The following is a 113,041-nucleotide window of genomic DNA, read 5'->3' on the forward strand; positions in this document are numbered from 1 at the left end:
CGAAAGCTTTCAGCCCTGCCCGGAAGAGGACGCTGGTCGACGAGATGCGGGCGGATTGGCAGGTGTCGATCCGCCGGGCCTGTGCGGTGATCCGGTTCGATCCCAGAACCTACCGCTACAAGTCTCGTCGACCCGGACAGGCCGCGCTGGAACAGCGGATCAGGGAGATTTGCCAGACCCGCATCCGGTTCGGATACCGGCGTGTGCATGTGCTGCTGAAGCGCGAGGGCTGGGAGATCAATGCGAAGAAGACTTACCGCATTTACAAGGAGTTGGGCATGCAGCTCAGGAACAAAACGCCGAAGCGGCGGGTGAAGGCGAAGCTTCGGGAAGACCGAGCAGAAGCCGTCGGACCGAACGATGTCTGGGCGATGGACTTCGTGCACGACCAACTGGCAACGGGCCGGAAGATCCGTGTTTTGACAGTTGTCGATACCTTCTCGCGCTTCGTGCCAGTGCTCGATCCACGGTTCAGCTACCGCGGCGAAGACGTCGTCGCGACCCTTGATCGCGTCTGCCGGCGGACCGGCTATCCGACCACGATCCGGGTCGACCAGGGCAGCGAGTTCATCTCCCGCGACATGGACCTCTGGGCCTATCAGTGCGGCGTTACACTCGATTTCTCGCGGCCCGGCAAGCCGACCGACAACGCCTTCATCGAGGCCTTCAACGGCAGGTTTCGGGCGGAATGCCTGAACGCTCACTGGTTCATGAACCTTGAAGATGCGGCCGAAAAGTTGGAGGCTTGGCGTAGAGACTACAATGAAGAACGACCGCACAGTGCCATCGGGCACAAGGTCCCGGCGGACCTGATGAAATCAGCGCACGACACCAGCCCGTGCATTTGATTGAAGGGCGGAAACTCTGACAACGGCCGAGGGCGCGTTGGGTAGCACATCAAGTTGGCGCAGACTCTACATTACGGTGAGGGATTTCGCGGGGAGCAGGTCAAGGGGACGATCAAGCCGGCCGATCGCCTGCCGGGGGGCGGCGGGTTCGACGTCAAGCGCCTGCCGGCGCGGGACGGTGATCAGGGCCGGGAAGCCATCGCTCTGGTGCGTCTGCTTGACGGCTCGCACGAATTGTTTTCGCTGATGGCGGTGAACGTCCTGCGCCATCTCGAACACCTCGGTGGTTTCACCCCCCGCGCCACGCTGGACGCCTTTTTCGTGCGCGTCCGCGAATGGCAGGAGTTCATGGCCAATCAACGCAGAAAACCGCTGTCGACCGAGGGGCAGGCCGGGCTGATGGGCGAGTTGGTCATGCTCGAAGCGCTGATCGGCCACGCCGGCTCGGCGCTGGTGGCACTGGACAGCTGGCAGGGGCCGCTGAAGGCCGCGCAGGACTTTCACGTCGACAGCGGCGCCATCGAGGTGAAGAGCACCGCCAAGGCTCAGGGGTTCATCGCGCGGATCAACTCCATCGATCAGCTGGATTCCGAGCGCTGGCCGATGTTCCTCTGCGCCATGCGGTTCACCGAGAACGAGGCCGGCGAGACCCTGACCCAATGCGTCAACCGGCTGCGGGAAACGATGGAAGGCTCCGGTGTCCGCAAGCAGTTCGACGCGCTGCTTCTGCTGTCGCGGTACCTCGACGAACATGCCGACCGCTATACCCGCAAGCTTCTGGCCGGCGACATGCTGTGCTTTCCGGTCACCGACAGCTTTCCCTGCCTGAGGCGTGCGACACTGCCCGGGCAGATCCGCAATGCGCAATACGACCTCGACATCGAAGGCCTCGATGACGAGCCGATATCCATGGACGCCATGTTTCAGCATCTGGGGGAGACCGCCGATGAACCTGTCTGAGTTTCATTCCGAATTCCGCAACCACGTTCAGGGCGTGATGGCCGAGAGAGCCAGCAACCCCGATGAGGCCTTTCCGCTCGAGGAACTGGTGTTTGCCGAGCTTGTCATGGACGACGTCAGTGCCGCGGGCATCTCGGAATCCCCCGAGGTCTGTCACTTCGAGGGGACGATCCGCAACGCGAAGCTGCGGATCTCGGGATACGGCATCTCGGCCGACGATACCCGGATCGATCTGTTTCTCACCCACTATCTGGGCACCGATCACCTCACCCAGTTGCGGGACTCGGATGTCGCCGCAGTAGCCAGGGCCGCGGTGCAGTTCGCCGCCAATGCCGGTACCGGCAAACTGTCCGGGCGGCTCGATCCCACCAGCCCGGTGATGGAGCTTGTCCAGACGCTGGAACTGCGCTGGAGCGATCTGGACCAACTGCGCGTCATCGTTCTGACCGACGGTCAGACCAAATCCAAGCACTTCACCCCGCGCGAGGTCGAGGGACGGCTCATCCAGGTCGAGGCGATGGACATGGAGCGCCTGTTCCGCCACACCACCGGAAAGCCGCGGGACGAGATCGCGATCAGCTTCGAACAGGCCATCGGACGCCCCTTGCCCTGCGTGCATGTGGCCGACCCCGAGGCAGACTACGACTATGCCCTGACCGCGATCCCCGGAGAAGTCCTGCGGGCGCTCTACGAGCGCTACAACACCACACTGCTCGAAGCCAACGTCCGCTCCTTCCTCGGGACTCGCAAGAAGGTGAACGCCGGCATCGCCAAGTCGCTTCAGCAGGAGCCTGGCCATTTCCTGGCCTACAACAACGGTTTGGTCATGGTCTGCGATCAGGCCGAGCTGAGCCGGGCGCAGGATGGCCAGGTCGGGATTTCCCTTCTGAAGGGCCTGCAGATCGTCAACGGTGGCCAGACCACATCGTCGATCTATTTTGCCAGCCGTGACAACAAGGCGCTCGATCTCTCGCGGGTGATGATCCCGGCCAAGATCGTGATCCTGCGGGACGGCAAGGACGAGGGGCGCGAGACGTTGATCTCGCGGATCTCGCAGTTCGCCAACAGCCAGACCGCCGTCAAGACATCGGATCTGTCGGCCAACCGGCCGTTCCATATCCAGCTGGAAAAGCTGGCGAACGACACATGGTGCCCGGACGGGACCGGTCGCTGGTTCTACGAACGTGCAGCAGGCGCCTATGCGGTGGCGATGCTGCGGGAAGGCCGCACGCCGGCACAGAAGAAGCGGCTGCAACTGCAGATACCCACGCGGCGCAAGCTGACCAAGAACGACATCGCGAAATACCACGAAAGTTGGCGCGGCCTGCCGGCGCAGGTGGCTCTGGGCGGAGAGAAGAACTTTGCCGCCTTCATGTCCGCTCTGGACGAGACGCCGGAGATCGTTCCGGCGACGCTCGACGTCGGCTGGTACAAGGAGATGATCGCCAAGGTCATCCTGTTCAAGGCCATCGAAAAGCAGATCAAGACCAAGGACGCCAAGGCGATCTTCAAGCAGGGCTACGTGAACATCGCCGCCTATACGATTGCCATCGTCGCAGACAGGCTCGGCGACCGGCTGGACCTGATGCAGGTCTGGCAGCGGCAGGACACCTCCGGCCCGTTGTCGCGGCTGCTCTGGGATTGGGCCTGCGTGGTCAACAAGGTCTTCACGAAGGTCGGGGCAGGGGCGCAGTTCTCGGAAGTCGCCAAGCGACCGGCGACCTGGGCCGCGGTACAGGCGGCAAAGTACCCAGAGGTCGAGGGCGTGATCCCCGAACTCAGGGCTCCGGTCTCGGCCTGAGGTGCCGAGGGCTCCGACAAACCCGACGGCAGGCCTCCAGCGACGATCAAAGGAAAACAAATGCCATTCAAGGAAATCACCGACTGCGTCCAACGGCTCGAAATGCTGGAGGAAGCCGCAGGCATTGAAATCGGCGGGCTGATGGTGACCGTCGGTGAAGACCCGGACGACGGGGAATACCGTATCAGCATTCTGGGAGAGATCACCGCGCCGGGCGGCGGCCGCATCGACAGCGACGTCGAGATCAACTTCAACTGCTACAATGCCAACCGCCAGGTCTGCGGCACGACCACGGCATACCTCCTCGCAGAGAGCTTCATGGGGCTCGAGACGCTGGACGAAACGATCTATTCAAAGGGCGTCCCGGTCGAGATGAAGATCATCCCGAAGGTGATCCGCTAGGAAACTGTTTCGGCTAGCGGCAGGTCAAAGCCTGCAGACATGCAGATCGCCTGGGCAACGGCCACCACCGACGGGGGGGGGGCACCGCCCCCCGCCTAAGCCTTCTTCCTCAGCACCAGAAAGGTCATCATCCCGAAGGGCGGCAGTGGCTGGATGTCCTCGATCTCCAGCGACGGTTCCTTCAAAACCGTCTCAAGCTCGAAATCCGAGTGCCAGCCGAGCACGTTGGCGAAGGGCGCAGAGATGCGCTCGATGAAGGCCAGGACGCCCTCCTTGCGCACGAAGTGGTTGGTAATCACCACCCGCCCGCCGGGCTTCAGCACCCGGGCGATTTCCGACATCACCCGCTCGGGCTCGGGCACCACCGACAGCACATGCATCGCGGCGACCGTGTCAAAGCTGTTGTCCGGGAAATCCAGCATCCGGGCGTCCATCTGGCGCAGCGCGGCGACCTGGGACAGGTTCAGCTCGGTCACGCGCTTGCGTGCCTTGGCCAGCATGTCGTGGCTGAAATCGATGCCGGTGACCTGCAGCTCGGACTTGTAGTGCTGCAACGACAGACCGGTGCCGACACCGACCTCGAGCACGCGGCCCTCGAGGCCGTTCATGAAGCCAACGGCCCGGCGTCGGCCGGCGGTTGTCACCACGCCGAAGGTTCTGTCATAGACCGGCGCCCAGCGGGCATAGGAGGATTGAACAGCTTCGATTTCCACGAATTACCGCTTTCTAAAATTACCACGTGTATCCAAAATGAACCACCAGATCACCATGGCGATATAGGCCAGGCAGACGGCCACCAGGGTGATCCAGGGAAAGGCCATCCCGGCACCGCCGATGATGGCAAACCCCAGCAGAAAGAACTTCACGTTGCCGCGCGAGATGCGGACCCGTTTGAAAGACCCGGTCGGAATGCGGCTGATCATCGCGAGGCCGACCAGGACCATGTGAATGCAGATCACGATGTCGGGCACCAGCGGCGCATTGGCAAAGGCAAAGGACGCCGACATCGGCAAGAGCACCAGCAGCGCGCCGGCCGGTGAGGGGACGCCGACGAAATGGTCCTTGGCCGCCACCGGGGGCGCATCGATGGTGGGCTTGTTCTCGACGTTGAACCGCGCCAGCCGCAAGACGCAGCAGACCGTGTAGATCAGCACCGAAATCCAGGCAAAGCCGCGCATGTCCTGCAGCGCCCAGAAATAGATCACCAAGGGCGCGGCGACGCCGAAATTGACGAAATCCGCCAGCGAGTCCAGCTCCGCACCCATGCGGCTGTCACTGCTCAGCAGGCGGGCGATCTTGCCGTCGAGGCCGTCGAGAACGCAGGCCGCCACGATCAGCTGCACCGCCAGCACGTAGTTGCCCTCGACCCCGAAGCGGATCGCCGACACCCCGGCGCAGATCGCCGCAACGGTCAGCATGTTGGGGATCAGCTGGATCAGCTCGAACGAGGTGTTGGGCTTGTCGCTGCGTTCAGGCATTCGTGTCCTGCGGGGTCGGAGCGGGCTGGCGCGCGGTCAGCTCGGCAATCACGGTTTCGCCGGCAACCATGGTCTGGCCGATGTCGACCATCGGTTCCACGCCCTCGGGCAGGTAGACATCGAGCCGCGAGCCGAAGCGGATCAGGCCGAAGCGTTCGCCGGCCTGCAGCTGCGCACCGGGCTTGACGAAACAGACGATGCGCCGCGCCACGAGGCCGGCGATCTGCACCACGGCCACTTCGCGGCCGTCGGCCATGCGCAGGCAGAGGCTGTTGCGTTCGTTGTCGACGCTGGCCTTGTCGAGCGAGGCGTTGAAGAACTTGCCGGGGCGATAGGACACGGCGGCAATCTCGCCGGCGACCGGGCTGCGGTTCACGTGGCAGTTGAAGACGTTCATGAAAACGCTGACCCGGGTCAGCGGCACATCGGCCATGCCCAGCTCGGCGGGCGGCACGGCAGGCTCGATCAGCGACACGACACCGTCGGCGGGACTGACGACAAGCCCCGGCCTGGCCGGTGTCACACGCTCGGGATCGCGGAAAAAGTAGTAACACCAGACGGTCAACCCGACACCGATCCATCCGAGGATGTCCGACACGAGGAACAGCACGACGGTCACCGCGGCAAAGATTGCCACGAATTTCCTGCCCTCGGGGTGCATCGGCTTGATGAAGGTTTCAAGCATGTTCATTGCATATGTCCTTCGCGGCAGCTCACGTCCCTGTCATAGGGCGCTCGGCGGCGCGTGCAAGCAGGTTTCAGGGCGGGGCCGGCCGGCGGGTGGAAAATTGCCGTGACGGGGGTCGCCCCGCGCGCCCTGGCCTGCCCGCCGGTTTTGCAGCCTTCACCGCACTGCCGGCGCTCTCTGCGACCTGCTCCGGTCGGCCGGGCGGGGCAGCGCCGTGTTAGCCGCGCTCCAGCCGTTCGACACAGAGCACCGTGGGCAGGTGGCGGGCGATCTCGTCCCAGCTTTCGCCTTCGTCGCGGCTGGCAAAGACCGAGCCGGAGTTGGTGCCGAAATAGACCCCCGCCGGGGTGGCGCTGTCGGTGGTCATCGACTGGCGCAGCACGGTGAAGAAGCAGTTGCTGTCCGGCAGCCCGGCCTGTTTCTTCTGCCAGCTCTCGCCGCCGTCGGTGGATTTCCACACCGCCGCCGAGGCGTCGGGCGGGTAGCGGCCCTGGCTGTCACCGTTGAGCGGCAGCACCCAGATCATCCGGCCGTCGCGCGGATGCACGGCGATGGGAAAGCCGAACTTCGACGGCAGCCCTTCGCTGACCTCGTGCCAGCTGCGCCCGCCATCCTCGGAGCGGAAGACGCCGTGGTGGTTCTGCTGATAGAGCAGGTCGCCGCCCTCGGAGGCGCGCACCATGTTGTGCACGCAGAGCCCGGTCTCGTCGCCGCTGCCGGCGGCCGGGTGATCGGACTGCGGGGCCGGCCCGTCGAGGTTGCTGCGCCGGTTGCGCCGCTCCCAGCTTGCGCCGCCATCCTCGCTGGCAAAGACCCCGGCGGCAGAGATGCCGAGCCAGAGCTTGGACGTGTCCTCGGGATCGGTGAGGATGGTGTGCAGCGTCAGCCCGGCGGCGCCGGGTTCCCACCCTTCGGCAGAGGGATGATCGTTGAGCGCCGGCAGCTTCTCCCAGCTTTCGCCGCCATCCTCGCTGGCAAAGAGCGTCGCGGGCTTGGCCCCGGCGTAGAGCCTGTCGCCGTTCGGCCGGATCGACCAGAGCGCCTCGATCTCGCCGGAAAAGGGCGCCGGCGGGCTGGGCTCCATGCCGAACAGCCTGGCGGTCTCGGGGTCGTTGCGCAGCCACTCGTCGAGCTGGCCATCGGCCAGCTTGCTCAGCTGCCAACTGGCGCCGTGATCGGACGAACGCCAGACACCGGCGCCGAACCATTCGTTGCCACCGGCGGCCCAGATCACGCCGCTGTCGGGATCGGCGACCATGTGGTTGATCGGCCAGCCGTGGCAGTAGGGGCCCGAGAGCGACCAGCTTTCGCGGTCCTCGGCGCCGTCCAGCAGGAAGGCGCCCTTGGTGGTTCCGACAAGAAGGGTATTGCGCGGCATGGGGCACCTCCGGGCCTGTGGGTCGCATGCTGCGACGATAGCACCGGCAGGCTCAGGCTCCGAAGGGTTTTTGCGCCGCGAGGCTCACTCTGCGCGGGTAAAGGCCAGCCGGGTCTCGCTCCGCCAGGGCTCGCCGGGGCGCAGCAGCGCCTGCGCCGCCCAGCTCTGGTTCGGCGCATCGGGCCAGGCCTGCGGTTCCAGCGCGATACCGGCATGCGGGCCATAGGGATCACCGCGCAGTCCCTTGGTCTTTGACGCGCCGAGAAAGGCCCCGTCATAGACCTGCAGCCCCGGTTCCGTGGTCTCCAGCGTCATCCGCAGGCCGCCGGCCTCGAGCGTGGCGGCGGGCGCCAGAGCGGTGCGGGATGGCGCGCGGCAGAAGTTGTGATCGACCGGGTCGGCGACCGGCCTCGCCCGGCGGAAATCGAACGGCGTGTCGGCCACCGGGGCAGGGGAGCCTGTGGGGATCTGGCGGTCGTCCACCGGCAGATAGGTCTCGGCATTGACGCAGAGCTTGTGGTCCGAGATGTCGGGCGCGCCGGTCAGGTTGTAATAGGCATGGCTCGCCAGATTGCAGTAGGTCAGCGCCTCGCTGCGCCCGGTCAGCAGGATCGTCAGGGTCGAGCCGCGGGTGCTGTAGCGGCAGCGGAGGTCGATATGACCGGGAAAGCCCATGTCGCCGTCTTTCAGCGTCAGCCCGAGGGTCACGTGGTCGTCGCCGGCCTCGAGCACCTGCCAGCTGCGCGCCGAGGTACCGGCGCGCCCGCCATGCAGGCTCTGGACGCCGTTCTCGTTGCGGTCGATCTGGTGGGTCTTGCCGTCCAGAACGAAGCGCCCGTCGGCGATGCGGTTGGCAACCCGGCCGACGATCGCGCCCAGATAGCCGGGGTTGTCGAAATAGGCCTCGGGCTCGGCATAACCCAGCACCACCGGCGCCGCATGGCCGCCCAGCCGCAATTCCTGCAGCGCCGCGCCGAAAGTCAGGATGCGCGCGGTCAGCCCGCCGGCACCGATCCTGATGCTCTGAAAAATCTTGCCGTCCGGTGCGATCCCGAGATCGGTGATGTTGCGCCGTGCCATCTTCCGCCCCCCCATTTGCCGCGCAGCAAAGGCCACGCGGGCTGACACGTCAAGGGCTGGCGAGGGTCATTTCGTCAGGATCAGCTTGCCGGCCTTGGTGATCCGCAGGGTATAGACCTTGCCGTCAAGCACGATGCGGGCGGTGGCCTGATCGCCCACCAGCAGGCGGGCGTCATAGAGCGGACCGCCGCTTTCGGTGACCGGCGGCACGCTGGCCTGCCGCAGATCGGCGGGGCGGGTGAAGGCGTTCATCTTGCGGCCTCCCCTTGCGGGTGGGCTGCGCCGTGGCAGGCGGGTGAGCGGGTATCATACGGCATGTGCTTCTCCGAGTGTTTCAGGAAAAACCGGGCTGTCCCGCTCCGGGATGGCTGGGTGTTGCCGGTAAGTTGACTGAAACACTCGGGTATGTCAAGCGGGCCCTGCGCGCGATTTCCGGACCTCGGCCGGCGCCTCGTCCTCGGCCGAGAGCTGCGCCAGGATCGGACAGTCGGGACGGTCGTCGCCGGCGCAGGTCTTGACCAGGTCAGACAGGGTCTCTCGCATCCGGGTGAGGTCCTCGATCTTGCGGTCGATCTCGGTCAGATGCTCGCGCGCGATGCGGCGCACATCGGCCGAGGCGCGGTCGGTATCGGCCCAGAGCGCCAAGAGCGCCCGGCAATCCTCGATCGAGAACCCGAGGCCCCGCGCACGGCCAAGAAAAACCAGCTTGTGCACGTCGCTTTCGCGAAAGGCCCGGTAGCCATTGGTGTCGCGCAGTGGTGTCACCAGGCCGATGTCTTCGTAATAACGGATCGTCTTGGCTGGCAGTTCGGCCCGATTCGCTACTTCTCCGATATTCATGCCAATGCCTCCTTTTGCGCGGGTGTCTTGGTGGAATTTGCGGGCGCTGCCGGCCGGCGCCGCCCGGCCCAGCGCAGCCGCAAAGCGTTCGACAGCACGAAGAGGCTCGACAGCGCCATGGCGCCTGCGGCCAGCGGCGGCGAGAGCATCGGCCCGCCAAAGATCGCCAGCGCACCAGCGGCGACCGGGATCAGCAGCACGTTGTAGCCGAAGGCCCAGGCCAGGTTCTGGCGGATGTTGCGCAGGGTCAGCCGCGAGATGTCGAGCGCATCCGACACGGTGCGCAGATCGCCCGACATCAGCACCACGTCCGCCGCCTCGATCGCCACGTCGGTGCCCGATCCGATCGCAATGCCCACCTCGGCATGGGCCAGCGCCGGGGCATCGTTGATGCCGTCGCCGACAAAGGCCACCGGGCCTTCGAGCTCGGTGAGCGCCGCCACCTTGCCGTCGGGCAACACGCCTGCCTTGACCACGTCGATGCCCAGCTCACGCGCGATGGCGCGGGCGGTGGGTTCGGCGTCGCCGGTGATCATCGCCACCTTCAGCCCCATCTCGTGCAGCCTGGCCAGAGCCTCCGGCGTGCCCTCCTTGATCGGGTCCGAAATCGCCAGCACCGCCTCGGCCCGGCCATCGACGGCGAGGTAGATCGCGGTCTTGCCGGCCTCGGACAGCGCCTGCGCCCCGGACTCCAGCGCGCTGATGTCAACGCCTTCGCCGCGCAGGTAGCTGGCCGAGCCGATGCGCAGGGCCTGGCCCTCGACCGTGGCGGTCAACCCCTTGCCGGTCTCGGTGCCAAAGCCCTCGGCCTCTGGCAGGTCGAGACCGCGCGCCTGCGCTGCCGCGACCACGGCACGGCCCAGCGGATGCTCGGATTGCGCCTCGGCGGCGGCCGCCAGCCGCAGCAAGGCATCCTCGTCGCCCGTGGTGACGATATCGGTCAGCTCGGGCTGGCCGCGGGTCAGCGTTCCGGTCTTGTCAAAGGCCACGGTGCGCACCGAGTGCAGGCTCTGCAGCGCGTCGCCCTTGCGGAACAGCACGCCCATCTCGGCGGCGCGGCCGGTGCCCACCATGATCGAGGTCGGCGTGGCCAGCCCCATGGCGCAGGGGCAGGCGATGATCAGCACCGAGACCCCGGCGACCAGCGCATAGGCGGGCGAGGGGCCGAAGACCAGCCAGGCCAGCGCCGTCAGCGCTGCCACCACCATGACCACCGGCACGAACCAGCGGGTCACGGTGTTCACCAGATCCTGCACCGGCAAGCGCGCGGACTGCGCCGCTTCGACCATGCCGATGATCTGCGCCAGCACGGTGTCGCCGCCCACCGCCGTGGCGCGGAACACCAGCGCACCGGTGCCGTTGACCGTGCCGCCGACCACATCGTCGCCCTTGGACTTGGACACCGGTACAGGCTCGCCCGTGACCATGCTCTCGTCGACGAAGGACTGGCCGGAGACCACGCGGCCATCCACCGCGATCCGCCCGCCGGGGCGGACATGCACGCGGGTGCCGCGGGTGATCTCCGACAAAAGGACTTCGATGACCCCGCCATCGCGCTCGACCAGCGCGGTATCCGGCGCCAGGGTCATCAGCCGGCGGATCGCCGCGCCGGTGCGGCCGCGGGCGCGGGCCTCGAGCATGCGGCCGAGCAGGATCAGGGTGACGATCACCGCCGCCGCTTCGAAATAGACCGCACGGGCCTCGGCCGGCAGGGCCGAGGGCACAAAGAGCGCCAGCGAGGAATAGAGGAAGGCTGCCGTGACGCCGAGTGCCACCAGCGCATTCATGTCGGGCGCGCGGCGGATCAACCCGCGGTAGCCTGCCAGCATGATCTCGCGTCCGGGCAGGGCCAGCACCAGCGCGGTCAGCAGGAATTGCAGGCTCCAGCTGGCGGTCTGGCCGATGCTGGCGTTGATCGCGTGATGCAGCGGCGGGTTGAGGTGGCCACCCATTTCCAGCACGAAGACCGGCAGGGTCAGCCCGCCCGCCAGCCACAGCCGCTTGCGCTGCGCCTCGGCCTCGCGTGCCTTGTGGTCGTCCTGGTCCTCGGTGCCGCCGGTGCGCAGTCGGGCGTCCTTGCCGGTGCTGCGCACCGCCTCGATCAGCGCCTGGGGGTCGCGCAGGCGGGTTTCGACCTGAGCGCTCTGATCGGCCAGGTTGACGCGGGCGGCGGTGACGCCGGGCACGCTGGCCAGCGCGCGTTCCACGCCGGCCACGCAGGAGGCGCAGGACATGCCCTCGATCTCGAGCCTGACCTTGTGGCCGCGCGGGCCGTAGCCGGCCTTGTCCAAGGCTGCCAGGGCCGCCGCGACGGCCTCTGGCGTCTTGGCATCGGCGCGGGCGCTCTGGTCGGCCAGGTTGACGCTGATCGCGTCAAGCCCCGGCACGCCCGAGAGCGCGGTGTCGATGCGGGCGGCGCAGGAGCCGCAGTTCATGTTGTCGATCTCGACCGTGAAGGTCCGGGGGCTGTGCTGTGTCATGCCCCTCAGATAGGGCTTCCAGTCACGGGAAGGTCAAGCGCCCTTCTGAATTATTTTCAGGCGGCCGGGGTCAGGCCACCAGCCCGCCGTCGCTGTCTTCGCCGGCCTCTTCGAGCAGCCGCTCGAAATCGGGCACCTTGACCTGACGCTTGCCGGACAGCTCGATCACCCCGTCGCGCTTGAGCGAGGACATCTGCCGGCTTACCGTCTCGAGCGTCAGACCGAGGTAATCGGCCATCGCTTCTCGGGTCAGGGGCAGCTCGAAGCTCATGCCGCTGGTGGTGCCGGCCAGCCGCAGGGAAGCGTCGCGCCGGCCGATGATCGACAGCAGCGAGGCGATCTTCTCGCGCGCGGTCTTGCGGCCCAGCACCAGCATCCATTCGCGCGCGGCGTCGAGCTCGTCGAGCGTCATCTCGAGCAGCCGGTGGGCAATATGCGGCGTGCGGGTCATCAGCTCTTCGAACGGTTTCTTGCGGAAACAGCACATCACCAGGTCGGTGGTTGCCATGACGTTGTAGGCGGCAGTTTCGCGCCCCGGGCGGCCGACGAAATCGCTGGGCAGCAAGAGGCCTACCATCTGGGTGCGGCCATCTTCCATGGTCTGGGTCAGCGTGGCGATGCCGGTGACCACAGAACCCACGAATTCCATCCTGTCGCCGGACCAGACGATGGTCTGGCCGGCCTCGTAGCTGCGATAGTACTTGATGTCCTCGAGCAGGCTGAGCTCGTCGCTGTCGCAGCGCGCGCAGACCGCCCGGTGACGGATCGGGCAATCGCCACATTGCAGCGACAGGTCGGGGTAGGTCTTATTCAGCATCGAGGTTTTGGTATCCGGGTTGATCTGGGTCAAGGAGCGCGGCGAGAACCACGGCTAACGCTAGGCCCATGGTTACGAAAACACAACTTGCCGCGCTGGGGCTTTTTGACGCGAAAGTGCCGCGCTACACATCCTACCCCACGGCTCCGCAATTTTCCGCCGAGGTGGGGCCGGATCACTTCTCTCGCTGGCTGGCGGCGGTGCCGCCGGGCGGCGAGGTCTCGCTTTATGTGCATGTGCCGTTCTGCCGGCGGCTCTGCTGGTTCTGCGCCTGCCGGACCCAGGGCACCCAGAGCGATGCCCCGGTGCGCGCCTATCTCGAGACGCTGCTGACCGAGCTGCGGCTGATCAAGGCCGCGCTGCCCGAGGGGCTGCGCCTGTCGCGGCTGCACTGGGGCGGCGGCACGCCGACGTTGCTGGCACCCGACATGATGGCGGAGCTGGCGCAGGCGATCTTCGAAGTGGCACCGATGAGCCCGCAGGGCGAGTTCTCGGTCGAGATCGATCCGAACGAGATCGACGCCGCCCGGCTTGACGTGCTGGTGGCCATGGGGATGACCCGGGCCTCGATCGGGGTGCAGGATTTCGACCCGGCGGTGCAGGAGACCATCGGCCGCCGGCAGAGCTTCGAGCTGACCCGCGATGTCTGCGAGATGCTGCGGGCGCGGGGGGTGGCCAGCCTGAACGCCGATATCCTCTACGGCTTGCCGCACCAGACCAGGGAGCGGATCGCCGATTCCGTCCAGAAGCTGCTGTCGCTCTCGCCCGACCGAGTGGCGCTCTACGGCTATGCCCATGTGCCCTGGATGGCGCGGCGGCAGGCGTTGATTCCGGAAGAGGCATTGCCCTCGCCTGAGGCACGGCTCGATCTGTTCGAGACCGCGCGGCGGCTGTTTCTCGCGGATGGCTACGACGAGATCGGCATCGACCATTTCGCCGCCCCCCACGACGGTCTGGCCGAGGCGGCCCGGGCCGGGCGGCTGCGGCGGAACTTCCAGGGCTATACCGACGACACCGCTGAGGTGCTGATCGGGGTCGGGGCCTCGTCGATCTCGCGCTTTCCGCAGGGCTACGCGCAGAATGCGCCGAGCACCGGGCGGCATACGGCGGCGATCCGCGAGGGGCGGTTCTCGACCGCGCGCGGACATGTCTTCGACGCCGAGGACCGGTTGCGTGGGCGGATGATCGAGGCGCTGATGTGCGATTTCCGCATCGACGCCGGCGAAATGGCGGAGCGCTTTGGCCTCGACCGCGCAGGCTTTGACAGGCTGGTGGCGCCGCTGGTCGCGCGCTTCGGCACGCTGGTGCAGGTGACCGAGGCCGGGCTTTTCGTGCCGGAGGAGGCGCGGCCGCTGACGCGGATGATGGCGCGCGCGCTCGACAGCTATGATCTGAGCCTTGCGGGGCATTCCGCAGCGGTGTGACCGGCGGGGCGCTGCGCGCGCAGGTCGGATTGCGTTCGGGCCACGCAGGCCTTGGGGGCGAGGGCCCCCAAACCCCCGGGGCGGTATTGTGGAGGGCGCCGCGAGGTTTCGGCGTCGATTGGGGGCTCTGCCCCCAAACCCCCGAGGGTATTTGTGAACAGAAGAAGCAGGGGGGAGGCGCTGTCGCCGGAGTGCTGTGTGTCAGGCCACGGCGGCGAGGAGGGTGCGGGCGTAGTCGGTTTTCGGAGCGTTGAAGATCTGGTCGGCGGGGCCGGCTTCGATCACGTCGCCCTGTTTCATCACCATCACATGGTGCGACATGGCGCGGACGACCTTGAGGTCGTGGCTGATGAAGAGATAGGCGAGGCCGTATTTGCGCTGCAGCGCGCGCAAGAGCTCGACGATCTGCACCTGCACCGTCATGTCCAGCGCCGAGGTCGGCTCGTCCAGCACCACCAGCTTGGGGCGCAGGATCATCGCGCGGGCGATGGCGATGCGTTGGCGCTGGCCGCCGGAAAACTCGTGCGGGTAGCGGTCCATCATCTTCGAGTCGAGGCCCACTTCCTTCATCACCTCGGCAACCTTGTCACGCTTGGGTCGGCTGTCGCCGCGGTCGCCGTGCACGCCGAGGCCCTCGGCGATGATCTCGGCGCAGGACATCCGCGGGCTGAGCGAGCCGTAGGGGTCCTGGAAGACGATCTGCATCTCGGCGCGCAGGCGGCGCAGGCTGCGGGTGTTGTAGTGCCGCAGGTCCTGGCCGTCGAAGGTGATCCGGCCTTCGGAGGAGATCAGCCGCATCATCGCCAGCGCCAGGGTGGTCTTGCCCGAGCCGCTTTCGCCGACGATGCCCAGGGTTTCGCCGGCGCGGACGGCAAAGCTGGCGCTGTTGACCGCCTTGACGTGGCCGACGGTGCGTTTCAGGAGGCCCTTCTGGATCGGGAACCAGATGCGCAGGTTCTCGGCCTCGGCCACCACAGGGGCGCCGGTGGCCACGGGATCGGGCTGGCCGGTGCTTTCGGCCGCCAGCAGCATCTGGGTATAGGGGTGGCGGGGATTGGCGAAGATGTCCTCGGTGCGACCGGTCTCGACGATCTCGCCGTTCTTCATCACGCAGACCCGGTCGGCGATGCGGCGCACGATGCCGAGGTCGTGGGTGATGAACAGCAGGCTGAGGTTCTCGGCCTCCTTCAGTTCGGCCAGCAGCTCGAGGATCTGCGCCTGGATGGTGACGTCGAGCGCGGTCGTGGGCTCGTCGGCGATCAGCAGGTCGGGGCCGTTGGCCAGCGCCATGGCGATCATCACGCGCTGGCGCTGTCCGCCGGAGAGCTGGTGCGGATATGCCGACAGCCGCTCTTCCGGGTCGCGGATGCCCACCTTGTTCAACAGGTCGATGATCCGCTGCCGGGCCTCGGCGCCGGTGACGTTCTGGTGCAGCTCCATCGACTCGCGCAGCTGTTTTTCCAGCGTGTGCAGCGGGTTGAGCGAGGTCATCGGCTCCTGGAAGATGAAGGAGATGTCGTTGCCGCGGATCTGGCGCAGGGTCTTGTCGCTGGCACCGACCATTTCGCGGCCATCATAGGTGACCGAGCCGTCGACCTCGGCCGAGCCGCCCAGCAGCGACACGGTCGAGAGCGCGGTGACCGATTTGCCGGAGCCCGACTCGCCCACCAGCGCCACCGTCTCGCCGCGCTCGACGTCGAAGGAGACGCCCTTGACCGCCGGGATGCTCTGGCCGTCCTGGCGGAAGGCGACCTTGAGATTTCTGACCTTGAGAAGCGCCGTCATTGGAAGGTTTTCCTTGGGTCGAAGGCATCCCGCACGCCCTCGAAGATGAAGACCAGAAGCGAGAGCATGAAGGCAAAGACAAAGAAGGCGGTAAAGCCCAGCCAGGGGGCCTGCAGGTTCTGCTTGGCCTGCAGGGTCAGCTCGCCCAGCGAGGGCGACGAGGAGGGCAGGCCGAAGCCGAGAAAGTCGAGCCCGGCCAGCTGGCTGATCGTGCCGGTCACCAGGAAGGGCAGGAAGGTGACGGTGGCGACCATGGCATTGGGCAGCATGTGGCGGAACATGATGGTGCGGTTCGGGACACCAAGCGCCTTGGCGGCGCGGACGTATTCGAGGTTGCGCGCGCGCAGGAACTCGGCCCGCACCACGCCCACCAGCGCCGTCCAGCCAAACAGCACCATGAGGAAGACCAGCAGCCAGAAACTGCGGCCGAGGATCGCGAAGAGGATGATGATCACGTAAAGGCTGGGGGTGGCGCCCCAGATTTCGATCACCCGCTGGAAGATGAGATCCAGCCAACCGCCGAAATAGCCCTGCAGCGCACCGGCAAAGATGCCGATCACCGAGGCCAGGGTGGTGACGATCAGGGTGAACAGGATCGACAGGCGGAAGCCGTAGATGATCCGCGCCAGCACATCGCGCTTGGTGTCGTCGGTGCCGAGCCAGTTCTGCTCGTTGGGCGGCAGCGGCGCGGCGCCGGGGCGGTCGACCGGCGTGTCATAGGCATAGGGAATCGGCGGCCAGATCATCCAGCCCTCTACGAAATCGCCCTCTAGCGCCTCGCCGGCCTCGACCCTCTCGATCAGGCCCTCGGGATCATCCCAGCAGGTTTCGAGCCCGCCGGTGGTGATCAGGCATTTGACCTCGATGTCGCGGTAGATCGCTTCGGTCTTGAAGTCGCCGCCAAAGGCGGTCTCGGGGTAGAAGTTGAACACCGGGGTGTAGAACTCGCCCCTGTACTTGACGAGGATCGGTTTGTCGTTGGCCACGAACTCGGCAAAGAGCGTGACGGTAAAGACCACGAGGAAGATGATCAACGACCAGAGCGCCCGGCGGTTGGCCTTGAAGTTGCGCCAGCGGCGCTGGTTGATGGGAGAGAGCGCCATGGGTCAGCCCTCCCGCTTTTCGAAGTCGATGCGCGGATCGACAAAGACATACATCAGGTCCGACAGGATGCCGACCAGAAGGCCCAGCAGGCCGAAGACGAAGAGCGTGCCGAAGATCACCGGGTAGTCGCGGGCCACCGCCGCCTCGAAGCCCAGCCGGCCCAGACCGTCGAGCGAGAAGATCGTCTCGATGATGATCGAGCCGCCGAAGAAGACGCCGATGAAGACCGCCGGGAAGCCGGCGATCACGATCAGCATGGCGTTGCGGAAGATATGGCCATAGAGCACCCGTCGTTCCGACAGGCCCTTGGCGCGGGCGGTCATCACGTATTGCTTCTTGATCTCGTCCATGAAGCTGTTCTTGGTCAGAAGGGTCAGCGTCGCAAAGGCCGAAATCGTCGAGGCCAGCACCGGCAGGGTGATGTGCCAGAAATAGTCGCCGATCTTGCCCAGCAGGCTGAGGTTTTCGAAGTTCTCGGAGGTCAGGCCCCTGAGCGGGAAGATCTGCCAGTAGGAGCCGCCGGCAAAGAGCACCAGCAGCAGGATGGCAAAGAGAAACCCGGGGATCGCATAGGCCACGATGATGATGCCGGAGGTCCAGGTGTCGAAGGTCGAGCCGTCCTTGACCGCCTTGCGGATGCCCAAGGGGATCGAGACCGCATAGGCAATCAGCGTCGACCAGAGGCCCAGCGTGATCGACACCGGCAGCTTCTCCATCACCAGTTCCAGCACCCCGATCGAGCGGAAGTAGCTCTCGCCGAAGTCGAGCCGCAGGTAGTTGCCCATCATCATCAGGAAGCGTTCGCCGACGCCGATGTCTTCCTTGACGCAGGCCGGGTCGTCGAGATCGGGCTCGCCGGTGAAGCTGTCCTCGCAGACGATGCGGGAAAAGCCGAAATCCACCTCGAGCTGCTCGATGAACTCCTTGTCGAGCCCGCGGGCGCCTACATAGTCACTGTCGGAGCCGAAGGTCTCTTCACCCACGTCCTCGCCGCCGCCGGAGAAGCCGCCAAAGACGTCGCCCTCGCCCTGGATCTGGGCGAGCATCTGTTCCACCGGGCCGCCCGGCACGAATTGCACCAGGGCGAAGTTGATGATCATGATCCCCAGCAGGGTGGGGATCACAAGCAGGAGTCTGCGAAGGATATAGGCGCCCATGGGTTACTTCAGCGCGCCGGCGGCTTTCAGAGCCTCGTATTTCTCTTGGTTGAACCACCAGAAATCCAGCACCCCCAGCGCATAGGGGGGCAGCGGGTCGGGCCGTTCGAACATGTCGTAATAGGCCACCCAGTATTCCGGCACGAACCCGTCATGCACCACGATCCGCTCGTAGCGCAGCGCCCGGTCGAGCGCCTTGAGCGCGGTGATCTCGTCCTCGCGGTTGGTGGTGTCGAGCGCCGCGTCGATCAGCGCATCCACCACCGGGCTGCGCAGGGCGGCGCCGTTGTAGGACGACACCTCGGCGCTTTCCGAGCCGAACAGCTGATTGAGCCCGGTGCCGGCGACCGAGAAAGTCAGGTAGCGGGTGTGGATCAGGTCGTAGTCCTTGTCGAGGAAGCGCTGCTGGCCCTGAGCGCTGTCGATCGCCTCGGCGTTGACCTCGATGCCCCAGCTGCGCAGGGTCTGGGCATAGGTCTCGATCACCGCCTTGCGGGTGTCATCCCAGCTCGACAGCACGAGGAAGTCAAAGCTGAGCGGCTTGCCCTCGGCGTCGACCATCTTGCCCTGATCGTTGACGCTGTAGCCTTCGTCGGCCAGCAGCTTCAGCGCGGCGCGCTGGTTGCGGCGGTCGCTCGGGTCGCGCGGGTTCGAGGTATGCGGCATCACCACTTCCTCGGTCAGCATCTCCGGCGGCACCACGTCGCCCAGCGACTTGAGCAGTTCCAGCTCGGCGCCTTCCGGCACGCCGGTGGCCTCCCACTCCTGACCCTCGACAAAGCTCTTGCGCTGGGTGGTCAGGCCGAACTGCAGAGAGTCGCGGACCCATTCGAAGTTGAACGCCAGCGACAGCGCGTGGCGGACGTTACGGTTGTCGAGCGGCGGGCGCAAGGTGTTGAAGATGATGCCCGAGTTGTTGGGCGCGGTGCCGTCGGGGATCTCCTCGCGCTTCACGTGGCCCTTCTGCAGCGCCGGAAAGTCGTAACCGGTGGCCCAGCGCTTGGTCGAGCCTTCGGAGCGGAAGGTGTAGATACCGGCCTTGAAAGCCTCGAACTCGGCGGCGTCATCGGCGAAGTACTCGAACCGGACCCGGTCGAAGTTGTGCCGGCCGACGTTGGCCGGGTGGTCCCAGCCCCAGTAGTTCGGGTTGCGTTCATAGACGACGTAGCGGTTGAACTCGTAATCGCCGACCTGGTAGGGGCCCGAGGCCATCGGCGAGGCCACAGAGGGCTCGTCAAGCCGCTCGCCGGTTTCCTTGTACCAATCCTCGGAAAAGATCGGCGTGCCGCCGACCTGCGAAATCAGCGACCGGCGCGAGATCTCGTCGGCAAAGGTGTAGCGGATGGTCAGATCGTCGATCACCTCGACCCCGGTGATCCGTTCCTTCACCGCGCGGGCATAGGAGCGGATGCCCTGGTCGAGGAACAGGTTGTGGGTAAAGGCCGCGTCACGCGCATGCACCGGCTGACCGTTGCGAAAGGTGACGTCGTCGCGCATGTGAAACACGCACCAGGTCTTGTTCTTGGGGTATTCGACCTCGCGGGCGATCAGGCAATAGGCATCGGTGATCGAATCCGCCGGCAACCCGCCGCCCCATGGCATCTCGGCGAACATTGCCTCGGCGACGATGCCCGAGTTGCTCTCGGAATTGCCGCGCCAGGCCCAGCGGTTGAAGCCGTCGAAGGTGCCGCGGGTGCCCAGCGAGATCTGCCCGCCCTTGGGGGCGTTCGGGTTGACGTAGTCCCAGTGCTTGTAATCGGCCGGGTACTTCAGGTCGCCGTAGAAGGAATACCCATGGCTGACGACAATCTCTTCGCCCTCGGCGGTCTGGGCGATCACCCGCGCCGGCGGCAGCGCGGCGCCAAGCGCCGTCGCGCCGAACATGCCAAGCGCGGCACGGCGTGAGAATTCGAACCCGGTGCGGGGCAGGTATCTTTCGTCGGTCATTCAGTCGCTCCTATCGGCCTGGGGACGCGCGGCGCGCAAGCTTGTGGCGTCTTTGGCTCTGTACGCTAGAGCGGTGCGGCGGGATCAATCAAGTCGATATTCCGTGATATCCGGTGAGAAGCCGCCGAAACCCGAAGGCACATGGAAAAACCGCCGCTCCCGGGGGAACGGCGGTGCAATTTCTCCTGTCGCGTCAGCGCGATCAGCCGTCGATGCTGTCGAGCCAGGCAATCAGGTTGGCGCGGTCTTCGGCGTCTTTCAGACCCGAGAACGACATCTTGGTGCCGGGGGCATAGCCCTTGGGGTTCTCGAGGAAGGCCTGCAGGTTTTCCGGGCTCCAGACGTCGGCCACGGCGACCAGGGCACCGGAATAGCCGAAACCGGGAACCGAGCCGACTTCGCGGCCGACAACACCGTAGAGGTGCGGGCCGGTGCCGTTGACGCCGTCCTCGACCTTGTGGCAGGCGCGGCATTTGCCCCAGACGCGTTCGCCCTTGGCCGGATCGGCTGCGGCCAGAAGCTCTTCGAACGGCACGGCTGCCTCGGTCTCGCCGCCTTCGGCTTCGCCGGTGTCGATGACATAGGCCTGCTCTTCGCTGCCATGGCCGCCACCGGTGTGATAGATCTCTTCAGCCGCCCATTTGCCGAGCAGGAAGATCAGGAAAGCGCCGCAGAAGCCCCCCAGAATCTTGGTCGAGGTCATTGTATCCATAACACGCGAGTCCCTTAGCTTGGTCTTGTTCGGGGTCTTACGGCTTCCCCTCCGCGGAGGCAAGGTATAGAAACCGCGACGAAACGCCCGGGCCGGGCCAGAAGACGGAAAAATTTCATGACAGGACGCATTGCATTTCAGGGCGAGCCCGGAGCCTACAGTCACGAGGCCTGCCGCGACGCCCGGCCCGAGATGGAGCCGATGCCCTGTGGCAGCTTCGAGGATGTGATTTCCGCGGTCACCTCGGGCGAGGCCGATCTTGCGATGCTGCCGGTCGAGAACACCACCTATGGACGGGTGGCAGACATTCACCGCCTGCTGCCGCAAAGCGGTCTGCGGATCGTCGGCGAGGCCTTCGTGCGGGTGCATGTCAGCCTGATGGCGCATCACGGCGTCCAGATCGAGGATATCGAGACGGTGCGCGCCCACATGGTTCTGCTGCCGCAATGCGCCGACTTCCTCAAGACCTACGGCATCCGGGGCGAGGCCGCCGCCGACAGCGCCGGCGCCGCCGCCGAACTGGCCGAGAGCGGTGACCGGCGCTCGGGCGTGCTGGCCTCGGACCTCGCGGCCGAGATCCACGGGCTGCACATCCTTGCCCGGCACATCGAGGATCACGCCCACAACACCACGCGCTTTCTGCTGATGGGCCGCGAGCCCGACATGCGCCGGCGCGGCGATCACGGCATGCTGACGACCTTTGTCTTTCAGGTGCGCAACATCCCGGCGGCGCTTTACAAGGCAATGGGGGGCTTTGCCACCAACGGTGTCAACATGACCAAGCTCGAGAGCTATATGGTGGGGGGATCCTTCACCGCCACGCAGTTCTACGCCGATATCGAGGGCCATCCCGACGATCCGGCGGTGCAGCGGGCGCTGGAAGAGCTGGATTATTTCACCGACATGCTGGAAATCCTCGGCACCTATCCCCGCGACCCGCGTCGCGATTGAGCAAGCCGCGGATTGTCGGGCCTCGGTGCGGCGGTGCGCCGTATGTAAGGGGCCGCGGTGCGGCGATCCAACCTCGGTTCTGCAGCGATTTATCCAAGCCAAGTCCGGAAGAGATCAGATCGGCGCGCCCACGTCAGCCAAATCGCCGCGCCGGTGGGCGGCCCGTCATGCCGGAGGCATGCCTTTGACATGACGCGCGGCGGCTTGCAGCCGCTGTTAGCGCGGGGGAGGCGGGGTTTTGGGGTTTTCACCTTTCCGGAGGTGGGCGGTGGGTTGGAAACCCACCCTACGGTGACTTGCCCGTGTATTGGTGAGCTTGGTGCCGGAGGCATGCCTTCGGCATGACGCGCGGCGGCTTGCAGCCGCTGCCATTGCGCGCTGGGACAATGGATAAACGTCAGATCAACAGCCCCGCAGCCCCTTCGTGGCGCAGCAGCCAGACCTTGGTCTCGACGCCGCCCTTGGCGGAGAACCCGCCAAGACCCTTGGCGCCGAGGATGCGGTGGCAGGGGATCAGCACCGGGATCGGGTTGGCACCGCAGGCCTGGCCGATGGCCTGGGCCGGGGCCTTCAACTCGCGCGCCAGGTCACCATAGGTCCGGGTCGCGCCGAACGGGATCTCTTGCATTGCCGCACAGGTGCGGCGGGTGAGATCGGAGCCCTGCGGCGCAAAGGGCAGGTCGAAGACCTCGCAGCGTCCGGCGAAATAGGCGGTCAGCTGTCGTTCGGCCTCGACAAGCAGGGGATCGTCGTCCATGTCGCCGGCCCGCCAGTGCAGGGCGGTGATCGCGCCGTCCTGCGCTTCGAGGGTCACCGGCCCAAGCGGTGTTGTCAGGCTGCGTTCCGGCATGCGCCCAGACTGGCCCATGCGCACCATGGGCTCAATCCGGTTTCTCGCAGATCAGGCGGTTAAAAGCTTGTCCTGGGTCCGGGTCGCGAAATCCTCGGCCGAGTGACGCTCGTGCAGCTGCAGCGCCGGGTCGCCACCGGTGCGGTTGACCATGCGGCCGCGCTGCACTGCGGGACGCTCGGCAATGCGCTTGGCCCAGGCCATCACGTGGGTGTAGCTCTCGACGTCGAGGAATTCGGCGGCATTGTAGAGCCGGCCCAGCACCAGCTGGCCGTACCAGGCCCAGATCGCCATGTCGGCGATGGTGTATTCACCGGCGGCCATCCAGTCGTTCTGCGCCAGATGCCGGTCGAGCACGTCGAGCTGGCGCTTGCTCTCCATGGCGTAACGGTTGATCGGATATTCGAACTTCTCCGGCGCGTAATTGTAGAAATGGCCGAAGCCGCCGCCGAGGAAAGGCGCGCTGCCCATCTGCCAGAACAGCCAGGACAGCAGCTCGGCGCGATGCTCGGACGCGCCCTGGAAGGCATTGCCGAACGTCTCGGACAGATGCAGCATGATCGCGGCGGATTCGAAGACCCGCACCGGCGTCTCGCCGGAGCGGTCCATTAGCGCGGGGATCTTGGAGTTCGGGTTGACCTCGACAAAGCCCGAACCGAACTGATCGCCATTGCCGATGCGGATCAACCAGGCGTCGTAGTCTGCGGCATGGCCGGCGGCCAGCAGCTCTTCGAACATCACCGTGACCTTCACCCCGTTGGGCGTGCCCTGGGAATAGAGCTGGAAGGGATGCTTGCCGACCGGCAGCTCCTTGTCATGGGTCGGGCCGGCGATGGGGCGGTTGGTCGAGGCGAACTCTCCGCCGTTCTCCTTGTCCCAGGTCCAGACTTTGGGGGGCGTGTAGCTGTCGGTCATCACGGGTGTCCTTGCATTGCGATCTGAAGCTGATCTAGGGCGGCCGGCGCGATCGCCCAAGGTCTGCACAGGGGGTGTGCGTTTTTGGGGGGGCTTGCCCCCGGCGGTGGTGAGGGGGGCGGGTCCGTCTTTTTTTGTGAATATTGAGGGCTGCGCCCGCAGTTTTTTTGGAAGAAGGGGGGCTTTGCCCCCCGGGGCCTGTGGCCCCGCCCCCCAAGGGTATTTGTGAACAGAAGAAGCAGGGGGGCGGGGCTTTGGGGCTCAGGCCAGCGCGGCGTCGCAGCGGGCGCAGGTGCCGGGGTGGGTGTGGGTGCCGACGTCCGGCAGGATCTTCCAGCAGCGCTGGCATTTTTCGCCATCGGCTTTTTCGAAGACCACGCCGACGCCGTCGATCTCTGGCAGGCGGAAGGCCTCGGCCGGTTGCGGATCGCCGGTCAGCGACATGCCGGAGGTGATGCAGATGTCGTCGAAGTTGATCGACTTCAGCGCCGCCAGCATCTCCTTGTCGCGCACATGCACCACCGGCGCGGCCTCGAGCGAGGCGCCGATCACCTTGTCGGTGCGCTGGATTTCCAGCGCCGCGGTGACCACGCGGCGGGCCTGGCGCACCTTGACCCATTTCGCCGCCAGCGGCTCGTCGAGCCAGTCGGCAGGCGTCTCGGGGATGTCGGTCAGATGGACCGAGCTGTCCTCGCCGGGGAAGCGTTCGAGCCAGACCTCTTCCATGGTGAAGACCAGCACCGGCGCCAGCCAGGTGGTCAGCCGGTGGAACAGGATGTCCATCACCGTGCGCGCGGCGCGGCGGCGTTGGGTGTCGCCGTCGCAATAGAGCGCGTCCTTGCGGATGTCGAAGTAAAAGGCCGAGAGCTCGACCGTGGCGAAGTTGAAGAGCTGCTGGAAGACGCCCTGAAAATCGAAGGCCGCATAGCCCTTGCGCACCACGTGATCGAGTTCCGCCAGGCGGTGCAGGATGTAGCGCTCGAGTTCGGGCATGTCAGAGGGCGCGACCCGGTCGCTTTCCTCGAAATGCGACAGCGCGCCCAGCATGAAGCGCATGGTGTTGCGCAGCCGGCGATAGCCGTCGGCCACGCCCTTGAGGATCTCCGGCCCGATCCGCTGGTCGGCGGTGTAATCGGTCTGCGCCACCCAGAGCCGCAGGATGTCGGCGCCGTATTGCTTGACCACCTGGTCGGGCGCGATGGTGTTGCCGAGCGATTTGGACATCTTGTTGCCCTTCTCGTCCAGCGTGAAGCCATGGGTCACCACGTTGCGATAGGGCGCGCGGCCCTTGGTGCCGCAGGCCTGCAGCATCGAGGAGTGGAACCAGCCGCGGTGCTGGTCGGTGCCTTCCATGTAGACATCGGCGATGCCGTCCTCGGTGCCATCCTCGCGGTCGCGCAGCACGAAGGCATGGGTCGAGCCTGAATCGAACCAGACGTCGAGGATGTCGAAGACCTGATCCCAGTCGTCGGGGTTGTGATCATCGCCGAGGAAGCGCGCCTTGGCGCCGTCCTTGTACCAGGCATCGGCGCCCTCGGCCTCGAAGGCCTCGAGGATGCGGGCATTGACCGCCGCGTCGCGCAGCAGGAAGTCGGGATCGGTGGGCAGGGCGCCCTTCTTGGTGAAGCAGGTCAGCGGCACGCCCCAGGCGCGCTGGCGCGACAGCACCCAGTCGGGCCGGTCCTCGATCATCGAATAGAGCCGGTTGCGCCCGGTCTTGGGCGTCCAGTTCACCAGCTGGTCGATCGAGGTCAGGGCGCGCTGGCGGATGGTCTTGCCGTATTGATCCTGACCGTCGCCGACCTCGCGGTCGATGGCAGCGAACCATTGCGGCGTGTTGCGGAAGATCACCGGTGCCTTGGAGCGCCAGGAATGCGGGTAGGAGTGCTTGATCTTGCCGCGCGCCAGCAACCCGCCAACCTCGACCAGCTTGTCGATGATCTTCTTGTTGGCGTCGCCTTCGCCGCCCTTGCGATTGAGGATGTAGCTGCCGCCAAAGAACGGCAGGTCGGCGCGGAAGGACCCGTCGTCGAGCACGTTGTAGGTGATGACGCGGTCGAGCATGTTGAGGTCACGGTAGAGCTCGTATTCCTCCATCCCGTGGCTCGGGGCGCAATGCACGAAGCCGGTGCCCTCGGTGTCGGTGACGAAATCGGCAGCGCGGAAATCGCGCGGCTCGTCCCATTCGCCGTTGCTGCCCTCGGCGCCGGCCAGCGGGTGCAGCAGGGTGAGACCGGCCAGCAGATCGGCGCTGACGGTGCGGACCCGGGTGTACTGGTCCTCGTTCAGGCGGGCGCGCTTGAAGACATCGGCGGCCAGGTTGTCGGCCAGCAGGAAGCGGTCGCCTTGCGCGGCCCAGCAGTCCTCGGGCGCGCCGGTGACCTCGTAGAGCCCGTAGCTGATGTCGCGGCCAAAGACGACGGCCTTGTTCGAGGGCAGGGTCCAGGGCGTGGTGGTCCAGATCACCACATGCGCGCCGATCAGGTCATGGGCGACCTGTTCCTCGGCGGCCATGATGTCCTGGCCTTCCTCGATCTCGGTCTCTTCGCCGGCCAGCGTCAGGTCGGGGAACTCGACGTTGGAGACGCGGAACTTGACCCAGACGGTAAAGCTCTCCTTGTCGTGGTATTCGACCTCGGCCTCGGCCAGGGCGGTCTGTTCGACGGGCGACCACATCACCGGCTTGGAGCCCTGGTAGAGCGTGCCGTTCATCAGGAACTTCTGGAATTCCTCGGCAATCACCCGCTCGGCGTGGAAATCCATTGTCAGGTACGGCTGCGGCCAGTTGCCGGTCACGCCCAGGCGCTTGAACTCTTCGCGCTGCACGTCGACCCAGCCCTCGGCGAAGCGACGGCATTCCTGGCGAAAGTCGATGACATCGACCTCATCCTTGTTCTTGCCCTTCTTGCGGTATTGCTCCTCGATCTTCCACTCGATGGGAAGACCGTGACAATCCCAGCCGGGGATGTAGCGCGCGTCGAAGCCCATCATCTGGTGCGAGCGGACGATCATGTCCTTGATCGTCTTGTTCAACGCGTGGCCGATGTGCAGGTGGCCGTTGGCATAGGGCGGGCCATCATGCAGGGTAAAGGGCTTGCGATCACCCGCGCGTTCGCGCAACCGGTCGTAGATGCCGATCCGCTCCCAGCGCTCGAGCCATTCGGGTTCGCGCTTGGGCAGGCCGGCGCGCATCGGGAAATCGGTCTTGGGCAGGTTCAGAGTGTCTTTGTACTCAGGCGTATCGGCGCACATGAAGGGCGTCCTTGTCACTTTATTCGGATGTGAGGGGTGAGGCGGCGCGGCAGTCCATACGCCTTGTCCCGGCGGCTCGTCTGATCAGAGCGCCGGGCATGTAATTCGAATGATGATCGCGAAATGTGCCATCTTGAAGCTGCTTATAGGCGCGCGGGAAACGGGCGTCCAGAGGGCGCAGGCCGGGCGGATCGGGCCATGCCGGGCGGGATGTCGGAGAGGGCAGGGCAAAAAGAAAGGCCGGCCTCGGTGGTGCAACTCCCCCAGGGTCATTGCGCCATCCAGGCCGGCCCGCTCTTGAACACGCATCCCGAAGGACGCGGTGATTAGGTCATGAGTCCGAAGACCCGCAAAAAAGGTTCTTCTAAACGCTCCCCCCAGAATATCGCGGCAGGCACAGGCATAAAACGCCCGAATCCCGGCAGGGCCTAGTTAATCTTCGTAAATTTTTGCTGGATTTCGTGAGTTACCTAGGGTCAAATTTCACGATGCGTGAAACTTTGGCGGAAATCTGGGGCGCAATCGGCTGGGAACGCAAGATCATCGTGTTCTTCGGCGGCGTTCTGGTGCTGACGATCACCGGGCCTTTTGGCACCTATGACCATCTAACTCTCTATCAGCGTTTGATTTTCTGGGTCGTGACCTTTACCGGCGTGGGCTTCTTCATGCATGTGCTGCAGACCACCGCGCTGACGACCGAGAGATTGGGGCGCCTGCCGCCGTCGTTGCGGCTCGGGCTGGGGGCGGCGCTGGCGGGGCTGCCGGGGGCGGCTTTGGTGATCTTTGCCTATGAAGTGTTCCATCCCGAGACGGCGCTGGATCAGGATTTGCCGCGCATCTGGCTCTTGGTGACTTTGGTCGGCTGGCTGGTGGGCCTTGTCGAGTTCATCGCCTGGCGCCAGGACAGCGACGAGGCTTTGCCGGTCACGCAGCGCACCGCCTTTCACAAGCGGCTGCCGCCGGAGTTGGGTGACGACATCATCTCGATCTCGATGCAGGACCATTATGCCGAGGTGACCACGACGCTGGGCACGCATCTGGTGCTGATCCGCCTGTCTGACGCCATTGCCGAGCTCAAGGGCGCGTCGGGGTTGCAGGTGCATCGCTCGCATTATGTCATGAAGGCGCATCTGCAGCGGATGCACCGCGATGGATCTCGCCTGCGGGTCACCCTGAGCGACGGGCGCGACATCCCCGTCAGCGCCAAACATGCCGAGGCGGTGCGAGACGCCCTTCGGGCGCGGCGCGACGTGATCACAAGTGGCACCGACAGGCCGCTGACCGGCTGAGTGGGTGCGCCTTGTGAGGCCAAGCCGTCCGGAACCGCCCGCGTTCACCGGGGAATCACTGTTGTGATCACAAAACACCCGGCCTGCCACCAAAGTCGCAATTTTCCCGCTAAAGATGAGCGTAAATAGCATCGCTCCCGACGCTCTTGCAAAAATGTCGCAGGCCCGGCGCAAGATTGTTAGCGTCCCAAATCTGCCGGCACGGCGAAAATTTACTGGCGCGCCGGGAAAGCCCGCAAAAAGCAACCGTCTGACGTAACGGCATTTTTACCCTCGCATCGACATAAATTTACAGATTGACAGCGGGCTCTGTCGATTTCTTTACAGAAAAAGCCTTGAGCATGAGTGACCAGCATCAAATTCGCGCAATCCTCTGTAAACTTGCCTCGACGTTGATCATCGGGGTGCATGGAGGAGCCATGTTGTGCCCCGACAAAGCGAAAAGAGGGGGAGCACATGCCCAACGACCATTCTGCACGACAGTACCATGTCGACGCTGCCAAGTACCAAGAGATGTACGCCGCTTCGATTGCCGATCCGGAAGGCTTCTGGGCCGAGCAGGGCAAGCGCATCGACTGGATCAAGCCCTATTCCCAGATCAAGGACGTGAGCTTTGTCCCCGGCGACATCCACATCAAATGGTACCACGACGGCACGCTGAACGTCTCGGCCAACTGCGTCGATCGCCACCTCGAGACCCGCGGCGACCAGACCGCGATCATCTGGGAGCCGGACGATCCGCAGGAAGAGGCGCAGCACATCAGCTATCGCGAACTCCATGCCAACGTCTGCAAGATGGCCAATGTGCTCAGCGATCTGGGCGTGACCAAGGGCGACCGGGTGGTGATCTATCTGCCGATGATCCCCGAGGCGGCCTATGCCATGCTGGCCTGTGCCCGCATCGGCGCGATCCACTCCATCGTCTTTGCCGGCTTCTCGCCCGACGCGCTGGCCGCGCGGGTCAACGGCTGTGACGCCAAGGTCGTGATCACCGCCGACGAAGCCCCCCGCGGCGGCCGCAAGACAGCGCTGAAATCCAACGCCGACAAGGCGCTGCTGCACTGCAAGGAAACGGTCAAATGCCTTGTGGTCAAGCGCACCGGTGGCCAGACCACCTGGACCGACCGCGATGTCGATTACAAGGCGCTCGCCAAAGACGCCGCCGAGACCTTCGACCCGGTCGAGGTCAATGCCGAGGATCCGCTGTTCATCCTCTACACCTCCGGCTCCACCGGCCAGCCCAAGGGCGTCGTGCATTGCTCTGGCGGCTACCTGGTCTATGCGGCGATGACGCACGAGATCACCTTCGACTACCACGACGGCGACATCTACTGGTGCACCGCTGACGTCGGCTGGGTCACCGGTCACAGCTACATCGTCTATGGTCCGCTGGCCAATGGCGGCACCACGCTGATGTTCGAAGGCGTGCCGACCTGGCCCGATGCCAGCCGCTTCTGGCAGGTCTGCGAAAAGCACAAGGTCAATCAGTTCTACACCGCGCCCACCGCCATCCGCGCGCTGATGGGGCAGGGGCCGGAGTTCGTGGAGAAATGCGACCTGTCCTCGCTGCGCCTTCTGGGCACCGTGGGCGAGCCGATCAACCCCGAGGCCTGGAACTGGTACAACGACGTCGTCGGCAAGGGCAAATGCCCGATCGTCGACACCTGGTGGCAGACCGAGACCGGCGGTCACATGATGACCCCGCTGCCCGGCGCGCACGAGCTGAAACCCGGCGCGGCGCAACAGCCGTTCTTCGGTATCAAGCCGATGGTGCTCGATCCCACCACCGGTGAAGAGATCAAGGGCAACGGCGTCGAGGGCGTGCTTGTCATCGCCGACAGCTGGCCGGGCCAGATGCGCACCGTCTGGGGCGATCACGAGCGGTTCGAGAAGACCTATTTCTCGGACTACAAGGGCTACTACTTCTCGGGCGACGGCTGCCGCCGCGACGCGGATGGCGATTACTGGATCACCGGTCGCGTCGACGACGTGATCAACGTCTCGGGCCACCGCATGGGCACGGCCGAGGTCGAAAGCGCGCTGGTGGCACATGCCAAGGTGGCAGAGGCCGCGGTGGTGGGCTATCCGCACGCGATCAAGGGGCAGGGCATCTATTGCTACGTCACCCTGATGAACGGTGTCGAGCCGACCGACGAGCTGCGCAAGGAGCTGCGCACCTGGGTCCGCACCGAGATCGGGCCGATTGCCAGCCCGGACCTGATCCAGTGGGCGCCGGGCCTGCCCAAGACCCGCTCCGGCAAGATCATGCGCCGCATCCTGCGCAAGATCGCCGAGAACGACTATGGCGCGCTGGGCGATACCTCGACGCTGGCCGATCCCTCGGTGGTCGATGACCTGATCGACAACCGGATGAACCGGGACTGATGGTCGTGGAAGCTTCTGTCCAGACCCGCCCCGCCGTTCTGATCCTTCTCGGCCCTCCGGGCGCCGGGAAGGGCACCCAGGCCCGCATGCTCGAAGAGAAGTTCGGGCTGGTGCAACTGTCGACCGGCGACCTGCTGCGCGCTGCCGTGGCCGCCGGCACCGAGGCCGGCCGCCAGGCCAAGGCGGTGATGGAGGCCGGCGAGCTGGTCTCCGACGAGATCGTGATCGCCATCCTGCGCGACCGGTTGGCCGCAGAGGACACCGCCCGCGGCGTCATCCTCGACGGCTTTCCGCGCACCACGGTGCAGGCCCAGGCGCTGGATCGGCTGCTCGAGGAGAGCGGCCAGGAGATCAACGCCGCGATCTCGCTCGAGGTCGAGGATGCCGCCATGGTGACGCGGATCTCCGGGCGCTACACCTGCGGCACTTGCGGCGAGGGCTACCACGACAGCTTCAAGCAGCCGGCCGAGGCCGGGGTCTGCGACAAGTGCGGCAGCACCGGGTTCAAGCGGCGCGCCGATGACAACGCCGAAACGGTAGCGTCGCGGCTCGAGGCCTACCACGCGCAGACCGCGCCGCTGATCGCCTATTACGACAGTCACGGCGTGCTCAAACGCGTCGATGCCATGGGCGAGATCGGCGCCATCGCCGCATCGCTCGAAGAGATTGTCGCCGGGGTCCGCTAGGACCCGGGCGTCAGACCGACCCAACGCACAACCTGCGTCGGATCACCGCGGGAGGCCCCCTGGCCGCCCGCGCACAGGGGAAGTGTGTCCGCGCCATGGTGGCCGGACGCTTTGGAGAGAGAGGGGAGAACCGACATGTCGGACAACTCTGAAAACAATGGCTACTGGGAGGCGAACATTCGCCTTGTCACCATCTGCCTGATCATCTGGGCCGTCGTGTCCTTCGGGTTCGGCATCCTGCTGCGTCCGATGCTCAGCGGCATCGCCGTCGGCGGCACTGACCTGGGCTTCTGGTTTGCCCAGCAGGGGTCGATCATCGTCTTTCTGGCGCTGATCTTCTTCTACGCCTGGCGGATGAACAAGCTCGACCGCGAACACGGCGTCGACGAGCAATAAGGAACGGGACCAATGGATCAGTTTACCATCAACCTGCTGTTTGTCGGCGCGTCCTTCGCGCTCTACATCGGCATCGCGGTCTGGGCCCGGGCGGGCTCGACCTCTGAATTCTATGCCGCCGGCCGGGGCGTGAACCCCGTCGTCAACGGCATGGCCACCGCGGCCGACTGGATGTCGGCGGCGTCGTTCATCTCGATGGCCGGCCTCATCGCCTTTGTCGGCTATGACAACTCGTCCTTCCTGATGGGCTGGACCGGCGGCTACGTGCTGCTGGCGCTGCTGCTTGCCCCCTATCTGCGCAAGTTCGGCAAATACACCGTCTCCGAGTTCATCGGCGACCGGTTCTACAGCCCCACCGCACGGCTTGTCGCCGTGATCTGCCTGATCGTCGCCTCGGTGACCTATGTGATCGGCCAGATGACCGGTGTCGGCGTGGCCTTTGGCCGCTTCCTCGAAGTGTCGAACACCACCGGTCTGCTGATCGGCGCCGTGGTGGTCTTTGCCTATGCGGTCTTTGGCGGCATGAAGGGCGTGACCTACACCCAGGTGGCGCAATACTGCGTGCTGATCATGGCCTATACCATTCCGGCCGTGTTCATCTCGCTGCAACTGACCGGCAACCCGATCCCGGGTCTGGGCCTCTTCGGCGATCACACCGCCTCCGGCGAGCCGCTGCTGCAGAAGCTCGACCAGATCGTCCGCGAACTGGGCTTTTCCGAGTATACCGCCCACAACGGCGACACCTTCAACATGGTGCTCTTCACCCTGTCGCTGATGATCGGCACCGCCGGCCTGCCGCACGTGATCATGCGGTTCTTTACTGTGCCGAAAGTGTCCGACGCCCGCTGGTCCGCCGGCTGGTCGCTGGTCTTCATTGCGCTGCTCTACCTGACGGCACCTGCCGTGGGCGCCATGGCGCGGCTCAACATCACCGAACAGTTCTGGCCCAACGGCACGGACGGTGCGGCGGTGTCGGTCGAGACCATCGAGTCCGATCCTGCCTATGCCTGGATGGGCACATGGCAGAAGACCGGTCTGCTGGGCTGGGAAGACAAGAACGGCGACGGCATGATCCAGTACTACAACGACGCCGATGCAGCGATGCAGGAAAAGGCGGCAGCGAATGGCTGGACCGGCAACGAGCTGACCAAGTTCGACCGTGACATCCTGGTGCTGGCCAACCCCGAAATCGCGAACCTGCCGTCGTGGGTGATCGGTCTGGTGGCGGCGGGCGGCCTTGCGGCGGCACTCTCGACCGCGGCGGGCCTGCTGCTGGCAATCTCCTCGGCGGTCAGCCATGACCTGCTGAAAGGCCAGTTGACGCCCAACATGTCCGAGAAGAACGAGCTGATGTCGGCACGGATCGCCATGGCGGTTGCCATCGCGGTGGCCACCTACCTGGGCCTCAACCCTCCGGGCTTTGCGGCGCAGACCGTGGCTCTGGCCTTCGGCCTCGCGGCGGCGTCGATCTTCCCGGCGCTGATGATGGGCATCTTCTCGAAGCGGGTGAACAACGTGGGCGCGGTTGCGGGCATGCTGGTCGGCCTGATCGCAACGCTGATCTACATCTTCCTGCACAAGGGCTGGTTCTTCATCCCCGACACCAACAGTTTCACCGATGCCAACCCGCTGCTTGGTACGGTCAAGTCGACCTCCTTCGGCGCGATCGGCGCGATCCTGAACTTTGCCACGGCGATCGTCGTGTCCAAGATGACGGCCGCCCCGCCCAAGCACATCCAGGAGCTGGTCGAAAGCGTGCGCGTGCCGCGTGGTGCCGGCGCCGCGGTGGAAGGCCACTGAGATTGTCCGGCCCGGTCCCTTGCGGGGGTCCGGGCCAGACACAGGCGGCGCGCCTCGGTTTCCCGGGCGCGCCGCTTTCATTTCATGCTAGCCTTGATCCAGAGCAAGGCAGGGCCGCCGGAATTGCCCCATGCCGGACAGACAGAACAACCAGAGGCGCACATGGCCCCCGACCTGACCAGCACGCTGGCCTTCCTGCAATCGGTACACCCCTATGACGCCATGGCGCCCGAGCGTCTGGCGCGGGTGGCCGAGCGGGTCACTCCGGTGACCTTTGCCCCCGGCGCGCCGATCTATGCGCTGGGCGAGGCGCTGGCCGGGCTCTACCTGATCGTCTCGGGCGCGGTGACGATCTCGGACGCCAATGGCGTCCAGGTCTCGGCGCTGGGTCCGCGGAATTCCTTTGGCGAGCGCGGCCTTCTGCGCGACCGCCACGCCGTCACCTCGGCCAATGCCAAGAGCGCGGTCGAGGCGCTGATCCTGCCGGTGGCGCTCTTCGAAGAGCTCTTGCGCGAGGACCGCGCCTTTGCCCGCTACTTCGACCGCGCCCGGCCGCGCCGCGCCGCTGCGCTGGACCTGGCCGAGATGCGGGTGGGCGACCTGATGGCGGCCGATCCGCTGACCTGCCCGCCGACGACCACCGTGCAGGAGGCCGCCGCCATGCTGCGCGCCGCCAAGGTCAGCTCGATCGGCGTGGTCGAGAGCGGCCGGCTGCGCGGCATCCTGACGACCCGCGATTTCACCACCCGCGTGCTGGCCGAGGGCCTGCCGGGATCGACCCCGGTGAGCCAGGTGATGACCCCCGATCCGGCGGTGCTGAGCGTCAACGATCTGGGGTCCGACGTGCTGCACCTGATGCTCGAGCGCAAGATCGGCCATGTGCCGGTGACCGAGGGCGGCACCTTTCGCGGCATCATCACCCAGACCGACCTGACCCGGCAACAGGCCATCGGCTCGGCCGTGGTGGTCAGCGACATCGCCTTTGCCGACAGCGTCGAGGACCTTGGCGGCTTTACCCGGCTGATCCCGCAGGTGCTGGCGCAGCTGGTGGCCACCGGCAAGCCGCATGACGTGGTGACGCGGCTGATCACCGATATCGCCGACGCCGTGACCCGCCGCCTGCTCAAGATGGCCGAGGCGCAGCTGGGCCCGCCGCCGGTGCCCTACCTCTGGCTGGCCTGCGGCTCGCAGGGGCGGCGCGAACAGACCGGCGTCAGCGATCAGGACAATTGCCTCTTCCTGCACGACAGTGCGACGCCGGCGCATGACACCTATTTCGCGGCGCTGGCCAATTTCGTCTGCGACGGGCTCGATGCCTGCGGCTACTACTATTGCCCGGGCGACATGATGGCCTCGAACCCGCGCTGGCGGCAGCCGGTGGCGCGCTGGCGCAGCTATTTCGAAGGCTGGATCGCCACCCCCGACCCGATGGCGCAGATGCTGGCCTCGGTGATGTTCGACCTGCGGCCCATCGCCGGCGATCATGGCCTCTTCGCCGACCTGCAGCGCCACACGCTGGAGCTGGCGGCCGGCAATTCGATCTTTGTCAGCCACATGGTGGCCAATTCGCTGAAACATGTGCCGCCGCTCAGCCTGCTGCGCGGCTTTGCCACCATCCGCTCTGGCGAGCACAAGGACACCATCGATCTCAAGCACAATGGCGTGGTGCCGGTGGTCGACCTGGCGCGGGTCTATGCCCTGCGCGGCAGGCTTGCCCCGGCCAACACCCGCGCGCGGCTGCTGGCGGCCAAGGAGGCCGAGGTGATCTCGGCCACCGGCGCGCGCGACCTGATCGATGCCTATGACCTGATTGCGCAGACCCGGCTTGAACATCAGGCGCACCAGATCAAACATGGCAGCGCGCCCGACAACTTCATGGCCCCCTCGAGCCTGTCGGATTTCGAACGCGGCCACCTGCGCGATGCCTTTGTCGTCGTGCGCACCATGCAATCCGCCATCGGCCACGGCCGCGGCACCCTGGGATGACACCACATGTTCTATGAACTTCTTGCCACGATGTTCGCCGGGTTCGCCGGCGGCGGCCTGCTCTACCTCCTCAGCCGGATGACCAAGGGGCGCATTCCGCGATCCTGGACGGTGGGCGCGGCGGCGGTGGCGATGATCGGCTTTTCGGTCTGGAACGAATACAACTGGTTCCCCCGCAGCCAGGCGCAACTGCCCGAGGGCGTCGTGGTGGTGGCCGCAAGCGAGAGCCGCGACTGGTACCGGCCCTGGACCTATGCGCTGCCGGTGGTGCCGCGCTTTGCCGCGCTCGACACCAATTCGATCCAGCGCAACCAAGAGGTGCCGCAGCAGCGCATCGCCGATCTCTACCTGATGGAGCGCTGGCGCAGCGCCGTGGGCGTCAAGATCGCCGTCGATTGCGCCCGCCCGGCGCAGGCTCGGCTCGACCAGGTGAGCTATGCCGACAGCGGCGCCATGGTCAGCGACCGCTGGGAGGACATGAGCGCCGAGGACCCGCTGATCCAGGCGGCCTGCAGCTAGCGCAAAAGGGGGAGGGGGAGATGACAGAGGCAAGCGAGGGCGCGCGCATCCTGCTGGTGGAGGACGAGCAGAACATCGCATTGGCGCTGAAGTTCCTGATCGAGAAGATGGGCCACAAGGTGACCCATATCGACGACGGCCACCGCGCACTGAGCGAGGTGGTGGGCCTGGCCCCCGATCTGGTGCTGCTCGACGTGACTTTGCCGGGCGCTTCCGGCTACGAGGTCTGCCAGCACATCCGCGCCAGCCGGGCGCTCGATGCCACAAGGGTGCTGATCCTGACCGCGCGGGGCGCCGATATCGAGCGGCGCAAGGCGCTGGCGCTGGGGGCCGACGGCTTCATGTCGAAACCTTTCGAGATGTCGGAACTGCAGGCCCAGGTCTCGGCGCTGCTGGCCAGCCCGCGGGAGGCGTGATGCCCGACCTCGCCCGGATGAGCCTGCGGTTGCGGGTGTTTCTGTTCTTTGCCCTGCTGGCGCTGGCCAGCCTCGGGCTGATCGCCGGCGGGCTCTGGCTGGGCTATGCCCGCGCCACGCCGCGCCCCGATCCGGCGGGCTACGTGCTGGGCGGGGCCGCGGCGGGCTTTGCCGTACTGGGGCTGGTCACCTGGATCTGGCGGCTGTTCGACGAGAACCTGGCCCGGCCGATGCAGGCGCTGGCGGCGCAGATGCGGGTGCTGGCCCATGCCGAGGAGGCGCAGCTGCCGGCGCCGGAGACCGCGCGTCACCTGGGCGACCTGGCCCCCGCCGCCCAGGCCATCGCCGAGCGGCTCTCGGCCACCCGCAGCGATCTCGCCCTGGCCATCGAGCGCGAAACCACGCGGCTGGCCGAGGAAAAGGCGCGCCTGGCGGCGCTGCTGGCGGATGTGAACGCCGGCATCCTGCTCTGTTCGGCCGAGCACACCGTCGTCTTCTACAACACCGTGGCCCGCGATCTGCTGCAGGACAGCAATGCGCCGCGGCTCGACCAGCCGGTGACCGCCTGCCTGCGCGAGGGCCCGTTGCTTGACGCCTACGAACGGCTCAGCCAGGTCGGCGCGAGGCGGCGGGAGACGCAGTTCCTTGCCGCCACGCCGGATGGTCGGGCGATGTTCACCGCCACCATGCGGCTGGTCGACCATGGCGCGGCGCGCACAGGCGGCTATGCGCTGACCCTGCGCGACGTCACCGCCGACATCCGCCTGCATGCCGAGCGCGAGACGCTGTTGTCAGAGATGATCGAGGACATGCGCCGCAAGGCGGCCAACCTCGACACCCTGAGCCGGTTGCGCAGCGCCGGCGGCGACCCGGTGGAACAGGCCTTCCAGCAGGAGACCCGCGATCTGGCGCAGGCGGTCGACACCTTCGGCACGCGCTACAACGAGATCACCGAGGGCTGGTGGCCGCGCGCCGAGATCGCCGCGCGCGACCTGATGGACAGCCTGAGGGCGCGGCTGCGCGGCGACGGGGTGCGCTTCGGCGCCGAACATGTGCCGCTGGCGGTGCTCTGCGACGGGTTCATGATCGTCAGCCTCGCGGCGCATCTGGCCGGCAGGTTGGCGGCGCGCTCTGGTGACGAAGTGGCCGTGGCGCTGGGCACCGGGGCCGGGCCGGACGAGGCGCTCTTGACGCTGGAGACGTCCGGCGCGCCGGTGCCGCTTTCAGAGCTGGAGGCCTGGCTGGCCGATCCGCTCGATGCCGCGCAGCCGGAACTGACCGGCCGGCTGGTGCTGGCGCGACACGCCAGCGATGTCTGGCCCGAGCCCGCAGGCACGGGCCGGGCGCGGCTCTGCCTGCCGCTGCCCCGGGTCGAGGAGACCGGCGATCCCTTGCTGCGCGGCGCGGTCTACGATTTCTCGCTCTTCGAGAAATCCCGTGTGGCACCGCTGGCCGACACGGCGCTGGGCGATCTGACCTATGTGGTCTTCGACACCGAGACCACCGGGCTTCTGCCCAGCCACGGCGACGAGATCGTGCAGATCGCGGCGCTGCGCGTGGTGGGCGGGCGGCTTCTGACCGAGGAACAGCTCGACACCCTGGTCGATCCCGGCCGGCCGATCCCCGAGAGCTCGACCAAGGTGCATGGCATCACCGGCGAAATGGTCGAGGGCGCCCCCGATATCGCCGTGGCCGGCCGCAGGCTGCATGATTTTTCCAAGGGCGCGGTGCTGGTGGCGCATAACGCGCCCTTCGACATCGCGTTCTTTCACAAGCACGCCGACGATATCGGCCGCGACTTTGACAACCCGGTGCTGGACACCGTGCTGCTGTCGGCGGTGCTCTTCGGCATTACCGAGGATCACACGCTCGACGCGCTCTGCGCCCGTCTCGGCGTCACCATCCCCGAGGCCGACCGTCATACCGCCATGGGCGATACCCTGGCCACGGCGCGGGTTTTCGTGAAGATGCTGGAGATGCTGACGGCGCAGGGCTTTGACAGCTTCGGCCAGGTGCATGCCGAGATGAAGAAGCAGATGCGGCTGTATCGGCGGTGATCCGGCGGGGCGCTGATGCGCGCAGGTTGGTTTGCGTTCACGCCACGCAGGCGCTGGGGGCTCTGCCCCCAGACCCCCGAGGGTATTTTCGAACAGAAGAAGTGCTGGGGTGGTGAGACGCTGGCGGCGGTGAGCGCAGTGGTCGCCCGGGATGGGGAGCAACAGGGGCGGGCCTTGTGAGGTCCGCCCCGTGGTGTGGGCATCGCAGATGGCGGGTCAGGCGGCCCTGGCTTCGAGGGCGAAGCGTTTGTAGAAGCTCTGGGTCTTGTCGGCCATCTCGCGCAGCAGGTCGGGGCAGGCAAAGCGGGCGCCATGGGCGGCAGCCAGCTGGTCGCAGCGTTCGGCGGCGTACGGCGTGCCGATCATGTCGAGCCAGCTGAACGGACCGCCGGACCAGGGCGCGAAGCCCCAGCCGAGGATGGCGCCGACGTCGCCTTCGCGGATGTCCTCGAGCACGCCTTCCTCGAGCGCGCGCACCGCTTCAAGCACCTGGGCAAAGAGCAGGCGGTGCTGGACCTCGATCAGGTCGGGCTGGTCCTCGGCCTGCGGGTATTGCGCCTTGACCGCGTCCGACAGGCCCTGCCGCTTGCCGGCGTTGTCATAGTCGTAGAAGCCCTTGCCGGCCTTGCGGCCGAGACGGCCCTCACCCTCCATCCAGAAGATGATCTCGTCGACATCACCGTCGGGATAGCTATCACCCATCGCCGCCTTGGTGGCACGGGCGATCTTGGCGCCGAGGTCGATCGAGGTCTCGTCCACCAATTGCAGCGGGCCGAGCGGCATGCCGACCATCTTGGCGGCATTCTCGACCAGTGCCGGCGAGACGCCTTCCTTCACCATGCGCATGCCCTCGTTGATGTAGGGGATGATGCAACGGTTGGCGTAGAAGAAGCGGGCGTCGTTGACCACGATGGGGGTCTTGCGGATCTGGCGGACGTAATCCAGCGCCTTGGCGACGGCGCGATCGCCAGTCTCGCGGCCCTTGATGATCTCGACCAGCATCATCTTCTCGACCGGCGAGAAGAAGTGGATGCCGATGAACTGTTCCGGCCGCTTGCTGGCCTTGGCCAACTGGCTGATCGGCAGGGTCGAGGTGTTCGAGGCAAAGATGCAGTCCTCGCCGATGACGGCTTCGACTTGGGCCGTGACCTCGGCCTTGATCTTGGGGTCCTCGAAGACCGCCTCGATGATCAGGTCGCAGCCTTCCAGTGCGGCATAGTCAGTTGTCGCGGTGATCAGCGACAGGGCAGCCTGTTTCTTCTCTTCGGTGGCCTTCTTGCGCTTGATGCCCTTGTCCATGTAGTCGGCGGTATAGGATTTGCCGCGGTCCGCGGCCTCCTGCTTCTGGTCGATCAGCACCACTTCGATGCCGGCCATGGCCGAGACCAGGGTGATGCCGGCGCCCATCATGCCGGCGCCGAGCACGCCCACTTTCCTGACCCGCTGGTCGGGGGCCTCTGGGCGGTTGGCGCCTTTTTCCAGCGCCTGCTTGTTGATGAAGAGCGACCGGATCATCGCCGCCGACGAGGGGTTCATCAGCACGTTGGTGAACCAGCGCGCCTCGACCTTGAGCGCGGTGTCAAAGGGCACCAGCGCGCCTTCATAGACCGCCGAGAGCAGCGCCTTGGCCGCCGGGTAGACGCCCTTGGTCTTGCCGTTGACCATGGCAGAGGCGCCGACGAAGGTCATGAATCCGGCCGGGTGATAGGGCGCGCCGCCGGGGATCTTGTAGCCTTTTTCATCCCAGGGTTTGACGAACTTCGGCTCTGACAGCACCCAGTCGCGGGCCGCGGCGACCGGATCGTCCACCACCTCGTCGATCAGGCCGGCCATCTTGGCTTTCTTGGGGTCGCTGAGCTTGCCCTCCAGCAGGAAGGGCGAGGCCGCCATGGCGCCCATCTTGCGCACCAGCCGGGTGGTGCCGCCGGCGCCGGGGAAGATGCCCACCATGATCTCGGGCAGGCCGATCTTGGCCTTGGGATTGTCGGCGGCAAAGACCCGGTGGCAGGCCAGCGGGATCTCCAGGCCGATGCCCAGCGCGGTGCCGGGCAGGGCGGCGGCGATGGGTTTGCCGCCCTTGTTCTTGTCGTCCATGCCGCCGCGCTCGATCTTGCGCAGGATGGCGTGCATCTGCATCGTGCCCTCGAAGAGCCCGCGCGCCGGATCGTCGCCGGCGCTCTCCTTCATCTTGGCAATCACGTTGAGATCCATCCCGCCGGCGAAATCCGGCTTGGCCGAGGTGATGACCACGCCCTTGACGGCATCATCGGCGAGCGCCGCGTCGATATGGCGGTCGAGCTCGGCCAGCCCTTCGAGCGACAGCACGTTCATGCTTTTCTCGGGCACGTCCCATTCGATGAGGGCGACGCCATCCTCGCCGGTGCGCATGGTAAATTCGGTCATCGGGATCTCCAGGTTTCAGGTCTGCTTGTGGTCCGGGGGCGTCGGGCGGAAACGCCGGCCTTCGATGGTGGCTTTGCCCAGGGACCAGTTGATATGCCCCAGCGAGGATCGGATTTCGCCGATCCGCCAGCCTGCATCGTCGCGACGCAGGACAAACTGGGTGTGAAAGGGATCCACGGCGAGCCCGCCGTGGCCAAGGAGCAGGGTCACCACCGTGACCTCGCACCGATCCTCCGACAGAGCCTCCAGGGCCACGACATTGCGGTCGATGTCGGTCACCCGGTGCACCTGCAGCGCCGAGACATAAAGCGCAAAGTCACGCTCCAGCGCCGCGGCGGTGGTCAGGGAATAGGGCGGGCCATCGCGACGCTCGATCCTGACCGGCAGCCGGAAGAGGCTGCGGTACAGCTCGAAGTCACCGCCGACCAGCGCCTTCGAGAGATCCCGCGACAGCCTGGCAAAGGCGGTCTCGGCACGCTCGGCACGCTGCGGCTGACAGTGCTTTGGCACGCCCGTCTGTCCGGAGTTGGGGCCAGCGGAATGTCGCGGGACATCGGCGCTGGCCGCCTGGGTCATGAGATTGTCAGGCACGGCGATCACCTCCGGCGGGGCATCAGGGCAGGACTCCAGTGTGCACTGAAATCCTTGCCGAGATGTTGCCACATTCGAGACAATGCCATGCACGTCGCTCAGACCCGCTCGATGATCGTTGCCGCGCCCATGCCGGACGCGATGCAGAGCGTGGCAAGGCCGGTGCCCTTGCCGCTGCGCTCCAGCTCGTCGAGCAGTGTGCCGATGATGATCGCGCCGGTGGCCCCCAGCGGGTGGCCCATGGCAATCGAGCCGCCGTTGACGTTGACCTTGTCATGATCGACGTCGAAGGCCTGCATGAAGCGCAGCACCACGCTTGCAAAGGCCTCGTTGACCTCGAACAGGTCGATGTCGGAAATGCTCATGCCGCTGTCTGCGAGGATTTTCTCGGTCACCGGCACCGGGCCGGTCAGCATGATCGTCGGATCGGTGCCGATCTTGGCGGTGGCGCGAATGCGGGCGCGGGGTTTCAGACCATGCGCCTCGCCGAATGCCTTGTTGCCGATCAGCACGGCGGCGGCGCCATCGACGATGCCAGAGGAGTTGCCGGCGTGGTGGATGTGGTTGATCCGCTCGAGATGCGGGTATTTCATCAGTGCCACGGCGTCAAAGCCCGGCATGGTCTCGCCCATGTCCTTGAAGGCCGGCTTGAGCCCGCCAAGGCTCTGCATGTCGGTGCCGGGGCGCATGTATTCGTCGCGGTCGAGGATCGGCAGACCATTGACGTCACGCACGGTGACGATCGACTTGTCGAACCGCTTGTCCTCCCAGGCGGTGGCAGCGCGCTTCTGGCTTTCCACGGCCAGCTGGTCGGCGTCATCGCGGGAAAAGCCGTATTCGGTGGCGATGATATCGGCCGAGATGCCCTGCGGCACGAAGTAGCTCTCCATTGCGAGGCTCGGATCGACGGCGATGGCCGCGCCATCGCTGCCCATCGGCACGCGGCCCATCATCTCGACCCCGCCGGCGATATAGGCCTGACCGGCGCCGCCGCGCACCTGGTTGGCGGCGAGGTTCACCGCCTCCATGCCCGAGGCGCAGAAGCGGTTGATCGAGAGGCCGGGAATGCGCTCGTCGAGATCCGAGGCCAGAACGGCCGACCGGGCCAGGCAGCCGCCCTGTTCGCCCACTTGCGTGACATTGCCCCAGATTACGTCCTCGACGGCATGGCCTTCGAGATTGTTGCGCTCCATGACGGCGTTCAGAATCTGCGCCGAGAGCCGCAGGCTGGTGACCTCGTGCAGGGAGCCGTCCTTGCGGCCCTTGCCGCGCGGACTGCGCAGGGCGTCGTAGATATAGGCGTCGGTCATCGTGTCCTCCTCAGGTGGCCCGGTCGGCTGGCGAGCCGGGCATCAGGTCGTAGGGGTGTTTCCACCCCGGTGTCTCGGAAATCCGGGTGAGCCAGGCGTCGATATGGGGCCAGTCGGCCCGCTCGAAGCCAAAGGGCTCGGGGTAGAAGAGATAGCCGCAGCAGCTCAGATCGGCATTGGTGACGCCGTCACCGACAATCCAGTCGCGGCCTTCGAGATGGCTGTTCAGCACGGCATAGGCGGCGTTGAGCCGGCCCTGCATGAAGCCGATCACCTGGGCCGGGCGCTTGTCCTCGGGCAGGAAGTTCATCAGGAACCGCAGCGGGCCGTTCTGGCCGGACATCTTGTGATTGTCCCAAAGCACCCAGCGCAGCACCTCGCGCCTTTCCTCCGGCGTGGTGCCGCCGAACTTGCCGGTCTTTTCGGTGACATAACTCTGGATCACCCCGGACTGGCTGAGCCGCGTATCGCCATCGACCAGCACCGGCACCTCGCCCATGGCATTTACCTGCTCGCGGTATTCCGGCGTCCGGGCCGCGCCGTTGAAGAAATCGACATAGACCGGCTCCCAGTCGAGACCGGAGAATTCCAGCGCGATGGCGGCCTTGTAGGCATTGCCGGATTCGCCGAAGCAGTAGAGTTTCATCGTCATGCAATCGTTCCTGATCTGATCGCCCCTGGCTGGCGGAGCACTGGCGAATTTTTCAAAGAGAAGAAGCAGGGGGGCGGTAACCCGCTGTTAACGTTCATGCGCGAGACTTGACCTCGCGGTACAGGCTGGCGAGCCGATGACCGCAAGAGGAGAAGCCCTGTCGCCCCGCCTGTGGTCCGTCTTCTGGCAAGGCCGGGTGACGGGGTGGACCAACCTTTCGTGTTTCTTCTCTTTCCAAATACGCCCTTCTGCGCCCGGTCCGCACCCGCGTGACATCTGACGCCGAGGCGCAAACCGGTGTCACCAGGCCTCCCCCTCATCGCTTCCGCGCATCCAGGTCCGAGTTGAAGAGCCGCAGCCTGTGGGTCAGCGCCTCGTCGTCGGTGATGCTGTCGAAATGCTCGAAGACAAAGGACAGCGCCTCGCCTTCGTCGAGACCGGCGGCATCGGCAAAGCGGCGCAGCCGGCGGTAGCCGTCTTCGGTCATCGCCGCGTTGAACCGGCGGGTGAGGCGAAAGCGTTTGGGCATCGGGCGGTCCTTGCGTCTGAGGGGTAGGGTGGGGGTTTCCCCCCACCGTATTTTCAGAAGTTCTCGGCCGCCAGTCCCATCACCGGCTCCGCGCCGCTCTCGATCCGCGCCAGGTGCGCCTTGGTCATCGGCAGCTGCCGCGCCATGTAGTAGCGCCCGGTGGCCAGCTTGGTCTCGTGGAAGGTCGGGTCCGCCGTGCCCGAGGCCAGCGCCGTCAGCGAGGCCTTGGCCATCCGCGCCCACATCAGCCCGAGGCAGACCTGGCCGAAGAGGTGCATGAAATCGTACGACCCCGCCAGCGCCGCATTGGGGTTCTTCATGCCCTGCTGCATGAAGAACATGCCGGCCGACTGCAGGTCCTTGGAGGCCGATTTCAGCGGTTCGATGAACTCGGCCATGCCCTCGACCTCGGCGTTCTCCTTGCAGAAGCTCTTGACCAGATCGAAGAAGCCCATGACGTGCTTGCCGCCGTCCTGCGCCAGCTTGCGGCCGACCAGGTCGAGCGCCTGAACGCCGTTGGCGCCTTCGTAGATCATCGCGATCCGGGCGTCGCGGGCAAACTGCGACATGCCCCATTCCTCGATGTAGCCGTGGCCGCCATAGACCTGCTGCGCCGCCACGGTGCTCTCGAAACCCTTGTCGGTCAGGAAGCCCTTGATCACCGGCGTCAGCAGCGAGATCAGCCCCTCGGCCTGCGGATCCTGGTTGCGGTGCGCCCGGTCGATCAGGTTGGCACCCCAGAGGCCGAAGGCCCGCGCGCCTTCGACAAAGCTCTTCTGGTCCAGCAGGTTGCGGCGGATGTCCGGGTGCACGATCAGCGGATCGGCCGGGCCGTCGGGGTTTTCCGCCCCGGTCACCGCGCGGCCCTGCAGCCGGTCGCGGGCATATTCCAGCGCGTTGTCATAGGCCATCGCGGCCTGGCCCAGGCCCTGCAGGCCCACGGCGATGCGCGCTTCGTTCATCATGGTGAACATCGCCCGCATGCCCTTGTGCTCGGTCCCGAGCAGCCAGCCTTTCGCCCCGTCGTAGTTCATCACGCAGGTCGAATTACCGTGGATGCCCATCTTCTCTTCGATCTTGCCGACCGAGACGGCGTTGCGGTCGCCGAGGCTGCCGTCTTCGTTCACCAGGAACTTCGGCACGATGAAGAGCGAGACACCCTTGATCCCCTCCGGCCCGCCGGGGATTTTCGCCAGAACCAGGTGGATCACGTTGTCCGACAGGTCATGATCGCCTGCCGAAATGAAGATCTTCTGCCCGGTGATCGCATAGGAGCCGTCGTCCTGCGGCTCTGCCTTGGTCCGCATGAGCCCGAGATCGGTGCCGCAATGCGGCTCGGTCAGGTTCATGGTGCCGGTCCAGTCGCAGGTCACCATCTTCGGCAGATACATTGCCTTCTGTTCATCCGTGCCATGGGCATGGATGGCGGAATAGGCACCATGGGTCAGACCGGGATACATCTGGAACGCCATGTTTGCAGCGGTCAGCATTTCGCCCACCGCGGTCTGCACCAGGTATGGCAGCCCCTGCCCACCATACTCCGGATCACAGTCAAGCGCAGTCCAGCCACCTTCCCGCAGCTGATCGAAGGCCTGTTTGAACCCCGTCGGCGTCCGCACAACGCCGTTCTCCAGAACACAGCCCTCGGTATCGCCCACCGCATTGAGCGGCGCGATCACGTCGCGGGCGATCTTGCCGGCCTCTTCCAGCACCGCGCTGGTGAAATCGGCGTCCAGCTCGTCATAGCCGGGCACATCCTGCGACGGCGCGTTCAGCACCTCGTGCAGAATGAATTGCAGATCCTTGGTAGGCGGTGAGTAGCTGGGCATCTGGGTCTCCCTGGGGGTGTAACGTGACCGCTATTCTGCGGCCTTCTTGTGGGCGGACATCGAGGCGATCATCTTTTCGCCCCACTTCAACTGGTCCTTGAGGTCCTTGATGTTGGCGTCCAGTTCGGCACGCTGCTTTTCAAGATCGTCAAGCCGCTTGCTGGCGAGCTCGTAGGTCTTGCGCAGCTGGGTCTGCTGCTGGTCGCCGATATCGTAGAGATCGAGCAGCTGGCGGATTTCCTCCAGCGAGAAGCCGAACCTCTTGCCGCGCAGGATGAGCTTGAGCCGGGCCCGGTCGCGACGCGAGAAAAGGCGTTTCTGCCCTTCGCGCTTCGGAAACAGGAGTTCCTTGGCTTCATAGAAGCGCAGGGTTCTCGGTGTGACCTCGAATTCATCGCACATCTCGCGGATTGTCATTGTCTGTTCAGTCATGGATAGCACCTGTTGATCACTGTTGACCTAGGTGCAGTTGCAAATCGCACCTTCTGCCTACAATGGGAAAATCGGGTGACGTAACTCAAACGCTACGTCAGTCTAAAGGTGACGTAAGATCACTGCGCGTCACCTTGGGTCAGCGCAACTTTCTAATCGCTTTGAGACGGGGTCGGCGCCGCGGTGGCATCCTCTCCCAGGGTCTCGGCGGTCTCTTTGCGCAGGTCTCCGAGCTCGCGCATGGCTGCGTCGAGCTGCTCTTTCTGTTCGGCCAGAGCCGCCATCTGGCGGTCGGCCATCTCGAGGAAGACGCGCATCTGCGCCTTGGTGCCCTCGTGATCGTAGATCATCAGCCACTGGCGGCATTCCTCCAGCGAAAAGCCGAAGCGCCGCCCGCGCATGATGAGTTCCATCCGCGCCAGTTCGCGCGGGCCGTAGTAACGGGAACGGCCGTCGCGCTCTGGCGAAAGCAGTTCGATATACTCGTAATAACGCAAGGTTCGAGGCGTGACGTCGAACTTCGCACACATCTCCTTGAAGCTGAGCCTTGTCTCGCTCATGCCGCATTCCCCCGGTTGTCTGCTGCCTGCCTCACTCGAAACTCCGCCCCCCAAGGCGGCTCCGTTCCGGGCCACGGGCCATCTGGCGCCAGATTAGGCACAAAGACGGGGCGGTGCAATGACCGCTCGTCGCTTGCAACCCGTGCGCCGGGCTGCGCATAAATCGATGACAGTTGGAGGACAGGCCATGGCGACCGACAAGACATCCTTTGCCCAGCAGTTCATGGGTTCGATCCCGCATTCCCGAGAGCTTGGCATGGAGATCACCGAGGTCGGCGACGGCCGGGCCGAGATCACCATGGCCTATGACACCCGCTTCATCGGCGATCCCAAGACCGGGGTGATCCACGGCGGCGCGGTCTCGGCGCTGATGGACACCTGTGGCGGGGCGGCGGTGATGAGCCACCCCAAGGTGCCCGGCGCCACCGCCACCATCGACCTGCGGATCGACTACATGCGCGCCGCCACCCCCGGCCAGACCATCACCGCGCGGGCGGAGTGCTATCACGTCACCCGTTCGGTGGCCTTTGTCCGCGCCACCGCCTTCGACGAGGATTTCGACCGCCCGGTCGCCACCGCCTCCGGCGCCTTTACCGTCGCCAAGAGCTGAACCCGAGGTCCCCCATGTCACAGAACCGCCGTGAACCCCTGCAACAGGTCAAGCACCGCCGCGACGCGGTGCTGCGCGCGCTGGCCGGGGGCATTCCCTATGCCCAGTACCTCGGCATCACCTTCGACCGGCGCGGCGACGAGCTGACGGCGGTGCTGGCCTATGACGACAAGCTGATCGGCAACCCGATGCTGCCGGCTCTGCATGGTGGGGTGACGGCGGCCTTTCTCGAGGTGACGGCGATTGTCGGCCTGTCCTGGTCCTATATCTGGGAAGACATGGAAAGCGGCGTGCTGCCGCTGGAAGAGGTCGAGGCCGGCGCCCTGCCGCGGCTGCCCAAGACCATCGATTTCACCGTCGACTACCTGCGCTCGGGCCTGCCGCGCGACAGCTATGCCCGGGCCAAGGTCACCCGGTCGGGGCGGCGTTATGCCAGCGTCCATGCCGAGGCCTGGCAGGACAACCGCGACCGGCCGCATGCCCAGGCCGCGGGGCATTTCCTGATGCCGACCCGTGGCTGAGACCGCCCCTCTGACCCACGCAAGGGTCCTGAAGATCTCGCTGCCGATCATGCTGGCGGCGGTGACGACGCCGCTGATCGGCGTGGTCGACACCGGCGTCGTCGGCCAGATCCCCGAGGCCGAGCCGATTGCCGCCGTCGGTGTCGGCGCGATCATCCTGTCGGCGGTCTACTGGATCTTCGGCTTTCTGCGCATGGGCACCACCGGGCTGACCGCCCAGGCCGCAGGGCAGGGCAACAGCGCCGAGGTGGCGGCGCTGCTCACCCGCTCTCTGATGGTGGGGCTGGCCGGCGGGGTGATGTTCATCCTGCTGCAGCCCTTGCTCTATCCGGCGGCCTTTGCCGTCTCGCCGGCCTCGCCCGAGGTCGAGGGCATGGCTCGCGACTACATGCAGATCCGCATCTGGTCGGCGCCCGCCGCCATCGCGATCTACGGCATCTCCGGCTGGCTGATCGCGCAGGAGAGGTCGCGCGCGCTGCTGGGCCTGCAGCTCTGGATGAACGGCGCCAACATGGGGCTCGACGTGCTCTTCGTGCTGGGCTTTGGCTGGGGCGTCAGCGGCGTCGCGCTGGCCAGTTTCATCGCCGAATGGAGCGGGCTGGCCATGGGTCTCTGGATGTGCCGCGCGGCGTTCCGCCACCCGTCCTGGCGTGACTGGGCAAGGGTCTTCGACCGGGTGCGGCTCAAGCGGATGGCGGCGGTCAATGCCGACATCATGATCCGCTCGGCGCTGCTGCAGGCGATCTTCGTCAGCTTCCTGCTGTTCGGCGGCCGCTTCGGTGACGAGACCCTGGCGGCCAACCAGGTGCTGCTGCAGTTCCTCTACGTGACCGGTTATGCGCTCGACGGTTTCGCCTTTGCCGCCGAGGCGCTGGTGGGCCAGGCCTTTGGCGCCGGCGCCGTCGACCGGTTGCGGCGCAGCGCGATGCTGACGACGCTCTGGGCCACGATCACCGCCTGCGTGCTGTCGCTGCTGTTCTGGCTCTTCGGGCCGGCGTTCATCGACATCCTGACCAAGGCGCCGGAGGTGCGGGTGTTGGCGCGCGACTTCCTGCCCTGGATGATCGCGGCGCCGGTGATGCAGATCGGCTTGACCATGCTCGACGGCATCTTCATCGGCGCCACCCGGTCCGCCGACATGCGCAACATGATGGTGCTGGCGGTGATCTGCTATCTCGCGGCGGTCTGGCTGCTGACGCCGCTTCTGGCCAACCACGGTCTCTGGCTGGCGCTGCACGTGTCCTTTGCCGCGCGGGGTCTGAGCCTGCTGGCGCGGTATCCGGCGCTGGAGAGGGCCGCGCGGGCGGAGGCAAAGGCGCTGGGGGTGGTGTGAGGCTTGGCGCGAGCCGCGCAGTGCCGGCGCGCTGTCGGGAATGGGAATGGCCCGACGCGCTGAAAGCCGCAAGCCAGAAAGCACAAGCCGCGCATTGCCGGCGCGCGCGGTGGCGATCCATCCGAGGGTCAAGGGCACTTTATCCCTGCCACTCCCGCATGCAGAACGAGCGAGGCGCCCAGACCAGACAAATCGCCAGCGCGTTGGGGGCGCGCCGGCGATGCGCGGCGGCCTTGCGGCCTTGATTCCGCGCTGTGGAGCCATGAAGACTACTACCGCCCAATAGTCTCCCGAATAACCCGCTCCAGCTTCTCCAGCAGCTTCTGATTGTCGAACCGCTCTTCCGCCACTTCCCGCGCCTCGCGCGCCATCGCGGCCCGGTTCTCGGCCGTCATCGCCGCCCGGATCGCCCCGGCAAACCCGGCCTCGTCATGCTCGTCGACCAGCCAGCCGGTGCGGCCTTCGTCCACCGCCTCGGGGATCCCCGCATGCCGGGTCGAGACCGTCAGGCAACCACAGGCCATCGCCTCCTGGATCGCGGTTGGCAGTCCCTCGGTATTGCCATTCGCCGCGGTGATCGAATGCTGCAGGAAAAACTCGGTCGTCGCCAGTTTCTCGCGCACGAAGTCATGCGGCTGCGCCCCGTGGAAGGTCACCTTGTCCTCCGCCCCGGCCTCCGCGACGAGCGCCTGCGCAGGCGCGAGAAGCGGCCCGTCGCCGATCACGTCGAGATGCGCGCCCTCGAGCTCCTCGCTCGCCGCCAGAAACGCCCGCAGGGTCACCAGCGGCGCCTTCTTCTCGACCATCCGACCCACCGCGAGGCAGGACAGCGCCCGCTTCTCGGACGGCTGAAACAGCCGCACATTCACCCCCGACGGGATCACATGCGCATTCGGATGGGTCACGCCGCGCGCGGCGAGGTTGTCGAGCAGGAACTGCGAGACCGAGAACACCCCGGCCAACCGCGGCATCATCTTCGCATAGGCGGCGGGGATATTGCCCTGGTTCAGCGCCTTGGACGCATCGGTGCCGCGGAAGTAGCTGAAACAGGGAATGCCCATCTCGTTGGCAAGCGGCGCCACGGCCAAGGCCTGTGTGCCGAACTCGGCCAGGATCACCTCGATCCGCTGCTCTTCGAGAAAGGCCTTCAGCTCGCGCTTGGCGCGCCCGAAGGGCAGCCGCCCGGTGCCATGCTTCAGCCGGTTCACCCCCATGGCAAAGGGCATAAGCAGTTGGTCCCCGAGCCCGGTCTCGCGCCCGCGACGGTAGAAGTAAGCCACGTCATAGGGGTTTTCGCCGTGATAGCGCCCGCAGACCACCGCCGCAGCGCCGCCGAAGATATGCTGGATATGGCGGTTGATGAAGGTCTCGCCGGGCAGGTGATATTCACCGGTCACGATGCAGGTGCGCATGGGGCGGGGCCTTTCCTTGGTTCGGCGCCTGCCTAGCAGCGGGCCGTTTTTGCCGCAAGCGCGGCGTCACGCGGCAAAGAAGGTGCCGACGACATAGGCAATGCTCGCCGCCGTGCCGCCGATCAGCAGCGTCTCGCCGCCAGAGGCCCACCACTTCGCCAGCGACCAATGGCTCTTGGCCGCGCCGATGCCGAAGAAGATGCCGAAGGTCAGCACCGCCGAGAGCGCAAAGGCCTGCGGCAGGGCGAAGATGAAGGGCAACAGCGGGATCATCCCGGCCACGAGAAAGGCGGCAAAGGTCACGAGGGCGGCGCGCAGCGGGTGCGGCTCGATCGCGCCGACGCCGTATTCGCCCTCCATCATCATCGCGATCCAGCGCTCGCGGTTGCGGCTGATCTCCTCGGTCGCGGCCTCGAGCGTGGCACCGCTCAGCCCCTTGGCGCGCAAGATTTCCTTCAACTCGAGCCGCTCGCCCTCGGGAAAGCGGCGCAGGTGATCCTCTTCGACCTGTCGCAGCCGGCGGGCATTGTCGAGTTCGGCCTTGGTGCCCGAGTAGTTTCCCGCCGCCATGGAAAACCCGTCGGCCAGCACATTGGCCAGCCCCAGCGCCACGATGACAAAGGGCGAAAGCCCGGCACCGGCGACGCCGGCGACGATGGCAAAGGTGGTGACCGAGCCGTCGATGCCGCCGTAGATTGCATCGCGCAGATGGCCGGCGGCGGGCGGGGCGCTCAGCCGCGCGGCGATGTCGGTCTGGCTGTGGCCGTGGTCGGTCATGCCTCAGCGCTCGGACTTGAAGAGCCCGGTCAGGGCGCTCTGCACGATGCCGCGCACCGAGGGGGGCTTGCGCAGGAAGGGCACAGGTCGACAGACATCCATCGCCGCCACGCCGACCCGCGCGGTCAGGGCGCCATTGACCATGCCCTCGCCAAACCGCCGCGACAGCTTGCCCAAGAGCGAGCCGCCGAGGATCGGCTCGAGCATGTCGTCGCCCACCGCCACCGCGCCGGTGGCCACGATATGCGCCATCACCGCTTTGGTCAGCCGCCAGCTGCCCAGCGTGCCCGAGCGGCCGCCGTAGATTTCGGCGATGCGGCGGATCATTCGCAGGTTGGCGGTCAGCGCGGTCACCACGTCGGCCAGCGCCAGGGGCACCACTGCCGTTACCGTCGCCACCTGCCGCGCCGCCGCCTCGACCTCTCGCCGCGCGGCGGCGTCGAGCGGCGACAGCAGGTCGAGCTCGACCTCGGCCAGCATGGCGTCGGCGTCAAAGGCATCCTCCATCCCGTCGCGCAGCTTGTCGCGGCCCCAGCGGGTGTCCTCGCGCCCGGCGTAGAAGCTCAGAAGCTCGGCGGCCACGGCGCGCGCGGCCTTGAGATCGCCATCGGCCAGCGCCGCATCGGCCCTGAGCCGCAGCTTGTCGATCCGCCGCAGCCGGCCGAAGGCTGCGATTTCCTTGAGCGAGATCAGCACCATGACCAGCAGCAGCGCGCCGATCAGCGCGGTCACCGCATAGCCCAGCAACGGCTGCCGTTCGATCAGCCCCCAGGCGAAATCCCAGGCCGCGACCGAGATCGCCGCGCCGATCACCGCGCCCAGCAGGCCCCAGAACCAGCGTGCCAGCCGCGACGGCCGCCGGGCCGCCAGCACCGCCGCGGTCTGCATCGCCTGGCCCTTGGGGGTGGGCGCGCCCAGTTCCGGCACCGGCGGTGCCTCTGCGGGGGAAGGGGTCTCCTCGTCAAGCTCGATCAGGACCGGGCCTTTGCTCATTTCTCGGCCTCCCAAGCATAACGCACATCCGGCAGACGCTCCTGGTTGGTGGCGCCGTCAGTACGGTTGATCTCGGTAAAACCTTCGCGTTCATAGAACTTCTGCGCCCCGGTATTCAGCTGAAAGGTCCAGAGTTCCAACCGCTTGCAGGCCGACTTGGCATCGTTCAGCAGCGCCACGCCAACGCCGTGGCCCCGTTCCGGCGCGGCGACAAAGAGCGACTCGATCTCTTCGCCATTGCGGGCGATGAAGCCCATGATGCGCCCGTCCTCGCCCTCGGCCACCCGCACCCAGCCTTTGTCGATCATGTTGCCGCAATGGGCCACGTCCTGCGCGCCGGTGTGCAGGTTGGGCTTCCACGGCGGGGTGTCCATCGCCTCGGTCAGGATCGCGGCGAGCTTGCCGGCGTCGGTGGAACGGGCGTTTCTGATGTAATGGGTCACAGCTTGTCTCCGATCAGGAATTGCGCGGCCCGGTCAAGCCGGATGTGCGGCGGGCCATCGCCCGGCTTGAGAGTCAGTGGCGCCGGCGCAAAGCGCATCGCCTGGAAATCACCGTCGAGCCAGCGCTCGGCGCCTTCGCGGGCAGGGCCGAGCAGGGCGCCCGGGTCCTCGGGCAATTCGCCCGGATAGAACGCCGCCTGCTTGCCGGTGTCGAGCAGCGCGCCGCGCACGCAATCGAGGCTGCGACCCTTGTGGTCGAGCGTCTGTTCGGTGGTGGCGCGCAGGGCGGCAATCGACATGGCGGCGGTCTGCGCGCCGGCAAAACGCGCCCGGTCGCGCGCCTCGCGGGTCAGCGCCTCCATGATCGCGGTCAGCCGCGGATGCTGGGTGTGGTGCAGATGGTCGGCCTTGGTGGCGGCAAAGAGGATCTTCTCGACCCGCTTGCCCATCAGCAGCCGGGTGAGGAAATCGTTGCGCCCGGGGCGAAAGGCCGAAAGGATATCGGCCATCGCATGGCGCATGTCCTCGACCGCCTGCGGCCCCTTGTGGATTGCGCCCAGGGCATCGACCAGCACCACCTGCCGGTCGATCCTGGCAAAATGGTCGCGAAAGAACGGCTTCACCACCTCGCGCTTGTAGGCCTCGTAGCGCCGCTCCATCTCGCGCCAGAGCGCCTTGCGCGGGGTCTCGTCCGGCTGGCGCAGCGGCGCAAAGGTCAGCACCGGCGCACCGGCCAGATCGCCCGGCAGCAGGAACCGCCCCGGTGTGCAGTCGTAGTATCCCGCATCGCGCGCGGCGTTGAGATAGCTGGTGAACCGCGCCGCCAGCTCCTTGGCGATGGGCTCGTCGGCGGGAAGCGCACCATCGGTGTTCTCGGAAAGCGCAAGGAAATCAGCTGCTTCGGCGCGACCCTTGATCCGCTGGATGACCTCGTCGGACCATTCGGCGTAGGACTTGTCCAAGAGCGCCAGGTCGAGCAGCCATTCGCCGGGGTAGTCGACGATGTCGAGGTGAATGACCTTGGGCCCCTGCAGCCCCGACAAGAGCCCGCCGGGCTGCACCTTGAGTGACAGCCGCAATTCGCTGACCGCCCGCGTGCTGTCGGGCCAATGCGGGCTGCGCGAGGTCAGCGCGCCCAAGTGCGCCTCGTAGTCGAAGCGCGGCACGGTATTGTCGGGCTGCGGCTGCAGATAGGCGGTGAGCAGGCGGCCTTCGGCGGCGGCCACCAGTCCTGGCATCCGGCCGCGGTCCATCAGGTTGGCCACCAGCGAGGTGATGAACACCGTCTTGCCGGATCGCGCCAGCCCGGTCACCCCAAGCCGGATCACCGGTTCGAAAAACGCACCGCTGACCGTATCGGTCACCGCTTCGACGCTGCGCAACACACCATCGGCCAAGGAATTGATGACCAAACCTGCCCCCTCGTTCTGACTGTTCAAGAGGATAGGCCTCGCAGCCCCGCTTATCCAGTGGCGCGAAGGGGATTGTTTCAGCGCCCCCCTCGGGGTAGACGCGCGTCCATGCCGAGATACGCGCTGAAAGTGGAATATGACGGGGCCGGGTTTGTCGGCTGGCAACGCCAGGCCGACCAGCCCTCAGTGCAGGGTGCGATCGAGGCCGCACTGGCCCGGCTGGAGCCGCGCGAGCACACCATCGCCGCTGCCGGTCGCACCGATGCCGGCGTGCATGCCCGCGGCCAGGTGGCGCATTGCGACATGGCCAGAGACTGGGACCCTTTCCGCCTGTCCGAGGCGCTGAACCATCATCTCAAACCTGCCCGTGTCGCGATCCGCGACTGCGCGCTGGTGGCTGACGACTGGCACGCCCGTTTCTCTGCACTGGAACGGCGTTACCTCTTCCGCCTGCTGTCGCGCCGCGCGCCCTGCACGATGGAGGCGGGGCAGGTCTGGCGGGTCAACAGCCCGCTCGATCTGGACGCCATGCGGGCAGGGGCCGCGCATCTGGTGGGCCACCACGATTTCACCACCTTCCGCTCGTCGATCTGTCAGGCGGCCTCGCCGGTCAAGACGCTCGACCGCCTCGACATTACCCGGGTCGAGACCGACGCCGGCCCGGAATACCAGTTCCGCCTCGCCGCGCGCTCCTTCCTGCACAACCAGGTCCGCAGTTTTGTCGGCACGCTGGAACGGGTGGGCTCCGGTGCCTGGCCGCCGGAGCAGGTCAAGGCCGCGCTCGAGGCCCGCAACCGCGCCGCCTGCGGCCCGGTCTGCCCGCCGCAGGGGCTCTACCTGATGTCGGTGGGCTACCCGCAGGACCCCTTTGCGCAATGACCGCTTGCGCCGGCCCGGCTTCCGCCCTAGACCACGCGCATGACACAGACACCCCGGATCCGACGAGACTTCTGATCTCCTTCTGCCCGTGCCCCCGGCACGCGGCCCCGGCCTGCCTGTTCCATAACCCCATCAAAACCTTGACTTGACCGCGTGCCCTTGGCACCAATCGGCCTTCTTGCAAAGGATGACGCCATGATCCCTCCTGTCCTGCCAACCTACAACCGGGCAAAACTGCACTTCACCAAGGGCGAAGGCAGCTGGCTGACCGAAGAGGACGGGCGCCGATTTCTCGATCTGGGCAGCGGCATTGCCGTCAACGTCATGGGCCATGCCCATCCGGCCCTGGTGGCGGCGCTGACCGAACAGGCCCAGGCGCTCTGGCATGTCTCCAACCTCTACGAGATCCCGCAGCAGGAGGCGCTGGCCGAGAAGCTGGTCGGGGCCACGTTTGCCGACACGGTGTTCTTCACCAACTCCGGCACCGAATGCGCCGAACTGGCGATCAAGATGGCCCGGCGCTACCACCACGGCACCGGCCATCCGGAAAAGACCGGCTTCCTCGCCTTCGAGGGCTGTTTCCACGGCCGCTCCACCGCCGCTATCGCGGCCTCGGGAAACGAAAAGATGACCGCCGGCTTCGGCCCGCTGATGCCGGGCTTCACCCAGCTTCCGTGGGAGGATCTCGACGCCGTCAAGGCGGCGATTACCGAGACCACCGGCGCCATCCTGATCGAGCCCATTCAGGGCGAAGGCGGCATCCGCCCGGCCTCCGACGCCTTCCTGCAAGGCCTCCGCGCGCTCTGCGACGACCACGGCCTGCTGCTGATCTTCGACGAGGTGCAATGCGGCATGGGCCGCACCGGCCGGCTTTTCGCCCATGAATGGTCCGGCGTCACCCCCGACATCATGATGGTGGCCAAGGGCATCGGCGGCGGCTTCCCCCTGGGCGCGGTGCTGGCGACCGAGGCCGCGGCCGCGCCAATGACCGCCGGCAGCCACGGCTCGACCTACGGTGGCAACCCTCTGGCCTGCGCGGTGGGCTGCGCGGTGATGGATCACGTCAGCACACCTGCCTTCCTCGAGGGCGTCAACCGCAAGGCCGGCCTGCTGCGCCAGAAACTCGAAGGCCTGGTGGCCAACCACCCGACGGTCTTCGAGGGCGTCCGCGGCCAGGGCCTGATGCTCGGCCTGAAATGTCGCGTGGCCCCCGGCGATCTGGTCACCGCAGGCTACGCGGCCGAGGTCATCACCGTGCCCGCCGCCGACAACGTGGTGCGCCTGCTGCCCGCCCTGACCCTGACCGAGGACGACATCGCCGAAGCCGCCATCCGCCTCGACAAGGCCGCAGCCTCGCTTGACGCCACCTGAGCTTCTTCTCTTTCCAAATCCGCCGGGGGTGTGGGGGCTGGCCCCCACTCCTGCCGCCAGACAAGGCGAACTTTCATGAATCATTTCCTCGACATCCACAAGACCGACGCCACCGCGCTCCGCGGGATCATCGACAGCGCCCAGGCGATGAAGACCGCCCGCCAAGGCCGCCCGCGCGGCGCGCCGGACGATGAACAGCCGCTCTCGGGCCGGATGGTGGCGCTGATCTTCGAGAAACCCTCGACCCGCACCCGCGTCAGCTTCGATGTCGGTGTGCGCCAGATGGGCGGCCAGACCATGGTGCTCTCGGGGCAGGACATGCAGCTCGGCCATGGTGAAACCATTGCCGACACCGCCCGGGTGCTGTCGCGCTATGTCGATCTGATCATGATCCGGACCTTCGATGAATCGGTGCTGATCGAGATGGCGGAATATGCCGATGTACCGGTGATCAACGGGCTCACCGACCGCAGCCACCCCTGCCAGATCATAGCCGACATCCTCACCTACGAGGAACACCGCGGTCCGATCAAGGGCAAGCGGGTGGTCTGGGCCGGCGACGGCAACAACGTCTGCGCCTCCTTCCTGCATGCCGCCGGCCAGTTCGGCTTCGACATGGTCTTCACCGGCCCGGCGCAGCTTGACCCCGAGGATGAATTCGTCGGTCTCGCCCGCCAGCAGGGCGTGACCGTCTCGATCGAACGCGACCCGGTCGCTGCGGTCACCGGCGCCGATCTGGTGGTCACCGACACATGGGTGTCGATGCATGACAGCCAGTCCTCCCGGGAGCGCCGCCACAACATGCTGAGGCCCTACCAGGTGAATGCGGCGCTGATGGCCCATGCCAAGCCCGATGCGCTCTTCATGCATTGCCTGCCGGCGCACCGCGAGGAAGAGGCCACCTCGGAAATCATGGACGGACCGCATTCGGTGGTCTTTGACGAGGCCGAGAACCGGCTGCACGCGCAGAAGGCCGTGATGCGCTGGTGCCTCGACGTCTGAGCGAAACCAGGAACGCCGGGCCCTGGCCCGGCGTTTTTCATGTCTGCCGCGAGGAGGGCGCGCAAGCGCCCGAGGAGCGCCGGGTCAGAGCTCTTCGAGGATTGCCCGCAGCCCCGGTTCGGCCACCATCTTCGCCGCCTTGCGCGGGCTCACCCAGACGCGGTTGCGCTGGGCCGCCTCGGGAAAGGTCTCGGCCAGCCCCGCCACCTTGATCCGGAACACCCAGGTTTCCACCGGCACCGCGATGCCGTTGCCCAGCCGCTTGTCATAGACATAGCTGCCGACGGGCTTGCGGCGCACCTGCTTCGGGCGCACGCCGGCCTCTTCCCAGGCCTCCACCGCCGCCGAGGCGGGATCGTCACAACCCTCGACCGGCCAGCCCTTGGGCAGCACCCAGCGACCGGTGTCGCGGCTGGTGATCAGCAGCACCTCGCGGCTCTTGCCCTTGCCACGGGTGCAGAGGGCGGCAACCTGTCGGTCGTCCTTGATCTGTGGATACTGCAGCCGCCTGTCGGGGCTCTCCGAGGGGGAAATGCGTTTCATGAGGGACCTGCTCTTGTTGTCTTTATTGGAGTCTTTGGCTCGATTGGTATCGCACAAGTATATACATCCTGACGCGAAAATCCAGTTTTCACGAATGTGAGTTAATTTTGGGTAAAGATTTGCCGGTCAAATCGGCGTGATCCGGCGTCTGGAACGGCGCAAAAGGCGGCGTTTGCCTAGAATTCGCGCGTTGGCCTGATTGCCGCAATTGATCCGTAGAGCGGCCTGGACCAAGGGCGTCAACCCGCCGGGCCAGCGGCTGCCCGCGCCATCGGGCTGCCGCTTTGGTTGACGTAAGCGCGTCGGTCAGAGGTCTTCCGAATTTGGCTGGTATAAAGCGCGGCCGAACCAGGGTGGTTGCGGCAGCCCGCGGGCAGCCTCTGGCCCGACGGGCGTTTGAGGGCACTGTCAGGATCGACAGGCACGTGGCCAGCCGTCACTTCCCAGTTCCCGAACGATGTTGCGGAGAGCGGCCCGGAACAAGGGCGCAAGCCCGCCGGGCCAGCGGCTGCCCGCCCCATCGGGCTGCCGCTTTGGCAGTTGTGTGCGCTTCGCTCGTAGGCTTTCCAGACTTGGCTGGAATAAAGCGCTGCCGAACCAAGGTGGTTGCGCCATCCCGCGGGCAGCCGCTGGCCCGGCACGCGTTGCGGCATCAAGAAATCGGGCGCCCGGATCCCCGGGCGCCCGCTCAAAGCCTCAATGCGCCGGCTTGATGAAGGTATCGTTGCGCAACTCGGCGAAGGCCTGCATCAGTTCTTCGCGGGTGTTCATCACGATCGGCCCGTGCCAGGCCACCGGCTCGTTGATCGGCGCGCCGGAGATCAGCAGGAAGCGGATGCCCTCGGGCCCGGCCTGCACCGTCACCTCGTCACCGGTGCCGAAGCGGATCAGCGTGCGGTTGCCCGACATGTCGCGGATGTTGACCTCCTGGCCCGCCACCTCCTTCTCGAGCAGCACGCCCTGTGGCCCCGAGGCATCGGCAAAGGCACCGGCCCCCTCGAAGACATAGGCAAAGGCCCGGCGGTAGGTGTCGATCCGGAAGGTCTTCTTCACCCCCGCCGGCACGGACACATCGAGATACTGCGGATCGGCGGCAATGCCGTCGACCGGGCCGCGCTTGCCCCAGAACTCGCCGGTGATCACCTTGACCCGCGTGCCGTCGTCATCCACCACTTCCGGAATGTCCGGCGCATGGATGTCCTGATAGCGCGGCGCGGTCATCTTCAGCGACGCGGGCAGGTTGGCCCAGAGCTGAAAGCCGTGCATCTGGCCCTTGGCATTGCCCTTGGGCATTTCCTGGCGAAGGATGCCGGACCCTGCCGTCATCCATTGCACCGAGCCTGCGCCAAGCGTGCCGGAATTGCCCAGGCTGTCGGCGTGATCGACCGAGCCACCCAGCACATAGGTGATGGTCTCGATCCCGCGGTGCGGGTGCCAGGGAAAGCCGGCGCTGTAATCGCCGGGCGTGTCGCCGCGGAAATCGTCGAACAGCAGGAAGGGGTCGAGCTCGCTCGGGTCCTGAAAGCCGAAGGCACGGTGCAGTTTGACCCCGGCGCCCTCCATGGTGGGCTGGGCGCGGCGGGTCTCCAAAGTCGGACGTAAAGACATGGTATGGTCCTTTCTTGCCTCTTGACCGAGAGATAAGTCGTGCATCTGCGCAAAGCAATCGCCGGCCCCGAACCGAACCTGTGCATTAGGGCACAGGCCGCGCCGCAGTGGCGCCACGCGCATCGCCTCTCGCGCCCCGCCGCAAAGCGCGCTAAGAGGCGGCAAAGCGAAGGGGAGAGAGCGCCATGACAGAGCTGAAGGTGGAACTGGCGGCATCGCCGGTGCGGCGGATGTTCGGCATCAGCACCATGGCTAGTCTCGGCCTGCTGGTGCTCTACCTTGCGCTGTCGCAAAGCTTCGACACGCTGCTCTGGAAGCTGCTGCTCCTGGTGCTGGCCGCCGCGGCGCTTTACGCCGCCTACCGGATGCAGCAGGCGACGCTCCTGCGGCTCGAACTGCGCGAGGATGGGCTGTGGGATTCCGATGGCCACCTGGTGGCGGCCTATGACGACATCAAGTCGGTCGAGCGCGGCATGCTGGCGATGAAGCCCTCGAACGGCTTCATGATCACCACCAAGACCCGCCATCCGCGTCGCTGGCGGCCCGGTCTCTACTGGGTGATGGGCCGGCGGATCGGTGTCGGCGGGGTGACGGCGGCGGCGGATGCCAAGTTCATGGCGGACATGATGAACATGCAGCTGGTCGAACGCCGCGGCGGGCTGTGACCGCCCGAGAGACCCACACATACAGAAGAACAGGCCGGACATTTCTGCCCGGCCTGCGGTGGCCGTATCTCGTCTGAAGGTGTGCCTGTTGGGGGTTAGCTTCCTGACCAGACGAGTTGCGGCGCAAACCGGGGACGGGTGAAGACGCGCGCGGTCAGCAGCCCGTCGGCATAGTTCAGTTCCAGCGGCCATTCGTATTCGACGAAGGTGTCGATCACGATCAGCTGTTCACCGCTGACCATGTTGGGCAGCTGGTCGGTCTGGCCGGCCGCCTCGGATGCGGTCATCGGCAGGGCATGGCCGCCGCGCACTTCGCTCCATTCGACATTGTAGCTCTGGGTCGGCCCGTCATAGGAGACGACGCTGACGCGGATGGTGTTCTCGATATCCGCCGTGTCGGTGAGGAACCCGAAGAGCGCCTTGGCACTGTCGACGTATTCCGGCGTGATGTAGTTGGTCTCTCGCGAGAGCATGTCGCCCAGCGTGTAGGTGGCCTTTTCGCCCAGGCTGTCGCGGCGGAAGGCGTCGTAGAACACCATCGACACCGCCATGGTGATCAGCAGGATCGGCAGCAGCAGGATGGCCTCGATATTGACGCTGCCATCGGCATCCCTGCGGAATTTACCCAGTTGCGAGGCGAGTTTTCTGAAATTTTTAACAATCATGACGAATTACCTCGGTTCCTGGACAAAGGACGTTGCAGCGATCAGCGCGTAATCCCCGGCGGCGTCCTTGTGGAGGGACGGCGCAAGGAAGGTCACCGGGAAGATCGGCGTGACCTTGGCGCAGGCGCGCAGCACCATCAGCTCGTTCGACTCGCCGTTGCTGAATTCGCGCACAGGGGCGACTTCGAGCGCATTGTCGACGCAGTCGACGGTGGCGGGCAGGTCGGACCAGTTGCGCGGATCGCGCTGGACCATTTCCAGCCGCAGGTTGGTGGCGCAATTGGGCAGGATCACCGCCCGGGCGCAGATCAGCGTCTTGATCGCTTCGTGCTGCGGGGCGGCGCCGGTTTCCAGCCGGATGGTCCGGACAGTCTGATCGACGGCACGTTCCAGCATGGTGGAGCGGGCAGTATAGGCCCCCACTTCGAGCATGGTCAGCAGGATCAGCACGATCATCGGCATCCAGAGGGCAAAGGCCACGGTTTCGACCGAGCCCGACTCTTCGCGGGCAAACCGGCGCAGGAGATGTTTCAGGCGATGGGTCATTGTGTCAGCCTCAGTTGGGTGATGGTCCGGGCGATGGAGTTGAAGGCATCCGAGATCTCGACACCGGCAACGTCGAAGTAGTGGGCAGGCGAGGAGGCGCAGTTCTCCATGGCGTCGAGGCCACGCTGCGGCGCTTCGAAGCCGATGGCGAAGACCACGACGCCGGCGGATTTGGCCTGGTCGCAGATCGCCGCCAGCCGGGTGTCGGCGTGATCGGCTCCGACGATGCCCTCATAGGCGTTGTACTGGTTGGCATAGGTCGCATAGGGCAGCTGACCGTCCTGATAGGGCGTCCGGAACAGCTTGGTGGCGCGACCGCGGGTGCCCCAGCGGGCAAAGGTCTCGGCATTGGTCATCTGGCGGGCGTTGGTGCCGCCATCGGGCGTGCTGCGGTACTTGTAGCTGAACGACGAGTTCTCGTAGCGGTCCCAGTAATAGACGTCGGTGAGCGTGCCGGGCAGATCGACGATCCGGGTCGAGAAGCGGTCGTTTGAAGGATCGGTGTCGCCGCGGTCGTCGATGAAGACCTCTGACAGGCCGGTCTGGTACTGCGGCTTGAGATCATACTCGGTGGTGTTGGCACCGTCGGTCATCAGCACGATGATCTTGAGCGCGTCGGGATCGGTATAGGCCGAGGGGCGGCCGGCGACGATCGGGTCGGCATGGCCGTCGGCGATCATGTCGGAAACCAGCGACTGCGAGCTGGGATCGAGCAGGGCGGTGCCCCATTTCATCCCGAGGTCGATGGCGGTGTTGCCGCCGGCACCGAGATTGTCGATCCGGTCCTTGAGCGCCTCGGCATCGGCGCTCTGCACCACGATCGCGCCATAGTCGTCATCCGGGCACCAGGGGCTCGAGATCTCGGTGGAGCTCTCGCTGGTGCTCCAGGGGTCAAAGTGGCTCAGCCGGTCGAGCTCGGCGGTGCGCGAGATGGCCAGCGTGTCAAACGCGGTGTCGGGGAAGATCGCGCAGCTCGAGTAGTTGTGCTCGGCCGAAAGGTTGAAATACTGCGACACCACCGAGCCGAGGTTGACCGTCGCATTGTAGCTGACCAGGTTCACGGTGGTCAGGCTGGGTGCGCCGGCGGGCTGGATCACGGTGTCGACGAATTCGCGGGCGGCGGCCCGCAGGTTCTGGATCTTGTTGTTCGAACCCATCGAACCGGAGCGGTCGAGCACCAGCGAAATCTCGACGTTGGACATCCGCTCCATCGCCTCGCCGGCGGCGGGGGCGACCATCTGGTTGATGCCCAGCACACCCAGGAACAGCGGATCGGAGGTCTGCTGCGCGGTGGCCGAGACGATGCGATAGTTCAGCCCGTCATCAACGGTGGTGGAACTCAGCGTTTCCCCCATGCCGGACTTGGTGAAGTAGTCCTGCACCACCGAGGCCGGGTCGAGGTTCTGTTCGAGGTCGGCGGCCGCGAGGACGGCGCGATCGAGCGTGGCCTGCAGTTTGGCCCGCTTCATCTCGTTCATCATCAGGTCGACGCCGAAGCCGCAGATCGCGATGATGCCGACAAAGATGATCATGGCCAAAACGGTGATGGTGCCGGCCTCGTCATGCCGGAAGCGCTGCAGCTGGCAGTTCACTCTTTCCCCGACGGAAGGCAGGGGGCCTCTGCTGTCCTTGTACATCCTTACAATCCTCACTCACTGAAGCCTCGAAATCGCCACGTCACGCCGGAAGGGCGGGGAGAGTCGCGGCGCTCGAGACAGACTTCGCGCTGCTGGATATATGCCCCATAATCCCGGCAAAATTAAGGCAAGTACCTGAAAAATAATGGGTTTTTGTATCCACTGGGGCGTCAGTGGCGCGACTCTGGCGGGATTGTCGGGCCGGTCGAAACAATTTGAGCGATATTTGCCGAAATTCACCCCGGCTGATGGCCGGAGCATGGCGCGGCGCGCCACAATTGCCGCCGGCACTCCGGAGCGGCGGGAAATTGTGGCAGGAGATTTCCGGAAAAAAGCCTCGCGTGCGTTAACTATGCCGTCATAGGCTCCATGCCAAAAGATCAATCAAATGGACGAGTCGCCGGCTCGTCGCCAAAGGAGGATGTATCCATGCAGCCAGCCAATGAACCGACATTCCGCGAGAGCGTCGACCTCATGTTCAATCGCGCGGTCTCGCTCATGGATCTGCCGCCGGGGCTGGAGGAAAAGATCAGGGTCTGCAACGCCACCTATACGGTGCGCTTCGGCGTGCGCCTGCGCGGGCGGATCCAGACCTTTGTCGGTTATCGCTCGGTCCACTCCGAGCATATGGAGCCGGTCAAGGGCGGCATCCGCTATTCCAACGCGGTCAACCAGGACGAGGTCGAGGCGCTGGCGGCGCTGATGACCTACAAGTGCGCGCTGGTCGAAGCGCCCTTCGGCGGCTCCAAGGGCGGGCTCTGCATCGATCCGCGGCAATATGACGAGCACGAGCTTGAACAGGTGACCCGCCGCTTTGCCTATGAGCTGGCCAAGCGCGACCTGATCAACCCGTCGCAGAACGTCCCGGCGCCGGACATGGGCACCTCGGAACGCGAGATGGCCTGGATCGCCGATCAATACGCCCGGATGAACACCACCGATATCAACGCGCGCGCGTGCGTGACGGGCAAACCGCTCAATGCCGGCGGCATCTCGGGCCGGATCGAGGCGACGGGGCGGGGGGTGCAATATGCCCTGCGCGAGTTTTTCCGCGACAAGCTGGGGGTGGACAAAGCCGGGCTCTCGGGCACGCTCGACGGCAAGCAGGTCATCGTCCAGGGCCTGGGCAACGTCGGCTATCACGCCGCCAAGTTCCTGTCCGAGGAGGACGGATGCAAGGTCACCGGCATCATCGAACGCGACGGCGCGCTCTACAGCAGTGACGGGCTCAACGTGCAATCGGTGCACGAATGGATCGTCAAGCACGGCGGCGTCACCGGATATCCCGACGCCGCCTATCACTCCGAAGGCGCCCAGGTGATGGAGGAAGAATGCGACATCCTCATCCCGGCCGCGCTGGAAGGGGTGATCAACATGTCCAATGCGGAACGGATCAAGGCGCCGCTGATCATCGAGGCGGCGAACGGTCCGGTGACCGCCGGGGCAGACGACATCCTGCGCAAGAAGGGCACGGTGATCATTCCCGACATGTACGCCAATGCCGGCGGTGTGACCGTCTCCTACTTCGAGTGGGTCAAGAACCTTTCGCATATCCGCTTTGGCCGGATGCAGCGTCGACAGGAAGAGGCGCGCCATGAATTGATCGTGAAAGAGCTGGAGCGGCTCTCGGATCACCTGGGCGACAAATGGTCGATGACGCCCTCATTCAAGGAGAAGTACCTCAAGGGCGCCGACGAGCTGGAACTGGTGCGCTCGGGTCTCGATGACACCATGCGCATCGCCTATCAGTCGATGCGCGATGTCTGGCACGAACGCGACGACGTCGACGATCTGCGGACGGCCGCCTATCTGGTGGCGATCAACAAGGTGGCGGCCAGCTACCGCGCCAAGGGTCTCTGAACCCACATAAGCCATCGCCGCGGGGCCGACCCGCGGCGAATTGCGGCGAAGAGTGCCCCGGTCTCACGCCAGAATAACGGCAGGATAACGCACCGCGCCCCGACCCCGGTTCCCCTGGATCCACTTAAAGCCTTGAAAATAAACTATTACAAGATGACTATCCTGCCCCACTTGTAGCGGGGTTTTCTAAATTCGTGAGATAAAACCTCTTTTTCGCCTCTTTTGCGCCCTCAGCCCGCACCAGTTCTCCTCCAATAGTAAACGCCGCACAGAGATCCGCTTTGTGGTCAGAGAGGGAACAACGATATGACAGGATATGCGAAGGGCCCACGCGCCTTTGTACGCCAGTTCTGGCAGGACGACTCCGGTAACGCCACCATCGTGTGCGTCTACCTCAGTCTCGCTATCCTGCTGACCACCGGCGCCGCCATCGATGTGATGCGGTATGAATCAATTCGAACCAAGATGCAGCACGTGCTCGACCGGGCCGTTCTGGCGGCGGCCGATCTCGATCAATTGGGCGACCCGAGCGCCGTGGCGAACGAATACGTCAGCAAGGCGGGTGTCTCAGGCGCGCTGACCAATGTCGCCGTCAGCCAGGGGCTGAACTACCGCGAGGTGGCCGCCACCGGCCACACCGACGTCAACACGTTCTTCATGCGTCTTGCCGGCATCGACAAGCTGAGCGCTCCGGCGGCCAGCATCGCCGAGGAAAAGATCGCCAACGTGGAAATCTCGATGGTGCTCGATATCTCGGGCTCGATGCGCGACAACAACCGGCTCGAGAACCTCAAGCCTGCCGCCAAGAACTTTGTCGACAAGGTGATGACCTCCGAGACCAACGGCGTCACCACGCTCAATCTCGTGCCCTATGCCGGCCAGGTGAACCCCGGCAAGGACATGTTCTCCTACTTCAACGGCAAGCGCCCGAAGGTCTGGGAGAACAACGGCTGGGGCAACGGCGACCAGGATGCGCCCGGCAACTCGCTGTGCAACAACAACGCCGAGAACGCCGAGGAAGGCGCCGCCGATCCGAATTGTGCCGAGGGCCTGCCCGAGGACACTGCCGGTGGCCGCTTCACCCCCTGGCCTCAGGCGATCTCGAACATCGTCTACTACTTCGATCTCGACAACGACGATCTCTATGACGTCGCCCACAAGATCGAAAGCTTCCCCGAGACCGCCCCGCGCGATGCTGATGACTTCTTCAAGGGCCATGTCGCCTATCTGATGAACGCCCATGCCGAACTCTCTGACCCGAACATGTTCCTCGGTGCCTCGATCAAGGGCGGCAACCAGAAGAACAAGTACTTCCAGGTCAAGGGCGATCAGAACGGTTCCGAGAGCGACCTTGGCCCGACCAAGAACCAGGGCAAGATCCCCGGCGACACCTACAACTACGGCAGCATCGATCATGCCAGCTGGGAAGCGTCCTATGTCACGCCCAAGGGCAACACCAGCACCAACTCGACCACCAACACCAAGTCGCCCAACCAGAAGGTCAACATGACGTCCTCCTGCGTGGAAATCTACGACGCCGAGTTCGACAACACCTCGCTGCCGACCTCCAACGACTACGTGCCGCACTTCATGTTCTGGCCGATCGAGGAAACGGTGATGGACTGGGGCTGGTGCCCCGAGGACGACACCGCGGTGCGCTACTATTCGAACAACGCGGCCGAGCTGAAGACCTTCATCGACAATCTGCGGATGCACGACGGCACCGGCGCGCAATACGGCATGAAATACGGCCTCGCGCTGCTCGACCCCGCCACCCGTGACGCTGTCAGCTTCATGATCGAGGAAGGTCACGTGGACGCCAAGTTCCAGGGCCGCCCGATCGCCTGGGAAGACAACGAGACCGAAAAGTTCATCGTCCTGATGACCGACGGCATGGTGACCGACCAGTACCGGCCCTCCGACCCCAAGGCCTCGGAGAACGGCGAAGTCGAACTCCAGGTTCAGGGTCCCCTCAGCTACGTCAACTTCTCCGACCGGGCAAAAAACGTGGCCAATCTGCACAAGCAGTGTGACCTGGCCAAGTCCAAGGGTGTGGTGGTCTTCACCATCGCCTACGAGACCAACGACGAGGCGGCGGCGGACATCAAGCATTGTGCCTCCTCCGACAGCCACTTCTTCCGCACCCAGGGCACCGAGATCTCGGATGTCTTCGATGTGGTGGCCCGCCAGATCAACAACCTGAGGCTGATCCAATGAACTCCATCCTGAAAAGAGCTACGGCCCGCTTCTGCAAGGACGAAAGTGGCGCGGCCTCGACCATCGAATTCGCCATCATCCTGCCGGTCTTTGCCCTCTTTCTCGGCGCCAGCGTCGAACTGGGCTACCTGAACCTGCGGCATGCGATGCTGGAACGCGGACTTGACACCACCGTGCGGGAAATCCGTCTCTCGACCGGCTTTGTCCCGTCCTACGACGCCATCCGCGACAAGATCTGCGACACCGCCGCGATCATCCCGGATTGTGCCAGCACCCTGCGGCTCGAGATGAAGGTGGTGGAACCGCGGGCCTTCGTCGGCATCCCGGCCACCGCCGAATGCCAGAATTCGGCCGAAGACGCCCGACCGCTGCGGAACTTCGAAAGCGGCGAGGACAACGAGATGATGCTCCTGCGCGCCTGCTTCAAGTTCAAGCCGATCTTCCCGACCAGCGGGCTTGGCAATCTGCTGGTCAAGGATGCGGATGGCTATACCGCGATGGTCGCCACCTCCGCCTTTGTGCAAGAACCGAGGTAAGTGACATGTTCAGACTGATTTCACAGAAACTCCGCCGCTTTTCCCGGGACACCCGGGGCAGCACCAGCATCGAGCTGATCCTGTTCACGCCCCTGCTGTTCATGATGCTCGCCGCCGCCTTCGTCTTCTACGACGCCTACCGACAGAAGGCGATCAACACCAACGCCGCCTATACCATTTCGGATGCGCTCTCCCGCGAGACCGATGCCATCGACAACACCTATCTCGACGGGCTGCACAAGCTGCTGGAATTCCTGGTGCAGGACAACGCCCAGGTCGGCATGCGGGTGACGGTGGTGCGCTATGACGGCTATGAGGCCAAGTACTACGCCGACTGGTCCGAGACCCGCGGTCCGCTCTATCCGCTGACCGACCGGGACCTGAACACTTCGCTCATGGGCAACCTGCCGACGCTGTTGCACAACGAGCGGGTGATCGTGGTCGAGACCTCGTCGACCTATACGCCGGTGGTCGAGATCGCAGGCCTGGCCGAGCAGGAGCTCTACAACTTCGCCTTCACCCGGCCGCGCTTTGCGCCCAAGCTGGAACTGCAGATGGCCGGTCTCTAGACCGCGACCGCAGAGGCCGAGACGACAAAAGGGCGCCCCGCGGGGCGCCCTTTCTCCTGCGGCCCGCTCAGCGCAGGTAGCGGTCGAAATGCGCGATGGTGCGTTCCCAGGCCAGCTCTGCCGCCGCCTCGTCATAACGTGGCGTGCTGTCGTTGTGGAACCCGTGGTTCACGCCGGGATAGATATGCGCCTCGTAGGTCTTGCCATGCTCCTTGAGCGCCGCCTCATAGGCCGGCCAGCCCTCGTTGATCCTGGTGTCGAGTTCGGCATATTGCAGCAGCAGCGGCGCCTCGATCCGCGGCACATCCTCGGCATTGGCCTGACGGCCGTAAAACGGCACCGAGGCCGCCAGCTCGGGATAGGCCACCGCCAGGGCATTGCAGACCCCGCCGCCATAGCAGAAGCCGACACAGCCGACCTTGCCGGTGGTCTCGTCGTGTTCGGCAAGGAACTCGTAGGCGGCAAAGAAGTCGTTCATCAGCTTCTCGGTGTCGACCGTCTGCTGCAGCTCGCGGCCCTCGGCGTCATTGCCGGGATAGCCTCCGACCGAGGTCAGCCCGTCCGGCGCCAGAGCGATGAATCCGGCCTTGGCCACCCGCCGGGCGACATCCTCGATATAGGGGTTGAGCCCGCGGTTCTCGTGCACCACCACGACCGCCGGCACCGGGCCTTCGGTGCCGGTGGGGCGCACCAGGTAGCCGCGCACCTCGCCATGGCCGTTTGGCGAAGGGTAGGTGATGTATTCGGGCAGGATGTCGGGATCGGTAAAGGCCACCTGTTCGGCCAGCGCGTAATTCGGGCTGAGCATGTTGAGCAACGCCGCGGCGGTAATGCCGCCGATTGCCCATTTGCCGGCGCGGTCAAGGAACTCGCGCTTGGTGATCTTGCCGTGGGCGTAATAGTCGTAGAGGTCGAGCAATTCCTGATCGAAATCCTTGGCGGTCATGCGGGGCAGGGGGGAAATCTCGTTCATCGGAAGTCCTTTTCTCGAAAGACGGGCCGGGCGCGGCCGCGCTCAGGATATCCTGCCCCCCGAAGCTGACCAGCCTGAATGTTGCCCCGCCGTGGTCCCGGACTTCACAGTTGCGTGCTCCGGGCGAGGCAAGGCACCTCCTGTGCCGCTCCTGCTGCCGACCACGCCCCCGTCGCCCGGTGAACAGGCGTGAAGATGGACGCCCGGGCCGGCGCCGACTATGAAAAGGGCCTCGCTTCCATCAAGCCCCCTGTCGAAAGCCGCGCCCCCCATGCAGACCACCTTCAGCATCGCCACCCACGGCCCCGGGCTCACCGAGATCACCCGCGAGGTCGCCCAGTGGCTCACCGCTGCGCCCTCAGGCCCGGCGCTCCTCACCCTGATGATCCGCCACACCTCCGCCAGCCTGCTGATCCAGGAAAACGCCGACCCCGAGGTACAGACCGACCTGCGCGAATTCTTCCACCGGCTGGTGCCGCCCTCGGACCACCCTGCGATGGCCTATCTGACCCACACCTACGAGGGCCCCGACGACATGCCCGCCCATATCAAGGCCGCGCTGCTGCCCGTTACCCTCTCGATCCCGGTGCTCGACGGCACCATGCGCCTCGGCACCTGGCAGGGTCTCTACCTCTTCGAACACCGCACCGCCCGCAAAACCCGCGAAATCATCGCCCACCTCGCCTGACAGGGCGCGCAGCCCCCCTGCTTCTTCTGTTCCCAAATACCCTCGGGGGAGTCGCCCAAAGGCGACGGGGGCAGCGCCCCCAATTCCCCGCCCCGAACTCGCACCCTCCGCCGCAACCCGGGGAAACCGCAGAAAAATTCCCCTTGACCGATCCGCCACATAATATTGTTGCACGATTTTCGGTCTACCCAAATGCGGGCGGCTCTCCTATACTTTGTGGATAAGTGGGCACCGAGACCCATGAGAGGCGGAAACGAGGAAAGGGGAACGGCCGATGCGCTGTCCGTTTTGCGGAAATATCGACACTCAGGTCAAGGATTCACGGCCAGCCGAGGACCATGTCTCGATCAGGCGGCGGCGCTTCTGTCCGGCCTGTGGCGGGCGGTTCACCACCTACGAACGGGTGCAGCTGCGCGACCTGGTGGTGATCAAGACCAACGGGCGACGCGAGGATTTCGACCGTGACAAGCTCGAGCGGTCGATCCGCATCGCGCTGCAGAAACGCCCGGTCGAGCCCGAGCGCATGGACCAGATGATTTCCGGCATCGTGCGGCGGCTCGAGAGCATGGGCGAGACCGACATTCCCTCGAAACAGATCGGCGAGATCGTGATGGAGAGCCTGGCGCGGATCGACACCGTGGCCTATGTGCGCTTTGCCAGCGTCTACAAGAACTTCCAGGCCGCCGATGATTTCGACAAGTTCGTCAGCGAGCTGCGCCCCGACGCCCCGAAAGAGAGCTGAGCCGGAAGGCCCGCGCCATGAGCCGCGACGATCTTCGCCACATGGCGCATGCTCTGGTGCTGGGCCGCCGCGGCCAGGGCCGCTGCTGGCCCAACCCGGCGGTGGGCTGTGTCATCACCCACCACGGCCGCATTGTCGGCCGCGGCTGGACGCAACCGGGCGGCCGTCCGCATGCCGAGACCGTGGCGCTTGCCCAGGCCGGCGCCGCGGCGCGCGGCGCCACCGCCTATGTCACGCTCGAACCTTGCGCCCATCACGGCCAGACCCCGCCCTGCGCCGAGGCGCTGATCGCCGCCGGCGTGGCGCGGGTGGTGGTGGCCGTCGAGGATGACGACGCCCGCGTCTCCGGCCGCGGCATTGCCATGCTGCGCGCCGCCGGCATCACGGTCGAGACCGGTGTGCTGGCAGATGAGGCGGCGCGCGATCACGCGGGGTTTTTCCTCAAGACCCGCGAGGGCCGGCCTTTCGTGACCCTGAAGCTCGCCACCACGCTCGATGGCCGCATTGCCACCGCCACCGGCGAGAGCCAGTGGATCACCGGCCCGCAGGCGCGCCGCGAGGTCCATGCCCTGCGCGCCCGCCATGACGCGGTGATGGTCGGCGCCGGCACCGCGCGGGCGGATGACCCGTCGCTGACGGTGCGCGATCTCGGCGTGACCCACCAGCCGGTGCGCATCGTGGTCTCGCGCAAGCTCGACCTGCCGCTGACCGGACAGCTGGCGAAGACCGCCGGCGAGGTGCCGGTCTGGCTCTGCCACGGGCCGGACCCGGAGCCCGGGTTGCTCTCGGCCTGGGAGGGGCTGGGCGCGAAGCTGCTGCCCTGTCGCCTGACCGGCCGACAGGTCGACATGGGCGCGGTGCTGCAGGGGCTTGGCGCTGCCGGGCTGACCCGGGTGTTCTGCGAAGGCGGCGGTCAACTGGCGGCCTCGATGCTGGCGGCCGGGCTGGTCGACGAATTGATCTGTTTCACCGCCGGCGTCGCGCTGGGCGCGGAAGGCCAGCCGGCGCTGGGCGCGTTGGGTGTTGAACGCCTGGCCGCGGCGCCGCGGCTGGCGCTGGCCGAGGTGCGGCCGGTGGGGGCGGATGTGATGTCGGTCTGGCGTCGCACCCTCGGCTGAACGCTCTTCCAGCCCGCGCAGGCTGTATTCGCGCGGACGGCCCGCAAGGGCCGGAGAAGCGCTCAGTCGCGACGCCAGAGATGCGCCTGGCTGGCGAATACGCCTTGCAGCTTGGCGAGCAGGCGGTTGGCAGCGCCGGGTCCCGGCAGTTTGCCTTCGGAGAGCCGCTGCACCACCACCTCTGGCGGGCAGGGCAGCCGGGTGACCGGATCGAAATACCGCGGATAGGCAATCAGCGTGGCATGAACCAGCGCCTCCAGCGTCACCCGCGCACGGCGCCGCGGCGGCACCTCGCCCTTGTCCCGCGTCAGCCCCCAGCCGGCGTAGAAGGGCACGCCCAGCGTGGTCACCGGCACCTCGCGCAGAAGCGCCTCGAAACCCAGAAGCGAGGTCAGCGTCCAGACCTCCTGCACCTCGTCCAGCAGCGCCACCGGGTCGGCGTTGTCAAGCACCCTATCCGCCAGGTCCGCCGCGTCGGGCACCGCGCCCTTGCGCAGACCGGCCTCGACGTCGGGATGCGGCTTGTAGAGGATCACCGCCTCCGGATTGGCCGCGCGCACGGCCTCCAGCAGCCCGCGGTTGGTGCGGACACCGGCGCAGCCGGTGCGGATCGAGGCATCGTCCTCGACCTGACCCGGCACCAGGATGCGGTGGCCCTCCGGCAGATCGGGCAGGGCGCCGCGCAGGTTGTACTTGCTCAGCCCCGCCTTGAGGATGGCGCTGCGCAGCCGGTAGGCGCGGTGCAGCTCGTCGGGCCGCAGCGCGTCGCTGTCGTTGATCAGCCGTTCCAGCCGGCTTTCGCGGCGCGGGTCGTAGTAGATGCCCAGATCGTCGGCCACCAGCGACAGCGGCGGCACCAGCTCGGCGCCAAGGCCCCGCGAGCGCAGGAAGCCGTCCTCGACGCGCACCACGTCGTCCAGCTCACCGGCCTTGCCGGCCCAGGCCATGCGGCGGCGGCCCTGCGCCTCGGCCAGGCCGCGCGCCTTGGCGGTGCCGTCCTCGAAGACCATCGGACGGCTGCGGCCGAAAACCTGTTGCAGCGGCCGGCGTTTCCACAGCCGCATGCCCGACGCCACCCAGCCGCGGTGATCCTCGCGCCAGGCCCGGGTCTGGGCCTCGAAACTGTCGAGCATGGTTTCCAGCCCGCAGATCTGGTCGGAATAGGGGTCGTACCAGCGCGGATAGAGGATCATCGCCGCGGCAAAGAGCTGGTTGCGGGTCAGCCGGCGTTCGCGGCGCGGCACCGGGTTCTCGTCGCGGGTCAGCCCCCAGCCGGCATAGAAGGGCTGGCCGAAAACCCGCGGGCGATGGCCGGCAAAGATCGCCTCGAAGCCCATCTGCGACGACACGGTATAGACCCCGACAGCGCCTTCAAAGAGCGTCCAGGGGCTGATCGGATCGCTCAGCAGGGTGATGCGGTCGTTGCCGTCCTCGGGGCCGTAATGCCCGGCGCGCAGGCCCCGGGCGGTCTCGGGGTGGGTCTTAATGACGACGCAGGCGCCGGGGTGTTCCTCCTGGGCAAAGACCAGCATTTCCAGGAACTGCGCGCGCCCGGCGCCGGAGGCGGTGACCGAGGCATCGCCGCGGGTCTGGTCGATCACCAGCACATAGCCGGGGGCAGGGGCCTCGGCCTCGGCGTCGAAGGCGCTGTACTTGGTCAGATGCGCCGCCTTGATCCTGGCGATGGCGTCACCGGCGCGGGTCATCAGGCCGGCATCATCAAGCGGTGCCTCGGTCAGCAGCCGCTCGAGATCGCTGACCTGCGCGGCATCGAAATGCACCCCGCCGTGGTCGATCATCAGCCCCATCGGCGGCTCGCCCCCGGCGCGCCCGGGGTGGAGCGAGCGCAGGAAGGCATCCTCGATGCGGACGATGCCGGCACCATGGCGCGCCGCCATTGCCTCGCCGCGGTGGGCAGTGGGGCTCTGGCCCCAGACGCCGACAAGGTCCTCGGGGCCTGGGCGGCCAAGACGGATGTCATAGCCCGCCAGCGTCAGGATGCGCCGCACCCGGCGCTGGGTCAGGAAACCGCCGTTGTAGACGTAGAGACGCCGGGGCTGTGAAGCCCCGGCGCCCGGATCGTCATCGGTAGGTGTCACTCTGGTCAGCCGCCTGTCAGATCGCCGCTGGCCAGCGCGCTGACAGAGGTTGCCGTCGAGGTCAGCGTGGTGATCGCACCGAGGCTGCCGGTGAGGGCGGCGATGGTCTTGTTCCACTGCGACAGCGGCGCTTCGGTGACATAGAGCAGGTCGTCGTCGCGGATGATGAAGTCGCGGGCGAGGAACAGACCGTTGGGCTCGGTCAGGTCGAGCACATAGACCATGCGCTGCGGGCCCTGCAGGTCGTCGCGGCCCAGCACGCTTTCAGCGATCACCTCGGCCTCGTTGCGGAAGACGAAGACGCCGGTCGGATCGGCCGAGGTCGACAGCAAGCCGCCGACCTGGGCAATCGCCTCGACGGCCGAGAGGGTCTGGGTCTCGAAGGGCACGCGCGACTGCGCGCCGGTGGCACCAAGGGCCACAAAGGCGCGGGTGTCTTCCTCGATCAGGATCTTGTCACCGCCGCGAAGCGCGATGTCCATGCGAGGATGGGCATAGAGGTCCTCGAACCAGATCTTGCCGGTTTGCTGGCCGCGGGTCACGGTGATCTGGGCGATCTCGGGTTCGATGGTCACGCCACCGGCGCGGGCCATCATCGACGACAGGGTGCGGGTCGGCCGCTCGATGGCATAGACGCCCTGGGCGCCGACGGCCCCGACGATCGACACCGTGGCGCCGTCACCGGCTTCGCGGCGGATCTCGACCTGCGGATCGGGGGTCTGCTCTTCGAGCTTGCGGGTGATGATGCGGCGCACCGCCTCGGTGGTGTTGCCGGCAGCCTTGATACGGCCCGCATAGGGCACGAAGACAAAGCCTGCGCCATCGACTTGCACGGTCTCGAGGATGGTGGAAGAGGCGGTTTCGCCCGCCAGCAGCCCGTCATCGACGTTTTCCCAGATCGTCAGACCCAGGGTATCGCCGGGGCGGATGATGTCGGAGCCGATGACACCGGCGTTCTTGAAACTCTCGGAAAAGCCCAGCGCCGGCACGACGCCGGTGGCCCGGGTCACGCGGTCGTTGACGCTGACGATGAAGGCATCGCCCTGTTGCTGTACCGATCCTGCAAAGATTTCGCGCTTGTTGGGGCCGGACCGCGGGAGCCCGCAAGACGCCGCAACCGATACGGCAAGAAGCAGGGCCACGGAACGGGCCCATCGTGTTTGATGGTTCTTCACTGCTCGGTCTCCTCGACCTTGTCGTTATGCTGCCTCAGCTTTTTCCGGTAATTTACGGAATTCCGTATTAAAAAGCCATAGGCCGCACCCGTCAGGGTCAGGTCACCAGCCGCAACTGTTGCCGAGGGGCCGCGGTGCCGGATTTAAATCCGTCGTAGGGATCTTCCTCCGAGAGCATCATGTCGACCACCAGCCGCAGCAATTGCCGCCGCCCCTTGGCCGAATAGAAGCCGCCGGGCACCTGGCTGGTTTCCAGCAGATAGCGGCGATAATCCTTGTAGGCGCGGTTGTCGGGCCGGTCCGGCGCGGCAAAGAACTCCTTGAGCGGCTGCATCGAGACGAACTCGGGCTTGGCATAGACCGCGCGGCCGAAGACCCTGAGCGGGATGCCGCGCCAGAGCACCTGCTGCCCGGCAGTGGAATTCACCGTCACCGCGCTGCGGGCATCGTTCAGAAGCGGCGCCAGCTTGCCACCGCGGACATAATGCACCCGGCCCCTGACGCCGAACTTCTCGGCCAGCCGGCGCAGCTCGCGGCGGATGTTGGTGCGGCCGTTCTCCAGCGGATGCGCCTTGAACACCAGGTGATGATGGCCCGGCGCGCCCTGGGCAAAGCCTTCGACCACCAGTTCGAGAAACTCGGTCATCCGGGTAAACGGCGAATGCTCGAGAAAGGAGCTGTCATGCTCCAGCTGCAGCAGGCAGAGGTGATAGGGATAGCCGCCGTGACGGATGCCGAAGGTCGAGGCCCGGCGCTCCAGCCCGTGGAACGGCATCAGCAGCAGCCGCCGCAGGTAGAGCGCGAACTCCATCGTCACCGGCAGGTCGCGATGCGCGCGGAAGTTGCGATAGTCGCCGTTCCGGAACATCACGAACCAGTGGTAGAGCGCGCCGTAGAACACATGCTGCCGGGTGTCGCCCCAGTGGCCCGGGGGCAGGGGCGCCTCCATGTCGGACAGCTTGAGCGCCTCTTGCATGGTCTCGACGCTCATCTCCATCAGCCGCGAATGGCCGTTCGATCCGCCCCGCTCGTAGGTCACCCAGTAGGGGCGCATGTAGCCTTCTTCGAAGACATGCACCGTCAGCCCCTTGTCGCGCGAGATCCTGACCGCCTCGGCGTGAATCGCGCGGGTGTCGCCATAGAGCACGATGTCGGTCACCTGCTTTTCGCCGATCAGCGCGGTGAACGCCTCGGGCCAGCCCTCGGGCGTGCCGGTGTAGGGAATGAAGCTCTTGGGATGGAACCAGAAGGCCCGGTCGCCGGCGTTGAAGCCCACCCGCCAGACCTGCGCCCCGGTCAGCCGCAGCATCCGCCCCAGCCGGTTGAAGAACGGGCCGTGCGGACCCTGCAGGAACAGGAAGACCCTTTTCTCTCCGGCGGCGTTGCCCATCAGGCGATTATCCCTCATACGGTTTTCGTTGCGGCTGTCTATCAGCCCATCTGGACGAAAATATGGCCGAAAGCGCCAGGAGCGGCGAGGGAAAACGATGTTTACCGGGATCATCACCGACATGGGGCGGATCGCGGCGCTGGAACAGCGCGGCGACCTGCGGGCGCGGATAAACACCGCCTATGACACCGACACGATCGAGATCGGCGCCTCGATCGCCTGCGATGGCGTCTGCCTGACGGCGGTGGCGCTGGGGGACGACTGGTTCGACGTCGACATCAGCGCCGAAACGGTGTCCAAGACCAACCTCGATCTCTGGGCCGAGGGGCGGACGGTCAACCTCGAACGCGCGCTCAAGGTGGGCGACGAGCTGGGCGGGCATATCGTGTCGGGCCATGTCGACGGCGTGGCCGAGATCGTGGCGATCCGGCCCGAGGGCGATTCCACCCGGCTGACCCTGCGCGCCCCCGAGGCGTTTGCCAGATACATCGCCCCCAAGGGCTCGGTGGCGCTCAACGGCACCTCGCTGACGGTCAACGAGGTCGAGGGCCGCGACTTCGGCATCAACCTCATTCCCCACACCCAGCAGGTGACGACCTGGGGCCGGGCGCAGGTGGGCGACCGGGTCAACCTCGAGATCGACACCCTGGCGCGCTACGTGGCGCGGCTGCGCGACTGGGGTTGAGCGGCGCGAAACTCCCAGCAATTCGAGGCAAGTTGCAAAGTTAACATTTGCGAAACCATGCAGGCCTACCGTGACCGGAAAGCGTGACCTTTTCGGTTGGGCGGAGCCTGCCAATGATCCATGAGCTGACACACCGGCGTCACTTCGTGCCGGACTGGACGAATTTCCTCGCGGCCCTGCCGCTGGCCTGGGCGCTGCTGGTGCTGGGCCTCGGCTGGGGCATGGGCTACGAAGGCGTGGTGCGATTGCGCGCCGACCTGCCGGCCATGGTGCCGGAAACCGCGCTGGCGCTGATCTTTGCCAGCCTCGGCATCCTGGCCACGATCAATCGCTGGCCGTCCGCTGTGGCCGCGCTGGCCACGCTGGCGCTGGCGGCGGTGGTCGGCACCTATTTCATCGAACCGGTAATGCGCCACGGGCTGGCGCTGGGCGACGGCATGGCGCTGGCGACCGGCTTCTGCCTGCTCTGCCTCGGCATTTCGGTGGCGGCCATGGCGCTGCCGGTCAGGGGGGCGCGCGCCGTGGCCATCGCCTCGACCGGGGTCTGCGCGCTGCTCTCGGGCACGGCGCTGATGGCGCATGCGCTCTCGGCGGCCACAGTGCGCGATGTGCTGGGGTTCAAGGAAATGTCGGTGCATACCGCGGCGGGCATCTTCCTGCTCAGCCTGTCGCTGGTGCTGTCGAACCGCGACAGCCCGCATTTCCGCGGCCTGCTGGGCCCCGGACGGCAAAGCCGGATCCTGCGCGCCTCGCTCATTGCCTCGGTCCTCGGCGTGCTGGTCATCAGCGAGGTGACCCGGTTCATGACCCTGCGCGACTGGATCAACACCGATTTCCGGCTGGTCTTCCTGTGCAGCGCGATGATCGCGCTGCTGGTGGCCTCGGCCCTGATCGTGGGCTTCCAGATCGACCGGCTGGAGGCCGAGAAGAAGCGGATCACCGCGCTCGAAAGCGCCTCGGACCGGGCCTTGCAGAACATCGAGATCAACAGCGCGCGGGATGAAAACCTGCGCATCCTCGGCCAGATCGTCGCCGGGGTGGCGCATGATTTCAACAATGCTCTCACCGCCTTGCGCGGCAATCTTGAACTGATGGAGATCGACCCCTCGAAATCCGACGCCTACCTGCGCGAGGCGATCAATGCTGCCGATCGCGCCGCCGGGCTGACCAACCAGCTGCTGGAATCCGGCCGACAGACCCGGCTGCACAAAGGCGATGGCGATGTCGTCTCGATCGCCGAGCAGGTGGTGGCGCTGTTCAAGCGGGTGGCGCCGATCAATATCTTCGTCACCCTGACGGCGCAGCCCGACACCCTGGGGCGGGTCGGGATCGACGATTCCACGCTGGAACGCGCGCTGCTGAACCTGCTGGTCAACGCCCGCGACGCCATGCCTTCGGGGGGCGAGTTGCATGTTTCGATCGCCCAGAAGATGATCACCAACGGCTATGCCGCCACCTTCAACTTCAACGCCGGGCTGACCCCCGGCGAACATGTGGTCATTGAGGTCGCCGATACCGGCACCGGCATGGACGAGGCCACGGTGCGCAAGGCGGTGCAGCCCTATTTCACCACCAAGGAGGTGGGCAAGGGCAGCGGTCTCGGGCTGGCTTCGGTCAACGGTGTCTGCCAGCAGATCGGCGGCGGTCTGCTGATCAACAGCGCGCCTGGCGAGGGCACCACCATCGTCGTGGCCCTGCCGGTCGAAAGCGCCGAGCAGAGCCGTGCCACCCAGGCCGAGCGTGACGAGGCCCCGGTCGACATACTGCTGGTGGCCAATACCGCCTGGCGGCATCGCGAGTTCCTTGCCTATCTCAGCAGCCAGGGCCGCCACGTCCACCAGGTCGGCACCGAGCAGGAGGCGCTGGAATTCCTCGACATCGCGCGGCTGCCATCGGTGGTGCTGATCGACGAGGGCCAGTTCGCCGGCATCGACGGCAAGCAGATCCGCGCCGATATCGAGAGCCGCTTTCCCAGCCTGCCGGTGGTCTATGTCGGCGATTACGGCGAAAGCCGCTTCGGCCGGGCACTGCCACCGGAAGAGGATGACCGCAAGCTGGCCTGTGCCTGAGCCGGAGGCCGAGGCAGGGCAGGGGGCATCCTTTTCCCCACCGCCCCTTGCAGCCCCTCAAGCCCATGACTAAGACTCTGGTAATTCCGGCGGGGTACAAAACCCCAGAGCACAAGAGGCAGGCTGCGATGCGCGACCCGATTGAGACCTACATGAATACGCTTGTCCCCATGGTCGTCGAACAGACGAGCCGGGGCGAACGGGCCTACGACATCTTTTCCCGGCTGCTGAAAGAGCGGATCATCTTCGTCTCGGGCCCGGTGCATGACGGCATGTCCTCGCTGATCGTGGCGCAGCTTCTGCACCTCGAGGCCGAGAACCCGTCGAAAGACATCAGCATGTACATCAACAGCCCCGGCGGCGTGGTGACCAGCGGTCTGTCGATCTACGACACCATGCAGTACATCAAACCCAAGGTCTCGACCCTGGTGATCGGGCAGGCGGCCTCGATGGGCTCGCTGCTGCTGACTGCCGGCGAAAAGGGCATGCGCTTCTCGCTGCCCAACAGCCGCATCATGGTGCACCAGCCCTCCGGCGGCTATCAGGGCCAGGCGACGGACATCATGATCCACGCCGAGGAAACCCTGAAGCTGAAGAAGCGGCTGAACGAGATCTACGTCAAGCACACCGGCCAGACCCTCAAGAAGGTCGAGGCGGCGCTCGAACGCGACAACTTCATGTCGCCCGAAGACGCCAAGGAATGGGGCCTGATCGACGAGATCGTGGAGAATCGCGCCAAGGCGGGCGACGAAGAATAAGCATCGGGCGGCTGGGGACATTTTGCAATTGTGACCCCCTGCCGCCTGTCCTAAGCTGGGTGAAAGCCTGTGGCGCTGGTGAGCGCAGCGTCACAAGAGCACAAGACGGCTCCGAAAGGTAAGACATGGCGACGACAACCGGCGGTGACAGCAAGAATACCCTCTATTGCAGCTTCTGCGGCAAGAGCCAGCACGAGGTGCGCAAGCTGATTGCCGGGCCGACGGTGTTCATCTGCGATGAATGCGTCGAACTCTGCATGGACATCATCCGCGAGGAGACCAAGTCGGCGGGGCTCAAGAGCTCCGACGGGGTGCCCACGCCCAAGGAAATCTGCCAGGTGCTCGATGATTACGTCATCGGCCAGACGGTGGCCAAGCGGGTGCTCTCGGTCGCGGTGCACAACCACTACAAGCGGCTCAACCACGCAGCCAAATCCGGCGATATCGAGCTGCAGAAATCCAACATCCTGCTGATCGGCCCCACCGGCTGCGGCAAGACGCTCTTGGCGCAGACGCTGGCGCGCATCCTCGACGTGCCGTTCACCATGGCCGACGCCACGACGCTGACCGAGGCCGGCTATGTCGGCGAGGATGTCGAGAACATCATTCTCAAGCTGCTGCAATCGTCCGAATACAACGTCGAGCGCGCGCAGCGCGGCATCGTCTACATCGACGAGGTCGACAAGATCACCCGCAAGTCGGAAAACCCCTCGATCACCCGCGACGTTTCGGGTGAAGGCGTGCAGCAGGCACTGCTCAAACTGATGGAAGGCACCGTCGCCTCCGTGCCGCCGCAGGGCGGGCGCAAGCATCCGCAGCAGGAATTCCTGCAGGTCGACACCACCAACATCCTGTTCATCTGCGGCGGCGCCTTTGCCGGTCTCGACAAGATCATCGCCGCCCGCGGCAAGGGCTCGGCCATGGGCTTTGGCGCCGATGTGCGTGACAATGACGATCGCGGCGTCGGCGAGGTCTTCAAGGATCTGGAACCGGAAGACCTGCTGAAATTCGGCCTGATCCCGGAATTCGTCGGCCGTCTGCCGGTGCTGGCCACGCTCGAGGACCTCGACGAAGACGCGCTGGTGACCATCCTGACCAAGCCGAAGAACGCCCTGGTCAAGCAGTACCAGCGTCTGTTCGAGCTCGAAGACACTACGCTGTCCTTCACCGAAGAGGCACTGACCGCCATTGCCAAACGCGCCATCGAGCGCAAGACCGGCGCGCGCGGCCTTCGGTCGATCCTCGAGGACATCCTGCTCGACACGATGTTCGAACTGCCGGGGATGGAGAACATCGACGAGGTGGTCGTTAACGAAGAGGCGGTCAATTCCGACGCCGCGCCGCTGATGATCTATGCCGATGCGGAAAAGACGCCCGCTACCGCGGGCTGACACCGTGGGCCGGGCCCTGGCCCGGCTTGCGCCGACCGGCGGGCTTTGCGGCTGGATCTTTGCGCCGGCTTGATCCATACCGGTCGCAAGCAAATCGGAGGCTTCCATGGGTATCCTGAACACGCTTCTGCGCGCCGTGACCTGGTGGAACGGCTCGACCCTGAACACCCAGCTCTACACCAGACGCCACGGCGTTCAGGTGGGCGAGGACGATCAGGGCAACGTCTATTTCGAAACCCGCGACGGCAAGCGCCGCTGGGTGATGTTCAATGGCGAGGCCGAGGCCAGCCGGGTCAACCCGGAATGGCATGGCTGGCTGCATCACACGATGAAGGAACCGCCCAGCACGCGCCCGCTGGCGCACAAGGCCTGGGAAAAGCCGCACCAGGAGAACCTGACCGGCACGCCGCTGGCCTATGCGCCCGCCGGTTCGCTGCGCCGGGTCGAACCTGCGCCGCGTCAGGACTACGAGGCCTGGACGCCGGAATAGGCCCGCCTATATCCCTGTCATCATCGCCGAAGGTCCGCGGACCGTTCGGCGCGCCTGCCGCGCGGCCGGCGGGTAAATCTGTTCCTGGTGAGGAGTCCAGCACATGAAACATCTGTTCTTGGCCAGCCTCTGTCTTGCCGCCCTGCCGCTGATGGCGCAGGAGCCGGCAACCCGCGGGACCGGCGCAGTCCTGCGCGGGCTCGACAAGGTGTCGGGCGAGACCACCGACCTCGAGCTTGCCAACGGCGGCGTCGCCGAATACGGCAACCTGCGCATCGACATGAGCGAATGCCGCTACCCCGAGGGCAATCCGTCGGGCGATGCCTTTGCCTTTCTCAACATCTGGGAAAAGGGTGCCGACGTGCCGGTGTTTTCCGGCTGGATGATCGCTTCTTCACCGGCGCTCAACGCGCTCGACCACGCGCGTTACGACGTCTGGGTCATGCGCTGCAGCACCTGATCGACTGTGGCCAGCGGCGGCGTCAGGAACGTGGCCTCGCGCGCCGTGGCCTCGCGCAGGCGGCGGTGATACTCCGCCCGCGGCACCTCGATCGCGCCGAGAGAGGCCAGATGATCGGTCAGGAACTGGGTGTCGAAGAGGGTGAAGCCGCCCTGGCGCAGCCGGTCGACAAGGTAGGCCAGCGCCATCTTTGACGCATCAGTGCGACGCGAGAACATCGACTCGCCGCAGAAGAGCCCGCCGATCGCCAGCCCGTAGACCCCGCCGACCAGCGCGCCATCTTCCCAGATTTCCAGAGAATGCGCATAGCCATGGCCGTGCAGCACCTGAAAGACGTCGAAGATCGGCGGGTTGATCCAGGTCTCGTCGCGGTCGGCGCAGGCCAGCATCACCTCGGCAAAGGCGCTGTTGACCCGCATTTCGTGGGGGGTGCGCCGCATCCGCCGGGCCAGCGAGCGCGACAGGTGAAACCCGTCGAGCGGCAGGATGCCGCGGCGGCGCGGATCGACCCAGAAGACCTCCGGGTCGTCGCGCCGCTCGGCCATAGGAAAGATGCCGGCGGCATAGGCCTGGAGCACCAGGTCGGGGTCCAGGGCCTGTGCCGTGTCGGTCATGCGGTCAGCCCAGGTTGCGGGCCAGCCACTTTTCGAGCCAGTGGATGTTGTACTCGCCGGTCTGGATCGCCGGCTCGCGCAGCAGCTCGTGGAACAGCGGGATCGTGGTGTCGATCCCGTCGACGATCAGCTCACCCAGCGCGCGGTTCAGCCGCGCCAGCGCCTCGGGCCGGTCGCGGCCGTGCACGATCAGCTTGCCGATCAGGCTGTCGTAGTAGGGCGGGATCGAATAGCCGTCATAAAGCGCCGAATCCATCCGCACGCCCAGGCCTCCGGGGGCGTGATACTGGGTAATGCGACCGGGGCAGGGCGAGAAATTCGGCAGCTTTTCGGCGTTGATCCGCACCTCGATGGCATGGCCGTTGATCTTCAGATCGTCCTGGGTAAAGGACATCGGCAGGCCCGAGGCGACGCGGATCTGTTCGCGCACGAGGTCGACGCCGAAGATGCCTTCGGTCACGGGATGTTCCACCTGCAGGCGGGTGTTCATCTCGATGAAGTAGAACTCGCCGTCCTCGTAGAGGAACTCGATGGTGCCGGCGCCGATGTAGTTGATGTTGGCCATCGCCTCGGCGCAGATCTTGCCGATGCGGTCACGCTCTTCCTGGGTGATCGCGGGGCCGGGGGCCTCTTCGAACACCTTCTGGTGACGGCGCTGCAGCGAACAGTCGCGCTCGGCCAGGTGCACCGCGGTGCCCTTGCCGTCGCCAAAGACCTGGATCTCGATGTGGCGCGGCTTCTGCAGGTATTTCTCGATATAGACTTCGTCGTTGCCGAAGTTCGACTTGCCCTCGGCGCGGGCGGTCATGAAGGCTTTCTCCATGTCCTTGTCCGAGGTGGCGACCTTCATGCCCTTGCCGCCGCCGCCGGCGGTGGCCTTGATGATCACCGGATAGCCCATTTCCTCGCCCAGCTTCTTGGCGGTGGCGAGGTCGGGCACGCCGCCTTCGGAGCCGGGAACGCAGGGCACCCCGAGGTTGATCATGGTTTCCTTGGCGGTGATCTTGTCGCCCATGACGCGGATATGTTCCGCGGTGGGGCCGATGAAGGTCAGACCGTGGTCCTCGATCACCTGGACGAAACCGGCGTTCTCGGACAGGAAGCCATAGCCCGGGTGGATCGCCTGGGCGCCGGTGACTTCGCAGGCGGCGATGATCGAGGGGATCGACAGGTAGCTCTGCGGCGAGGGCGGCGGACCGATACAGATCGATTCGTCGGCCATGCGCACATGCATGGCATCGGCGTCGGCGGTGGAATGCACGGCGACGCTGGCGATGCCCATCTCGCGACAGGCGCGGATCACCCGCAGGGCAATCTCGCCACGGTTGGCAATCAGGATTTTATCGAACATGTTCCGCCCCTTACTCGAGGATCACGAGCGGCGAGCCAAACTCCACCGGGTCGCCATCGCCGACCAGGATGCGGGTAACCTTGCCCGCGCGGGGGGCGGGGATGTGGTTCATGGTCTTCATCGCCTCGACGATCAGCAGGGTGTCGCCTTCGGAGACGGTGTCGCCGACGCTGATGAAGCTGGGCGCGCCCGGCTCGGCCTGCATGTAGACGGTGCCCACCATGGGCGAGGCGACGGCGCCGGGGTGGTTGGCCGGATCACTGTCGTCGGCTCCGGCGGCGGCGGGGGCCGCGGCGGCAGGAGCGGCGGCTGCGGCCGGGGCCGGAGCGGCCATCTGGACCGGGGCCGCGACCGGCGCGGCGCGGCTGACACGCACGTTCAGGCTGTCGTCTTCGCCGTATTCGCGTTTGACCTGAAGCTCGGTCAGGTCGTTGTCGTGCAGAAGCTTTGCGAGGGCTTCGATAAAGGTCACATCGGCGTCATGCGTATTCTTCGTCATTCTCGTTTCCACCCGTTGTTTTGCCCCGCGGGCCGGTCTTTTTGCATCTCGTCCCGAGGTTGCTTATAAGCCAGCGAAACCTCTGTGAAAAGCGATCAAACCGCCCATCGGCAAGGACGCCTCCTGCCGATAACGCGGTTCGTTGAGGAAAAACAGGGGGAGTTTGCAGAATTTCGGAGGTGGCCCCGGTTGGATGGGGGCCTGAGCGGCGGCGTGCCGGTCCCGGATCTGCGCCGCTTTGCTGGCGCGGGTGGCGATGCAGGGGCCGCGCGTCAGACCGCCTTGCTCAGTGCGGGTTCCGGCGCCTCGGGTCCGAAGGCTGCGGCGTAGAGCGTGCTGACCGGGCTGGGCGGCGTCTCTTTGCGGACTGGCGCGGGCCGGTCGTCGCTGGCAGGCGCTGCCGGGGTCAGGGGGATGACATCGGCCTGCTTCTCAGGAACCGGCGTTGCGGCCTCCGGACTGGCCTCACGCGCCTGCTGCTCTTCGGCGAGGCGCTTCTGCTGCTCTTCTAGCATGGAGTTGATCTTGATCTGCAGGATCGTCGGCGGGGCGCTGGCCTGTTCCTCGCGCCGGGCCTTCTGCCAGGGTGTTTCGCCGGCGCCGGAGCCCTTGCTGCCGGCGGTGCCGGTCTCGGCGCCGGGTTTGGCGGCGGTGACACGGGTTTCGGCAGTGCGCCGCTCCAGGTCCTGGGGCAGGGCGGCGGGATGCCCGGTGGTCTGTGGTGCCGTGAGCGGCAGAACGGCGGTGAACATCAGTCTCGGCTCCAGGGCTACGGGTTACACTTGGTAGGACAGCCTAAAGAATGGTGAAGAGGGCTTAACAGCCGATTAACAGGCCAGGGCAGAGCCCGGGGATTTCCTTAAAACCCGATTAATCAGGACATGTGGATAAAAAAACCGCGCAGCAGGGGTGCAGCCACGCGGTGTCAATCGTTACCAAACTCCGAAAGGGGTCAGATCGCCAGGTATTCCGAGCGCAATTCGTCGTTCTGCAGCACCTCGGCGGCGCTGCCGTCAAAGACGATGCCGCCGGTGTCCAGAATCACCGCGCGGTCGGCCAGTTCCAGCGCGCGCACGGCGTTCTGTTCGACCAGGATCGTGGTCATGCCCTGCGACTTGATGTGCATCAGGATCTTCTCGATCTCGTCGACGATCACCGGCGCGAGACCCTCGTAAGGCTCGTCGAGCAGCAGCACCTTGATGTCGCGCGCCAGTGCCCGCGCAATGGCCAGCATCTGCTGTTCGCCGCCGGACAGCGTCACGCCCTCCTGCTTGCGCCGTTCGCCCAGTCGCGGGAAGAGGTCATAGAGCCGGTCGATCGACCAGCCGATCGGCGGCGCGATCTGTGCCAGCTGCAGGTTCTCCTCGACCGTCAGGCCGGGAATGATCCGGCGATCTTCCGGCACCAGGCCCAACCCGTTCGAGGCCGCCTCGTGGCTCGACATCAGGTGCAGCGGCTTGTGGTCGAGCCAGATCTCGCCTTGGGTCACCATTGGCGAGCCGATCCGCGCGATCGAACGCAAGGTCGAGGTCTTGCCGGCGCCGTTGCGGCCCAGAAGCGCCAGGATCTCGCCTTCGTGGACGTTGAAGGAGACGCCTTGGACGATGTAGCTCTCGCCGTAATAGGCGTGCACGTCCCAGACCGAGAGAAAGGCCGGCGCGGTTTCGGCCATGTTGGCGTTCTTGCTGAAGTCCGGTTTGATGTTCATCTTGCGCTCCCCGTCCCGGGCTTGCCCCGGGACCTCATGGCGGTGGAATGGCGGTGGAGGCCCCGGATCAGGTCCGGGGCGCGGTGATCTCTGTCGTCAGGCGCTTTCACCCAGATAGGCCTCGCGGACCTTGGGGTGGCCCTTGATCTTGTCCGGCGTGTCCTCGACCAGCGGCGTGCCCTGGGCCAGAACGGTGATCCGGTCGGCGAGCGAGAACACCACGTGCATGTCATGCTCGATGATGGCGATGGTGATGTCGCGCTCGTCCTTGATCTGTTTCAGCAGGTCGATGGTGTTGTTGGTATCGGCCCGCGCCATGCCTGCCGTGGGTTCGTCGAGCAAGAGCAGCCGGGGCTGCTGCGACAGGCACATGGCGATCTCGAGCCGCCGCTTGTCACCGCGCGACATCGAGGCTGCGTGCATGTGGCGCTTGTCGGCCAGGTTCATCTCTTCGAGCATGTGCTCGGCCTGGTCCAGCACGTCCCGCTGGGCGAAGACGTTGGAAAAGGCGTTGAGCTCGAACGCGCCGTCGCGCTTGGCAAAGATCGGGATCATCATGTTTTCCAGCACCGAGAGATCGCCGAAGATCTCCGGCGTCTGGAACACCCGGGAAATGCCCATCTGGCAGATCTCGTAGGGTGTGCGCCCCAGCACCGACTGCCCGTCGAAGAGCACCGATCCGGTGTCGGGAATGAGCTTGCCGATCAGGCAGTTGAGCAGCGTCGACTTGCCTGCGCCGTTGGGTCCGATGATGGCGTGGCAGGAGTTTTCCTGCACGCTGAGGTTCACGTCGCCGAGCGCCTGCAGCCCGCCGAAGCGCTTGCCCACGTCTTTGACTTCAAGAATACCCATGGGTGTCGCTCCTTATTCCGCGGCTTTGCGTTGCTGGGCGGCGTGACGTTCGGCATCGGCCGACTTGGCGTCGCGGCGGCGGAACAGCCGCCCGACCCGTTGACCGCCCTCGACCAGACCACCCGGCAGGAAGATCACCACCAGCATGAACAGGATGCCCAGCGTCAGGTGCCAGCCCTTGCCCACGAAGGGATGCACCAGGGTGACCATCACATCCTCGAGCCCGTCCGGCATGAAGGCGAACCAGCCATGCAGCACGTTGTCGTTGAGCTTCGAGAAGATGTTCTCGAAGTACTTGATGAAGCCCGCGCCCAGCACCGGCCCGATCAGGGTGCCAGCGCCGCCGAGGATGGTCATCAGAACGACCTCGCCAGAGGCAGTCCATTGCATCCGCTCGGCACCGGCCAGCGGGTCCATCGAGGCCATGAGACCACCGGCAAGCCCGGCATACATGCCGGAGATCACGAAGGCCGCGAGCGTGTAGGGTTTGGTGTTGAGCCCGGTGTAGTTCATCCGCTGCTGGTTCGACTTCACCGCCCGCAGCATCATGCCGAAGGGCGAGCGGAAAATGCGGATGGCGAGGTAGAAGGCCAGCAGCATGAAGACGGCGCAGAGGTAGTAGCCGACGTTGAAGGTAAAGGCCCAGGGGCCGATCACCATGTCGAAGGACGAGCGCATCTCGACCCCCGGCAGCAGGTTGGTCACCGGGATCGAGCCATCGGCGCGGGCGGTCTCACCCAGGATGCGGGGATCGTCGAGGGTCAGCTGCAGGCCGGTCTCGCCGTTGGTGATCGGGGTGAGCACCGAATAGGCGAGGTTGAAGGACATTTGCGCAAAGGCCAGCGTCAGGATCGAGAAGTAGATGCCGGAGCGGCGCAGCGAGATGAAGCCGATCAACAGGGCAAAGAGCCCGGCAACCACGACGCTCAGCGCAATGGCGGGCAGTACGTTCATGCCCAGAAGCTTGAACACCCAGACCGCCGAATAGGAGCCCACACCGAGAAAGGCTGCGTGCCCAAAGGAGAGATAGCCGGTCAGCCCGAAGAGGATGTTGAAGCCGATGGCGAAGATGCCGAAGATCACGAAGCGCTGCATCAGGTCGGGATAGCCCGCGTTGAACTGCGCCATGCCGCTGTCGGCCGGGAAGGGGTTGAGGATAAAGGGCGCAAACAGCGCCATCACCGCCACGATGAGCAGAAGCCTGCTGTCTTTCTTGTCCAGTCCGAACATGGGTCTAGTCCTCCATCACGCCCTTGCGGCCCATGAGGCCCCGCGGGCGTGTGAGCAGAATGATAATCGCGACCACATAGATGATGATCTGGTCGATGCCGGGCAGGATGGATTTGACCTCGTTCATCGAGGCAAAGCTCTCGAGGATGCCCAGAAGGAAGCCCGCCAGCACCGCACCGGGCAGCGAGCCCATGCCGCCGACGACGACCACGACGAAGCTGAGAACCAGGAAATCCATGCCCATGTGATAGTTGGGCGAGTTGATCGGGGCGTACATCACGCCCGCCAGCCCCGCCACGGCGGCGGCCACGCCGAACATGATGGTGAAGCGGCGGTCGATGTTGATGCCCAGCAGGCCCACGGTCTCGCGGTCGGCCATGCCGGCACGGACCACCATGCCGAAGGTGGTGAACTGCAGGAAGGCAAAGACACCGCCGATGATCACCGCCGAAAAGGCGAAATAGACCAGCCGCCAGTAGGGGTAGATGATGGCATTGGGATCAAAGCCCAGCAGAACGCCGAAATCGAACGATCCGCGGAAGGCATCGGGCGCGCCGGTGGGGATCGGGTTGGCACCGTAGAAATACTTGATGATCTCCTGCAGCACGATGGCCAGGCCAAAGGTCACGAGGATCTGGTCGGCGTGGGGACGCTTGTAGAAATGCTTGATCAGCCCGCGCTCCATGATGAAGCCGATGGCGATCATGATCGGGATGGCAAAGAGGATGGCCAGTGGCACCGCCCAGTCGATGATGCTGGCGCCCATCTCGGGGCCGAACCAGCTCTCGACATAGGGTGTCTTGACCTTGAGCGGATTGCCGAGAAAGTCGGTCTGGGTCTCGTCGACCACCTCGTAGCTCAGCGTCAGCAGGCGCTGGACCGTGACGGCACAGAAGGCCCCGATCATGAACAGCGCGCCGTGGGCAAAGTTGACCACCCCCAGCGTGCCGAAGATCAGCGTCAGCCCGAGCGCGATCAGCGCATAGGCCGAGCCCTTGTCGAGGCCGTTCAGAATTTGCAGGATTATTGCGTCCATTGTCCCACCCCTTGCGGATACATTGGTGGCGCGCCCGGGCGTGGCGGCCCGGGCGAACGGTGAAGGTGGGCAGGACTGCCCACCCTACAGGTCGGAACGGCTCAGGCGCCCGGGTTGCAGGAGCCGAGCTGGCCGCCAGCGAACATCGGGTGATCGGGGGCGTATTCGACCTGTGAACGCGGCGTGACCTCGACCACTTCCAGAAGGTCGAACTCGGAGGTCGGGTTCTCTTTCCCGCGCACCACCAGAACGTCCTTGAAGCACTGGTGATCCTCGGCACGATAGAGCGTCGGACCGTTGCCCAGACCGTCGAACTCGTAGCCTTCGAGCGCTTCGACCACCGCACAGGGGTTGAACGAGCCGGCACGCTGGACGGCATCGGCATAAAGCAGGGTCTGCACGTAGCAGGTATGCGCCGCCTGGCTCGGCGGGAAGCCGTACTTGGTGCCGAAGGACTTCACGAAGGCCTTGGAACCCTCATCCTGCAGCGACCAGTGCCAGTTGGTCGAGCCGTGAATGCCCTTGACGTTCTCGCCGGCACCCTTGGCCATCAGGCGGGAATAGAGCGGCACGACGATCTCGAAGTTCTTGCCGTTGACCTGCTTCTCGCGCAGGCCGAACTGCACGGCGTTGGTCAGCGAGTTGACCATGTTGCCGCCGTAGTGGTTCAGCACCAGCACGTCGGCGCCAGAGTTCAGCACCGGCGCGATATAGGAGGAGAAGTCGGTCGCGGCGAGCGGCGTCTTGACCTTCTCGACGGTTTCCCAGCCCAGCGCCTCGGTGGCGGCGGCGATGGATTCCTCCTGGGTCCAGCCCCAGGTGTAGTCGGCGGTCAGGTGATAGGCCTTGCGGTCCGAGCCGTAGAGCTTTTCCAGCACCGGCGCGAGGGCGGCGGCCGACATGTAGGCGTTGAAGAAGTGGCGGAAGCCGTTGGCTTTCTTGTCCTTGCCAGTGGTGTCGTTGGAGTGGGTCAGACCGGCCATGAAGATCACGCCGGCCTCCTGGCAGAGACCCTGGACCGCAACCGCCACGCCCGAGGACGAGCCGCCGGTGATCATGATGGCGCCGTCCTTTTCGATCATCGACTTGGCGCTGGCGCGGGCGGCATCGGATTTCGTCTGGGTGTCACCGGTAACATATTCGACCTTCTTGCCGAGAATGCCCGACCCTTCGAGCGCCTTCGACGAGAAGGTGTTCATCATGCCGCCATCGCCGCCGCCGTTCAGATGCTCGACCGCCAGTTCGTAGGCGCGCAGTTCGTCGGCGCCCTCGTCGGCGTAGGGGCCGGTCTGCGGCACGTTGAAGCCCAGCGTCACGGTGCCCCCCTCGGGGGCGTTGGTAAAGCCGGAGTGGCTTTCGGCGGTCAGGATCGTGGGCAGCGCAAGGCCGCCGGCGGTGACGGCACCGGTGCGCAATACGCCACGCCGCGTGAAGTTCGAATTGGACATGGAAATCCTCCCGTTTGATGATTGGTGTCCCGCGGGGCTCCTCTTCCCCCGGGACACAAGGCACTTTTCGTGCACTGTCATTATCGCGACAGGTCAGAAAATTTCGCAACAAGGGCTTTTGGCAGAACGTTTTTTTTGTAAAGAAATGGACTATGCAAAGGCAGAATGTGTAAAGAACTTATTCTGCGTCGCAGAACGCCGTTGAAACTGCCGGGGAAATGGCCATGGCCCGCGACACTCTGACAGGCACCCGCATCCGCGAGCGGCGCACCGCGCTCAGGCTCAAGCAGGCCGAGCTTGCCGAGGCGGCGGGCATCTCGGCCTCCTACCTCAACCTGATCGAGCACAACCGCCGCAGAATCGGCGGAAAACTGCTGCTGTCCATCGCGCGGATCCTCGAGGTCGAACCCTCGGCGCTGGTCGAAGGCGCCGAGGTGGCGCTGATCGCGGCGCTGCGCGAGGCCGCCGCCGCGCGCCCCGATCTCAAGGCCGAGCTCGACCGGATCGACGAGTTCGCCGGGCGCTTTCCCGGCTGGGCAGCGCTGCTGGCCGACAGCCGCAAGCGGATCGACGCGCTGGAGCGCACGGTCGAGACCCTGACCGACCGGCTGACCCATGACCCGCATCTCGCCGCCTCGCTGCATGACATGCTCTCGACCGTGACTTCGATCCGCTCGACCGCCGGCATCCTGGCGGAGACCGGCGAGATCGAGCCGGAATGGCGCGACCGCTTTCACCGCAACATCAACGAAGACGCGCGGCGGCTGGCGGAAAGCTCGACCGCGCTGGTGCGCTATCTCGATTCCGCCGACAGCGAGGCCAACCTGACCTCGCCGCAGGAAGAGGTGGAGGCCTTTCTCGAGGAAAACGCCTATCACTTCCCGGTGCTCGAAGAGGGAAGCCGCACGGTGGACGAGATCGTCGATGGCTCGCCCTCGCTGACCATGGCGGCCTCCCGCGATGCCATGCGGCGCTATCTCGCGCGCTACGCCCGCGATCGCGCCCGCATCCCGCTCGAACCATTGCGCGACTTCACCGCGCGCCATGGCTTCGACCCCGCCGGCCTCGCCGAGGCTTTCGATGCGCCCCTTGGCAGCGCGTTGCACCGGCTGGCGACCCTGCCGGTCGAGGCCGGCGGCGGGCCGCTGGGGCTGGTGATCTGCGATGCCTCGGGCACACTGCTGTTTCGCAAGCCGCTGGACGAGTTTCCCCTGCCGCGCTTCGGCGCCGCCTGCGCGCTCTGGCCGCTCTTTACCGCGCTGACCCGGCCGGCGCAGCCGATCTACCGGTTGGTCGAGCAATCCGCCCGCGAGGCCCGCCGATTCGAGACCTTCTCGATTGCCGAACCCACCGGCGGCATGCGCTTCGGCGACGTGGCGCGGATCGAGGCGGTGATGCTGTTCCGGCCGACCTTCGAGACCGCACCCAACGCCAGGGTCACCCATGCGCCGGTGCCGATCGGGGTGTCCTGCCGGATTTGTGCGCGGTCTGCCTGCAGCGCGCGGCGGGAGCCTTCGGTTCTGGCTGAGGGGTTGTGAGCGGGTGATTGGCGGGCGCGGCGCGTCTGGCTGACGTCTGGGGGGCCAGCCCCCCAGGCCCCCCGAGGGTATTTTCGGCAAGAGGAAGTTGGGGGGTGGGACGGGACTGTCTTTCCGTGGTGCGCGGGCTGGCGAGAAAGCGTTTTGACTTGGGTGGCAATTCGGCGGATAACTGCCGGACTAATATAATTGCGCGGTGCTGGCTTGGGGAGGAGAGCACGATGGGCAAACGAGTCCTCGTGATCGAGGATGAGCCGAACATCATCGAGGCGATCAAGTTTTTCCTGTCGCGCGACGGCTGGGAGGTCTTTACCCATTCCAACGGTCACGACGCGCTGGAGGCGGTCGACCGGCGGGCGCCGGACCTGCTGATCCTCGACGTGATGCTGCCGGGGCGGTCGGGCTACGAGATCCTGCGCGAGCTGCGGACCCGCGAGCGCTGGGCCGGGCTGCCGGTGCTGATCCTGACGGCGCGTGGCCAGACCAAGGACCGCGAGATGGCGGCGGCGGCCGGGGCCAGCCGCTTCATGACCAAGCCGTTTTCCAACACCGATATCCTCGAGGCGGTGCGCGAGCTCGCCGAGACATGAGCGACACGCCGCGGCATCTGTTTGTCGAGCGTCAGACCTATCGCCGGCGCCGGCTTCAGGATGCGGCGCGGTTCCTGCCGGTGCTGGGCATCGTGCTGATGATGGTGCCACTCCTGTGGTCGGAGGGTGAGGACGGCGTCGCCATGTCGGGCGCGGTGATCTATCTGTTCCTCGTCTGGGCGGCGCTGGTCGGGGCGGCCATGGTGCTGTCGCTCTATCTGCGCGATGACCGCGAGGGCGAGGAGTCTGCGCCGGAGCCGCCAAGGGACCGCCGCGGATGAGCACGGTCAACCTGCTGATCCTGGTCTGCACGGTCTACGTGGCGCTGCTGTTCCTCGTGGCCTTCGTGGCCGAGCGCAGCGCCATGCGCGGCCGCGGCCGCTGGCTGCGCTCGCCGATGGTCTATACCCTGTCGCTGTCGATCTATTGCACCGCCTGGACGTTCTATGGCGCGGTGGGCTATGCGGCGCGCTCGGGGCTCGAGTACATCACCATCTACACCGGGCCCACCATCGTCATGGTCGGCTGGTGGTGGGTGCTGCGCAAGCTGGTGCGGGTGGGCCGGGCACAGCGGGTGACCTCGATCGCCGACCTGATCTCGTCGCGCTTCGGCAAGTCGAACTTGCTGGCGGTCGGGGTGACCATTCTCGCCGTGGTGGCGGCGACGCCTTATATCGCGCTGCAACTGCAGTCGGTGACGCTGTCATTCGCCACCTTTGCCGATGCGGTGGGCCAGCCGGGGCCGGGGGATGGCGAACGCTCGTCCACCGCGCTCTGGGTGGCGATGGGGCTGGCGCTCTTCACCGTGCTCTTCGGCACCCGCAACCTCGATGCCAACGAGCGCCACCACGGCGTCGTCATGGCCATCGCCGTCGAGGCGGTGGTCAAGCTGGTGGCGCTGTTGGCGGTCGGGGTCTTTGTGGTCTGGGGGCTGTCGAGCGGGGTGAGCGAGACGCTGGCGCGGATTGATGCCTCGAAGATCGGCCATTGGCAGATGGACGGCGGCCGCTGGGCGGCGCTGACCTTCCTGTCGGCGGCGGCCTTTCTCTGCCTGCCGCGGATGTTCCAGGTGATGGTGGTGGAAAACGCCGACGAGGCGCATCTGCGCACCGCCTCATGGGCCTTTCCCGGCTATCTGCTGCTGATGAGCCTCTTCGTGGTGCCGATCGCTGTGATGGGGTTGGAGCGCCTGCCCGAAGGCGCCAACCCCGACCTCTTCGTGCTGACCCTGCCTTTGGCCGAGGGGCAGACGGCGCTGGCGATCTTTTCCTTCCTCGGCGGGTTCTCCTCGGCCACCTCGATGGTGATCGTGGCGGCGCTGGCGCTGGCGACCATGGTGTCGAACCATATCGTCATGCCGCTCTGGCTGCGCTGGACCGGCGGGCGGGCCAGCCAGTCGGGCGATGTGCGTCACGTGGTGCTGTTGTCGCGGCGCATTTCCATCGCCGGGATCGTGGCGCTGGGCTATGTCTATTATCGCATCTCCGGCGGCGGCGCGGCGCTGGCGGCCATTGGCCTGGTCAGTTTCGCCGGCGTGGCGCAGGTTCTGCCGGTGATGATCGGCGGGCTCTACTGGCGGGGCGCCACGCGGCTGGGGGCGCTGGCGGGGCTGAGCGTCGGCTTCGGGCTCTGGGGCTACACGCTGTTCCTGCCGAGCCTTGGCGGCGGGGTGATGCCGCAGGCGATCCTCGACCACGGGTTGCTGGGCATCGCCTGGCTGCGGCCGCAGGCACTCTTCGGGATCGAGGGGCTCGATCCGCTGGTGCATGCGGTGTTCTGGAGCCTGCTGCTCAATGCGCTGACCTTCTTCATCGTCTCGCTGGCCTCATTCCCGACGCCGCTGGAGCGGCTGCAGGGGGCGCAGTTCGTCAATGTGCTCAACCAGGCGGGATCGGCGCGGAGCTGGTCGGCGGGGGCGGCGCAGACCGAGGACCTGATGGTCATGGCGCAGCGGATCCTCGGCGCGCGCGAGGCGCAGGCGTTCTTCGAGCAGGAGGCGGCGCGGCAGTCGGGCAAGCCGGTGCGCCCAGGCGATCTGCCGGAACCGAGCCCGGATTTCCTGCAACGGCTGGAGCGCGAGCTCTCGGGCTCGGTGGGGGCGGCCACGGCCCATGCGATGGTGGCGCAGATCGTCGGCGGGGCCTCGGTCTCGGTACATGAGCTGCTGGCGGTTGCCGACGAGACCGCGCAGATGATCGAATATTCCGACCGGCTCGAGGCGCAGTCCAAGGAACTGGCCGCCACCGCCGCCAAGCTGCGCGAGGCCAATGCCAAGCTGACCCGGCTGTCGGTGCAGAAGGATGCCTTTCTCAGCCAGATCAGCCACGAGCTGCGCACGCCGATGACCTCGATCCGGGCGTTTTCCGAGATCCTGCGCGACAGCGCCGATGTCCCGCCCGAGGAACAGCAGAAGTATTCCTCGATCATCCACGACGAATCCGTGCGGCTGACCCGGTTGCTGGATGATCTGCTCGACCTGTCGGTGCTGGAAAACGGCCAGGTCAATCTCAACATCCGCCAGGGCGATCTGCGCGAGGCGCTGGACAAGGCGGTCTCGGCCGCCGCCGCCGAGGGCGATGCCAAGCTCAGGGTGCGCCGCAACCCCGAGAGCGAGGCGGTCACGCTGGAGACCGATTTCGACCGGCTGGGGCAGGTCTTCATCAACCTCATCGCCAATGCGCGAAAATACTGCGACGCGGCGGAGCCGGAGCTGAAGATCACCGCGCATGCGCATGGCGACGGCCGGGTGCAGGTGGATTTCATCGACAATGGCGGGGGCATCCCGCTCGAGGCACGCGATCTGATCTTCGAGAAATTCGCCCGCGCCAGCCCGCAGATGGCCGGTGGCGCCGGGCTCGGCCTGTCGATCTGCCGGCAGATCATGGAGCGGCTGGGCGGCTCGGTCGACTATCTGCCGTCGGACCGCCATGCGCATTTCCGCGTCACACTGCCGCGCGCCGGGGCCGCGCCGGCGGCACAGGGTAAGGCGAAGTTAACCAATTGACGCCATAGATTGACTGGTATGTTCAAAGAGCCCGAATGGCTCGTGGTGACCGGGAAATCATGGCAGACACCCAACGCAAGAACCTGCTCAGGGATCTGGCCTCTGCCGCGCGCAGGGAGCAGGAGACACGAGAGATGTCGCCCGGCCGCGCGCTGCGGCTGGGGCTGGCCCGCGCAGCGGCGCAGCTCTACGACCTGCCGCTGCAGGTGACCGAGGTCAAGACCTCGGTGGTGGGGATCGACGCGGTGGCCGGCGCCTGCGGCGAGGAGATGCTGCTGGCACTGCTGGATGGTCCCGAGGGTGCGCGTGGTGCTGTGGGGCTGAGCCGGGCGATGGTGGCGGCGCTGATCGAGGTGCAGGTCATGGGCGTGGTCAGCACGCTCGAGGTGCGCGACCGGGTGCTGACGCCCACCGATGCGGCGATGGTGGCACCCTGGCTCGACGGCGCGCTGGAGCGGGTGGATCGGTCGCTGGAGGAGGAACCTGCGGCAGAGCCCGGCAAGCCGGGCAAGGACATGGGCTGGATGATCGGCTATCGCTTCGGCGCCATGGCCGAAGAGCCGCGCGCGTTGGCGCTGGCGCTCGATGCGGCGCGGTTTCACCTGTTGCGGCTGACGGTGGACGTGGCACTGGGGCGGCGGATCGGCGAGGTGCTGCTGCTTCTGCCGGCGCCACCGGCGGCCGAAAGCGCGACCCATGCCAAGGGCGGTGCCCCGGCGGGCGAGAGCTTTCTGCAGGTGCCGGCAGAGCTGCGGGTGATTGCCGGGCGTCTGTCGCTGCCGCTGTCGCGGGCTGGGGCCTTGCAGCCCGGCGATGTGCTGCCGTTGGAAGGGCTGTCGATGGCGTCGGCCGAGCTGCGATCGGTCGATGGCAGCCTCGCCGGCAAGGCGCGGCTGGGGCGGATGGGTGATCATTGGGCGGTGCGCTTCGGTGCGGCAGAACCGCCGGCGGTGACTCAGGAGCCGCGCGCCTTGCCGGCGCGGGCTGCGACAGGACCTGCGTCAATGCCGCAGGCTCAGGAGGCTCCGCAAGAGGTCACCGGGCAGGTCGAGCTGCCCGATCTGCCGCCGATGGATTTCGATGATCCGCCGGGGGCGGAAGGGGCCTTGATGCCGCTCGCCACCTCGGAAGACCTCGGCAACGCCGGGTTCGAATGAGCCAGGCGTTGGCTCTGCGACGGCGCTCAGACCTGCCGCATGATCTCGAGCTGCGGCCGCAGACCGGCGAGGTCGTAGCCCGCCGCGGCGGCCTTGGCGAGGATCTCGTCGGTGTCGCGGCTGCCGTCCATCGCCTGGGCCAGCGACCAGATCACCGTGCAGCGCGTGCCCGAGGCGCAATAGGCCAGCACCGGCCCCTCGGACCGGGCCACGAGCTCGGCCTGGCGGGCGATGTTCTCGGGCGTCATGGTCTGGTGGGTCAGCGGCAGAACGTGAAAGTCAAGCCCCGCCGCCTCGGCGGCGGCGCGCATCGCATCGGACTGCAGCACCGGCGGCACTTCGGCGTCGGGACGGTTGCAGATCAGGGTCTTGAACCCCGCCGCGGCCAGCGCGGCGGTGTCGTCCTGAGTGATCTGGGGAGAGACGTGATAGCTCTCGTCAATATGCCTGATATCCATGGTGCTCTCTTAGGCCGGCGCGCCGTATCTGTCCAGTTGCCCTCTGACCGAGGGCGCGGCAAACATGCCGGCCAGCATCGCCGCGACAAAGACCCAGTGGCCCCAGTGGCCGAAGCCCAGCGTCGCCAGCGACGGCCCCGGGCAGAGACCCGAAAGCCCCCAGCCCATGCCGAAGAGCACCGAACCCAGCACCAGGTTGCGGCCGAGCCTGGGCTCTGGCGGGGCAGGGAAGCTGCCGCCGGTCAGCGGCTTGCCGCGCCGGGTGAGCTGCCAGGCGATCGCCATCGGGATGATCGCGCCGCCCATGACAAAGGCCAGCGTCGGGTCCCAGTCGCCGAAGACATCGAGCCAGCCCTGCACCTTGGTGGTGTCGGTCATGCCCGAGATGAACAGCCCGCCGCCAAACAGCGACCCGGCCAGCAAGGCAATCAGATTGCGCATCAGATCACTCCCAGAAGATGGCGAAAGAAGACGACGGTCAGCCCGCCGGCGCCGATGTAGAAGGCGGTGGCGACAATGCCGCGCAGCGACAGCCGCGAGATGCCGCAGACCCCGTGGCCCGAGGTGCAGCCATTGGCCAGCCGCGTGCCGATGCCGACCAGCAGGCCGGCGGCCACCAGCACCACCGGGTTGGTGGTCAGATGGGTCTCGGAATCCGGAAAGACCGGCAGCAGCAGCAGCGGCACCACCACCACACCGGCGAGGAAGATCAGCCGTTCCACCGCCGTCGACCGCCCGCTGCCGTCGACCAAACCGCCGATGATGCCGCTGGCGCCCATGACCTTGCCGTTGCCCAACAGGTAGACTGCGCCGCCCGTGCCGATGAGCAGCCCGCCGATCAGCCCCCAAATCCAGTCCGCTTCCATCTTGCCCGTCCTTTCCATGCCGGGCCGCCGCGCGGCCCCTGTGCTTGCCTGCCTTCATATATGGAAAACCGAATGTGTTGCAAGCCACCTGACGTGCAAAAGACCGACGTCAGCTTGATATCGGTCAAGGCGGCAGACAGAGCCTGCCTCTAAAATGGGCGTATGGCTGTGGATGGCCTGTTTCGCGCCAAAACTTGCCGATGACACAACCAGAGCCTGCATAAAACCGTTATGCGAATCTGCGAGGATGCTATGGTGACACACACAGGGAGGACCAGAATGACAAAACTGCAATACCAGACACTGATCGCCGACATCGAAGCCCAGATTGCCGCCAGCGGTCCCGTGGATCGTGATCGCCTGCGCGCCCATCTTGCCGCGATGAAGCGCAGCGCCGCCACCAGGGGTGTCCATGTCAGCCGCTTCGGCAGGCGCCCCGAGCTTGACCGCATCGAAGACGCCATCGAGGCGCAATTCGACAATCTGCCGGTCTGAGGGCCCCGGGTCTGCCCTTGGGGGGGCGGGCCCATCCGCCGGCCGTCGCCGCCGGCGATGCCTACTGCCGCCGTCAGCCCGAAAGCCCCGGGCCGCGCTGGCAAATTTCCGAATGCCTCAGCTGAAGGAAATGCCGACGATCACCATCATCAACCCGATCACCGACAGGAAGAGCGAGCCGAGGTTGCGCGGCAGCACCCGCTGCATCACCGCGCGCATCGCCTCGTCATCCAGACCGGCCTTGCGGGCGCGCATCACCGTGACGATGCACCAGACCAGCCCGATCAATCCCAGTACCGACAGCGCGGCGCCACCCCAGATCAGCCAGTCCATGTCACGTCTCCTGCACAATTTCGCGCTTCGGTAATAGAAGCGGCGTGCCATCGCAAGGGTCTTGCGGTAAAGGCGCGGCAAAGCTAGCAACACCTGAAAACAGGCAGGAGCACATCATGGACGTGACCGAGAACGAGAATGGTATCCCCGACAGCTACAAGGTGACCGCCGGCGAGCTGCGCCAGTTCATCGAACGCTTCGAACGGCTGGACCAGGAGAAGAAGGACATCGCCGAGCAGCAGAAAGAGGTGATGGCCGAGGCCAAGGCGCGCGGCTATGACACCAAGGTCATGCGCAAGGTGATCGCGCTGCGCAAGCGCGACAAGGACGACATCGCCGAGGAAGAGGCGGTGCTCGAGATGTACAAGGAAGCGCTGGGCATGTCCTGAGCCCATGGATTGGGTCAAGATCATACACCTGCTCTGCGTGATGGGCTGGATGACCTCGATCTTCGCGGTCCCGCGCGCGCTGATCTACTGGAAGCGCGAGTGGGCGCGGCTGGGCGAATTCGGCCCGCTGGGCGATCTGACCTACAGGCTCTATCGCTTTTCCGCCGGGCTGGGCGTCATCGCGGCGCTCACCGGGCTCTGGCTGGGCTGGTCCTGGGGCTTTGCGCCCTGGGTCTGGGTCAAGCTGGGGCTGGTGGCGCTGCTGGCGCTGCATTACGGGCTGACCGGCCGCATGGTGGCTAGGGCGCGGCAGGGCACATTCCGCGAAAGCGACCTGTTCCTGCGAATTTTCAACGAAATCAGCGTCTTCGGCGTGATTGCCATCCTCTGGGTGGTGGTGGTCAAACCGTTCTAGGCCGGGCCGGGTTGTAGCGCCCCGACACAGGGCATACCTTCCGCTCCAGACCCAACCGGAGCAGGCCCGCCATGAAAGACGCATCCCCCCAGACCATCTATCTCAAGGATTACACGCCCTTCGGCTTTACCGTCGAAAGCGTCGATCTGACCTTCCGGCTGGCGCCGCATGCGACGCGGGTGCTGTCGAAGATCCGCTTTGCCCCGAACCCCGTGGCCAGCGACCGGACGTTTTTCCTGCATGGCGAAGAGCTGACGCTGATCTCGGCGCGGATCGACGGCACCGAGGTCACGCCGGAGGTCACCGACAAGGGGCTGACCTGCGCCGTGCCGGAGGGCGCCTTTACCTGGGAGGCCGAGGTCGAGATCGACCCGGCCAACAACACCGCGCTCGAGGGGCTTTACATGTCGTCGGGCATGTATTGCACGCAATGTGAGGCCGAGGGCTTTCGCAAGATCACCTTCTACCCCGACCGGCCCGACGTGATGTCGGTCTTTACCGTGCGGATCGAAGGCGATGTGCCGGTGATGCTGTCCAATGGCAACAAGCAGGGGCAGGGCGAGGGCTGGGCCGAATGGCATGACCCCTGGCCGAAGCCGGCCTATCTTTTCGCGCTGGTGGCGGGCGATCTGGTCAACCACCCCGACCGCTTCATCACCAAATCCGGCCGCGAGGTCGAGCTGAACATCTGGGTGCGCAAGGGCGACCTGCACAAATGCGCTTTCGGCATGGAGGCGCTGAAGAAATCGATGACCTGGGACGAAGAGGTCTATGGCCGGGAATACGATCTCGACATCTTCAACATCGTCGCGGTCGATGATTTCAACATGGGCGCGATGGAGAACAAGGGGCTGAACATCTTCAACTCCTCCGCCGTGCTGGCCAGCCCCGAGACCGCCACCGACATGAACTTCGAGCGGATCGAGGCGATCATCGCGCATGAGTATTTCCACAACTGGACCGGCAACCGCATCACCTGCCGCGACTGGTTCCAGCTCTGCCTGAAAGAGGGGCTGACGGTGTTCCGCGACGCGCAGTTCACCTCCGACGTGCGCTCGGCCCCGGTCAAGCGGATCGGCGACGTGATGGACCTGCGCGCCCGCCAGTTCCCCGAGGATAATGGCCCGCTCAGCCACCCGGTGCGACCCGAAAGCTTCCAGGAAATCAACAACTTCTACACCGCCACCGTTTACGAGAAGGGCGCCGAGGTGATCGGTATGCTCAAGCGGCTGGTGGGGGATGAGGCCTATTACAAGGCGGTCGACCTCTACTTCGAGCGCCACGATGGCGATGCGGCGACGATCGAGGATTGGCTCAAGGTCTTCGAGGAGACCACCGGCCGCGATCTGAGCCAGTTCAAGCGCTGGTATTCGCAGTCCGGCACGCCGCGGCTGACGGTCGAGGAAGCTTGGGACGAGGGCGGGGGCACCTATACGCTGACCTTCCGCCAGGAGACGCGCCCGACGCCGGGTCAGGCCGAGAAACTGCCGCAAGTGATCCCGATTGCCGTGGGCCTGCTGGGCCCGAATGGGGATGAGGTGCGCCCCACCGAGGTGCTGGAGATGACCGAGGCCGAGCAGAGCTTTCGCTTCGAAGGTCTGGCGGCCCGACCGGCGCCGTCGATCCTGCGGGATTTCTCGGCTCCGGTGATCCTCGACCGCAGCCTGACCAGCGCCGAGAACGCCTTTCTGCTGGCGCACGACACCGATCCCTTCAACCGCTGGGAGGCTGGCCGCAACCTGGCGCGCGCCACGCTGCTCGACATGGTGGAGGGCGATGCCCAGCCAGATGCCGATTACCTCGACGGCATCACCGCGGTGCTGCGCGACCGGGCGCTCGACCCGGCGCTTCGGGCGCAGATGCTGGCGCTGCCTTCGCAGTCCGAGATCGCCCAGCAGCTGCATGACCGCGGCCAGACGCCGGATCCGGAAGCGATCTATGCCGCGCATGAGGCGCTGAAACTGCGGATGGCTGAACACCTGCAGGACCTGCTGCCGGTGCTCTACGCCGAGAACCAGGTCGATGCGCCCTACAGCCCCGATGCAGAACAGGCCGGCAATCGCGAGCTGGCGATGGCGGTGCTGGGTCTGCTCAGCCGGATCGACGGCGGCGCCCAGGCCGCGCGGCAATACGACAGCGCTGACAACATGACGCTGCAGCTTTCGGCGCTGTCCGGCCTGCTGATCGCCGGCAAGGGCGAGGCGCAGCTGCAGGCCTTCCACGACCAGTGGCAGGACGACCGGCTGGTGATGGACAAGTGGTTCGGCCTGCAGGTCGCCCATGCCGCCCCGGCTCAGGCCGCCGAGGTGGCGCAGCGGCTGACCGAGCACCCGGCCTTTACCCTGACCAACCCCAACCGCTTCCGCGCGGTAATGGGCGCGCTGGGGATGAACCACGCGGGGTTCCATCATGCCTCGGGCAAGGGCTATGCGCTGATGGCCGACAAGCTGATCGCACTGGATGCCAAGAACCCGCAGACAACCGCGCGGATGTGCGCGCTGTTCCAGACCTGGCGGCGCTATGACGCCGCGCACCAGGCCCATGCCAAGGCAGCGCTGGAACGCATTGCCGCCACGCCGGACCTCAGCCGCGACACCACCGAGATGGTGACGCGGATGCTGGCAGTCTGATCCCGCTTCTCCGCCGCTCCCTTCCGGGGGGCGGCGGGTTTTGGCGCATGTCAGGGGCTTTTTGCCCCATCCGCCTTTCCGCCGTCCGAAATCGCGCCATATGTCATGAAGGTGTTGCCAAGCCATGACGATTTGGGCGAATGAGAGATCGCATAGACCCACTGATTCAAGAGCGTGCCAACTGGCTCTTTGCCGACCGGTTTCCGGCGCGTCTGGCCCGTCGTGTGCTCGACCGGGTGCTCAGCTACGAAGACACCGTGGCGTTGGCAACCGAGCTGCGTGACAGCCCATACCCCGAGATCATGGACCGCATGGGCCGGCTTCTGGCCCGAAAGGTCGAGGCCACGGGGCTCGAGAACATCCCCGCCAGCGGGCCCGCCCTGATCGTCGCCAACCATCCGACCGGCATCGCCGACGGCATCGTGTTGCACCGGCTCTTGGCGCGGCGGCGGCCCGATTGCTACTTCTTCGCCAATCACGACATCCTGCGCGTGCTGCCGCAGATGGAGGGGATGATCGCCCCGGTCGAATGGCGCAAGGAAAAGCGCAGCCATGCCAAGACGCGCCAGACCATGGCCTATACCTGCAAGGCGGTGAAGGAGGGGCGTCTGGGGGTGATCTTCCCCTCGGGGCGGCTGGCCAAACGTCGCGGTCTGCGGCTTTACGAGCGGCCTTGGATGTCGTCACCGGTGACCTTGGCGCGCAAGTTCGACCTGCCAGTCATTCCGCTGCGGATGGAGGCCCGCAACTCGGCGCTCTTTTACCTCTTCGACGCGATCCACCCTAGCCTGCGCGACATCACCCTGTTCCACGAGACCCTGAACAAGCACCAGCAGCGCTTTCGCATTCAGGTCGGCGCGCCAATTGCCGCCGCCGACATCCCGGCCAAGCCGGAAGAGGGCATCGCCCTGCTGCGCGAGGCCTGCCTGTCGCTGGGCGGCGGGCGTTCGGATTACGAACGCGCGCTGCCGTTGGTGCATGCGCCAGAGCTGGCCTGAACCTACATCTGCCCGCCGGCGATCTGGATGGTCTGACCGTTGACGCTCTGCGAGCCCGGACCGCAGAGCCAGAGCGCCGCCGCCGCCACCTCGTCGGCCCCCAGCAGCTTGCGATGCCGGTTGGCCTTGACCATCACTTGCAGCGCATCCTCGGCGCTCATGCCGGTGCGCTCGGCGATACTGGATTGATTGCGGCTGACAATTTCGGTGTCGACATAGCCGGGGCAAAGCGCGTTGAAGGTGTAGGGCGTGCCGAGGAAATCCTCGCTTAGCCCCCGGATCAGCCCGACCAGCCCGTGTTTCGAGGCAGTGTAAGCCGGCGCGCCGCGCAGCCCCCGAATGCCGGCGATGGACGACACGGCAATGACCCGGCCCCAATCGGTGCCGGTCATCGAGGGCAGGCATTCGCGAATCGTCAGGAAGGCGCCGTCGAGGTTGGTGCTCATGGTCTGCCGCCACGAGGCGAGGTCGGCCTTGCGGATCGACTGGCCCTCGGCAATCCCGGCATTGGGTACGCAGATCTGCACCGGCCCGCGCGCCGCGACCGCCTGCGCCACCCCATCGACGACCGAGCTCTCCTCGGTCACATCCATCACCAGCGGGTGCAGCCCGGGGCCGGCCACGGCCTCCAGCACCTCGGCCCGGCGGCCGGTGATCGTCACCTGCGCTCCGGCCTCGGCCAGCGCCCTGGCAATGGCAAGCCCGATGCCGGTGCCGCCGCCGGTGATCAACGCGTGTCTTCCGTCCAGCATATGCTCTCCTTCCCGTTTTGCGGCAGCCTGCGCCGCCGGGCGGGGGCTTGGCAAGCGGGCTCACTCTGGACGCCGGGGCAGGTGGGCGCGCCGCCATGGGTTTGGCAAAAATGTCCGGAATTCGTCACTTTTCGTGATTTACGTGGCGGCATGGACATGCCGCAGCGCAACAAATAATAAGTCACGGCAGGGAATCGACCTGTGTTGTTTCCTCGCGACAGAAGTCGCGTTGAAATATTATTGCGCAACGTTTAAGGCGCAGTGGAACGACGTAACCGACGAAGGAAACGCACACGTGAAAATCGGGACGCCAAAGGAAATTTTCGAGGGCGAAGCGCGGGTCGCCATGACGCCGGACTCTGCGCGGCAATTGCAGAAGCTGGGCTATGACTGCCTGATCGAGGCCGGGGCCGGGGCGAAAGCCGGGTTCTCGGATGATCTCTACCGCGAGGCCGGGGTCACCGTCGTCGACGGCGCCGAGGCGCTGTGGTCGCAGGCGGACATCATCGCCAAGGTGCGCCAGCCGTCCGAGGCCGAGCTCGACTATCTTTCCGCCGACAAGACGCTGATTTCCTTCTTCAATCCCGCCGGCAACGAGACCGGGATGGAGGCCGCCAAGGCCAAGGGCGCCTCTGTCATCGCGATGGAAATGGTGCCGCGGATTTCCCGTGCCCAGAAGATGGACGCGCTGTCGTCGATGGCCAATATCGCGGGCTACCGCGCCGTGATCGAGGCCGGCAACAACTTCGGCCGCTTCTTCACCGGTCAGGTGACCGCGGCCGGCAAAGTGCCCCCCGCCAAGGTTCTAGTGGTCGGTGCGGGCGTCGCGGGTCTTGCCGCGATCGGCACCTCGACCTCGCTGGGCGCGATCACCTATGCCTTCGACGTGCGGCCGGAAGTGGCCGAGCAGGTCGAGTCGATGGGCGCCGAGTTCGTCTACCTCGACTTCGAGGAAGAGCAGCAGGACGGCGCCGCCACCGGCGGCTATGCCTCTGTTTCCAGCCCTGAATTCCGCGAAGCGCAGCTGGCCAAGTTCCGCGAGCTGGCGCCCGAGATGGACATCGTCATCACCACGGCGCTGATCCCCAACCGCGAAGCCCCCGAACTCTGGACCGAGGACATGGTGAAAGCCATGAAGCCGGGCAGCGTGATCGTCGACCTCGCGGCAGAGAAGGGCGGCAACTGCAAGCTGACCGTGCCGGACCAGAAGATCGTGACCGACAATGGCGTGACCATCGTGGGCTACACCGACTTCCCCAGCCGGATGGCGGCCCAGGCCTCGACGCTTTACGCCACCAACATCCGTCACATGCTGACCGACCTGACGCCCGAAAAGGACGGCACGGTCAATCACAACATGGACGACGACGTGATCCGCGGCGCGACCGTGACCCACAAGGGCGAGATCACCTTCCCGCCGCCGCCGCCGAAAATCCAGGCCATCGCGGCGCAGAAGCGCGAGAAGCCGAAAGAGCTGACCGCCGAAGAGAAGAAGGCGCAGGAGGCCGCGGCCTTCAAGGCGCAGACCAAGCAGCAGTTCACCCTGCTGGGGGTCGGCGGCGTGCTGATGCTGCTGGTGGGCCTTGTTGCCCCGGCAAGCTTCATGCAGCACTTCATCGTCTTCGTGCTGGCCGTCTTCGTGGGCTTCCAGGTGATCTGGGGCGTGGCGCACAGCCTGCACACGCCGCTGATGGCGATCACCAACGCGATCTCCTCGATCATCATCCTGGGCGCGCTGATGCAGATCGGATCGGGCTCGTGGCTGGTGATCCTGCTGGCGGCACTGTCGATCTTCATGGCCGGAATCAACATCTTCGGCGGCTTCCTCGTCACGCGGCGCATGCTCGCCATGTTCCAGAAATCCTAAGGAGTCCGTGCAGATGGAATTCGGATTCACCACTGCCGCCTATGTCGTTGCGGCTGTTCTCTTCATTCTTTCGCTCGGCGGGCTGTCGAACCAGGAAAGCGCCAAGCGCGCGGTCTGGTACGGCATCGTGGGCATGGGCCTCGCGGTCTTTGCCACGCTTGTCGGCCCCGGCTCTGGCCTCTGGCTGCTGTCGCTGATCCTGATCGCCGGTGGCGGCGTGATCGGCGTCTATGTCGCCAAGAAGGTGCAGATGACCGAGATGCCGCAGCTGGTCGCGGCGATGCACTCGCTGGTCGGTCTCGCGGCGGTTTTTGTCGGCTTCAACGCTCACTTCGAGATGGGCCGCGTGCTGGCGATGGACCCCGAGGCGCGCAAGGCGCTGGAAGGGTTTGCCGCTGTTCTGGCCAAGAAAAGCAGCGCCGAACTGGCGATCCTGAAGGTCGAGCTCTTCCTCGGCATCTTCATCGGGGCGATCACCTTTACCGGCTCGGTCGTGGCCTTCGGCAAGCTGGCCGGCAAGGTCACCTCGGCCGCCACCAAGCTGCCGGGCGGGCACATGCTCAACCTCGGCGCGGCGATCCTCTCGGTGCTCTGCCTGATCTGGTACTTCAACACCGGTGGCTTCCTGCCGCTGTTCCTGATGACGCTGGCGGCGCTTTTCATCGGCTACCACCTGATCATGGGCATCGGCGGCGCCGACATGCCTGTCGTGGTCTCGATGCTGAACTCCTACTCGGGCTGGGCCGCAGCGGCGATCGGCTTCTCGCTGGGCAACGATCTGCTGATCGTGGTCGGCGCGCTGGTCGGCTCGTCGGGTGCGATCCTGTCCTACATCATGTGCAAGGCGATGAACCGTCACTTTGTCTCGGTCATCCTCGGCGGCTTTGGCGGCCCGCAGGGTGAGCAGATGGCGGTCGAAGGCGAGCAGGTGGCGATCGATGCCGACGGCGTGGCCGCGGCGCTGAACGACGCCGACAGCGTCATCATCATCCCCGGCTACGGCATGGCGGTGGCCCAGGCGCAGAACGCGGTGTCCGAACTGGTCACCAAGCTGCGTGCCAAGGGCAAGAACGTCCGCTTCGCCATCCACCCGGTGGCAGGCCGTCTGCCCGGGCACATGAACGTGCTGCTGGCCGAGGCCAAGGTGCCCTATGACATCGTGATGGAGATGGACGAGATCAACGAGGACTTCCCGGAGACCGACGTTGCCATCGTCATCGGCTCGAACGACATCGTCAACCCGGCCGCCCAGGACGACCCGAACTCGCCGATCGCCGGCATGCCGGTTCTGGAGTGCTGGAAGGCCAAGCAGGTCTTCGTGTCCAAGCGCGGCCAAGGCACCGGCTACTCGGGCATCGAGAACCCGCTGTTCTTCAAGGAGAACACCCGGATGTTCTATGGCGATGCGAAAGAGAGCCTGAACAAGCTGCTGCCGCTGATCGACTGATCGGGCGGCGGGGCGGTGGGTTGAAAACCCACCCTACGGCAAAAACCAAGGGCCTTCCCGGAGTGATCCGGGGAGGTCTTTTTGCATCCGGGGGGTTCCGAGGCCGGGGCAGGCGCCGCGCGGTATGCCGTTGTATTCACGTAACTCTCTGAAACTGCGACAATAATCTCCTTTACCTTGGGGGAGGAGCGGCTAAGTTGCACGAAACATCAAGGCCCAAGCCCATGCCCGAGTTCGCCGACCATCCCCTGCGCTACCAGCTCTCGAACGAGCTGCATGCCCGGCCGTTTCCCACGGCCCATGCGCCGGGGCGGGCGGTCTATCTTGTTGTCAGGAAAGAAAATCAGCCCGCCTCTCGCGACAAGAGCGAGGATCTGGCGCATCTGATCGACCTGCTCGACCGCTATGGCGCGCCGCATCCGCAGCCCGGGGCGACTCACCATTCGGCGCAGATCGGCAAGCACAATCTCAAGTGGGAGAGCCACACCGAGGTGGTGACCTATTCGGTCTTCATGGACGGTCTCGGCGAGCGGCCCTTCGATCCGGCGGATTTCGACGTCTTCCCCCGCGACTGGCTGGCGCATGCGCCGGGCCAGCGGGTGACCTCGGCGATGATCCGGGTCGAGACGCCGCCGGAACACACGCTGCTTGATGCCGCTTTGCAGGAATGGTTCGTGCCGGAGAGCCTCGCGGTCAGCCACGTGCTGGAAGGCGCGGCGATTGTCGCCGGCGACTTCCGCATCGATCCGGCCGGCCACGTGCGGTTTGCGGTCTTTCCGGTCGAGGGCACCGGTGCCAGCCGGGTGGGGCGCATCCTGCAGCGGGTCTGCGAGATCGAGCTTTACAAGTCGCTGTCGATGCTGGGTTTTGCCCGTTCACGTGAGCTGGGCCCGGTGCTGGGCGGACTGGATGACAAGCTGTCGGACCTGATGAGCCGGATGACGGACGAGGCCGCGCCGGCCGAGGAGACGCTGCAGGCGCTCTTGTCGATCTCGGCCGAGCTCGAGGCGCAATCGGCGACCTCGTCCTTCCGCTTCGGGGCCACAGGCGCCTATGAGGCCATAGTGCTGCAACGCATCGAGATGCTGCGCGAGAGCCATTACAACGGCCGTCAGAGCTGGCATGAATTCATGGTCCGCCGCTACGACCCGGCGATGCGCACGGTGAAATCCACCGAGCGGCGGCTGGCGACGATGGCGGAACGGGCGATGCGCGCCAGCGAGCTGTTGCGCACCCGGATCGAGGTGCAGCGCTCGGCGCAGAGCCAGTCACAGCTCGAGGCGATGAACAAGCGCGCGGAATTGCAGCTCAGGCTGCAGGAGACGGTCGAGGGGCTGTCTGTGGTGGCAATCAGCTATTACGCGGTGTCGCTGGCCGGCTACCTTGCCTATCCCTTCGGCAAGAGCCTCGGGATAAGCAAGGAATGGGTGCTGGCCGGGCTTACTCTGCCGGTTGTGCTGCTTGTGGCCTGGGCGCTGCATCGGATGAAGAAGCGCCTCGGCGCCCCGCATTGAGGGCGGCGTTCGTGGCCAGCGCGCCGCCGGCAATCGAGACCAGCGCCAGAAGAGCCGCCAGCGACAGGGTCGGCACGCCAGCGAGGCCCGCGCCCACGGTGCAACCGCCGGCCAGCACGCCGCCAACGCCCATCAGCGCCGCGCCCGACAGGTAACGGCCGGTCTCGCGCGGCGAGACAAAGCTCTGCCAGCGAAACGAGCGGAAGGCGAGGGAGGCCAGCAGGGCACCGCCCAGCACGCCGCCGAAGAAGCCGACGCCAAAGCCCGGCTCGATCGCAGTACCGGCGACCACCCAGAACAGGCTCTCGGTGGCGGGGGCGGTGAAGGACAGGCTTTCCATCGCGATCGGGTCGAAATCGTCGTAAAGCACGAAGCCGGTGCCGACCCAGGCGGCAGGCACCAGCAGGCCCAAGAGCGCCGCCATGACCAGATGCGAAGCGCGGCTGCCGGAGCGCAGGGCAAAGCCCAGCGCCAGCGCGGCGATCACACCGGCCCAGACCAGCGGACCGCCGGGCAGGGCGGCCAGCGAGATGCTCTCGCCCAGGGGCACGGTGACGCTGGCCAGGGTGGTGCGCAGCGGTGCCAACACGCCCTTGAGCGTGGCATGGGCCACCACAGCAAAGACCACGATCACGGTCAGCGCCCGCAGGTTGCCGCCGGCGCCCAGCACCGTCAGCCGCGAGATGCAGCCGCGGGTCAGCACCATGCCGGCGCCGAACAGCGCGCCGCCCAAGGCAATCGCCAGCCAGGCGAGGTCGGGGGTCATGAATCGGTGATCGTCAAAGCTGACAAGGCCGGCGGCCACGGCGGCCTGGGTGCCGATCACGGCGGTGGCCAGCGCCATCAGCCAGACACCAGCGGCCTGCTTGCGGTCTTCGCCCACCAGCGCCCGGCGGAAACAGAACTTGGTGCGCTCGGCCAGCAGGCCGAAGAGCGCGCCAAGGACCAGCGCCAGCACGAGGCTGGCCTGTTTGACGGTGGTTTCCTCGAAGCCGAATTGTTCGAACATGGGGCAGACTCCCTTTGGCAGCTTGGGGGCGGCGGATCCGGGTGGACATGCGGGTAAACCGCCGAGCAATCAAGGGGAAGGGGCGTGCCGGGGCGCTGGAATAGCGGAACGCTCACAGGGCTGCTTGTTTCTTGGGCAGAACGATATTCCACCCAGCAGCAGGGCGCAGAAATCCGTGCAGGTGCAGGCGCGCAGGGCCGAACGGATGATCTTATTTCCGCCTCAGCGCCCGCGCACCCGGGGATCCAGCGCATCGCGCAGCCCGTCGCCCAGATAGTTGACCGAGAGCACCGTGAGGGAGATCAGGAGGCCCGGCAGGATCGAGCGCTCGGGATAGCTCGACAGCCGCGTCACACCGTCGTTCAACAGCCGCCCCCAGGTCGGGAAATCCGGCGGGAAGCCGAAGCCCAGGAAGGACAGCGCGCTCTCGGTAATGATCGCCGTGGCGATGCCCAGCGTCGCCGAGACGAGGATCGGCGACAGGATGTTGGGCAGCATGTGGCGGGTGATCAGCCTTGTGTCGGTGGTGCCGATCGAGCGGGCGGCAAGGACGAACTCGCGTTCCTTCAGTGCCAGCACGTCGCCGCGCACGATCCGCGCGGTCTGCATCCACGAGGTCAGCCCGATCAGCACCACGATCAGCACGAAGACCCCGCCCTCGGGGCCGAAGCGCGCCGCCAGTGCCTCGCGGAACAGCAGCGAGGCGACGAGGATCAGCGGCAGCAGGGGCAGGGCGAGGAACAGGTCGGTCAACCGCATCAACGGCCCGTCGAGCCTGCGGAAGAACCCCGCGAGAATGCCCACTAGCGCCCCCAGCACGACCGAGAGCACCATGGCGGTCAGCCCCACGGCAATCGACACCCGCCCGCCGAACAGCAGCCGCGCAAGGGTGTCGCGGCCAAGGTTGTCGGTGCCCAGCGGATGCGCCCAGTTCACCTTGGCGCCGCTGTCCCAGAGCGCCACGTAGATCGGCCGCGTGTCGCGCAGGTCGAGGAAGTCGCGGCCGCGCGGCAGGAACTGCGGATCGACGTTCCAGATCAGTGGCCCGAGATAGACCGCGGCGACCAGAAAGAGAAAGACAAAGGCACCGAACATCGCGCCCCGATGATGCTTGAACTGGTGCCAGACCTCGGCCCATTGGCTGCGCGGCGGGGTGTTGACGAGGTCAGTCATAGCGGATCCTCGGGTCGAGCATGCCGTAGAGCAGGTCGGCCAGCAGGTTGAAGAGCACGATCAGCACCGCAAAGACAAAGGTCAGCGTCTGCACCATCGGCAGGTCGTTGGCCTCGATCGCGGTGATCAGCAGCTGGCCGATGCCGTTCACCTTGAACACCTGCTCGGTGATGATCGCGCCGCCAAAGATGTTGGGCACGCCAAGGGCGATCACCGTGACCACCGGGATCATCGAATTGCGAAGCACATGCACCAGCACCACGTTGGGCTCGCCCAGCCCCTTGGCGCGGGCGGTGCGCACGTAATCCTGGCCCAGGTTGTCGAGCATCGACGCGCGCATGAAACGGCTGAGCTGCGCGGTGATCTGCAGCGTCAGTACCATCACCGGCAGGATCATCTGGTTGAGCTGCACCACAAAGGACTGCCAATCGGTCACCTGATGGGTGGTGTCGTAGATCGAGGGGAACCAGCCGAGCTGGACCGAGAAGATCACGATCACCAGAACGCCGGAAAAGAACGGCGGGATCGAGAAGCCGATCATCGACACGAAGGTGCCGGCCTGATCGAACCAGGAATACTGGCGGTAGGCCGAATAGATTCCGATCGGCACAGCGATGATGATGGCCAGCAGATAGGCGGTGCCCACCACCCAAAGCGTCTGCGGCAGGCGTTGCACCACGATGTCCATCACCGGCGAGCGGGTCTGCCAAGAGATCACCCGCAGCTCGCCCTGATAGAGCGCGGTGTCGGGCAACCAGCCAAGCAGCAGGCTGTCGCGCGTCAGCCAGTCGATCAGCACCTTGGGCTCGGTCCAGAACATCTGCACCAGCCATTTCCAGAACTGCAGGTGCAGCGCCTCGCCCACCCCCAGCGCCTCGCGCATCTTCTGCTTGACCTCCGGCGGGATGGTCAGCGGCACCTGCGCCATCGGATCATTCGGCGCGAGGTTGAGCAGCAGGAAGATCACCAGCGCAATGAAGAGCAGCGTCGGCACGGAGAGAACCAGCCGTCTGATGGCAAAGGTCAGCATGTCGGGAAGGGCCTGTCGGGGTGCCGCGGCACCTGTCTTTCGCAGCGGGCGTCAGGCGAGGGGGGCCCGCCTGACGCACTTGGCCACGGTTACTGGGCGCGGCGCCAGTCGTGGATGTTCCAGAGCTCGCTGTCCCAGGCGTTCATCACCACGCCCTCGAGCGTGTTGGATTTGGCCGCGATCCGGCCACGGTGGACCAGCGGGATCATCATGCCACCCTCGATTGCCATGTCGTTGAGCCGCCGACCGATGGCGCCGCGCGCCTCGTTGCCGACGGTGCTCTTGAGCTCTT

General features: G+C 65.8%; 105 protein-coding genes (1 of these 105 cut by a window edge). 48 read left to right on the forward strand and 57 right to left on the reverse strand.

Annotated features, from left to right (window positions below; genetic code table 11):
- The 4 genes from ACN0SE_RS06480 to ACN0SE_RS06495 all read left to right on the forward strand — a co-directional run.
- Positions 1-848, forward strand: an 848-nt coding sequence (locus tag ACN0SE_RS06480) for an IS3 family transposase (protein ID WP_417523689.1), incomplete at its 5' end; no start/stop codon positions are given.
- Positions 849-902: 54 nt separating this feature from the next.
- Positions 903-1,808, forward strand: coding sequence for a PD-(D/E)XK motif protein (locus ACN0SE_RS06485; RefSeq protein ID WP_417523690.1), 906 nt, complete (start codon positions 903-905; stop codon positions 1,806-1,808).
- Complete coding sequence (locus ACN0SE_RS06490; protein WP_417523691.1) at positions 1,795-3,609, forward strand: AIPR family protein; 1,815 nt, start codon at positions 1,795-1,797, stop codon at positions 3,607-3,609. Before ACN0SE_RS06485 ends, ACN0SE_RS06490 begins: the two co-directional genes overlap by 14 nt.
- A 60-nt stretch (positions 3,610-3,669) precedes the next feature.
- Positions 3,670-4,011, forward strand: coding sequence for a hypothetical protein (locus tag ACN0SE_RS06495; protein ID WP_417523692.1), 342 nt, complete (start codon positions 3,670-3,672; stop codon positions 4,009-4,011).
- Between the two features lie 95 nt (positions 4,012-4,106).
- Here the strand turns inward: ACN0SE_RS06495 and ACN0SE_RS06500 are convergent, their stop codons facing one another.
- From ACN0SE_RS06500 to fnrL, 9 genes are all read right to left on the reverse strand, one after another.
- Positions 4,107-4,724, reverse strand: coding sequence for a class I SAM-dependent methyltransferase (locus tag ACN0SE_RS06500; RefSeq protein WP_417523693.1), 618 nt, complete (start codon positions 4,722-4,724; stop codon positions 4,107-4,109).
- A 3-nt stretch (positions 4,725-4,727) separates the two neighbouring features.
- Positions 4,728-5,489, reverse strand: coding sequence for a CDP-alcohol phosphatidyltransferase family protein (locus tag ACN0SE_RS06505; protein ID WP_417523694.1), 762 nt, complete (start codon positions 5,487-5,489; stop codon positions 4,728-4,730).
- Positions 5,482-6,180 carry a phosphatidylserine decarboxylase gene (locus tag ACN0SE_RS06510; RefSeq protein WP_417523695.1) on the reverse strand — a complete coding sequence of 233 codons (699 nt, stop codon included), beginning with the start codon at positions 6,178-6,180 and terminating at the stop codon, positions 5,482-5,484. The genes ACN0SE_RS06505 and ACN0SE_RS06510 overlap by 8 nt, the downstream gene beginning before the upstream one ends.
- Before the next feature lie 214 nt (positions 6,181-6,394).
- Positions 6,395-7,555 (reverse strand): WD40/YVTN/BNR-like repeat-containing protein, encoded by a 1,161-nt coding sequence (locus tag ACN0SE_RS06515; protein WP_417523696.1) that lies wholly within the window; start codon positions 7,553-7,555, stop codon positions 6,395-6,397.
- A gap of 84 nt (positions 7,556-7,639) precedes the next feature.
- Complete coding sequence (locus ACN0SE_RS06520) at positions 7,640-8,635, reverse strand: aldose epimerase family protein (RefSeq protein ID WP_417523697.1); 996 nt, start codon at positions 8,633-8,635, stop codon at positions 7,640-7,642.
- A 66-nt stretch (positions 8,636-8,701) separates the two neighbouring features.
- On the reverse strand, positions 8,702-8,887 hold the full coding sequence (gene hemP / locus ACN0SE_RS06525) for a hemin uptake protein HemP (protein WP_417523698.1): 186 nt from the start codon (positions 8,885-8,887) through the stop codon (positions 8,702-8,704).
- Positions 8,888-9,043: 156 nt separating this feature from the next.
- Positions 9,044-9,475, reverse strand: a complete 432-nt coding sequence (cueR, locus tag ACN0SE_RS06530; protein ID WP_417523699.1) for a Cu(I)-responsive transcriptional regulator — start codon at positions 9,473-9,475, stop codon at positions 9,044-9,046.
- Positions 9,472-11,955: a heavy metal translocating P-type ATPase gene (locus ACN0SE_RS06535; protein WP_417523700.1), complete on the reverse strand. Its 2,484-nt coding sequence runs from the start codon at positions 11,953-11,955 to the stop codon at positions 9,472-9,474. Before ACN0SE_RS06535 ends, cueR begins: the two co-directional genes overlap by 4 nt.
- A gap of 70 nt (positions 11,956-12,025) precedes the next feature.
- Positions 12,026-12,772, reverse strand: coding sequence for a transcriptional regulator FnrL (fnrL, locus tag ACN0SE_RS06540; protein WP_417523701.1), 747 nt, complete (start codon positions 12,770-12,772; stop codon positions 12,026-12,028).
- Between the two features lie 68 nt (positions 12,773-12,840).
- Here fnrL and hemN point away from each other — a divergent pair, with 68 nt between their 5' ends.
- Positions 12,841-14,196, forward strand: a complete 1,356-nt coding sequence (hemN, locus tag ACN0SE_RS06545; RefSeq protein ID WP_417523702.1) for an oxygen-independent coproporphyrinogen III oxidase — start codon at positions 12,841-12,843, stop codon at positions 14,194-14,196.
- Between the two features lie 201 nt (positions 14,197-14,397).
- Here the strand turns inward: hemN and ACN0SE_RS06550 are convergent, their stop codons facing one another.
- The 5 genes from ACN0SE_RS06550 to ACN0SE_RS06570 all read right to left on the reverse strand — a co-directional run bounded on the left by ACN0SE_RS06550 (position 14,398) and on the right by ACN0SE_RS06570 (position 20,901).
- Complete coding sequence (locus ACN0SE_RS06550) at positions 14,398-15,981, reverse strand: ABC transporter ATP-binding protein (RefSeq protein ID WP_417523703.1); 1,584 nt, start codon at positions 15,979-15,981, stop codon at positions 14,398-14,400.
- Complete coding sequence (locus tag ACN0SE_RS06555; RefSeq protein WP_417523704.1) at positions 15,978-17,084, reverse strand: ABC transporter permease; 1,107 nt, start codon at positions 17,082-17,084, stop codon at positions 15,978-15,980. The genes ACN0SE_RS06550 and ACN0SE_RS06555 overlap by 4 nt, the downstream gene beginning before the upstream one ends.
- A gap of 3 nt (positions 17,085-17,087) precedes the next feature.
- A complete protein-coding gene (locus ACN0SE_RS06560; RefSeq protein ID WP_417523705.1) occupies positions 17,088-18,242 on the reverse strand; it encodes a microcin C ABC transporter permease YejB in 1,155 nt (384 codons plus the stop codon).
- 3 nt (positions 18,243-18,245) lie between these two features.
- On the reverse strand, positions 18,246-20,189 hold the full coding sequence (locus ACN0SE_RS06565; protein WP_417523706.1) for an extracellular solute-binding protein: 1,944 nt from the start codon (positions 20,187-20,189) through the stop codon (positions 18,246-18,248).
- A 202-nt stretch (positions 20,190-20,391) separates the two neighbouring features.
- Positions 20,392-20,901, reverse strand: a complete 510-nt coding sequence (locus ACN0SE_RS06570) for a c-type cytochrome (protein WP_417523707.1) — start codon at positions 20,899-20,901, stop codon at positions 20,392-20,394.
- 117 nt (positions 20,902-21,018) lie between these two features.
- Between ACN0SE_RS06570 and ACN0SE_RS06575 the strand changes: the two genes are divergently transcribed.
- Positions 21,019-21,852: a prephenate dehydratase gene (locus ACN0SE_RS06575; protein ID WP_417523708.1), complete on the forward strand. Its 834-nt coding sequence runs from the start codon at positions 21,019-21,021 to the stop codon at positions 21,850-21,852.
- Between the two features lie 397 nt (positions 21,853-22,249).
- Here ACN0SE_RS06575 and ACN0SE_RS06580 read toward each other — a convergent pair whose 3' ends face one another.
- The 3 genes from ACN0SE_RS06580 to ileS all read right to left on the reverse strand — a co-directional run bounded on the left by ACN0SE_RS06580 (position 22,250) and on the right by ileS (position 26,869).
- The gene (locus ACN0SE_RS06580; RefSeq protein WP_417523709.1) at positions 22,250-22,702 is read right to left on the reverse strand and encodes a methylated-DNA--[protein]-cysteine S-methyltransferase; all 453 of its coding nucleotides are present in this window, start codon (positions 22,700-22,702) and stop codon (positions 22,250-22,252) included.
- A 51-nt stretch (positions 22,703-22,753) separates the two neighbouring features.
- Positions 22,754-23,617, reverse strand: coding sequence for a glutathione-dependent disulfide-bond oxidoreductase (gene yghU / locus ACN0SE_RS06585; RefSeq protein WP_417523710.1), 864 nt, complete (start codon positions 23,615-23,617; stop codon positions 22,754-22,756).
- 261 nt (positions 23,618-23,878) lie between these two features.
- A complete protein-coding gene (gene ileS / locus ACN0SE_RS06590) occupies positions 23,879-26,869 on the reverse strand; it encodes an isoleucine--tRNA ligase (RefSeq protein WP_417523711.1) in 2,991 nt (996 codons plus the stop codon).
- Positions 26,870-27,357: 488 nt separating this feature from the next.
- Between ileS and ACN0SE_RS06595 the strand changes: the two genes are divergently transcribed.
- From ACN0SE_RS06595 to ACN0SE_RS06635, 9 genes are all read left to right on the forward strand, one after another.
- Positions 27,358-28,158, forward strand: a complete 801-nt coding sequence (locus ACN0SE_RS06595) for a LytTR family DNA-binding domain-containing protein (protein ID WP_417523712.1) — start codon at positions 27,358-27,360, stop codon at positions 28,156-28,158.
- A 456-nt stretch (positions 28,159-28,614) separates the two neighbouring features.
- Positions 28,615-30,543, forward strand: coding sequence for an acetate--CoA ligase (acs, locus tag ACN0SE_RS06600; RefSeq protein WP_417523713.1), 1,929 nt, complete (start codon positions 28,615-28,617; stop codon positions 30,541-30,543).
- Positions 30,544-30,548: 5 nt separating this feature from the next.
- A complete protein-coding gene (locus ACN0SE_RS06605; protein WP_417523714.1) occupies positions 30,549-31,229 on the forward strand; it encodes an adenylate kinase in 681 nt (226 codons plus the stop codon).
- Between the two features lie 135 nt (positions 31,230-31,364).
- A complete protein-coding gene (locus ACN0SE_RS06610; protein WP_417523715.1) occupies positions 31,365-31,625 on the forward strand; it encodes a DUF4212 domain-containing protein in 261 nt (86 codons plus the stop codon).
- A gap of 12 nt (positions 31,626-31,637) precedes the next feature.
- The gene (locus tag ACN0SE_RS06615) at positions 31,638-33,425 is read left to right on the forward strand and encodes a sodium:solute symporter family protein (protein WP_417523716.1); all 1,788 of its coding nucleotides are present in this window, start codon (positions 31,638-31,640) and stop codon (positions 33,423-33,425) included.
- 162 nt (positions 33,426-33,587) lie between these two features.
- Positions 33,588-35,411, forward strand: coding sequence for a DUF294 nucleotidyltransferase-like domain-containing protein (locus tag ACN0SE_RS06620; RefSeq protein WP_417523717.1), 1,824 nt, complete (start codon positions 33,588-33,590; stop codon positions 35,409-35,411).
- A 6-nt stretch (positions 35,412-35,417) separates the two neighbouring features.
- Positions 35,418-35,930 (forward strand): hypothetical protein, encoded by a 513-nt coding sequence (locus ACN0SE_RS06625; protein WP_417523718.1) that lies wholly within the window; start codon positions 35,418-35,420, stop codon positions 35,928-35,930.
- A gap of 20 nt (positions 35,931-35,950) precedes the next feature.
- Complete coding sequence (locus ACN0SE_RS06630) at positions 35,951-36,346, forward strand: response regulator transcription factor (RefSeq protein WP_417523719.1); 396 nt, start codon at positions 35,951-35,953, stop codon at positions 36,344-36,346.
- Positions 36,346-38,403, forward strand: coding sequence for an exonuclease domain-containing protein (locus ACN0SE_RS06635; RefSeq protein WP_417523720.1), 2,058 nt, complete (start codon positions 36,346-36,348; stop codon positions 38,401-38,403). The genes ACN0SE_RS06630 and ACN0SE_RS06635 overlap by 1 nt, the downstream gene beginning before the upstream one ends.
- 216 nt (positions 38,404-38,619) lie before the next feature.
- On the opposite strand, the gene ACN0SE_RS06640 is transcribed toward ACN0SE_RS06635, so the two are convergent.
- From ACN0SE_RS06640 to ACN0SE_RS06675, 8 genes are all read right to left on the reverse strand, one after another.
- Positions 38,620-40,806, reverse strand: a complete 2,187-nt coding sequence (locus tag ACN0SE_RS06640; RefSeq protein ID WP_417523721.1) for a 3-hydroxyacyl-CoA dehydrogenase NAD-binding domain-containing protein — start codon at positions 40,804-40,806, stop codon at positions 38,620-38,622.
- A 15-nt stretch (positions 40,807-40,821) separates the two neighbouring features.
- On the reverse strand, positions 40,822-41,397 hold the full coding sequence (locus ACN0SE_RS06645; protein WP_417523722.1) for a hypothetical protein: 576 nt from the start codon (positions 41,395-41,397) through the stop codon (positions 40,822-40,824).
- Between the two features lie 98 nt (positions 41,398-41,495).
- Entirely contained in the window at positions 41,496-42,707 is a 1,212-nt protein-coding gene (locus tag ACN0SE_RS06650) for an acetyl-CoA C-acetyltransferase (protein ID WP_417523723.1), read from the reverse strand.
- A 10-nt stretch (positions 42,708-42,717) separates the two neighbouring features.
- A complete protein-coding gene (locus ACN0SE_RS06655; RefSeq protein WP_417523724.1) occupies positions 42,718-43,359 on the reverse strand; it encodes a glutathione S-transferase family protein in 642 nt (213 codons plus the stop codon).
- A gap of 316 nt (positions 43,360-43,675) precedes the next feature.
- A complete protein-coding gene (locus tag ACN0SE_RS06660) occupies positions 43,676-43,888 on the reverse strand; it encodes a hypothetical protein (RefSeq protein ID WP_417523725.1) in 213 nt (70 codons plus the stop codon).
- A 53-nt stretch (positions 43,889-43,941) separates the two neighbouring features.
- Positions 43,942-45,717: an acyl-CoA dehydrogenase C-terminal domain-containing protein gene (locus ACN0SE_RS06665; RefSeq protein ID WP_417523726.1), complete on the reverse strand. Its 1,776-nt coding sequence runs from the start codon at positions 45,715-45,717 to the stop codon at positions 43,942-43,944.
- A gap of 30 nt (positions 45,718-45,747) precedes the next feature.
- Positions 45,748-46,149 (reverse strand): MerR family transcriptional regulator, encoded by a 402-nt coding sequence (locus tag ACN0SE_RS06670; protein ID WP_417523727.1) that lies wholly within the window; start codon positions 46,147-46,149, stop codon positions 45,748-45,750.
- Between the two features lie 152 nt (positions 46,150-46,301).
- A complete protein-coding gene (locus ACN0SE_RS06675; RefSeq protein WP_417523728.1) occupies positions 46,302-46,709 on the reverse strand; it encodes a MerR family transcriptional regulator in 408 nt (135 codons plus the stop codon).
- A gap of 187 nt (positions 46,710-46,896) precedes the next feature.
- Here ACN0SE_RS06675 and ACN0SE_RS06680 point away from each other — a divergent pair, with 187 nt between their 5' ends.
- From ACN0SE_RS06680 to ACN0SE_RS06690, 3 genes are read left to right on the forward strand one after another with little or no spacing between them, the layout of a single operon-like run.
- Positions 46,897-47,319, forward strand: a complete 423-nt coding sequence (locus ACN0SE_RS06680; RefSeq protein WP_417523729.1) for a PaaI family thioesterase — start codon at positions 46,897-46,899, stop codon at positions 47,317-47,319.
- A 14-nt stretch (positions 47,320-47,333) separates the two neighbouring features.
- Positions 47,334-47,840, forward strand: a complete 507-nt coding sequence (locus ACN0SE_RS06685) for a PaaI family thioesterase (protein WP_417523730.1) — start codon at positions 47,334-47,336, stop codon at positions 47,838-47,840.
- A 49-nt stretch (positions 47,841-47,889) separates the two neighbouring features.
- Complete coding sequence (locus ACN0SE_RS06690) at positions 47,890-49,173, forward strand: MATE family efflux transporter (protein ID WP_417523897.1); 1,284 nt, start codon at positions 47,890-47,892, stop codon at positions 49,171-49,173.
- A gap of 272 nt (positions 49,174-49,445) precedes the next feature.
- Here ACN0SE_RS06690 and ACN0SE_RS06695 read toward each other — a convergent pair whose 3' ends face one another.
- The 5 genes from ACN0SE_RS06695 to ACN0SE_RS06715 form a co-directional block, all read right to left on the reverse strand.
- On the reverse strand, positions 49,446-50,585 hold the full coding sequence (locus ACN0SE_RS06695) for a glycosyltransferase family 4 protein (protein WP_417523731.1): 1,140 nt from the start codon (positions 50,583-50,585) through the stop codon (positions 49,446-49,448).
- Between the two features lie 66 nt (positions 50,586-50,651).
- Entirely contained in the window at positions 50,652-51,362 is a 711-nt protein-coding gene (locus ACN0SE_RS06700) for a VIT1/CCC1 transporter family protein (protein ID WP_417523732.1), read from the reverse strand.
- Between the two features lie 3 nt (positions 51,363-51,365).
- Positions 51,366-52,355, reverse strand: coding sequence for a YcjF family protein (locus ACN0SE_RS06705; RefSeq protein WP_417523733.1), 990 nt, complete (start codon positions 52,353-52,355; stop codon positions 51,366-51,368).
- Positions 52,352-52,798, reverse strand: a complete 447-nt coding sequence (locus ACN0SE_RS06710) for a GNAT family N-acetyltransferase (RefSeq protein ID WP_417523734.1) — start codon at positions 52,796-52,798, stop codon at positions 52,352-52,354. The genes ACN0SE_RS06705 and ACN0SE_RS06710 overlap by 4 nt, the downstream gene beginning before the upstream one ends.
- Positions 52,795-54,210, reverse strand: coding sequence for a YcjX family protein (locus ACN0SE_RS06715; RefSeq protein WP_417523735.1), 1,416 nt, complete (start codon positions 54,208-54,210; stop codon positions 52,795-52,797). The genes ACN0SE_RS06710 and ACN0SE_RS06715 overlap by 4 nt, the downstream gene beginning before the upstream one ends.
- 108 nt (positions 54,211-54,318) lie before the next feature.
- Between ACN0SE_RS06715 and truA the strand changes: the two genes are divergently transcribed.
- From truA to argF, 3 genes are all read left to right on the forward strand, one after another.
- Positions 54,319-55,089, forward strand: coding sequence for a tRNA pseudouridine(38-40) synthase TruA (gene truA, locus ACN0SE_RS06720; RefSeq protein ID WP_417523736.1), 771 nt, complete (start codon positions 54,319-54,321; stop codon positions 55,087-55,089).
- Between the two features lie 195 nt (positions 55,090-55,284).
- On the forward strand, positions 55,285-56,460 hold the full coding sequence (locus ACN0SE_RS06725; RefSeq protein WP_417523737.1) for an aspartate aminotransferase family protein: 1,176 nt from the start codon (positions 55,285-55,287) through the stop codon (positions 56,458-56,460).
- 75 nt (positions 56,461-56,535) lie between these two features.
- Positions 56,536-57,462 (forward strand): ornithine carbamoyltransferase, encoded by a 927-nt coding sequence (argF, locus tag ACN0SE_RS06730; protein WP_417523738.1) that lies wholly within the window; start codon positions 56,536-56,538, stop codon positions 57,460-57,462.
- 84 nt (positions 57,463-57,546) lie between these two features.
- Here the strand turns inward: argF and ACN0SE_RS06735 are convergent, their stop codons facing one another.
- Both ACN0SE_RS06735 and ACN0SE_RS06740 read right to left on the reverse strand, forming a co-directional pair.
- Entirely contained in the window at positions 57,547-58,005 is a 459-nt protein-coding gene (locus ACN0SE_RS06735) for an NUDIX hydrolase (protein ID WP_417523739.1), read from the reverse strand.
- 696 nt (positions 58,006-58,701) lie between these two features.
- Positions 58,702-59,613, reverse strand: coding sequence for a pirin family protein (locus ACN0SE_RS06740; protein WP_417523740.1), 912 nt, complete (start codon positions 59,611-59,613; stop codon positions 58,702-58,704).
- A 185-nt stretch (positions 59,614-59,798) separates the two neighbouring features.
- On the opposite strand from ACN0SE_RS06740, the gene ACN0SE_RS06745 reads away from it, so the two are divergent.
- A complete protein-coding gene (locus ACN0SE_RS06745; protein ID WP_417523741.1) occupies positions 59,799-60,278 on the forward strand; it encodes a hypothetical protein in 480 nt (159 codons plus the stop codon).
- 95 nt (positions 60,279-60,373) lie between these two features.
- Here ACN0SE_RS06745 and ACN0SE_RS06750 read toward each other — a convergent pair whose 3' ends face one another.
- The 3 genes from ACN0SE_RS06750 to ACN0SE_RS06760 are packed head-to-tail and all read right to left on the reverse strand — an operon-like array spanning position 60,374 to position 63,081.
- Positions 60,374-60,943 carry a hypothetical protein gene (locus ACN0SE_RS06750; RefSeq protein WP_417523742.1) on the reverse strand — a complete coding sequence of 190 codons (570 nt, stop codon included), beginning with the start codon at positions 60,941-60,943 and terminating at the stop codon, positions 60,374-60,376.
- 6 nt (positions 60,944-60,949) lie between these two features.
- On the reverse strand, positions 60,950-61,489 hold the full coding sequence (locus tag ACN0SE_RS06755) for a TadE/TadG family type IV pilus assembly protein (RefSeq protein WP_417523743.1): 540 nt from the start codon (positions 61,487-61,489) through the stop codon (positions 60,950-60,952).
- The gene (locus ACN0SE_RS06760) at positions 61,486-63,081 is read right to left on the reverse strand and encodes a pilus assembly protein TadG-related protein (protein ID WP_417523744.1); all 1,596 of its coding nucleotides are present in this window, start codon (positions 63,079-63,081) and stop codon (positions 61,486-61,488) included. The genes ACN0SE_RS06755 and ACN0SE_RS06760 overlap by 4 nt, the downstream gene beginning before the upstream one ends.
- Positions 63,082-63,555: 474 nt before the next feature.
- Between ACN0SE_RS06760 and ACN0SE_RS06765 the strand changes: the two genes are divergently transcribed.
- From ACN0SE_RS06765 to ACN0SE_RS06780, 4 genes are all read left to right on the forward strand, one after another.
- Positions 63,556-64,986, forward strand: a complete 1,431-nt coding sequence (locus ACN0SE_RS06765; RefSeq protein ID WP_417523745.1) for a Glu/Leu/Phe/Val family dehydrogenase — start codon at positions 63,556-63,558, stop codon at positions 64,984-64,986.
- A gap of 306 nt (positions 64,987-65,292) precedes the next feature.
- On the forward strand, positions 65,293-67,203 hold the full coding sequence (locus ACN0SE_RS06770) for a pilus assembly protein TadG-related protein (protein ID WP_417523746.1): 1,911 nt from the start codon (positions 65,293-65,295) through the stop codon (positions 67,201-67,203).
- Positions 67,200-67,739 carry a TadE/TadG family type IV pilus assembly protein gene (locus ACN0SE_RS06775; RefSeq protein WP_417523747.1) on the forward strand — a complete coding sequence of 180 codons (540 nt, stop codon included), beginning with the start codon at positions 67,200-67,202 and terminating at the stop codon, positions 67,737-67,739. The genes ACN0SE_RS06770 and ACN0SE_RS06775 overlap by 4 nt, the downstream gene beginning before the upstream one ends.
- Positions 67,740-67,744: 5 nt before the next feature.
- A complete protein-coding gene (locus ACN0SE_RS06780; protein WP_417523748.1) occupies positions 67,745-68,308 on the forward strand; it encodes a TadE/TadG family type IV pilus assembly protein in 564 nt (187 codons plus the stop codon).
- Positions 68,309-68,375: 67 nt separating this feature from the next.
- Here ACN0SE_RS06780 and yghX read toward each other — a convergent pair whose 3' ends face one another.
- Entirely contained in the window at positions 68,376-69,281 is a 906-nt protein-coding gene (yghX, locus tag ACN0SE_RS06785; protein ID WP_417523749.1) for a YghX family hydrolase, read from the reverse strand.
- Positions 69,282-69,552: 271 nt separating this feature from the next.
- Between yghX and ACN0SE_RS06790 the strand changes: the two genes are divergently transcribed.
- The 3 genes from ACN0SE_RS06790 to ribD all read left to right on the forward strand — a co-directional run bounded on the left by ACN0SE_RS06790 (position 69,553) and on the right by ribD (position 71,829).
- Entirely contained in the window at positions 69,553-69,969 is a 417-nt protein-coding gene (locus tag ACN0SE_RS06790) for a secondary thiamine-phosphate synthase enzyme YjbQ (protein WP_417523750.1), read from the forward strand.
- Positions 69,970-70,243: 274 nt separating this feature from the next.
- Entirely contained in the window at positions 70,244-70,711 is a 468-nt protein-coding gene (gene nrdR, locus ACN0SE_RS06795; protein WP_283639267.1) for a transcriptional regulator NrdR, read from the forward strand.
- Between the two features lie 17 nt (positions 70,712-70,728).
- Complete coding sequence (gene ribD, locus ACN0SE_RS06800; protein WP_417523751.1) at positions 70,729-71,829, forward strand: bifunctional diaminohydroxyphosphoribosylaminopyrimidine deaminase/5-amino-6-(5-phosphoribosylamino)uracil reductase RibD; 1,101 nt, start codon at positions 70,729-70,731, stop codon at positions 71,827-71,829.
- 62 nt (positions 71,830-71,891) lie between these two features.
- Here the strand turns inward: ribD and ACN0SE_RS06805 are convergent, their stop codons facing one another.
- From ACN0SE_RS06805 to ACN0SE_RS06815, 3 genes are all read right to left on the reverse strand, one after another.
- A complete protein-coding gene (locus ACN0SE_RS06805; protein ID WP_417523752.1) occupies positions 71,892-73,928 on the reverse strand; it encodes a capsular polysaccharide biosynthesis protein in 2,037 nt (678 codons plus the stop codon).
- 5 nt (positions 73,929-73,933) lie between these two features.
- Positions 73,934-75,064, reverse strand: coding sequence for a polysaccharide biosynthesis/export family protein (locus ACN0SE_RS06810; protein ID WP_417523898.1), 1,131 nt, complete (start codon positions 75,062-75,064; stop codon positions 73,934-73,936).
- Between the two features lie 136 nt (positions 75,065-75,200).
- Entirely contained in the window at positions 75,201-76,511 is a 1,311-nt protein-coding gene (locus tag ACN0SE_RS06815) for a capsule biosynthesis protein (RefSeq protein ID WP_417523753.1), read from the reverse strand.
- A 79-nt stretch (positions 76,512-76,590) separates the two neighbouring features.
- Here ACN0SE_RS06815 and ACN0SE_RS06820 point away from each other — a divergent pair, with 79 nt between their 5' ends.
- From ACN0SE_RS06820 to ACN0SE_RS06845, 6 genes are all read left to right on the forward strand, one after another.
- Entirely contained in the window at positions 76,591-77,178 is a 588-nt protein-coding gene (locus ACN0SE_RS06820; protein ID WP_417523754.1) for a riboflavin synthase, read from the forward strand.
- A 113-nt stretch (positions 77,179-77,291) separates the two neighbouring features.
- Entirely contained in the window at positions 77,292-79,247 is a 1,956-nt protein-coding gene (locus ACN0SE_RS06825; protein ID WP_417523755.1) for an ATP-binding protein, read from the forward strand.
- Positions 79,248-79,375: 128 nt separating this feature from the next.
- Positions 79,376-80,005 (forward strand): ATP-dependent Clp protease proteolytic subunit, encoded by a 630-nt coding sequence (locus ACN0SE_RS06830; RefSeq protein WP_417523756.1) that lies wholly within the window; start codon positions 79,376-79,378, stop codon positions 80,003-80,005.
- 125 nt (positions 80,006-80,130) lie between these two features.
- Positions 80,131-81,396 carry an ATP-dependent Clp protease ATP-binding subunit ClpX gene (clpX, locus tag ACN0SE_RS06835; protein ID WP_417523757.1) on the forward strand — a complete coding sequence of 422 codons (1,266 nt, stop codon included), beginning with the start codon at positions 80,131-80,133 and terminating at the stop codon, positions 81,394-81,396.
- 106 nt (positions 81,397-81,502) lie between these two features.
- Positions 81,503-81,886, forward strand: coding sequence for an NADH:ubiquinone oxidoreductase subunit NDUFA12 (locus ACN0SE_RS06840; protein WP_417523758.1), 384 nt, complete (start codon positions 81,503-81,505; stop codon positions 81,884-81,886).
- Positions 81,887-81,989: 103 nt separating this feature from the next.
- Positions 81,990-82,346 (forward strand): DUF2155 domain-containing protein, encoded by a 357-nt coding sequence (locus ACN0SE_RS06845; protein ID WP_417523759.1) that lies wholly within the window; start codon positions 81,990-81,992, stop codon positions 82,344-82,346.
- Here ACN0SE_RS06845 and aat read toward each other — a convergent pair.
- The 9 genes from aat to ACN0SE_RS06890 all read right to left on the reverse strand — a co-directional run bounded on the left by aat (position 82,313) and on the right by ACN0SE_RS06890 (position 91,084).
- Positions 82,313-82,960, reverse strand: a complete 648-nt coding sequence (aat, locus tag ACN0SE_RS06850; protein WP_417523760.1) for a leucyl/phenylalanyl-tRNA--protein transferase — start codon at positions 82,958-82,960, stop codon at positions 82,313-82,315. The two genes, ACN0SE_RS06845 and aat, sit on opposite strands and share 34 nt — an antisense overlap.
- 4 nt (positions 82,961-82,964) lie before the next feature.
- Positions 82,965-84,311 (reverse strand): acetyl-CoA carboxylase biotin carboxylase subunit, encoded by a 1,347-nt coding sequence (gene accC, locus ACN0SE_RS06855; protein WP_417523761.1) that lies wholly within the window; start codon positions 84,309-84,311, stop codon positions 82,965-82,967.
- 10 nt (positions 84,312-84,321) lie between these two features.
- Positions 84,322-84,810, reverse strand: a complete 489-nt coding sequence (gene accB / locus ACN0SE_RS06860; RefSeq protein ID WP_417523762.1) for an acetyl-CoA carboxylase biotin carboxyl carrier protein — start codon at positions 84,808-84,810, stop codon at positions 84,322-84,324.
- Between the two features lie 272 nt (positions 84,811-85,082).
- Positions 85,083-85,562 (reverse strand): hypothetical protein, encoded by a 480-nt coding sequence (locus ACN0SE_RS06865; RefSeq protein ID WP_417523763.1) that lies wholly within the window; start codon positions 85,560-85,562, stop codon positions 85,083-85,085.
- A 200-nt stretch (positions 85,563-85,762) separates the two neighbouring features.
- Positions 85,763-86,518, reverse strand: coding sequence for an ABC transporter ATP-binding protein (locus ACN0SE_RS06870; RefSeq protein ID WP_417523764.1), 756 nt, complete (start codon positions 86,516-86,518; stop codon positions 85,763-85,765).
- Positions 86,519-86,614: 96 nt separating this feature from the next.
- Positions 86,615-87,370, reverse strand: coding sequence for an ABC transporter ATP-binding protein (locus ACN0SE_RS06875; protein ID WP_417523765.1), 756 nt, complete (start codon positions 87,368-87,370; stop codon positions 86,615-86,617).
- Between the two features lie 12 nt (positions 87,371-87,382).
- Positions 87,383-88,600, reverse strand: coding sequence for a branched-chain amino acid ABC transporter permease (locus ACN0SE_RS06880; protein WP_417523766.1), 1,218 nt, complete (start codon positions 88,598-88,600; stop codon positions 87,383-87,385).
- A gap of 4 nt (positions 88,601-88,604) precedes the next feature.
- Positions 88,605-89,636 (reverse strand): branched-chain amino acid ABC transporter permease, encoded by a 1,032-nt coding sequence (locus ACN0SE_RS06885; RefSeq protein WP_417523767.1) that lies wholly within the window; start codon positions 89,634-89,636, stop codon positions 88,605-88,607.
- Positions 89,637-89,737: 101 nt separating this feature from the next.
- Positions 89,738-91,084 (reverse strand): substrate-binding protein, encoded by a 1,347-nt coding sequence (locus ACN0SE_RS06890; RefSeq protein ID WP_417523768.1) that lies wholly within the window; start codon positions 91,082-91,084, stop codon positions 89,738-89,740.
- Positions 91,085-91,308: 224 nt separating this feature from the next.
- Between ACN0SE_RS06890 and ACN0SE_RS06895 the strand changes: the two genes are divergently transcribed.
- From ACN0SE_RS06895 to ACN0SE_RS06915, 5 genes are all read left to right on the forward strand, one after another.
- A complete protein-coding gene (locus ACN0SE_RS06895) occupies positions 91,309-92,622 on the forward strand; it encodes a short-chain fatty acyl-CoA regulator family protein (RefSeq protein ID WP_417523769.1) in 1,314 nt (437 codons plus the stop codon).
- Between the two features lie 221 nt (positions 92,623-92,843).
- Positions 92,844-93,212 (forward strand): response regulator transcription factor, encoded by a 369-nt coding sequence (locus ACN0SE_RS06900; RefSeq protein WP_417523770.1) that lies wholly within the window; start codon positions 92,844-92,846, stop codon positions 93,210-93,212.
- Positions 93,209-93,493 (forward strand): hypothetical protein, encoded by a 285-nt coding sequence (locus ACN0SE_RS06905; protein WP_417523771.1) that lies wholly within the window; start codon positions 93,209-93,211, stop codon positions 93,491-93,493. The genes ACN0SE_RS06900 and ACN0SE_RS06905 overlap by 4 nt, the downstream gene beginning before the upstream one ends.
- Positions 93,490-96,216: an ATP-binding protein gene (locus tag ACN0SE_RS06910; protein ID WP_417523772.1), complete on the forward strand. Its 2,727-nt coding sequence runs from the start codon at positions 93,490-93,492 to the stop codon at positions 96,214-96,216. The genes ACN0SE_RS06905 and ACN0SE_RS06910 overlap by 4 nt, the downstream gene beginning before the upstream one ends.
- Before the next feature lie 59 nt (positions 96,217-96,275).
- The gene (locus tag ACN0SE_RS06915; protein ID WP_417523773.1) at positions 96,276-97,373 is read left to right on the forward strand and encodes a FliM/FliN family flagellar motor C-terminal domain-containing protein; all 1,098 of its coding nucleotides are present in this window, start codon (positions 96,276-96,278) and stop codon (positions 97,371-97,373) included.
- Positions 97,374-97,399: 26 nt separating this feature from the next.
- On the opposite strand, the gene ACN0SE_RS06920 is transcribed toward ACN0SE_RS06915, so the two are convergent.
- From ACN0SE_RS06920 to ACN0SE_RS06930, 3 genes are read right to left on the reverse strand one after another with little or no spacing between them, the layout of a single operon-like run.
- Complete coding sequence (locus ACN0SE_RS06920; RefSeq protein ID WP_417523774.1) at positions 97,400-97,831, reverse strand: TIGR01244 family sulfur transferase; 432 nt, start codon at positions 97,829-97,831, stop codon at positions 97,400-97,402.
- 9 nt (positions 97,832-97,840) lie between these two features.
- Positions 97,841-98,272 (reverse strand): DUF6691 family protein, encoded by a 432-nt coding sequence (locus tag ACN0SE_RS06925; RefSeq protein ID WP_417523775.1) that lies wholly within the window; start codon positions 98,270-98,272, stop codon positions 97,841-97,843.
- Positions 98,272-98,697, reverse strand: a complete 426-nt coding sequence (locus tag ACN0SE_RS06930; RefSeq protein WP_417523776.1) for a YeeE/YedE family protein — start codon at positions 98,695-98,697, stop codon at positions 98,272-98,274. Before ACN0SE_RS06930 ends, ACN0SE_RS06925 begins: the two co-directional genes overlap by 1 nt.
- Before the next feature lie 279 nt (positions 98,698-98,976).
- Here ACN0SE_RS06930 and ACN0SE_RS06935 point away from each other — a divergent pair, with 279 nt between their 5' ends.
- Complete coding sequence (locus ACN0SE_RS06935) at positions 98,977-99,192, forward strand: hypothetical protein (RefSeq protein WP_417523777.1); 216 nt, start codon at positions 98,977-98,979, stop codon at positions 99,190-99,192.
- A 117-nt stretch (positions 99,193-99,309) separates the two neighbouring features.
- Here ACN0SE_RS06935 and ACN0SE_RS06940 read toward each other — a convergent pair whose 3' ends face one another.
- Entirely contained in the window at positions 99,310-99,525 is a 216-nt protein-coding gene (locus ACN0SE_RS06940; RefSeq protein WP_417523778.1) for a hypothetical protein, read from the reverse strand.
- A 116-nt stretch (positions 99,526-99,641) separates the two neighbouring features.
- On the opposite strand from ACN0SE_RS06940, the gene ACN0SE_RS06945 reads away from it, so the two are divergent.
- From ACN0SE_RS06945 to ACN0SE_RS06960, 4 genes are all read left to right on the forward strand, one after another.
- On the forward strand, positions 99,642-99,914 hold the full coding sequence (locus tag ACN0SE_RS06945) for a DUF2312 domain-containing protein (RefSeq protein WP_048532341.1): 273 nt from the start codon (positions 99,642-99,644) through the stop codon (positions 99,912-99,914).
- A 4-nt stretch (positions 99,915-99,918) separates the two neighbouring features.
- Complete coding sequence (locus ACN0SE_RS06950; protein WP_417523779.1) at positions 99,919-100,329, forward strand: CopD family protein; 411 nt, start codon at positions 99,919-99,921, stop codon at positions 100,327-100,329.
- Positions 100,330-100,400: 71 nt separating this feature from the next.
- Positions 100,401-102,959 carry an aminopeptidase N gene (gene pepN / locus ACN0SE_RS06955; RefSeq protein WP_417523780.1) on the forward strand — a complete coding sequence of 853 codons (2,559 nt, stop codon included), beginning with the start codon at positions 100,401-100,403 and terminating at the stop codon, positions 102,957-102,959.
- Positions 102,960-103,099: 140 nt separating this feature from the next.
- Positions 103,100-103,957, forward strand: coding sequence for a 1-acyl-sn-glycerol-3-phosphate acyltransferase (locus ACN0SE_RS06960; protein ID WP_417523781.1), 858 nt, complete (start codon positions 103,100-103,102; stop codon positions 103,955-103,957).
- Between the two features lie 2 nt (positions 103,958-103,959).
- Here the strand turns inward: ACN0SE_RS06960 and ACN0SE_RS06965 are convergent, their stop codons facing one another.
- Positions 103,960-104,709, reverse strand: a complete 750-nt coding sequence (locus ACN0SE_RS06965; RefSeq protein WP_417523782.1) for an SDR family NAD(P)-dependent oxidoreductase — start codon at positions 104,707-104,709, stop codon at positions 103,960-103,962.
- 295 nt (positions 104,710-105,004) lie between these two features.
- Here ACN0SE_RS06965 and ACN0SE_RS06970 point away from each other — a divergent pair, with 295 nt between their 5' ends.
- From ACN0SE_RS06970 to ACN0SE_RS06980, 3 genes are all read left to right on the forward strand, one after another.
- Complete coding sequence (locus ACN0SE_RS06970) at positions 105,005-106,576, forward strand: Re/Si-specific NAD(P)(+) transhydrogenase subunit alpha (protein ID WP_417523783.1); 1,572 nt, start codon at positions 105,005-105,007, stop codon at positions 106,574-106,576.
- A gap of 13 nt (positions 106,577-106,589) precedes the next feature.
- A complete protein-coding gene (locus ACN0SE_RS06975; protein WP_417523784.1) occupies positions 106,590-108,023 on the forward strand; it encodes an NAD(P)(+) transhydrogenase (Re/Si-specific) subunit beta in 1,434 nt (477 codons plus the stop codon).
- Positions 108,024-108,247: 224 nt separating this feature from the next.
- Positions 108,248-109,537, forward strand: a complete 1,290-nt coding sequence (locus ACN0SE_RS06980; protein WP_417523785.1) for a DUF3422 family protein — start codon at positions 108,248-108,250, stop codon at positions 109,535-109,537.
- Here the strand turns inward: ACN0SE_RS06980 and ACN0SE_RS06985 are convergent.
- The 4 genes from ACN0SE_RS06985 to ACN0SE_RS07000 all read right to left on the reverse strand — a co-directional run.
- The gene (locus ACN0SE_RS06985) at positions 109,464-110,546 is read right to left on the reverse strand and encodes a YeeE/YedE family protein (protein ID WP_417523786.1); all 1,083 of its coding nucleotides are present in this window, start codon (positions 110,544-110,546) and stop codon (positions 109,464-109,466) included. The two genes, ACN0SE_RS06980 and ACN0SE_RS06985, sit on opposite strands and share 74 nt — an antisense overlap.
- Before the next feature lie 222 nt (positions 110,547-110,768).
- Positions 110,769-111,719 carry an ABC transporter permease gene (locus ACN0SE_RS06990; RefSeq protein WP_417523787.1) on the reverse strand — a complete coding sequence of 317 codons (951 nt, stop codon included), beginning with the start codon at positions 111,717-111,719 and terminating at the stop codon, positions 110,769-110,771.
- On the reverse strand, positions 111,712-112,749 hold the full coding sequence (locus ACN0SE_RS06995) for an ABC transporter permease (protein ID WP_417523788.1): 1,038 nt from the start codon (positions 112,747-112,749) through the stop codon (positions 111,712-111,714). The genes ACN0SE_RS06990 and ACN0SE_RS06995 overlap by 8 nt, the downstream gene beginning before the upstream one ends.
- Positions 112,750-112,838: 89 nt before the next feature.
- A protein-coding gene (locus tag ACN0SE_RS07000) for a peptide ABC transporter substrate-binding protein (protein WP_417523789.1) crosses the window boundary here: on the reverse strand, positions 112,839-113,041 show its 3' end. Its footprint extends 1,495 nt past the window's final position; 203 of the gene's 1,698 nt are visible here — the last part of the coding sequence; the start codon falls outside the window, past its right edge — the gene reads right to left on this strand; it ends in the stop codon at positions 112,839-112,841.

It is taken from the genome of Marinovum sp. (assembly GCF_048263515.1).
GTDB lineage: Bacteria > Pseudomonadota > Alphaproteobacteria > Rhodobacterales > Rhodobacteraceae > Marinovum.

Bases quoted from the DNA above. Each gene is read 5' to 3' on its own strand.
- ACN0SE_RS06490 (WP_417523691.1), top strand. From the start codon at position 1,795: ATGAACCTGTCTGAGTTTCATTCCGAATTCCGCAACCACGTTCAGGGC.
- ACN0SE_RS06495 (WP_417523692.1), top strand. From the start codon at position 3,670: ATGCCATTCAAGGAAATCACCGACTGCGTCCAACGGCTCGAAATGCTG.
- ACN0SE_RS06505 (WP_417523694.1), bottom strand. From the start codon at position 5,489: ATGCCTGAACGCAGCGACAAGCCCAACACCTCGTTCGAGCTGATCCAG.
- ACN0SE_RS06510 (WP_417523695.1), bottom strand. From the start codon at position 6,180: ATGAACATGCTTGAAACCTTCATCAAGCCGATGCACCCCGAGGGCAGG.
- ACN0SE_RS06515 (WP_417523696.1), bottom strand. From the start codon at position 7,555: ATGCCGCGCAATACCCTTCTTGTCGGAACCACCAAGGGCGCCTTCCTG.
- ACN0SE_RS06520 (WP_417523697.1), bottom strand. From the start codon at position 8,635: ATGGCACGGCGCAACATCACCGATCTCGGGATCGCACCGGACGGCAAG.
- hemP (WP_417523698.1), bottom strand. From the start codon at position 8,887: ATGAACGCCTTCACCCGCCCCGCCGATCTGCGGCAGGCCAGCGTGCCG.
- cueR (WP_417523699.1), bottom strand. From the start codon at position 9,475: ATGAATATCGGAGAAGTAGCGAATCGGGCCGAACTGCCAGCCAAGACG.
- ACN0SE_RS06535 (WP_417523700.1), bottom strand. From the start codon at position 11,955: ATGACACAGCACAGCCCCCGGACCTTCACGGTCGAGATCGACAACATG.
- fnrL (WP_417523701.1), bottom strand. From the start codon at position 12,772: ATGCTGAATAAGACCTACCCCGACCTGTCGCTGCAATGTGGCGATTGC.
- hemN (WP_417523702.1), top strand. From the start codon at position 12,841: ATGGTTACGAAAACACAACTTGCCGCGCTGGGGCTTTTTGACGCGAAA.
- ACN0SE_RS06550 (WP_417523703.1), bottom strand. From the start codon at position 15,981: ATGACGGCGCTTCTCAAGGTCAGAAATCTCAAGGTCGCCTTCCGCCAG.
- ACN0SE_RS06555 (WP_417523704.1), bottom strand. From the start codon at position 17,084: ATGGCGCTCTCTCCCATCAACCAGCGCCGCTGGCGCAACTTCAAGGCC.
- ACN0SE_RS06560 (WP_417523705.1), bottom strand. From the start codon at position 18,242: ATGGGCGCCTATATCCTTCGCAGACTCCTGCTTGTGATCCCCACCCTG.
- ACN0SE_RS06565 (WP_417523706.1), bottom strand. From the start codon at position 20,189: ATGACCGACGAAAGATACCTGCCCCGCACCGGGTTCGAATTCTCACGC.
- ACN0SE_RS06570 (WP_417523707.1), bottom strand. From the start codon at position 20,901: ATGGATACAATGACCTCGACCAAGATTCTGGGGGGCTTCTGCGGCGCT.
- ACN0SE_RS06575 (WP_417523708.1), top strand. From the start codon at position 21,019: ATGACAGGACGCATTGCATTTCAGGGCGAGCCCGGAGCCTACAGTCAC.
- ACN0SE_RS06580 (WP_417523709.1), bottom strand. From the start codon at position 22,702: ATGCCGGAACGCAGCCTGACAACACCGCTTGGGCCGGTGACCCTCGAA.
- yghU (WP_417523710.1), bottom strand. From the start codon at position 23,617: ATGACCGACAGCTACACGCCCCCCAAAGTCTGGACCTGGGACAAGGAG.
- ileS (WP_417523711.1), bottom strand. From the start codon at position 26,869: ATGTGCGCCGATACGCCTGAGTACAAAGACACTCTGAACCTGCCCAAG.
- ACN0SE_RS06595 (WP_417523712.1), top strand. From the start codon at position 27,358: ATGCGTGAAACTTTGGCGGAAATCTGGGGCGCAATCGGCTGGGAACGC.
- acs (WP_417523713.1), top strand. From the start codon at position 28,615: ATGCCCAACGACCATTCTGCACGACAGTACCATGTCGACGCTGCCAAG.
- ACN0SE_RS06610 (WP_417523715.1), top strand. From the start codon at position 31,365: ATGTCGGACAACTCTGAAAACAATGGCTACTGGGAGGCGAACATTCGC.
- ACN0SE_RS06615 (WP_417523716.1), top strand. From the start codon at position 31,638: ATGGATCAGTTTACCATCAACCTGCTGTTTGTCGGCGCGTCCTTCGCG.
- ACN0SE_RS06620 (WP_417523717.1), top strand. From the start codon at position 33,588: ATGGCCCCCGACCTGACCAGCACGCTGGCCTTCCTGCAATCGGTACAC.
- ACN0SE_RS06625 (WP_417523718.1), top strand. From the start codon at position 35,418: ATGTTCTATGAACTTCTTGCCACGATGTTCGCCGGGTTCGCCGGCGGC.
- ACN0SE_RS06630 (WP_417523719.1), top strand. From the start codon at position 35,951: ATGACAGAGGCAAGCGAGGGCGCGCGCATCCTGCTGGTGGAGGACGAG.
- ACN0SE_RS06635 (WP_417523720.1), top strand. From the start codon at position 36,346: ATGCCCGACCTCGCCCGGATGAGCCTGCGGTTGCGGGTGTTTCTGTTC.
- ACN0SE_RS06640 (WP_417523721.1), bottom strand. From the start codon at position 40,806: ATGACCGAATTTACCATGCGCACCGGCGAGGATGGCGTCGCCCTCATC.
- ACN0SE_RS06650 (WP_417523723.1), bottom strand. From the start codon at position 42,707: ATGACCGACGCCTATATCTACGACGCCCTGCGCAGTCCGCGCGGCAAG.
- ACN0SE_RS06655 (WP_417523724.1), bottom strand. From the start codon at position 43,359: ATGACGATGAAACTCTACTGCTTCGGCGAATCCGGCAATGCCTACAAG.
- ACN0SE_RS06660 (WP_417523725.1), bottom strand. From the start codon at position 43,888: ATGCCCAAACGCTTTCGCCTCACCCGCCGGTTCAACGCGGCGATGACC.
- ACN0SE_RS06665 (WP_417523726.1), bottom strand. From the start codon at position 45,717: ATGCCCAGCTACTCACCGCCTACCAAGGATCTGCAATTCATTCTGCAC.
- ACN0SE_RS06670 (WP_417523727.1), bottom strand. From the start codon at position 46,149: ATGACTGAACAGACAATGACAATCCGCGAGATGTGCGATGAATTCGAG.
- ACN0SE_RS06675 (WP_417523728.1), bottom strand. From the start codon at position 46,709: ATGAGCGAGACAAGGCTCAGCTTCAAGGAGATGTGTGCGAAGTTCGAC.
- ACN0SE_RS06680 (WP_417523729.1), top strand. From the start codon at position 46,897: ATGGCGACCGACAAGACATCCTTTGCCCAGCAGTTCATGGGTTCGATC.
- ACN0SE_RS06685 (WP_417523730.1), top strand. From the start codon at position 47,334: ATGTCACAGAACCGCCGTGAACCCCTGCAACAGGTCAAGCACCGCCGC.
- ACN0SE_RS06690 (WP_417523897.1), top strand. From the start codon at position 47,890: ATGCTGGCGGCGGTGACGACGCCGCTGATCGGCGTGGTCGACACCGGC.
- ACN0SE_RS06695 (WP_417523731.1), bottom strand. From the start codon at position 50,585: ATGCGCACCTGCATCGTGACCGGTGAATATCACCTGCCCGGCGAGACC.
- ACN0SE_RS06700 (WP_417523732.1), bottom strand. From the start codon at position 51,362: ATGACCGACCACGGCCACAGCCAGACCGACATCGCCGCGCGGCTGAGC.
- ACN0SE_RS06705 (WP_417523733.1), bottom strand. From the start codon at position 52,355: ATGAGCAAAGGCCCGGTCCTGATCGAGCTTGACGAGGAGACCCCTTCC.
- truA (WP_417523736.1), top strand. From the start codon at position 54,319: ATGCCGAGATACGCGCTGAAAGTGGAATATGACGGGGCCGGGTTTGTC.
- ACN0SE_RS06725 (WP_417523737.1), top strand. From the start codon at position 55,285: ATGATCCCTCCTGTCCTGCCAACCTACAACCGGGCAAAACTGCACTTC.
- argF (WP_417523738.1), top strand. From the start codon at position 56,536: ATGAATCATTTCCTCGACATCCACAAGACCGACGCCACCGCGCTCCGC.
- ACN0SE_RS06735 (WP_417523739.1), bottom strand. From the start codon at position 58,005: ATGAAACGCATTTCCCCCTCGGAGAGCCCCGACAGGCGGCTGCAGTAT.
- ACN0SE_RS06740 (WP_417523740.1), bottom strand. From the start codon at position 59,613: ATGTCTTTACGTCCGACTTTGGAGACCCGCCGCGCCCAGCCCACCATG.
- ACN0SE_RS06745 (WP_417523741.1), top strand. From the start codon at position 59,799: ATGACAGAGCTGAAGGTGGAACTGGCGGCATCGCCGGTGCGGCGGATG.
- ACN0SE_RS06750 (WP_417523742.1), bottom strand. From the start codon at position 60,943: ATGATTGTTAAAAATTTCAGAAAACTCGCCTCGCAACTGGGTAAATTC.
- ACN0SE_RS06755 (WP_417523743.1), bottom strand. From the start codon at position 61,489: ATGACCCATCGCCTGAAACATCTCCTGCGCCGGTTTGCCCGCGAAGAG.
- ACN0SE_RS06765 (WP_417523745.1), top strand. From the start codon at position 63,556: ATGCAGCCAGCCAATGAACCGACATTCCGCGAGAGCGTCGACCTCATG.
- ACN0SE_RS06770 (WP_417523746.1), top strand. From the start codon at position 65,293: ATGACAGGATATGCGAAGGGCCCACGCGCCTTTGTACGCCAGTTCTGG.
- ACN0SE_RS06775 (WP_417523747.1), top strand. From the start codon at position 67,200: ATGAACTCCATCCTGAAAAGAGCTACGGCCCGCTTCTGCAAGGACGAA.
- ACN0SE_RS06780 (WP_417523748.1), top strand. From the start codon at position 67,745: ATGTTCAGACTGATTTCACAGAAACTCCGCCGCTTTTCCCGGGACACC.
- yghX (WP_417523749.1), bottom strand. From the start codon at position 69,281: ATGAACGAGATTTCCCCCCTGCCCCGCATGACCGCCAAGGATTTCGAT.
- ACN0SE_RS06790 (WP_417523750.1), top strand. From the start codon at position 69,553: ATGCAGACCACCTTCAGCATCGCCACCCACGGCCCCGGGCTCACCGAG.
- nrdR (WP_283639267.1), top strand. From the start codon at position 70,244: ATGCGCTGTCCGTTTTGCGGAAATATCGACACTCAGGTCAAGGATTCA.
- ribD (WP_417523751.1), top strand. From the start codon at position 70,729: ATGAGCCGCGACGATCTTCGCCACATGGCGCATGCTCTGGTGCTGGGC.
- ACN0SE_RS06815 (WP_417523753.1), bottom strand. From the start codon at position 76,511: ATGAGGGATAATCGCCTGATGGGCAACGCCGCCGGAGAGAAAAGGGTC.
- ACN0SE_RS06820 (WP_417523754.1), top strand. From the start codon at position 76,591: ATGTTTACCGGGATCATCACCGACATGGGGCGGATCGCGGCGCTGGAA.
- ACN0SE_RS06825 (WP_417523755.1), top strand. From the start codon at position 77,292: ATGATCCATGAGCTGACACACCGGCGTCACTTCGTGCCGGACTGGACG.
- ACN0SE_RS06830 (WP_417523756.1), top strand. From the start codon at position 79,376: ATGCGCGACCCGATTGAGACCTACATGAATACGCTTGTCCCCATGGTC.
- clpX (WP_417523757.1), top strand. From the start codon at position 80,131: ATGGCGACGACAACCGGCGGTGACAGCAAGAATACCCTCTATTGCAGC.
- ACN0SE_RS06840 (WP_417523758.1), top strand. From the start codon at position 81,503: ATGGGTATCCTGAACACGCTTCTGCGCGCCGTGACCTGGTGGAACGGC.
- ACN0SE_RS06845 (WP_417523759.1), top strand. From the start codon at position 81,990: ATGAAACATCTGTTCTTGGCCAGCCTCTGTCTTGCCGCCCTGCCGCTG.
- aat (WP_417523760.1), bottom strand. From the start codon at position 82,960: ATGACCGACACGGCACAGGCCCTGGACCCCGACCTGGTGCTCCAGGCC.
- accC (WP_417523761.1), bottom strand. From the start codon at position 84,311: ATGTTCGATAAAATCCTGATTGCCAACCGTGGCGAGATTGCCCTGCGG.
- accB (WP_417523762.1), bottom strand. From the start codon at position 84,810: ATGACGAAGAATACGCATGACGCCGATGTGACCTTTATCGAAGCCCTC.
- ACN0SE_RS06865 (WP_417523763.1), bottom strand. From the start codon at position 85,562: ATGTTCACCGCCGTTCTGCCGCTCACGGCACCACAGACCACCGGGCAT.
- ACN0SE_RS06870 (WP_417523764.1), bottom strand. From the start codon at position 86,518: ATGAACATCAAACCGGACTTCAGCAAGAACGCCAACATGGCCGAAACC.
- ACN0SE_RS06875 (WP_417523765.1), bottom strand. From the start codon at position 87,370: ATGGGTATTCTTGAAGTCAAAGACGTGGGCAAGCGCTTCGGCGGGCTG.
- ACN0SE_RS06880 (WP_417523766.1), bottom strand. From the start codon at position 88,600: ATGTTCGGACTGGACAAGAAAGACAGCAGGCTTCTGCTCATCGTGGCG.
- ACN0SE_RS06885 (WP_417523767.1), bottom strand. From the start codon at position 89,636: ATGGACGCAATAATCCTGCAAATTCTGAACGGCCTCGACAAGGGCTCG.
- ACN0SE_RS06890 (WP_417523768.1), bottom strand. From the start codon at position 91,084: ATGTCCAATTCGAACTTCACGCGGCGTGGCGTATTGCGCACCGGTGCC.
- ACN0SE_RS06895 (WP_417523769.1), top strand. From the start codon at position 91,309: ATGGCCCGCGACACTCTGACAGGCACCCGCATCCGCGAGCGGCGCACC.
- ACN0SE_RS06900 (WP_417523770.1), top strand. From the start codon at position 92,844: ATGGGCAAACGAGTCCTCGTGATCGAGGATGAGCCGAACATCATCGAG.
- ACN0SE_RS06905 (WP_417523771.1), top strand. From the start codon at position 93,209: ATGAGCGACACGCCGCGGCATCTGTTTGTCGAGCGTCAGACCTATCGC.
- ACN0SE_RS06910 (WP_417523772.1), top strand. From the start codon at position 93,490: ATGAGCACGGTCAACCTGCTGATCCTGGTCTGCACGGTCTACGTGGCG.
- ACN0SE_RS06915 (WP_417523773.1), top strand. From the start codon at position 96,276: ATGGCAGACACCCAACGCAAGAACCTGCTCAGGGATCTGGCCTCTGCC.
- ACN0SE_RS06920 (WP_417523774.1), bottom strand. From the start codon at position 97,831: ATGGATATCAGGCATATTGACGAGAGCTATCACGTCTCTCCCCAGATC.
- ACN0SE_RS06925 (WP_417523775.1), bottom strand. From the start codon at position 98,272: ATGCGCAATCTGATTGCCTTGCTGGCCGGGTCGCTGTTTGGCGGCGGG.
- ACN0SE_RS06930 (WP_417523776.1), bottom strand. From the start codon at position 98,697: ATGGAAGCGGACTGGATTTGGGGGCTGATCGGCGGGCTGCTCATCGGC.
- ACN0SE_RS06935 (WP_417523777.1), top strand. From the start codon at position 98,977: ATGACAAAACTGCAATACCAGACACTGATCGCCGACATCGAAGCCCAG.
- ACN0SE_RS06940 (WP_417523778.1), bottom strand. From the start codon at position 99,525: ATGGACTGGCTGATCTGGGGTGGCGCCGCGCTGTCGGTACTGGGATTG.
- ACN0SE_RS06945 (WP_048532341.1), top strand. From the start codon at position 99,642: ATGGACGTGACCGAGAACGAGAATGGTATCCCCGACAGCTACAAGGTG.
- ACN0SE_RS06950 (WP_417523779.1), top strand. From the start codon at position 99,919: ATGGATTGGGTCAAGATCATACACCTGCTCTGCGTGATGGGCTGGATG.
- pepN (WP_417523780.1), top strand. From the start codon at position 100,401: ATGAAAGACGCATCCCCCCAGACCATCTATCTCAAGGATTACACGCCC.
- ACN0SE_RS06960 (WP_417523781.1), top strand. From the start codon at position 103,100: ATGAGAGATCGCATAGACCCACTGATTCAAGAGCGTGCCAACTGGCTC.
- ACN0SE_RS06965 (WP_417523782.1), bottom strand. From the start codon at position 104,709: ATGCTGGACGGAAGACACGCGTTGATCACCGGCGGCGGCACCGGCATC.
- ACN0SE_RS06975 (WP_417523784.1), top strand. From the start codon at position 106,590: ATGGAATTCGGATTCACCACTGCCGCCTATGTCGTTGCGGCTGTTCTC.
- ACN0SE_RS06980 (WP_417523785.1), top strand. From the start codon at position 108,248: ATGCCCGAGTTCGCCGACCATCCCCTGCGCTACCAGCTCTCGAACGAG.
- ACN0SE_RS06985 (WP_417523786.1), bottom strand. From the start codon at position 110,546: ATGTTCGAACAATTCGGCTTCGAGGAAACCACCGTCAAACAGGCCAGC.
- ACN0SE_RS06990 (WP_417523787.1), bottom strand. From the start codon at position 111,719: ATGACTGACCTCGTCAACACCCCGCCGCGCAGCCAATGGGCCGAGGTC.
- ACN0SE_RS06995 (WP_417523788.1), bottom strand. From the start codon at position 112,749: ATGCTGACCTTTGCCATCAGACGGCTGGTTCTCTCCGTGCCGACGCTG.